This is a genomic window from Actinomyces sp. B33 (assembly GCF_028437565.1).
Taxonomy (GTDB): domain Bacteria; phylum Actinomycetota; class Actinomycetes; order Actinomycetales; family Actinomycetaceae; genus Pauljensenia.
The window spans coordinates 461374-576716 of sequence record NZ_JAMRYR010000001.1 but is presented as its reverse complement, the minus strand read 5'-3'; the positions used below and the strand labels follow the sequence as shown (position 1 = coordinate 576716).

100 protein-coding genes, 2 tRNA genes and 2 pseudogenes (1 of these 104 running past the window's edge) are annotated in these 115343 nt (G+C 66.4%); 64 read left to right on the top strand and 40 right to left on the bottom strand.

Annotated features, from left to right (window positions below):
* Positions 1 to 147: 147 nt before the first annotated feature.
* Positions 148 to 378, top strand: a complete 231-nt coding sequence (locus tag M3T53_RS02460; protein ID WP_272432851.1) for a hypothetical protein — start codon at positions 148 to 150, stop codon at positions 376 to 378.
* Between the two features lie 153 nt (positions 379 to 531).
* Entirely contained in the window at positions 532 to 1494 is a 963-nt protein-coding gene (rarD, locus tag M3T53_RS02455) for an EamA family transporter RarD (RefSeq protein WP_272432850.1), read from the top strand.
* 425 nt (positions 1495 to 1919) lie between these two features.
* Here rarD and M3T53_RS02450 read toward each other — a convergent pair whose 3' ends face one another.
* The 3 genes from M3T53_RS02450 to dnaB all read right to left on the bottom strand — a co-directional run bounded on the left by M3T53_RS02450 (position 1920) and on the right by dnaB (position 3976).
* The gene (locus M3T53_RS02450; RefSeq protein ID WP_272432849.1) at positions 1920 to 2243 is read right to left on the bottom strand and encodes a HigA family addiction module antitoxin; all 324 of its coding nucleotides are present in this window, start codon (positions 2241 to 2243) and stop codon (positions 1920 to 1922) included.
* On the bottom strand, positions 2218 to 2499 hold the full coding sequence (locus M3T53_RS02445; RefSeq protein ID WP_272432848.1) for a type II toxin-antitoxin system RelE/ParE family toxin: 282 nt from the start codon (positions 2497 to 2499) through the stop codon (positions 2218 to 2220). Before M3T53_RS02445 ends, M3T53_RS02450 begins: the two co-directional genes overlap by 26 nt.
* Positions 2500 to 2623: 124 nt before the next feature.
* A complete protein-coding gene (gene dnaB / locus M3T53_RS02440) occupies positions 2624 to 3976 on the bottom strand; it encodes a replicative DNA helicase (RefSeq protein ID WP_272432847.1) in 1353 nt (450 codons plus the stop codon).
* A 338-nt stretch (positions 3977 to 4314) separates the two neighbouring features.
* On the opposite strand from dnaB, the gene M3T53_RS02435 reads away from it, so the two are divergent.
* The 5 genes from M3T53_RS02435 (at position 4315) to rplI (ending at position 7644) form a co-directional block, all read left to right on the top strand.
* Positions 4315 to 5745, top strand: a complete 1431-nt coding sequence (locus tag M3T53_RS02435) for an MATE family efflux transporter (RefSeq protein WP_272432846.1) — start codon at positions 4315 to 4317, stop codon at positions 5743 to 5745.
* A 204-nt stretch (positions 5746 to 5949) separates the two neighbouring features.
* Positions 5950 to 6240, top strand: a complete 291-nt coding sequence (rpsF, locus tag M3T53_RS02430) for a 30S ribosomal protein S6 (protein WP_272432845.1) — start codon at positions 5950 to 5952, stop codon at positions 6238 to 6240.
* 43 nt (positions 6241 to 6283) lie between these two features.
* Positions 6284 to 6847 (top strand): single-stranded DNA-binding protein, encoded by a 564-nt coding sequence (locus tag M3T53_RS02425; protein WP_272432844.1) that lies wholly within the window; start codon positions 6284 to 6286, stop codon positions 6845 to 6847.
* Between the two features lie 73 nt (positions 6848 to 6920).
* On the top strand, positions 6921 to 7163 hold the full coding sequence (gene rpsR / locus M3T53_RS02420; protein ID WP_272432843.1) for a 30S ribosomal protein S18: 243 nt from the start codon (positions 6921 to 6923) through the stop codon (positions 7161 to 7163).
* Between the two features lie 19 nt (positions 7164 to 7182).
* Positions 7183 to 7644 carry a 50S ribosomal protein L9 gene (gene rplI / locus M3T53_RS02415; RefSeq protein ID WP_272432842.1) on the top strand — a complete coding sequence of 154 codons (462 nt, stop codon included), beginning with the start codon at positions 7183 to 7185 and terminating at the stop codon, positions 7642 to 7644.
* A gap of 202 nt (positions 7645 to 7846) precedes the next feature.
* Here the strand turns inward: rplI and M3T53_RS02410 are convergent, their stop codons facing one another.
* From M3T53_RS02410 to M3T53_RS02400, 3 genes are all read right to left on the bottom strand, one after another.
* On the bottom strand, positions 7847 to 10207 hold the full coding sequence (locus M3T53_RS02410; protein ID WP_272432841.1) for a transglycosylase domain-containing protein: 2361 nt from the start codon (positions 10205 to 10207) through the stop codon (positions 7847 to 7849).
* 103 nt (positions 10208 to 10310) lie between these two features.
* Entirely contained in the window at positions 10311 to 11780 is a 1470-nt protein-coding gene (gene gndA, locus M3T53_RS02405) for an NADP-dependent phosphogluconate dehydrogenase (RefSeq protein ID WP_272432840.1), read from the bottom strand.
* Between the two features lie 83 nt (positions 11781 to 11863).
* A complete protein-coding gene (locus M3T53_RS02400; RefSeq protein WP_442866915.1) occupies positions 11864 to 13396 on the bottom strand; it encodes a CCA tRNA nucleotidyltransferase in 1533 nt (510 codons plus the stop codon).
* 117 nt (positions 13397 to 13513) lie between these two features.
* Here M3T53_RS02400 and M3T53_RS02395 point away from each other — a divergent pair, with 117 nt between their 5' ends.
* From M3T53_RS02395 to M3T53_RS02370, 6 genes are all read left to right on the top strand, one after another.
* Positions 13514 to 14050, top strand: coding sequence for an NUDIX hydrolase (locus M3T53_RS02395; RefSeq protein WP_272432838.1), 537 nt, complete (start codon positions 13514 to 13516; stop codon positions 14048 to 14050).
* The gene (locus M3T53_RS02390; protein WP_272432837.1) at positions 14050 to 16269 is read left to right on the top strand and encodes a DUF6049 family protein; all 2220 of its coding nucleotides are present in this window, start codon (positions 14050 to 14052) and stop codon (positions 16267 to 16269) included. The genes M3T53_RS02395 and M3T53_RS02390 overlap by 1 nt, the downstream gene beginning before the upstream one ends.
* Positions 16262 to 19147 (top strand): murein biosynthesis integral membrane protein MurJ, encoded by a 2886-nt coding sequence (murJ, locus tag M3T53_RS02385; RefSeq protein ID WP_442866914.1) that lies wholly within the window; start codon positions 16262 to 16264, stop codon positions 19145 to 19147. Before M3T53_RS02390 ends, murJ begins: the two co-directional genes overlap by 8 nt.
* A 70-nt stretch (positions 19148 to 19217) precedes the next feature.
* On the top strand, positions 19218 to 20267 hold the full coding sequence (gene trxB / locus M3T53_RS02380) for a thioredoxin-disulfide reductase (RefSeq protein ID WP_272432836.1): 1050 nt from the start codon (positions 19218 to 19220) through the stop codon (positions 20265 to 20267).
* A 386-nt stretch (positions 20268 to 20653) separates the two neighbouring features.
* Positions 20654 to 21742: a YeiH family protein gene (locus tag M3T53_RS02375; protein ID WP_272432834.1), complete on the top strand. Its 1089-nt coding sequence runs from the start codon at positions 20654 to 20656 to the stop codon at positions 21740 to 21742.
* Positions 21743 to 21861: 119 nt separating this feature from the next.
* The gene (locus M3T53_RS02370) at positions 21862 to 22719 is read left to right on the top strand and encodes a phosphatase PAP2 family protein (protein WP_272432833.1); all 858 of its coding nucleotides are present in this window, start codon (positions 21862 to 21864) and stop codon (positions 22717 to 22719) included.
* A 381-nt stretch (positions 22720 to 23100) separates the two neighbouring features.
* Here the strand turns inward: M3T53_RS02370 and M3T53_RS02365 are convergent, their stop codons facing one another.
* From M3T53_RS02365 to M3T53_RS02350, 4 genes are all read right to left on the bottom strand, one after another.
* Entirely contained in the window at positions 23101 to 23358 is a 258-nt protein-coding gene (locus tag M3T53_RS02365; protein WP_272432832.1) for a GlsB/YeaQ/YmgE family stress response membrane protein, read from the bottom strand.
* Between the two features lie 65 nt (positions 23359 to 23423).
* On the bottom strand, positions 23424 to 23672 hold the full coding sequence (locus M3T53_RS02360; RefSeq protein ID WP_272432831.1) for a helix-turn-helix domain-containing protein: 249 nt from the start codon (positions 23670 to 23672) through the stop codon (positions 23424 to 23426).
* On the bottom strand, positions 23672 to 24172 hold the full coding sequence (locus M3T53_RS02355) for a DUF2975 domain-containing protein (RefSeq protein WP_272432830.1): 501 nt from the start codon (positions 24170 to 24172) through the stop codon (positions 23672 to 23674). Before M3T53_RS02355 ends, M3T53_RS02360 begins: the two co-directional genes overlap by 1 nt.
* Before the next feature lie 128 nt (positions 24173 to 24300).
* Positions 24301 to 25164 carry an SDR family oxidoreductase gene (locus M3T53_RS02350; protein WP_272432829.1) on the bottom strand — a complete coding sequence of 288 codons (864 nt, stop codon included), beginning with the start codon at positions 25162 to 25164 and terminating at the stop codon, positions 24301 to 24303.
* 125 nt (positions 25165 to 25289) lie between these two features.
* On the opposite strand from M3T53_RS02350, the gene M3T53_RS02345 reads away from it, so the two are divergent.
* The 3 genes and pseudogenes from M3T53_RS02345 to M3T53_RS02335 form a co-directional block, all read left to right on the top strand.
* Complete coding sequence (locus tag M3T53_RS02345) at positions 25290 to 25523, top strand: hypothetical protein (RefSeq protein WP_272432828.1); 234 nt, start codon at positions 25290 to 25292, stop codon at positions 25521 to 25523.
* Positions 25524 to 25529: 6 nt separating this feature from the next.
* Positions 25530 to 25802: a hypothetical protein gene (locus M3T53_RS02340; protein ID WP_272432827.1), complete on the top strand. Its 273-nt coding sequence runs from the start codon at positions 25530 to 25532 to the stop codon at positions 25800 to 25802.
* 51 nt (positions 25803 to 25853) lie between these two features.
* A pseudogene (locus M3T53_RS02335) lies at positions 25854 to 25996 on the top strand (IS5/IS1182 family transposase); the annotation flags it as partial.
* Positions 25997 to 26011: 15 nt separating this feature from the next.
* Here the strand turns inward: M3T53_RS02335 and M3T53_RS02330 are convergent.
* The 4 genes from M3T53_RS02330 to M3T53_RS02315 form a co-directional block, all read right to left on the bottom strand.
* The gene (locus M3T53_RS02330) at positions 26012 to 26869 is read right to left on the bottom strand and encodes an inositol monophosphatase family protein (RefSeq protein ID WP_272432826.1); all 858 of its coding nucleotides are present in this window, start codon (positions 26867 to 26869) and stop codon (positions 26012 to 26014) included.
* Complete coding sequence (locus M3T53_RS02325; RefSeq protein WP_272432825.1) at positions 26859 to 27956, bottom strand: ABC transporter ATP-binding protein; 1098 nt, start codon at positions 27954 to 27956, stop codon at positions 26859 to 26861. Before M3T53_RS02325 ends, M3T53_RS02330 begins: the two co-directional genes overlap by 11 nt.
* A 4-nt stretch (positions 27957 to 27960) precedes the next feature.
* Positions 27961 to 29586: an ABC transporter permease gene (locus tag M3T53_RS02320; RefSeq protein WP_272432824.1), complete on the bottom strand. Its 1626-nt coding sequence runs from the start codon at positions 29584 to 29586 to the stop codon at positions 27961 to 27963.
* Between the two features lie 95 nt (positions 29587 to 29681).
* Complete coding sequence (locus tag M3T53_RS02315) at positions 29682 to 30758, bottom strand: ABC transporter substrate-binding protein (RefSeq protein WP_272432823.1); 1077 nt, start codon at positions 30756 to 30758, stop codon at positions 29682 to 29684.
* Positions 30759 to 30952: 194 nt separating this feature from the next.
* On the opposite strand from M3T53_RS02315, the gene M3T53_RS02310 reads away from it, so the two are divergent.
* Positions 30953 to 31726, top strand: coding sequence for a GntR family transcriptional regulator (locus M3T53_RS02310; RefSeq protein ID WP_272432822.1), 774 nt, complete (start codon positions 30953 to 30955; stop codon positions 31724 to 31726).
* Positions 31727 to 32155: 429 nt separating this feature from the next.
* Here M3T53_RS02310 and M3T53_RS02305 read toward each other — a convergent pair.
* The 10 genes from M3T53_RS02305 to dnaA form a co-directional block, all read right to left on the bottom strand.
* A tRNA-Ala gene (locus M3T53_RS02305) sits at positions 32156 to 32231 on the bottom strand.
* A 9-nt stretch (positions 32232 to 32240) separates the two neighbouring features.
* Positions 32241 to 32375, bottom strand: coding sequence for a DLW-39 family protein (locus tag M3T53_RS02300; RefSeq protein ID WP_272432821.1), 135 nt, complete (start codon positions 32373 to 32375; stop codon positions 32241 to 32243).
* A gap of 32 nt (positions 32376 to 32407) precedes the next feature.
* A tRNA-Ile gene (locus M3T53_RS02295) sits at positions 32408 to 32484 on the bottom strand.
* Positions 32485 to 32573: 89 nt separating this feature from the next.
* On the bottom strand, positions 32574 to 32969 hold the full coding sequence (locus M3T53_RS02290) for a DUF3566 domain-containing protein (RefSeq protein WP_272432820.1): 396 nt from the start codon (positions 32967 to 32969) through the stop codon (positions 32574 to 32576).
* Complete coding sequence (gyrA, locus tag M3T53_RS02285) at positions 32966 to 35602, bottom strand: DNA gyrase subunit A (protein WP_272432819.1); 2637 nt, start codon at positions 35600 to 35602, stop codon at positions 32966 to 32968. Before gyrA ends, M3T53_RS02290 begins: the two co-directional genes overlap by 4 nt.
* A gap of 60 nt (positions 35603 to 35662) precedes the next feature.
* Positions 35663 to 37690, bottom strand: coding sequence for a DNA topoisomerase (ATP-hydrolyzing) subunit B (gyrB, locus tag M3T53_RS02280; RefSeq protein WP_272432818.1), 2028 nt, complete (start codon positions 37688 to 37690; stop codon positions 35663 to 35665).
* A gap of 192 nt (positions 37691 to 37882) precedes the next feature.
* Entirely contained in the window at positions 37883 to 38659 is a 777-nt protein-coding gene (locus M3T53_RS02275) for a DUF721 domain-containing protein (protein ID WP_272432817.1), read from the bottom strand.
* Positions 38652 to 39842, bottom strand: a complete 1191-nt coding sequence (recF, locus tag M3T53_RS02270) for a DNA replication/repair protein RecF (protein ID WP_272432816.1) — start codon at positions 39840 to 39842, stop codon at positions 38652 to 38654. Before recF ends, M3T53_RS02275 begins: the two co-directional genes overlap by 8 nt.
* A 3-nt stretch (positions 39843 to 39845) precedes the next feature.
* The gene (dnaN, locus tag M3T53_RS02265; protein WP_272432815.1) at positions 39846 to 40982 is read right to left on the bottom strand and encodes a DNA polymerase III subunit beta; all 1137 of its coding nucleotides are present in this window, start codon (positions 40980 to 40982) and stop codon (positions 39846 to 39848) included.
* Between the two features lie 563 nt (positions 40983 to 41545).
* Positions 41546 to 42973, bottom strand: coding sequence for a chromosomal replication initiator protein DnaA (gene dnaA / locus M3T53_RS02260; protein ID WP_272432877.1), 1428 nt, complete (start codon positions 42971 to 42973; stop codon positions 41546 to 41548).
* 455 nt (positions 42974 to 43428) lie between these two features.
* On the opposite strand from dnaA, the gene rpmH reads away from it, so the two are divergent.
* The 7 genes from rpmH (at position 43429) to M3T53_RS02225 (ending at position 48306) form a co-directional block, all read left to right on the top strand.
* Positions 43429 to 43569: a 50S ribosomal protein L34 gene (rpmH, locus tag M3T53_RS02255; protein WP_101628105.1), complete on the top strand. Its 141-nt coding sequence runs from the start codon at positions 43429 to 43431 to the stop codon at positions 43567 to 43569.
* A gap of 10 nt (positions 43570 to 43579) precedes the next feature.
* Positions 43580 to 43933 (top strand): ribonuclease P protein component, encoded by a 354-nt coding sequence (gene rnpA / locus M3T53_RS02250; protein ID WP_272432813.1) that lies wholly within the window; start codon positions 43580 to 43582, stop codon positions 43931 to 43933.
* On the top strand, positions 43930 to 44358 hold the full coding sequence (gene yidD, locus M3T53_RS02245) for a membrane protein insertion efficiency factor YidD (protein ID WP_272432812.1): 429 nt from the start codon (positions 43930 to 43932) through the stop codon (positions 44356 to 44358). The genes rnpA and yidD overlap by 4 nt, the downstream gene beginning before the upstream one ends.
* A 10-nt stretch (positions 44359 to 44368) precedes the next feature.
* A complete protein-coding gene (gene yidC / locus M3T53_RS02240) occupies positions 44369 to 45721 on the top strand; it encodes a membrane protein insertase YidC (protein ID WP_272432811.1) in 1353 nt (450 codons plus the stop codon).
* Between the two features lie 82 nt (positions 45722 to 45803).
* A complete protein-coding gene (locus tag M3T53_RS02235; RefSeq protein WP_272432810.1) occupies positions 45804 to 46364 on the top strand; it encodes a Jag family protein in 561 nt (186 codons plus the stop codon).
* A 132-nt stretch (positions 46365 to 46496) separates the two neighbouring features.
* On the top strand, positions 46497 to 47273 hold the full coding sequence (gene rsmG, locus M3T53_RS02230; protein ID WP_272432809.1) for a 16S rRNA (guanine(527)-N(7))-methyltransferase RsmG: 777 nt from the start codon (positions 46497 to 46499) through the stop codon (positions 47271 to 47273).
* Between the two features lie 154 nt (positions 47274 to 47427).
* Positions 47428 to 48306, top strand: coding sequence for a ParA family protein (locus M3T53_RS02225; protein WP_272432876.1), 879 nt, complete (start codon positions 47428 to 47430; stop codon positions 48304 to 48306).
* A 288-nt stretch (positions 48307 to 48594) separates the two neighbouring features.
* On the opposite strand, the gene M3T53_RS09815 is transcribed toward M3T53_RS02225, so the two are convergent.
* Entirely contained in the window at positions 48595 to 48735 is a 141-nt protein-coding gene (locus M3T53_RS09815; protein WP_334540155.1) for a ParA family protein, read from the bottom strand.
* Positions 48736 to 49861: 1126 nt separating this feature from the next.
* Between M3T53_RS09815 and M3T53_RS02215 the strand changes: the two genes are divergently transcribed.
* On the top strand, positions 49862 to 51220 hold the full coding sequence (locus tag M3T53_RS02215; RefSeq protein WP_272432808.1) for a ParB/RepB/Spo0J family partition protein: 1359 nt from the start codon (positions 49862 to 49864) through the stop codon (positions 51218 to 51220).
* Positions 51221 to 51857: 637 nt separating this feature from the next.
* Positions 51858 to 52490: an HAD-IA family hydrolase gene (locus tag M3T53_RS02210; protein ID WP_272432807.1), complete on the top strand. Its 633-nt coding sequence runs from the start codon at positions 51858 to 51860 to the stop codon at positions 52488 to 52490.
* A 117-nt stretch (positions 52491 to 52607) separates the two neighbouring features.
* Here the strand turns inward: M3T53_RS02210 and M3T53_RS02205 are convergent, their stop codons facing one another.
* The 4 genes and pseudogenes from M3T53_RS02205 to M3T53_RS09855 all read right to left on the bottom strand — a co-directional run.
* Positions 52608 to 53597, bottom strand: coding sequence for a D-alanine--D-alanine ligase family protein (locus tag M3T53_RS02205; RefSeq protein ID WP_272432806.1), 990 nt, complete (start codon positions 53595 to 53597; stop codon positions 52608 to 52610).
* Between the two features lie 22 nt (positions 53598 to 53619).
* Complete coding sequence (locus tag M3T53_RS02200; protein WP_272432805.1) at positions 53620 to 54972, bottom strand: aminotransferase-like domain-containing protein; 1353 nt, start codon at positions 54970 to 54972, stop codon at positions 53620 to 53622.
* A 419-nt stretch (positions 54973 to 55391) separates the two neighbouring features.
* Positions 55392 to 56528 (bottom strand): ATP-binding protein, encoded by a 1137-nt coding sequence (locus M3T53_RS02195; RefSeq protein WP_272432804.1) that lies wholly within the window; start codon positions 56526 to 56528, stop codon positions 55392 to 55394.
* A 54-nt stretch (positions 56529 to 56582) separates the two neighbouring features.
* Positions 56583 to 56951: pseudogene (locus M3T53_RS09855) on the bottom strand (AlbA family DNA-binding domain-containing protein); the annotation flags it as partial.
* A gap of 51 nt (positions 56952 to 57002) precedes the next feature.
* Here M3T53_RS09855 and M3T53_RS09850 point away from each other — a divergent pair.
* The 7 genes from M3T53_RS09850 (at position 57003) to M3T53_RS02160 (ending at position 67829) form a co-directional block, all read left to right on the top strand.
* Complete coding sequence (locus M3T53_RS09850) at positions 57003 to 57323, top strand: hypothetical protein (protein ID WP_442866913.1); 321 nt, start codon at positions 57003 to 57005, stop codon at positions 57321 to 57323.
* A gap of 332 nt (positions 57324 to 57655) precedes the next feature.
* Positions 57656 to 58354: an MgtC/SapB family protein gene (locus M3T53_RS02185; protein WP_272432802.1), complete on the top strand. Its 699-nt coding sequence runs from the start codon at positions 57656 to 57658 to the stop codon at positions 58352 to 58354.
* Positions 58355 to 58700: 346 nt separating this feature from the next.
* Positions 58701 to 63440 carry a TIGR03773 family transporter-associated surface protein gene (locus M3T53_RS02180; protein ID WP_272432801.1) on the top strand — a complete coding sequence of 1580 codons (4740 nt, stop codon included), beginning with the start codon at positions 58701 to 58703 and terminating at the stop codon, positions 63438 to 63440.
* A gap of 7 nt (positions 63441 to 63447) precedes the next feature.
* Complete coding sequence (locus M3T53_RS02175; RefSeq protein WP_272432799.1) at positions 63448 to 65118, top strand: anchored repeat ABC transporter, substrate-binding protein; 1671 nt, start codon at positions 63448 to 63450, stop codon at positions 65116 to 65118.
* Between the two features lie 4 nt (positions 65119 to 65122).
* Positions 65123 to 66190, top strand: coding sequence for a choice-of-anchor M domain-containing protein (locus tag M3T53_RS02170; RefSeq protein ID WP_272432798.1), 1068 nt, complete (start codon positions 65123 to 65125; stop codon positions 66188 to 66190).
* Positions 66187 to 66972, top strand: coding sequence for an anchored repeat-type ABC transporter ATP-binding subunit (locus M3T53_RS02165; protein WP_272432797.1), 786 nt, complete (start codon positions 66187 to 66189; stop codon positions 66970 to 66972). The genes M3T53_RS02170 and M3T53_RS02165 overlap by 4 nt, the downstream gene beginning before the upstream one ends.
* Positions 66972 to 67829 (top strand): anchored repeat-type ABC transporter permease subunit, encoded by an 858-nt coding sequence (locus M3T53_RS02160; RefSeq protein WP_272432796.1) that lies wholly within the window; start codon positions 66972 to 66974, stop codon positions 67827 to 67829. Before M3T53_RS02165 ends, M3T53_RS02160 begins: the two co-directional genes overlap by 1 nt.
* 257 nt (positions 67830 to 68086) lie before the next feature.
* Here M3T53_RS02160 and hxlB read toward each other — a convergent pair whose 3' ends face one another.
* The 5 genes from hxlB to M3T53_RS02135 all read right to left on the bottom strand — a co-directional run bounded on the left by hxlB (position 68087) and on the right by M3T53_RS02135 (position 73335).
* Positions 68087 to 68644 (bottom strand): 6-phospho-3-hexuloisomerase, encoded by a 558-nt coding sequence (hxlB, locus tag M3T53_RS02155; RefSeq protein ID WP_272432795.1) that lies wholly within the window; start codon positions 68642 to 68644, stop codon positions 68087 to 68089.
* A gap of 24 nt (positions 68645 to 68668) precedes the next feature.
* Complete coding sequence (locus tag M3T53_RS02150; RefSeq protein ID WP_272432794.1) at positions 68669 to 69694, bottom strand: ABC transporter permease; 1026 nt, start codon at positions 69692 to 69694, stop codon at positions 68669 to 68671.
* A 4-nt stretch (positions 69695 to 69698) separates the two neighbouring features.
* Positions 69699 to 70682, bottom strand: a complete 984-nt coding sequence (locus M3T53_RS02145; protein WP_272432793.1) for an ABC transporter permease — start codon at positions 70680 to 70682, stop codon at positions 69699 to 69701.
* A gap of 44 nt (positions 70683 to 70726) precedes the next feature.
* Positions 70727 to 72283 carry a sugar ABC transporter ATP-binding protein gene (locus tag M3T53_RS02140; protein ID WP_272432792.1) on the bottom strand — a complete coding sequence of 519 codons (1557 nt, stop codon included), beginning with the start codon at positions 72281 to 72283 and terminating at the stop codon, positions 70727 to 70729.
* A 62-nt stretch (positions 72284 to 72345) separates the two neighbouring features.
* Positions 72346 to 73335: a substrate-binding domain-containing protein gene (locus M3T53_RS02135; protein ID WP_272432791.1), complete on the bottom strand. Its 990-nt coding sequence runs from the start codon at positions 73333 to 73335 to the stop codon at positions 72346 to 72348.
* Between the two features lie 274 nt (positions 73336 to 73609).
* Between M3T53_RS02135 and M3T53_RS02130 the strand changes: the two genes are divergently transcribed.
* The 7 genes from M3T53_RS02130 to M3T53_RS02100 all read left to right on the top strand — a co-directional run bounded on the left by M3T53_RS02130 (position 73610) and on the right by M3T53_RS02100 (position 81938).
* Positions 73610 to 74830: an ROK family transcriptional regulator gene (locus tag M3T53_RS02130; RefSeq protein ID WP_272432790.1), complete on the top strand. Its 1221-nt coding sequence runs from the start codon at positions 73610 to 73612 to the stop codon at positions 74828 to 74830.
* A gap of 524 nt (positions 74831 to 75354) precedes the next feature.
* Complete coding sequence (locus tag M3T53_RS02125) at positions 75355 to 76149, top strand: MerR family transcriptional regulator (protein WP_272432789.1); 795 nt, start codon at positions 75355 to 75357, stop codon at positions 76147 to 76149.
* A gap of 479 nt (positions 76150 to 76628) precedes the next feature.
* On the top strand, positions 76629 to 77672 hold the full coding sequence (locus M3T53_RS02120; RefSeq protein WP_272432788.1) for an autoinducer 2 ABC transporter substrate-binding protein: 1044 nt from the start codon (positions 76629 to 76631) through the stop codon (positions 77670 to 77672).
* Positions 77673 to 77778: 106 nt separating this feature from the next.
* Positions 77779 to 79290, top strand: coding sequence for a sugar ABC transporter ATP-binding protein (locus tag M3T53_RS02115; RefSeq protein WP_272432787.1), 1512 nt, complete (start codon positions 77779 to 77781; stop codon positions 79288 to 79290).
* A 1-nt stretch (position 79291) separates the two neighbouring features.
* Complete coding sequence (locus M3T53_RS02110) at positions 79292 to 80302, top strand: ABC transporter permease (protein WP_272432786.1); 1011 nt, start codon at positions 79292 to 79294, stop codon at positions 80300 to 80302.
* Positions 80303 to 80325: 23 nt separating this feature from the next.
* Positions 80326 to 81375, top strand: coding sequence for an ABC transporter permease (locus M3T53_RS02105; RefSeq protein WP_272432785.1), 1050 nt, complete (start codon positions 80326 to 80328; stop codon positions 81373 to 81375).
* Entirely contained in the window at positions 81375 to 81938 is a 564-nt protein-coding gene (locus M3T53_RS02100; protein WP_272432784.1) for an RpiB/LacA/LacB family sugar-phosphate isomerase, read from the top strand. The genes M3T53_RS02105 and M3T53_RS02100 overlap by 1 nt, the downstream gene beginning before the upstream one ends.
* Positions 81939 to 82046: 108 nt before the next feature.
* On the opposite strand, the gene M3T53_RS02095 is transcribed toward M3T53_RS02100, so the two are convergent.
* Both M3T53_RS02095 and M3T53_RS02090 read right to left on the bottom strand, forming a co-directional pair.
* Entirely contained in the window at positions 82047 to 83099 is a 1053-nt protein-coding gene (locus tag M3T53_RS02095; RefSeq protein ID WP_272432783.1) for a LacI family DNA-binding transcriptional regulator, read from the bottom strand.
* 83 nt (positions 83100 to 83182) lie between these two features.
* Entirely contained in the window at positions 83183 to 84436 is a 1254-nt protein-coding gene (locus M3T53_RS02090) for an ROK family transcriptional regulator (RefSeq protein ID WP_272432782.1), read from the bottom strand.
* A 79-nt stretch (positions 84437 to 84515) separates the two neighbouring features.
* Here M3T53_RS02090 and xylA point away from each other — a divergent pair, with 79 nt between their 5' ends.
* From xylA to M3T53_RS02055, 7 genes are all read left to right on the top strand, one after another.
* On the top strand, positions 84516 to 85865 hold the full coding sequence (gene xylA, locus M3T53_RS02085; RefSeq protein ID WP_272432781.1) for a xylose isomerase: 1350 nt from the start codon (positions 84516 to 84518) through the stop codon (positions 85863 to 85865).
* A gap of 78 nt (positions 85866 to 85943) precedes the next feature.
* The gene (xylB, locus tag M3T53_RS02080) at positions 85944 to 87326 is read left to right on the top strand and encodes a xylulokinase (protein ID WP_272432779.1); all 1383 of its coding nucleotides are present in this window, start codon (positions 85944 to 85946) and stop codon (positions 87324 to 87326) included.
* A 53-nt stretch (positions 87327 to 87379) separates the two neighbouring features.
* Positions 87380 to 88366, top strand: coding sequence for a sugar ABC transporter substrate-binding protein (locus M3T53_RS02075; RefSeq protein ID WP_272432778.1), 987 nt, complete (start codon positions 87380 to 87382; stop codon positions 88364 to 88366).
* A gap of 81 nt (positions 88367 to 88447) precedes the next feature.
* Positions 88448 to 89932, top strand: a complete 1485-nt coding sequence (locus tag M3T53_RS02070; RefSeq protein ID WP_272432777.1) for a sugar ABC transporter ATP-binding protein — start codon at positions 88448 to 88450, stop codon at positions 89930 to 89932.
* Complete coding sequence (locus M3T53_RS02065; protein WP_272432776.1) at positions 89932 to 90930, top strand: ABC transporter permease; 999 nt, start codon at positions 89932 to 89934, stop codon at positions 90928 to 90930. The genes M3T53_RS02070 and M3T53_RS02065 overlap by 1 nt, the downstream gene beginning before the upstream one ends.
* A 19-nt stretch (positions 90931 to 90949) precedes the next feature.
* Complete coding sequence (locus tag M3T53_RS02060; protein ID WP_272432775.1) at positions 90950 to 91789, top strand: transketolase; 840 nt, start codon at positions 90950 to 90952, stop codon at positions 91787 to 91789.
* On the top strand, positions 91786 to 92730 hold the full coding sequence (locus M3T53_RS02055; protein ID WP_272432774.1) for a transketolase family protein: 945 nt from the start codon (positions 91786 to 91788) through the stop codon (positions 92728 to 92730). Before M3T53_RS02060 ends, M3T53_RS02055 begins: the two co-directional genes overlap by 4 nt.
* Positions 92731 to 92866: 136 nt before the next feature.
* Here M3T53_RS02055 and M3T53_RS02050 read toward each other — a convergent pair whose 3' ends face one another.
* Positions 92867 to 93622 (bottom strand): DeoR/GlpR family DNA-binding transcription regulator, encoded by a 756-nt coding sequence (locus M3T53_RS02050; RefSeq protein ID WP_272432875.1) that lies wholly within the window; start codon positions 93620 to 93622, stop codon positions 92867 to 92869.
* A 355-nt stretch (positions 93623 to 93977) separates the two neighbouring features.
* Between M3T53_RS02050 and M3T53_RS02045 the strand changes: the two genes are divergently transcribed.
* From M3T53_RS02045 to M3T53_RS02015, 7 genes are read left to right on the top strand one after another with little or no spacing between them, the layout of a single operon-like run.
* Positions 93978 to 94250, top strand: a complete 273-nt coding sequence (locus tag M3T53_RS02045; RefSeq protein WP_272432773.1) for a hypothetical protein — start codon at positions 93978 to 93980, stop codon at positions 94248 to 94250.
* Positions 94251 to 95018 (top strand): substrate-binding domain-containing protein, encoded by a 768-nt coding sequence (locus tag M3T53_RS02040; RefSeq protein ID WP_334540172.1) that lies wholly within the window; start codon positions 94251 to 94253, stop codon positions 95016 to 95018.
* Between the two features lie 60 nt (positions 95019 to 95078).
* Positions 95079 to 96605, top strand: a complete 1527-nt coding sequence (locus M3T53_RS02035) for a sugar ABC transporter ATP-binding protein (protein WP_272432772.1) — start codon at positions 95079 to 95081, stop codon at positions 96603 to 96605.
* Positions 96602 to 97645, top strand: a complete 1044-nt coding sequence (locus tag M3T53_RS02030; RefSeq protein ID WP_272432771.1) for an ABC transporter permease — start codon at positions 96602 to 96604, stop codon at positions 97643 to 97645. The genes M3T53_RS02035 and M3T53_RS02030 overlap by 4 nt, the downstream gene beginning before the upstream one ends.
* A complete protein-coding gene (locus tag M3T53_RS02025) occupies positions 97642 to 98703 on the top strand; it encodes an ABC transporter permease (RefSeq protein ID WP_272432770.1) in 1062 nt (353 codons plus the stop codon). The genes M3T53_RS02030 and M3T53_RS02025 overlap by 4 nt, the downstream gene beginning before the upstream one ends.
* Before the next feature lie 28 nt (positions 98704 to 98731).
* The gene (locus M3T53_RS02020) at positions 98732 to 99739 is read left to right on the top strand and encodes a dihydroxyacetone kinase subunit DhaK (RefSeq protein ID WP_272432769.1); all 1008 of its coding nucleotides are present in this window, start codon (positions 98732 to 98734) and stop codon (positions 99737 to 99739) included.
* Positions 99739 to 100380 (top strand): DAK2 domain-containing protein, encoded by a 642-nt coding sequence (locus M3T53_RS02015; protein WP_272432768.1) that lies wholly within the window; start codon positions 99739 to 99741, stop codon positions 100378 to 100380. The genes M3T53_RS02020 and M3T53_RS02015 overlap by 1 nt, the downstream gene beginning before the upstream one ends.
* Positions 100381 to 100448: 68 nt before the next feature.
* On the opposite strand, the gene M3T53_RS02010 is transcribed toward M3T53_RS02015, so the two are convergent.
* Positions 100449 to 101426, bottom strand: coding sequence for a hypothetical protein (locus M3T53_RS02010; RefSeq protein ID WP_272432767.1), 978 nt, complete (start codon positions 101424 to 101426; stop codon positions 100449 to 100451).
* Between the two features lie 280 nt (positions 101427 to 101706).
* Between M3T53_RS02010 and M3T53_RS02005 the strand changes: the two genes are divergently transcribed.
* Genes M3T53_RS02005 through M3T53_RS01990 form a run of 4 tightly spaced genes read left to right on the top strand, consistent with a single transcriptional unit; the run spans position 101707 to position 106124 of the window.
* On the top strand, positions 101707 to 102963 hold the full coding sequence (locus M3T53_RS02005) for an ABC transporter substrate-binding protein (RefSeq protein WP_272432766.1): 1257 nt from the start codon (positions 101707 to 101709) through the stop codon (positions 102961 to 102963).
* Positions 102964 to 102995: 32 nt separating this feature from the next.
* Entirely contained in the window at positions 102996 to 103958 is a 963-nt protein-coding gene (locus M3T53_RS02000) for a carbohydrate ABC transporter permease (protein ID WP_272432765.1), read from the top strand.
* Positions 103951 to 104793: a carbohydrate ABC transporter permease gene (locus tag M3T53_RS01995; protein ID WP_272432764.1), complete on the top strand. Its 843-nt coding sequence runs from the start codon at positions 103951 to 103953 to the stop codon at positions 104791 to 104793. The genes M3T53_RS02000 and M3T53_RS01995 overlap by 8 nt, the downstream gene beginning before the upstream one ends.
* A gap of 2 nt (positions 104794 to 104795) precedes the next feature.
* Positions 104796 to 106124, top strand: a complete 1329-nt coding sequence (locus tag M3T53_RS01990; RefSeq protein WP_272432763.1) for an alpha-L-fucosidase — start codon at positions 104796 to 104798, stop codon at positions 106122 to 106124.
* An 86-nt stretch (positions 106125 to 106210) separates the two neighbouring features.
* On the opposite strand, the gene M3T53_RS01985 is transcribed toward M3T53_RS01990, so the two are convergent.
* A complete protein-coding gene (locus M3T53_RS01985; RefSeq protein WP_272432762.1) occupies positions 106211 to 106981 on the bottom strand; it encodes a GntR family transcriptional regulator in 771 nt (256 codons plus the stop codon).
* A 108-nt stretch (positions 106982 to 107089) separates the two neighbouring features.
* On the opposite strand from M3T53_RS01985, the gene iolC reads away from it, so the two are divergent.
* From iolC to M3T53_RS01960, 5 genes are all read left to right on the top strand, one after another.
* Positions 107090 to 108100 carry a 5-dehydro-2-deoxygluconokinase gene (gene iolC, locus M3T53_RS01980; RefSeq protein WP_272432761.1) on the top strand — a complete coding sequence of 337 codons (1011 nt, stop codon included), beginning with the start codon at positions 107090 to 107092 and terminating at the stop codon, positions 108098 to 108100.
* Complete coding sequence (locus M3T53_RS01975) at positions 108097 to 108960, top strand: Cgl0159 family (beta/alpha)8-fold protein (RefSeq protein ID WP_272432760.1); 864 nt, start codon at positions 108097 to 108099, stop codon at positions 108958 to 108960. Before iolC ends, M3T53_RS01975 begins: the two co-directional genes overlap by 4 nt.
* Positions 108957 to 109832 (top strand): 5-deoxy-glucuronate isomerase, encoded by an 876-nt coding sequence (gene iolB / locus M3T53_RS01970; RefSeq protein ID WP_272432759.1) that lies wholly within the window; start codon positions 108957 to 108959, stop codon positions 109830 to 109832. Before M3T53_RS01975 ends, iolB begins: the two co-directional genes overlap by 4 nt.
* A gap of 24 nt (positions 109833 to 109856) precedes the next feature.
* Positions 109857 to 111749, top strand: a complete 1893-nt coding sequence (gene iolD, locus M3T53_RS01965) for a 3D-(3,5/4)-trihydroxycyclohexane-1,2-dione acylhydrolase (decyclizing) (protein ID WP_272432758.1) — start codon at positions 109857 to 109859, stop codon at positions 111747 to 111749.
* Between the two features lie 67 nt (positions 111750 to 111816).
* Complete coding sequence (locus M3T53_RS01960; RefSeq protein WP_272432757.1) at positions 111817 to 113310, top strand: CoA-acylating methylmalonate-semialdehyde dehydrogenase; 1494 nt, start codon at positions 111817 to 111819, stop codon at positions 113308 to 113310.
* Between the two features lie 77 nt (positions 113311 to 113387).
* On the opposite strand, the gene iolG is transcribed toward M3T53_RS01960, so the two are convergent.
* Complete coding sequence (iolG, locus tag M3T53_RS01955) at positions 113388 to 114374, bottom strand: inositol 2-dehydrogenase (RefSeq protein WP_272432756.1); 987 nt, start codon at positions 114372 to 114374, stop codon at positions 113388 to 113390.
* Between the two features lie 229 nt (positions 114375 to 114603).
* On the opposite strand from iolG, the gene iolE reads away from it, so the two are divergent.
* Positions 114604 to 115343: the 5' portion of a myo-inosose-2 dehydratase gene (gene iolE, locus M3T53_RS01950; protein WP_272432755.1), read on the top strand. 148 nt of this gene lie beyond the right edge of the window; the window shows 740 of its 888 coding nt (coding positions 1–740); it begins with the start codon at positions 114604 to 114606; the stop codon falls past the right edge of the window.

Sequence of the window (115343 nt, the reverse complement as noted above, 5' to 3'; positions counted from 1 at the left end):
GAATGGAAGCCGTCGACGAGGCGGGCTACGATGGCCGTGTCTGACGAGGACGGGCGGACGCCCGGACGAATCAGCGACTGACACGCTGCCGTGCGGGGCGCGTCAGTGCTTCGCACAGCGACACGCACTGACATGAAGGAGCCCATCATGGCACACGCACACATCGTCAAGGCCGATCTGACCCGCGCGACCTGGCAGTCGACCGTCGACGCCGCCGCCGTCATCTCGGTCATCGTCATCCTCTCGATCCTCGGGATCTTCGCCGCCGTCCACGTCGGCTCGACCGCCTCGGTCGTCGTCGCCGCCCTGGTCGGCCTCTCCGCGCTCCTCTTCGTCCCCGCCGTCTACGCCATGACGACCAGGGTCGACCAGGACTGAGGAAATCCCGGGGCGCGCAAGGAGGCGCACCCCCCGCTGAACCCGGGCGTGACGCACAGGCGTCACGCTCTTCTCGTATCCTCATCACATCCCGGCGCGACGACCCCGCCGATCGCCTCGACCCCACCGACCCCGCAACCCCTGGGACCCCGATTGAGCACCCACACCCCGGCACGGCCGGCCTCCCCCGCAGCCTCCCTCGCCCTCGGCATCGGCGCCTACCTGATCTGGGGGTTCTTCCCCCTCTACTTCCACCGCCTGTCGCCGGCCGGGCCCCTCGAAGCGATCTCCCACCGCGCGATCTGGGGCCTCGTCTTCTGCCTCATCGGCCTGGCGGTCACCGGCCGCCTCCCCCTCCTGCGCGCGGCCCTCGCCGACCGGCCCGCCCTCGCGCGCCTGTCGGTCGCCGGAATCCTCATCATCGTCAACTGGACGACCTACGTCCTCGCGATCCAGACGGGCCGCACCGTCGACGCCGCCATCGGCTACTTCATCAACCCCCTGATCACCATCGCCCTGAGCCTCATCGTCCTGCGCGAGACGATCTCTCGCCTCCAGGGCATCGCCCTGGGACTGGGGGCCCTGGCCGTCGTCATCCTCGTCATCGGACAGCGCTCCCTGCCGTGGGTGTCCCTCACCCTCGCGCTGTCCTTCGGCCTCTACTCCCTCGTCAAGAAGGACCTCGCCGGGCGCGTCGACCCGCTCGTCGGCATGACCATCGAGACGGCCGCCGTCTCCCCGCTGCTCCTCGCCCACATCGGCTTCCTCGTCGCCACCGGCTCGACCTCGCTCCACGTCCTCGTCCGGTCGCGGACCGCGGGCGAGGCCGTCATCCACCCGGCCGCGCACCTGGCGCTCCTCGTCGGCGCCGGGCTCTTGACGATCATCCCGCTCATCATGTTCGCGTCGTCGGCGCGCGGCCTGCCCCTGGTGACCCTCGGATTCATCCAGTACCTCGCGCCGGTCCTCCAGCTGACCATCGGCGTCGCCGTCTTCCACGAGCCCGTCGAGCCGGCCCGCTGGGCGGCGTTCGGCGTCGTGTGGTGCGCCCTGGCGCTGCTCATGGTCGACGGGGCCGTCACCGCCCGCCGCCAGCGCAGGATCCTGCGCGGATGAGACGAGGGAGCCGGTAGGCGCCCCTCGCCGCGCCTACTCGCCGCCGTCGGGGTCGGGCCGACCGGGACGCGGTCCCCTCGTCCGGACCGCGCGGCGGCGGACCGATCGCCCTCCTAGACGAACACCTCCGATGATCTGATCCCAGGCCTGGTGAGGCGCGTCGATGCCGACAACGGGCCGATCAGATGGGGAAGGCGTGCCGTATGCGCCAGACGGCGACCCGATGAAGGCGACATGGAAGAGAGAACGAATCACGAGAGCGCTCCCCGACGCCATGAGCCGAGAACGTCGTTTGCGCACCGGATCGGAACTCGATCGCGGTCAAGGTTTTTCGGATCGGGGCGGTTCTCCTCCTAATACAGAAGGCCCGAACCGTCGGCTCCGCCAGCGACCGCGCCGTCCTCATCGGCAGTGCTCAGACCCGCTCATGATGCGACCCGCAGCGGCTCGATCGTGTCGATCTGGTGACGAAGGGCCCGCCGCTCACGACGCAATTCGTAGTTGGATTGCAGATTCATCCACAATTCCGCAGAAGTCCCGAAATACTTGGCCAAGCGGATGGCCGTATCGGCGGTGATTCCGCGCTTGCCGTGAACGATCTCGTTGATCCGGCGCGGCGGCACGCCGATCGAGACGGCGAGCTTGTTCTGCGTGATCCCGAAGCCCTCGATGAAGTCCTCCATGAGGATCTCCCCGGGATGGATCGGCTCGATCATGTCACCGTCAGTGATAGTCGACGAGTTCGACATCCTCAGCCCCTCCTTCTGTCCAGATGAAGCAGATACGCCATCGGTCATTGACGCGGATGCTGTACTGCCCGCGCCTGTCCCCGCGCAGGCGCTCCAACCGATTGCCCGGCGGGATCCGCAGGTCCTCGACATCGTGGGCGGCGTGGATCACCTCGAGCTTGCGAAGCGCCGCCCGTTGAACCTTCCTGTCGACGCCCGGGACGTAGTGCCCGCACCAGATGCGCTCGGTGTCCTTCGAGCCGAACGATCTGATCACCCGCCCATCATATAACGGGTCCCGTTAATAACGGGAGAGGGAAAATACAGGCTCTTCCGCTCACCGCCAGCGCAGGATCCTGCGCGGCTGAGACGAGGGAGCCGGTAGGCGCCCCTCGCCGCGCCTACTCGCCGCCGTCGGGGTCGGGCCGACCGGTGAAGTTGACGAAGCGGGCCATGTCGCCCTGGAAGAGGGCGGTGACGGTGGCGGTCGCCCCGTTGCGGTGCTTGGCGACGATGATGTCGGCCTCGCCGGGGCGGTCCTCCTTGTTGTAGTAGTCCGGCCGGTGCAGGAGCATGATGATGTCGGCGTCCTGCTCGAGGGACCCCGATTCGCGCAGGTCGGACATCATCGGCTTGCGGTCGTTGCGCGACTCCGAGTTCCTGTTGAGCTGGGCGACGGCGATGACGGGGACATCGATGTCCTTGGCGAGGAGCTTGAGGTTCCTCGACATCGCGGAGACCTCCTGCTGGCGGGACTCGGCCTGCTGACCGGTCGTCATCAGCTGGAGGTAGTCGATGACGATGAGGCCGAGGTTCTCCTGCTGCTTGAGTCGCCGGCACTTCGAACGGATCTCGGAGATCGTGATATTCGCCGAGTCGTCGACATACAGGGGAGCGGCGGAGATCCTCGCGGTCGTCGACGCGACGCGCTGCCAGTCGTCGGCTGTCAGCTTGCCGGCCTGCATCTTCGACAGGCGCACCCCGGACTCGGCCGACAGCATGCGCATGGCGATCTCCTGATGGCTCATCTCCAGGGAGAAGATCAGGGAGGTCACCTGGTGCTTGATCGACGCGGAGCGGCAGATGTCGAGGGCGAGCGTCGACTTTCCCATGGCGGGGCGGGCCGCGACGATGATCATCTGCCCGCCGTGCAGGCCCTGGGTGAGGGCGTCGAGGTCGGTGAAACCGGTGGGCACGCCCTGGAGCTTGCCCTGGTTGGCCTCGATGTCCTCCAGGGCCCGCAGCAGGCTCTCGGACATCTCGCTCATCGGGATGTAGTCGCTGGTCGAGCGCCCGTCCGCGACGGCGTACAGCTCGGCCTGCGCCTGGTCGACGATCTCGTCGACGTCGCCGCCGGCATCGGCGTACCCCAGTTGGACGACGCGGGTCCCCGCGGTGACGAGGCGGCGCATGATCCCGCGTTCGCGGACGATCCTCGCGTAGTAGGCGGCGTTGGCGGCGGTCGGCACCGATGAGATCAGGGTGTGGAGGTAGGCGGCGCCCCCGACCTTCGTCAGGGCGCCGCGACGCTTGAGCTCCCCGGCGACGGTGATCGCGTCGGCGGGGTGCCCGCCGCCGTGGATGTCGCAGATGACGTCGAAGATCGTCTCGTGGTTGGGCAGGTAGAAGTCCTGGCCGCGCAGGATCTCGGCGACGGAGTCGATCGCGTCCTTCGTCAGCATCATCGACCCGAGGACGGACATCTCGGCGTCGAGGTCCTGCGGGGGCGTCCGATCGAAGTCCTCAGCCGCCATGTCGCGCCCCTCTCGTCGTGCCGTGCCGCGCCGTCGGTCGTCGCCGCCCCGGGGCGGCCCCTCGCGAGGCCCCGCTCGGGCGGCGGGGCGGACGGGCGCGCGCCCGTGCGAGCGTACCGCGACCCGCCCCCGCTTTCGATCCCTCACTGTGAACTCGAATGGGGATAACCAGCACCCGCATGTGGAGGGCGCGGCGCGTCGTCCACATCTCCTGTGGATGGATCCGGGGACAGTCGGGAGGGGGCAGACTTCCGTCCCATTCGACGAAGGGCCAGATTCCGCCGACACTGGGCCCCCATCTGTCCACAGACATGTGCACAGATTGTGGAAAGATGTCGATGATGAATCCCGTGGACGACGACTCGACCCCCGGCCCCGACCCTCAACCTGACGTCGAAGGCCGGTCCCCGTCCGTCCCCGCCGGCGCCGACCTGCGCCGGGCGATCCTCGATCTGGCCGTCCCCGCCCTCGGCTCCCTCATCGCCGAGCCCCTCTTCACCCTCATCGACTCGGCGATGGTCGGCCGCCTGGGCACCGAGCAGCTCGCCGGCCTGGGACTGGCCTCCGCCGCCCTCAACACCGTCGTCGGCGTCTTCATCTTCCTCGCCTACTCGACGACCTCCCTGGCGGGCCGGGCCCTGGGCGCGGGCCGCCCGGAGCGGGCCCTGCGCACCGGAGTCGAGGCCATGTGGCTCGCCGCCGGGCTCGGGGCCCTCGCCGCCGCCGCACTGGCCCTGTGGGCCGAGCCCCTCCTCTCCCTCCTCGGGGCCGACTCCTCGACCCTGCCCCACGCGGCCTCCTACCTGCGCTGGTCCGCCCCCGGCCTCGTCGGCATGTTCGTCGTCCTGGCCGCCACCGGGACGCTGCGCGGCCTCCAGGACACGCGCACCCCCCTCGTCGTCGCCGCGGTGGGGGCGGGTGTCAACGTCGTCGCCAACGCCGTCCTCATCTACCCGGTCGGCCTGGGGGTCGGCGGATCCGGGGCCGGCACGGCCCTGACCCAGACCCTCATGGCCCTCGTCCTCGGCGGGCTCATCGCCCGACGGGCCCGCGAGCACTCGGTCCCCCTGACCCCGTCCGCCGGGGGGATCGGACGCGCCGCGATCGAGGGCGCCCCGCTCCTCGTACGGACCCTGGCGCTGCGCGCCGGCCTCCTGGCCACCCTGTGGACGGCGGCGGCGGTGTCGGTGACGGCGCTGGCCTCCCATCAGGTCGTCTGGACGATCTGGACGTTCGCCGCCTACGTCCTCGACGCCCTGGCCATCGCCGCGCAGGCCCTCGTCGGCTACGCGACGGGCGCCGGCGGGCGCGACCGGCTGTCCGGCCTCCTGCGCGCCCTGACGAGGTGGGGGGCGCTCGGCGGGGCCGGCGTCGGGCTCGTTCTCCTCGTCCTCTCCCCCTGGCTGCCCGGCCTGTTCGGCGCCGACCCCCGGATGCAGGACCTCGCGACCCTCCTGTTGATGGAGGCCGCCGTGTTCATGCCGGTGGCCGGCGTCGTCTACCTCCTCGACGGGGTCCTCATCGGCGCGGGACGCGGCCCCTACCTGGCCGGCGCGGGCCTGGCCGCCCTCGCCGCCTACCTGCCGGCCCTCCTCCTCGTGCGCTCGCGCGCCGTCGCCCTCGACGGCGACGGGCAGACCGGGTCGATGGCGCTCCTGTGGCTGTCCTTCGCGGGCCTGTACATGGGCCTGCGGGCGGCGACCAACTGGTGGGCGACGTGGCGGGGCCGCTCGCCCCTGATCCCCCGCGACGCGCGACCGCCCCGGTGAGCCGACGGGCGGGCCCGGACGCAGTGGTCCTCCCCTCCTCCCGGCAGGTGGCGCCCGCGTCCCCCGGTGACTAAAATGGGATGTTGGATTGTCGTCGGCCCCATGCCGGCGCCGCTCCGCACGATCGCCCCGGCGATCGGCACGCATGACCCTCCTGTCACGGACCGTCCGTGACCGCGAAGACCATAGGAGGTGGGAACAACCGTGCGTCAGTACGAACTGATGGTGATCCTCGATCCTTCGATCGATGAGCGCACCGTCGCCCCCATGATGGAGAAGTACCTGCAGCCCGTGGCCGCCAACGGCGGCTCGGTCGACAAGGTCGACGTGTGGGGCAAGCGCCGTCTTGCCTACGAGATCCTCAAGAACGCCGAGGGCATCTACGTCGTCATCAACATGACGACCACGCCCGACGTCGCCCTGGAGATCAACCGCCGCATGGGCCTCGACGAGGCCATCCTGCGCACCAAGCTCCTGCGCCCCGACGCCCACTGAGGCGCCCGAACCCCCGTCCGTTTCCCACCACCGAGGAGCCGACATGGCCGGAGAAACCGTCATCACGATCATCGGCAACCTGACCGCCGACCCCGAGTTGCGCTGGACGCAGTCCGGGGCCGCCGTCGCCGACTTCACGGTGGCCTCGACCCCCCGCACCTTCGACCGCGCCAGCGGCGAATGGCGCGACGGCGAGACCCTGTTCATGCGCTGCTCGATCTGGCGCGAGGCGGCCGAGAACGTCGCCGAGTCGCTGCGCAAGGGCATGCGCGTCATCGTCCAGGGCCGCCTCACCCAGCGTTCCTACGACACCCAGCAGGGCGACCGCCGCACCGTCGTCGAGATGCAGGTCGACGAGGTCGGCCCGTCCCTTCGCCGCGCGCGCGCCCAGGTGACCAGGATCCAGGGCCAGGGGGGACAGGGCGGCTACCAGGGCCAGGGAGGCGGCCGCGGGGCCGCGCCCCAGGGCGGGTACCAGGGCCAGCCCGGCGGCTACGGCGCGGGCCAGACCACCTACGGAGCACCGGCCGGCGGGTCCGCCGAGGACCCGTGGCGCACACCCGACCAGGGCGGCGCCACCTCGTTCAACGACGAGCCGCCGTTCTGATCGACGCGTCCTCGGACGCCACACCACTTCATCTTTGGGGCGGACGACCCGCCCGGATCATTAGGAGACCATCATGGCGAAGCCCCAACTTCGCAACAAGCCCATCAAGAAGAAGGCCAACCCGCTCAAGTCGGCCAAGATCGACTCGATCGACTACAAGGACACCGCCCTGCTGCGCAAGTTCATCTCGGACCGCGGCAAGATCCGCGCCCGCCGCGTCACCGGCGTGTCCACCCAGGAGCAGCGCCGCATCGCCCGCGCCGTCAAGAACGCCCGCGAGATGGCCCTGCTGCCCTACTCGTCGACCGGCCGCTGATCGGGAAGGAAGAGACACCATGGCTACCACCAAGCTCATCCTCACCCAGGACGTCGCCAACCTCGGCAACGCCGGTGAGGTCGTCGAGGTCAAGGCCGGCTACGGCCGCAACTACCTCGTTCCCCGCGGTTTCGCCACCAAGTGGACCAAGGGCGCCCAGAAGCAGATCGATCAGATGGCCGCGGCCCGCCGCCGCCACGAGATCGCCTCGGTGGACGACGCCCGCGCGGTGCGCGACACGCTCCAGGCCGCCGATTTCGTCACCGTCACCGGGAAGGTCGGCCAGAGCGGCCGCCTCTTCGGCGCCGTCTCGCCCGCCCAGATCGCCGAGGCGGTCAAGGACGAGCTCGGCCAGACGATCGACCGCCGCCGTGTCCTCATCGCCCAGCCGATCAAGGCAGTCGGCGACTACACGGTGACCGTCAACCTCCACCCGGAGGTGTCGGCGAACCTCAAGGTCCGCGTCGCCGCCGCCAAGTGAGTCGAGCGCTCGGGCGCTGACGGGTCTTCCCGGGGCGCCGAGTACCGCCGAGGGGCCCGATCCATTCGGATCGGGCCCCTCGTCTCGTCCGCCCCCGGGCTCTCATCAGCCACGTCCGAGGCGCCGCGCACGCCGTTCAGGAACAAGCCGCAGTTCCGCCCCGGGATACCGGCGACGCCCCGGGCCGGGCCTCCCCGGCGCGCTACTGCCGGGACGGATCCCCCGAGCCGTCGGCGCCCCCGGGTCTGGCGCCCCCCGGTCTCGTCCCGTTCTCGATTCCCGACCCGCCGGGGTTCTCCGGCTCGTTCTGCCCCGGGTCCGCAGGGTCGTCCGAGGCGGCGTCGCCCCCCGGCTGGGAGCCGTTGCCCGGTGCAACGGGCTGGGCCGGATCGGTCGGATCGACCTGCCCGTCGGCGCCGGGAGCCTCGTCCCCCTGGGCGTCGGACCCGCCGGACTGGGGCTCCGGCTCGGGGGTCCGGGGCTGCTCGACGGGCGCCTGGTTGCGCGCCGTCCGGGACGACTTGACGATCCAGTCGAAGGTCTTCTGGGTCATCCCCTCGCTGGCCGACGCCATGTACCGGTTCCACACGTCGACCGGCCAGTCGCCGCCGTGGAACTGGGACAGCCCCCCGATGTTCGTCAGCCCCACCGAGTTCCCCTCGTCATCGGACTGGTACATCGACACCGTCGTCACCAGCCCCGGGATGAACCCGACGAACTGGGCGGACTTCTGCTCCTGGGAGGTGCCGGTCTTGCCGGCGGTCGCGAACCCGGGCAGGGTCCTGGCGACGGTCTCCGCCGTGCCGCCCGACGTCGTCACCGCTTCGAGCGCCGGCATGATCGAGGAGACCTCCTCGGCGTCGAAGACGCGCTCGCGCTCAAGGGGCGTCTCGTAGAGCTTGTTGCCCGCCGAGTCGGAGACCGTCCGGACGATGTGGGCGCTCACCCGCTCGCCGCCGCCGGCGATCGTCGCATACGCGGTCGTCAGGTCGATGTTGCGGGGCGCGGCGAATCCCAGGACGTTGAGGAGCGTCCCGTCCAGGCCGATCGTGTCCTCGGGGATGCCGGCGTCGACCGCGGCGCGCAGCGTGGCGGCCGGCCCCACCTCCTCGTTGAGGGCGACGAACGCCGTGTTGACGGAGTTCTGCGTCGCCCGGGTCAGGGACACCCGGCCCCACGAGTACCCGGAGTCGTTCTCGACGGGCTCGGCCAGGCCGTCGAAGACCCGAGGCGAGGAGCCGTCGTAGACGTCGTTGACGGAGCCGCCGTCGCGGGCGTTGGCCAGGAGCGCGAAGGCCTTGAAGCTCGACCCGGCCATCGCGATGTCCTGGGTGACGGCGTTCTGCTGGCGCTCGGTGTAATCCGGCCCCCCGTACTCGGCGACGATCTCGCCGGTCGCCGGGTCCATCGACGACAGGGCGACGTGCTGGTGGGCGGGGTCCCACCCGGGGACCTCGGTCATCGACTCGGCGGCGGCCACCGCCGCGTCCTGCTTGGCCTTGTCGATCGTCGAGACGATCCGCAGGCCCCCGGTGCGGATCTCCTCGTCGGTGAAGGCGCCGGAGTCGATGAGCTCGGTGCGCACGTGCTCGATGAGGTAGCCGGTGGGGCCGCTCATCGACGGGGCATCCTGGTCGCTCGGGTCGACGGTGGCGGGGAATTCGGCGGCGTCGGCCTCTTCTTGGCCGATCCACCCGTCCTCGACCATGAGGGCGAGGACCCGCTGCCACCGGTCGGCGGCCATGTCGGGGTCGACGGCGGGGTCCCAAGCGGAGGGCGCGGGGATGATGCCGGCGAGCATGGCGGCCTCGGAGAGGGTGAGGTCCGTGGCCGGGTGCGCGAAGTACGCCTGCGACGCGGCCTCGATCCCGTAGGCGCCGCGGCCGAAGTAGATCGTGTTGAGGTAGTTGCCGAGGATCTCGTCCTTGGACTGCTCGCGGTTGATCTTGACGGCGAGGACGGCCTCCTTGGCCTTGCCGATGTAGCTCGTCGTCTCGCCGACGTAGTAGCGCTCGACGTACTGCTGGGTCAGGGTGGACCCGCCCTGGCGCGTCCCCTGGGTGATGTTGGCGATGAGGGCGCGGGCGATGCCTTTGAGGTCGATCCCGGAGTTCGTGTAGAAGGTGCGGTCCTCGCTGGCGACGACGGCGTGAGCGACGTAGTCGGGCAGGGTCGAGGCGTCGATGATCTGCCGGTCGAGGTCGCCGAACTCGCCGAGCTCGGTGGTGCCGTCGGAGTAGTAGATGCTCGTCGTCTCGGCGAGGGCGAGGTCGTCGGCGGCGGGGATCGCGAGCGTCGCGTAGAGGTAGAGGAAGGCGCCCAGGCCGGTGACGAGGCCCGCGAGGAGGGTGAAGACGATGCCCAGGCCGATGGTCCGCCCGACGCTCCTCGTGCGCCGCCTGCCCCGCGGGGACGGGGCGGCCCTCCTGGTCGCAGGCCCGGTGCGTGTCGTCGTCCCGGTCGCTCGGCGGGACGACGAGGGGGTTCGCCGGGTCGATCGCGATCGCGGGGCGGGCGCGCCGATGATCTCGTTCCAATCCCTCGTTCCGTCGTTCTTCGTCACCGTGGGGGCCTTTCAGCAGACGTTGATCCGACCAGGGTACGCAGCGAACCTGTGAAACCCCCTCCCGAGTGATGCGTTCGACTCGACGCGGGATCGCCCCGCCTCAGTCCCACTGCTCCTCGGGGCGCCCGTCGGCTGCCCACAGGGTGTGGAAGACGCCGGGCAGGTCGACGCGCGCGTAGGTGTGGGAGCCGAAGAAGTCGCGCTGGCCCTGGATGAGGGCGGCCGGCAGCCGGTCGGCTCGGATCTGGTCGAAGTACGACAGGCAGGAGGCGAAGACGGGGATCGGCACGCCCGCCCCGGCGGCGAGGGAGACGATGCGGCGCAGGGAGGGAACGCACTCCTGGAAGCGGGCGGCGAAGGGGTCGGCGGCCAGGAGGAGGGGCAGGTCGGGGTCTGCGGCGTAGGCGGAGGAGATGTCGTCGAGGAAGCCGGCGCGGATGATGCACCCGGCGCGCCAGATGCGCGCGAGCGCGCCCTTGTCGATGTCCCACCCGTGCCGTTCGGCGCCGGCGGTGATCTCGTCGAACCCCTGGGAGTAGGCGACGATCTTCGAGGCGAAGAGGGCTCGGCGCACGTCCTCGATGAAGGCGTCGCGGTCGGCGGGGTCGATGTCGAGGGGGGCGGCGGATCCGTCGAGGCTGCGGGCGGCCTCGCGCTGGGCGGTCGCCGAGGAGGCGCCGCGCGCGAACGTGGCCTCGGCGATCGCGGTGACGGGCACCTCCAGGTCGAGGGCCGTTTGGACGGTCCATGTGCCGGTCCCCTTCTGGGAGGCGCGGTCGACGATGAGGTCGACGAGGGGGGCGCCTGTCGCGGCGTCGACTTGGCGCAGGACGTCGGCGGTGATCTCGATGAGGTAGGAGTTGAGCTCTCCGGCGTTCCAGTCGGCGAAGACGTCGGCGATGGCGGCGGGGTCCAGTCCCAGTCCGCGCCGTAGGAGGTCGTAGGCCTCGGCGATGACCTGCATATCGGCGTACTCGATGCCGTTGTGGACCATCTTGACGAAGTGCCCGGCGCCGTCGGGGCCGATGTGGGCGCAGCAGGGCTCGCCCCGGTAGCGGGCGGCGATCGTCTCGAACATCGGGCCGAGCCGGTCGTAGGACTCGGGGGTGCCGCCGGGCATGATCGACGGCCCCCACAGGGCCCCTTCCTCGCCCCCGGAGACGCCGGCCCCGACGAAGTGGAGGCCGCGCTCGCGCGCCCACGCCTCGCGCCGGATCGTGTCGGTGAACAGGGAGTTGCCGCAGTCGACGATGATGTCGCCGGCGTCCATGCGCTCGGCGAGGGACTCCATGACGGCGTCCGTGTCGGGGCCGGCCTTGACCATGATGATGGCGACGCGCGGGGTCGTCAGGGAGGCGACGAAGTCGTCGAGGGTCCCGGCGGGGACGAACAGGCCCTCGGAGCCGTCGCCGTGGTCGGCGATGAGCCGCTCGGTGCGTGCGGGGGTGCGGTTGAAGACGGCGGTGGCGAACCCGTTGCGGGCGAGGTTGCGCGCGAGGTTGGCGCCCATGACGCCGAGCCCGTAGACGCCGATGTCCGCGCTGGAGGGCCGGGAGGGGAAGGTGGTCATGGGTGCTCCTCGTGTCGGTCGGCGCGGGGCCGGGCGGGTCCTGGCTCCTCCCAGCCTACGGGCAGGCCGGGCGGGGCGCGGTCTCAGCCGCGCGACTGCGAGGCGCCCTCGGCCGAGTCGGCCCGCTTCCTCCTCCGCTTGGCAGCGGCCGCCTCCTCCCACCGGGCCTGCTCGGCCTGGTACCGGGCGGCGGTCTCGCGGACCTCGTCGGAGGCCCACCAGGCGAGGAGGGCCTCGCGGGCGGCGTCCTCGCCCATCGGCCCGTGCTCCATGCGCAGGTCGAGCAGGTGGTCGCGGGCCATCTTCACGGCCTTGGAGGGACGCAGGCCGAGGATCTCCATGATCTGGTCGCCGTCGAGGTCGGGGCGGATCGCGTCGAGCTCCTCCTGGGCGCGCAGGGCGGCGATCCTGTCCTCGAGGTCGTCGTAGGCGGCGGACAGGAACTGGGCCTTGCGGCGGTTGCGGGTCGTGCAGTCGGCGCGGGTCAGGCGGTGGAGGCGCTCGAGGAGGTCGCCGGCGTCGGCGACGTAGCGGCGCACCGCCGAGTCGGTCCACGTGGCCTCCCCATAGCCGTGGAATCGCAGGTGGAGGGCGACGAGGCCGGACACGGCCTCGGTCGTCGCCTTGTCGAACTTCAGGGCCCGCATCCGCTTGCGCGTCATCTTGGCGCCGACGATCTCGTGGTGGTGGAAGGAGACGACGCCGCGCCCCTCGAAGCGGCGGGTCGCGGGCTTGCCGACGTCGTGCATGAGGGCGGCGAAGCGCAGGACGAAGTCCGGTCCGGGGACGGGCCCGTCGGGCCCGGTCTCCAGGTCGATGGCCTGGTCGAGGACGGTGAGGGTGTGCTCGTACACGTCCTTGTGGCGCTTGTGCTCGTCGACGGTGGAGACGAGCTCGGCCACCTCGGGCAGGACGATGTCGGCGACGCCGGTGTGGACCATGAGCTCGATGCCGCGGCGCGGGCGGGGGGAGACGATCAGCCGTTCGAGTTCGGCGCGGATCCGCTCGGCCGAGACGATCCGGAGCCGGTGGGCCATGGACTCCATCGCGTTCATGACGTCGGGGTCGACGTCGAGGCCGAGCTGGGCGGTGAAGCGCGCGGCCCGCATGATCCGCAGGGGGTCGTCGTCGAAGGACTGCTCGGCGGTCACGGGGGTGCGCAGTCGCCCCTGGGCGAGGTCGTCGAGGCCGTGGTGGGGGTCGACGAGGACCATGTCGGGCAGGCGCATCGCCATGGCGTTGACGGTGAAGTCCCGGCGGGTCAGGTCGCCGTCGAGGCTGTCGCCGAAGGCCACCTCCGGCTTGCGCGAGTCGGACTCGTAGGAGTCGGCGCGGTAGGTCGTCACCTCGACGGCGAGGTCGCCTCGGCGCCCGCCGATGGTCCCGAACTCCTTGCCGACGTCCCACACGGACGAGCCCCACTGGGCGAGGAGCTCCTCGGTGCGCTCGGGGCGGGCCGAGGTCGTCAGGTCGAAGTCGTGGGGTGCGGCCCCCAGGAAGGCGTCGCGCACGGGGCCGCCGACGAGGGCGATCTCCTCCCCCGCCCGGTCGAAGACGCGCCCGAGGTCGAGGATCGCCTCGGGGAGGGCGTCGAAGGCCCGGCGGGCGTTGGCCATGAGGACGGCGAGGTCGTGGGAGTCGGTCGCGCTGGTCTGAGTGCTCATCCCTCCAAGCGTGCCACGTCCGGGCCCGCCCGGACCACTCCCGTCCCCGGGGCAACTAGAGTGGGAGTCATGTCTGCGCGTGAGAGGGAACAGCGGTCCGGGGTGCCCCGGCCCCCGCGCCGCCACGCCTCGTCGCGCGCCGCCCATTCGCAGTTCACCCGTCTGCCGATCTCGTCGGAGACGTCGGCGGGCGGCATCGTCGTCGACGTCCAGGGCGGGATCCCGTACGCGGCGATCATCGCCCGGCGCAATCGCGCGGGCCGCGTCGAGTGGTGCCTGCCGAAGGGCCACCTGGAGGGCGATGAGACCGCCGAGCAGGCGGCGCTGCGCGAGGTCGCCGAGGAGACGGGGATCCACGGGCGGATCATCCGTCACCTGTCGTCCATCGACTACTGGTTCTCCGGGGCCGATCATCGGATCCACAAGGTCGTCCACCACTTCCTCATGGGCTACGTCTCCGGGCGGATCACGGTCGAGCACGATCCGGATCACGAGGCGGAGGCGGCCGCGTGGATGCCCCTCGAGCAGATGACCCGCCAGCTCGCCTACCCGAATGAGCGGCGGATCGTCGCCCTCGCCCTCGACCTGCTGTACCGGGACGCGTGATGTCGTCGACTCCGATCCCGATGCGCCGCCGCGCGGTCGCCCGCGCCCTGGCGCCCGCCCTGCTGGCGGCCGGCGCCGTCCTCGTCCCGGCCCTCCCCTCGACCGCCGCGCCCGATACCCGCCCGGCCGTCCTCGGAGCCGGGGGGTCGGGCGGGCCCATCGACGTGACCATCGACGACCTGGCGCCCCGGATCCTGTCGGACGAGGAGGAGCTGGTCGTCAGCGGCGCCCTGGTCAACACGAGCGACGAATTCCTCGAGAACCCGGTCCTGACGGTGTCGGTGTCGACGCGCACCCCGGTCTCCGTCGCCGCCCTCGAGGCCGCGATGTCCGACGACGCGCCCCGGTCGATGCCCGTGTCGATCGCGAACCTCGGCGAGGACGTGGCCGCCGGGGGCTCCTCGCGTTTCGAGGTCCGCATCCCCCGGGAGGACCTCCCCCTCGACGACGACTGGGAGTGGGGTCCGCGCGTCGTCACCGTCCGCGCCTCATCGGGGGGGCTGACCGGCCAGGACCGGTCGATCCTCGTCTGGGACTCGGGGATGGGGGCCTCTCCCACCCGGGTGTCCGCCGTCGTCGGGTGGACGGCGGACACCGCCGACCCCGACGGGGCCGATCGCGCCGAGCTCCTGGAGGCCGCCCGCATCCCCGGCACGGCGCTGGCCGTCGACGGGTCGATGATCCCCCGGGGGCCCGGATCGGCCAAGGACCGCCCCTCCCCGTCCGGCCAGTCGGGCGCGTCCGGCGCTGGTCAGGCCCAGTCCGGGGAGCCTCCCCAGTCGGGCCGCGCCGGCCAGCAGGCGGAGGAGACGCCTGCCGGCGACGACGAGGACGACGAGCCGAAAACCCCCCGGGAGATCGCCCGGGCCTCGGCGGATCGCAGGTTCGTCGCCGACCTGTGGGAGGGCGCCGACGAGATCCTCGCCCTGCCCGAGGGCGACGCGGACCTCGCCGCCGCCTCCCTGGCCGGCCAGTCCCACCTCGTCGACCGGGCCCTCGCCTCCCTCGACCGCTTCCCGACGACCCCCGAGGACGCCGGGTGGGCCCCGTCGGAGGACGCCGTCTCCCGGGCGACCGTGATCCGCGACGTCCTGTGGGCGCCGGACTCCTCGTTCGGGCTCGGTGCCCTCGCGGCCTTCCCCGACCGGGCGCTCATCGCCCCGCCCGGCCGGGTCCTGCCCGCCGACGACATCGGCTTCACCTCCCTGGCGCGCGTCGAGGTCGATCCGGCGACCGGTCGGATCTCGACCTCCGGCGAGGGATCGTCCTCCGGCCCGCCGACGACGACCGTTCTCGCCCAGCAGTCCGATCTCGCCGACCTCCTCGGGTGGCGCCCCTCCTCGCCGGCCGACGAGCTCGACGCCGAGCAGGCGCTGCGGGCCGTGACCGCGATCATCACCCGCGAGCGCCCGGCGTCCTCGCGCACCGTCCTGGCGGTCGCCCCCCGGGGGACCCCGGTCGACGAGGGGCTCGTCGACCGCGTCGAGACGCTGATGAGCGCCCCGTGGGTGGAGCCGACGTCCTTCTCGGACCTCGCCTCCTCCGAGGTCACCGACGTCGAACGGGCCCCCGTCGAGGAGGCGTCGCTGGCCGACGACACCGCGACCGCCATCGGCACGCTCAGCGGCGCCCTCGACGCCGCCGTCCCCCTGGCCGAGGCCACGGACGATCCCGACGCCGTCCTCGACGAGATCGAGGAGGGGATCCTCCCGGCGATCTCCGCCGGCGTCGCCCCGGACATGCAGGTGACCCGGGCCTCCCAGTTCTCCGCGCGCGTGTCCGACCTGCGCACGCGGGTCGCCGTCGAGCCCGCCGACTCCGTCAACGTCATCAACAAGGCGGTCGCCTTCCCCGTGCGGATCCGCAATTCCCTCGACTGGGACGTCGCGGTGTCCGTCACCCTCAGGCCCTCGGATCCGCGCCTGCGCGCCGAGACGGTCCGCGGCCAGACGATCCCGGCCCGCTCGGTGGCGACCGTCGACGTGCCGGTGACGGCGATCGGGTCGGGGGACATCGAAGTGACCTACGAGGTGTCGACCCCCGATGGGACGGTCCTCGACGATTCGCGCTCCGTCCTCGTCCGCATGCGCGCGGGCTGGGAGGACGCTCTGACGATCACGATGACCGTCGGCGTGGGGCTCCTGTTCATCTGGGGCCTCGTGCGGACGGTCCGCAAGCGATCCCGGGCCAGGGCCCGGGCCGAGGAGACCGATGAGTAAACGCCCCGCAGACGGGACCGCCCCCCGGGCGACCCCCTCCCCCGCCTCCCCGGGCCGCCCGCGCGCCTCGCTCCTGCGGGCCTCGGCGCTCATGGCGTCGGGGACGATGGTCTCCCGGCTCCTGGGCTTCATCCGCTCGGCGATGCTCCTGGCCGCCCTGGGCGCCGCCGGCGGCGGGGTCTCGGCAGCGTTCCAGACGGCGAACACGCTGCCCAACACGGTGTTCAACCTGCTCGCGTCGGGGGTCTTCGACGCGGTCCTCGTCCCCCAGATCGTCAGCGCCCTCAAGCGCCGGCACGACGGGGACGCGTACGTCAACAAGCTCTTGACGCTGGCCGGGACGATCCTCTTCGCCGTCACCGTCGTCGCGACCGTCGCCGCCCCCCTCCTCGTCATCATCACGGCCGCCGGCTACGACGCGCAGATCCGGTCCCTGGCGATCGCCTTCGCGTTCCTGTGCCTGCCGCAGATCTTCTTCTACGGCCTGTACAACCTCCTCGGCGAGCTCCTCAACGCCCGGGGCGTGTTCGGCCCGTACATGTGGGCCCCGGTCGTCAACAACATCGTCGGCATCGCCGGGCTGGCGGTCTTCATCGGCGTGTGGGGCTCGCAGGACGTGCGCATCGACGTCACCGATCTGTCGGGCCCCCAGTTCTGGGTCCTCGCCGGGTCGGCGACCCTGGGTGTCGTCTGCCAGGCCCTGTTCCTCCTGATCCCCATGCGCCACTCGGGCGTGTCCTTCCGCCCGGACTTCCGATTCCGGGGGACGTCGTTCGGGTCGGTGTCGACGGTCGCCGGGTGGACGTTCGCCACGCTGGGGGTCAGTCAGATCGGCGTTCTGTCGACGAACAACATCGCGGCCCTGGCCGACGCCTACGCGAAGGCCCACGACCCGCTGATCGCCGGCGTCAACGCCTACGCGACGGCCTTCATGATCTTCATGGTCCCCCAGTCGGTCATCACCGTGTCGTTGACGACCGCGATCTTCACGCGCATGGCGGCGGCGGTCGCCGACGACGACGACCGGGGGGTGGCGTCCTCCTACCACCTGGGCGTGCGGACGATCACGTCGCTGACGCTCCTGGCCGCGGCGATCCTCATGGCCGGCGCGATGCCGATGATGCAGATGGTCCTGTTCTCCCAGTCCGACCAGGGGATCGTCGCCGCCTACGCGTGGGTCCTGGCGGCGCTCATGCCGGGCGTGGCGTCGACGGGCATGGTCCTCATGAGCCAGCGGGTCTTCTTCGCCTACGAGGACGTGCGCCCGGTGTTCCTCATGGGGATCGGGCCGACCCTCCTCCAGGTCGTCGTCGGCTGGTCGATGTACGCGCTGACGGGCGCCCAGTGGTGGGTCATCGGGGCGGCCCTGGGGGAGACGGCCTGCCGGCTCGTCCAGGGGGTCGTCGCCGTCGTCTGGGTCGCGAGGCGCAACCGCTTCGTCGACCGCGAGGCGGTTCTGCGCTCGTACTCGGCGTACCTGGTGTGCGCGGCGATCGCCGGCGTCGTCGCCCTGGGGGCCCTGTGGGTCGTCGGCATCGAGACGGGGATCGAGTCGAATCTCGCGAGGTTCGCGGCGGCGACGGGCAAGATGGTGCTCGTCGGCGTCGTCGCGTCGGTCGTCTACATGGCGGCGATGCGGGTCGTGTCCCCCGTCGAGTCGGCGCGCACGATCCGCCCGCTGCTCGTGCGCCTGCGCCTTCCCGGGCCGCTGGTGGGGCTCCTCGCCGAGCCGGCTGCGCCGATTCGGGACCAGGACCGGGATAATGGCCGGGGATCGTCCACGGAGAGGAGTCGCATGGATCGCGATGATGAGCTGGGCGTCGACGACTCGGCGGCGCCAGACAAGGATTCCCACGACTCCGAGCGGGTCCCGGGCTTCGATGAGATCTTCGACGACGGGGCGGCCCCCGCGCAGGACGGGGCCGGCGCGCCGGCGCCCCTGAGCGGGCGGGCCTCGGCGTGGGTCGGCGGCGCGGGAGCGGTCCTGTCCGCTTGGGCGGCCCGCCTGGGCCGGGGGGCCTCCGGCGGCGGGGGGGCCGATGCTCTGACGATGCCGCCCCCACCGCCCGACGACCTCGACGACAGCCGGGCGGATCGGCCGGTCGCCGGGGGAGCGCGGGCCATCGGGGCGGATACGGCCCCCACCGTCGCGATCCCCCGCGTCATCCGCCCGGGCGCCAATGCCCCGGCCGCCGATGCCCCGGCCGCCGACGGGGACGCGGAGGCTCCGCGCGACTCCCAGGGGCGCCGCCTCATCGACCCGACGACGCCGACCCTCGTGTTCGCCGCCGGCCTCGTCGTCGTCGCCGGAGTCTGGGCCACAGCGACGGCGCTGTCGCCGGTCACCGACATCGACCTGGCCCAGTCGATCGCCGCCGCGCAGTCGGCCGCCGCCCAGTCGGGCTCTCAGTCGGACGCGGTCGTCGAGGAGCAGCCCGCTTATGCGGCGCCGGTGATCTCCTCGGTGTCGGTCCTGTCGTGGAACGACGACGGCGGGGATCACGAGGACCTGGCCGTCAACATGATCGACGCGAATCCTCAGACGTCGTGGCGGTCGCGCTGGTACGACCTCAACCAGTTCCGCGATGAGACGAGCGTGACGATCCTCGTCAAGCTCCAGGAGACCGCGACCGTCTCGTCGGTGTCCCTCCAGATGGATCCGACGACCCAGGGCGGCGAGATCGTCGTCAAAGCGGTGTCGGACACGTCGAACCCGCGAGGTGGAACAGAACTGACGACGTCGGCGTTGAGCGAGTCGACGCAGATCGCCCTGCCCGAGCCCGTGACGGCGGATGCCATCGCCCTGTCCTTCAGGTCGCTGCCGGTGTCCGTCGACGGGAACGCGTGGGCGTGGATCTACGAGCTGACCGTTCAATAACCGCCGCACCCCGCGCGGCCGTCCTGCTGCGACGGCCGGAGCCGCGGGGCCGACCCCAGATTGGATCGCCATGACCATTCCCGTGCTCAACTCCCTCCTGTCCGTCCCCGGCCCCTCCGATCAGGCGGCGCCCGCCGAGGCGGCGGCCGCGGCGACCGTCGCCCGTCCGAGCGCCCAGCCTCCCGAGGGGGCGACGATCCACGAGGTCGTCGTCGTCGGCTCGGGACCGGCGGGCTACACCGCGGCGATCTACACGGCGCGCGCGGGCCTGGCGCCCGTGGTCCTCGCGGGCGCGGTGAGCGCCGGCGGCGCCCTGATGAACACGACGGAGGTCGAGAACTTCCCGGGGTTCCCCGAGGGCGTCCAGGGGCCCGACCTCATGGAGCGGATGCGCGCCCAGGCCGAGCGGTTCGGGGCGGACATCCGTTTCGAGGACGTGACGGCCGTCAACCTGGACGGCCCCGTCAAGGCGGTGGCCGTCGACGACGAGGTGCTCTACGCCCGCGCGGTGATCCTGGCGACCGGCTCGGAGTACCGGCACATGGGCGTGCCCGGCGAGGAGGAGCTGTCGGGCCGCGGGGTCTCCTACTGCGCGACCTGCGACGGGTTCTTCTTCCGCGATAAGCGCCTGGCGGTCGTCGGCGGCGGGGACTCGGCGATGGAGGAGGCGACGTTCCTGACGAATTTCGCGTCCCGGGTGACGGTGGTCCACCGCCGCGACGAGCTGCGCGCCTCGAAGGTCATGGCGGATCGGGCCCTGAACAACCCGAAGATCGATTTCGCGTGGAATTCGACGGTCGCCGAGGTCCAGGGCGACGAGTCGGTGTCGGGGCTGCTGTTGACGAGCACGGTCGACGGCTCGCAGTCGGTCCTCGACGTCGACGGCGTGTTCGTCGCCATCGGGCACCTGCCGCGCACCGGTTTCCTGCGCGACCAGGTGGATCTCGACGACGCCGGGTACATCAGGGTGGAGGAGCCGTCGACGCGCACGAGCGCCCCGGGGGTGTTCGCCTGCGGCGACGCCGTCGACCACACGTACCGCCAGGCGATCACGGCGGCCGGCTCGGGCTGCCGCGCGGCTCTGGACGCCGAGCGCTACCTGGCAGCCCTCGACGACTGACGGACGACCGCCGCGGGGCCCGCATGGGGACTGTTCTCGTCCCAGCGCGGCGGGCCCCGCGGCGGCGGTTCCGGCGCCGGCCCGGCGGGCGTCCCGCCGCTTCCGCGTCCCCACCCTTCACCGGGCGCCTCATCCGCTGGTCGCAGGCGGGCGCCGTGCGGATCCGCTCCGCCGCCCACGACGAGCGGCCGATTCCCCCGGGCACGGCGGCACGGGCATCGGTGCGCGCCTCGGCGAGGGCCGGGCGCGTCCCCGCATGGCATGAAGCACTCGACCCGGTAGCCGTGGCCCGATGACCTCCGCGGCCCCTCCCCGCATGAGCGCGACCTCGGGCCCTCGGGGCGATGGTCCCACGCCGCAGAGCCGTCCGGGCATACGGTGACCCCATGCCCGACGCCCCCGCCTCCCCCGCCTCCCGACCGGCCCTGACACCGGAACCCACCTCCGCTCCCACCCCGACCCCGGCCCCGTCCGCATCCCGGCTCCTGCCGGGCCTGGCGGTGTGCGCCGCGGCCGTCGCCGCCTCCCTGACGGTCAACGCCCTCGCGCCGACCGTCTCCGCGCTCCTCGTGGCGATCGTCCTCGGCGTCGTCGCGCGCAACGCGCTGCGCCTGCCGACGCGCCTCGACCCGGGCCTGGCGTTCGCCTCGAAGCGGCTCCTGCGCGCCGGAGTGGTCCTCCTCGGGCTCCAACTGGTCGTCGCCGACATCGTCGCCCTGGGCGCGGGGATGGTCCTCGTCGTCGTCGCCGTCGTCCTCGTCGGGTTCTGCGCGGCCCTGCTCATCGGCCGGTGGTTGCGCATGTCCCTCACCCAGTCGCTGCTCATCGCCGGGGGCTTCTCGATCTGCGGGGCGGCCGCGGTCGCCGCCGTCGACGGGGTCATCGAGACGGAGGACCGGGAGGAGGTCGTCACCGCGGTCGCCCTCGTCGTGATCTTCGGGACGCTGATGATCCCGGTCGTGCCCGCCGTCGGGGCCCTCGCGGGCCTCGACCCGATGATGACGGGGCTGTGGGCCGGGTCCTCCGTCCACGAGGTCGCGCAGGTCGTCGCCATCGGCGGATCGATCTCGCAGGAGGCGCTGTCGGGCGCGGTCGTCGTCAAGCTCGCCCGGGTCCTCATGCTCGCCCCGGTCATGGCGGCCATCGGCCTGTGGCGCCGGTCGGCGGTGTCCCGCGGGCGCGCGGTCGACGGCATGGGGACCGAGGGCGGCAGGCTCCCGCCGATCATGCCGCTGTTCGTCCTCGGGTTCATCGCGATGGTCGCCCTGCGGTGGACGGGGCTGGTGCCCGTCGGCGTCCTGGGGGCGCTCAAGCCGATCCAGACGGGCCTGCTCGCGGCGGCGATGTTCGCCCTGGGGACGGGGGTGAGGATCCGGGACTTCGTCGCCGTGGGACCCCGGCCCTTCGTCGTCGCGGGGGCGACGACCCTCGTCGTGGCCGTCACCGGATACGCCGGGGTGCTCCTCACCCGGTGAGGGGTGAGGATGATCGGCGGCGTAGAAGCGGCGGCGGCCCGGAGTGGGGCTGGTCTCCTGCGGCGGGACGCAGCCGGGTCGGATACGGTGGTCGCACGACACGCGACCCGAGGAGCCCGATGAGTTCTGTCCACGATCCGCGGCGCGCCCCGCGCGCCGATGAGGGCACCCGGGCCGGTGCGGGGCTGGAGCTCGTCGACTCCGGGCCCCGCCAGGGGCCGTGCCTGAGCGGGGCGGGCGCCGGGACTGGGGCCGAGGCCGGGCGGGAGGTGCGTGGCCGGAGCGCCGGCGGTCCGGAGTCGAGTCCGGGAGCCCTCCTGGGGGTGGCCGGGTCGTTGGGCGCGCGCAGGATCGGGGTCGGCGCCGGTCTGCTCGTCCTCGTGCTCGTGCTGAGCCCGGTGACGCTCGCGGATGCGGTGGTCGCCTGGGATCTGCGGGTCTTCCGCGCTTTCCTGTCGGTGCGGTCCGAGGCGCTGACGGTCCTCATGCGGACGGTGACGGCAGTGTTCGCCCCGAGTGTGTGCGTCGTGTGGGCGCTGGCGGTGGGGGCGCTGGTCTCACGGGGGACCGGGTCGCGCCGTCAGGGCGTGCTGATCCCGGCGTCGATGGCCCTGTCGGCCGTGGTGACGGCGGTCATCAAGCTCGGCGTCGAGCGGCTGCGGCCTCCCGAGGTCGATCGTCTCGTCGTCGAGCATTCGCATTCGTTCCCGTCGGGGCACACGACGGCGGCGGCGACGCTGGCGGTGTGCCTGGTCATCCTGGCGCGCATGCGGTCGGCGCGTCGCCTCGGGGGGCCTCGGCGCCTCGTGGGGGCGGCGTGGGCGGTGGGCGTGGGTTTGACGGCGCTGATCGCGGTGTCGCGCATGTACGTGGGGGCCCATTGGTTCTCCGATGTGGTCGCCGGGGCGATGATCGGGACGGGGACGACGCTGCTCGTGGCGGGAGTGGTCTTCGCCGACGAGGCCAGGGCCGATTGATCGGCCCGGGTCCGGCGTCCGTCGGGCGGTGAGAGCCCCTCAGCGCGACCAGAGTCCGTGGTCGTCGGTCGGCGGTTCCGCGATGGCATCGGGAGGCCGGTGGGGCGCGTGCCGGGCGTTCGTGGGCGGTCAGCGGGATGAGGTGGTGCTCGACGGACGGCCCCGGGGTGGGGTGGGGTGGCGGTGATGGTCCGCGGCATCAGCGAGGGGCGAGCGCCTACCGCATCACCGCACCCGTCTGGCGGCGTGCGAGCGGCCCGTGCGCGAGGGGCCAGAACCCGGGAACGACGAGCCCCCGTCGCCGATGGGATCGGGACGGGGGCGCCGTAAGCGAGTCGTTCAGGGCTCCCGCACCGGGGTGCGGTGCGGGAGCCGGCCGGATCACTTCCTCTTGGTGACGAATCCGTAGATCAGGAGGACGATAAGCGAGCCGATGATGGCGACGACCCAGGTCTGGATGGACCAGAAGTTCTCCAGGCCGACGTTGAAGATCATGTTGCCGAGCCAGCCGCCGAGGATGGCGCCGACGACGCCGAGGATCATCGTGACGAACCAGCCGCCGCCCTGCTCGCCGGGCATGATGAGCTTGGCGATGGCACCGGCGATGAGGCCGAGGATGAGGTATGCAAGGATTCCCATGATGTGCTCCTGACTAGTGGGATCAACGATTCCAGTGTTCCACACTCTTCATCCTTGTGCAGGAGTTATTCATCATTTGTCCACATCGGCTCTGTTCGACTCCCGTCCCGATCCTCCTCGTAGCGGATGAGATCCCCGGGCTGGCATTCGAGGACCCGGCACATGGCGTCGAGGGTGGAGAACCTGACGGCCTTCGCGCGCCCGTTCTTGAGGACCGCGACATTGGCGGGGGTGATGCCGACCCTCTGGGCGAACTCGCCGACGCCCATGCCCCTCTCGACGAGGAGGCGATCGAGGGTGATCCGAATGCCCATCAGATCACCTCGTCCAATTTGTCGCGCATGAGGATCGATCGGCGCAGCAGCGATCGGAGGACCCCGGTCAGGCAGGCGAGGGCGATCATCACGACGAAGGCGGCGGCCTCGGCGAGGAGGAGGAAGGGGCTGCCGGCCTGACCGCGGTCGATGACGGCGCCGGAGGCGACGACGATCGCGGCGCCGCCGAGGAACGATGCGATCATCGCGTCGACCCATGTCAGGGATGATCTGACGAGAATGGCCCCCCGGTGGATCCTCTGGACGAGCAGGCCGATGACGGCGAGGACGACGAGGGCCAGGACGATCGCGCCGATCGCCAGGGCCAGGAGGGGTGCGCGCAGGTCGGCGTACTCGGGCAGAGCGATGGCCATGTGGGCGGAGACCGTGGGCAGGAGGGCGATCGCCGCGAGGCCGAGGACCGCCAGGGCGCCGAGGCAGAGGTGGGTCGCCGCCGTCAGGGGCAGCGGGGGACGGGGCTCATACTCACACGAACGCATATATCGATGATCGATCGATACCTATCGAAAGTCAATAGTTTTAATGAGTCGATCATCCCCGCCCGATGCAGAAACATCTCAGGAGCGGCTTCTCACCGCCGTGCCCGGCCACAGCCGCCCCTATCCGATCATTGTTCGCGCAGGCGCAGAACATCCTCGAACGACAGGGGAGACCTGCCGAGTACCTCCTCCACGTCGCCCGTCACGACATCGAGTTCACCGGAACGGATCGCCGTGTAGGTCGATACCCAAGCGTCGTACTGCCACTGAGGGGCGGACCACGCCCGTCGAGACTCGTACGCCTCATCGACCGTCTCGTCATGGAAGGAGCACGGACGACCGGTGACCCGGTGGATCGTCTCGGCGACCTCGTCCATCGTCAGGGCCTGAGGCCCCGTCAACGTCAGCGTTCGACGCTCCCACGCCCACGGCTCCATCATCACTCGTGCCGCCACGGCCGCCGCATCCGAACGAGCCACGGCGGCGCACCTGCCCCGACCCGCAGGACCCCGAATCACCCCATCCTCGCCCGGAAGATCGGCGAAGAAATCAAGGTAGAAGCTGTCGCGCAAGAACGTCCACGTCATACCCGACGCTCTGATCGCCTCCTCTGTCGCCCAGTGGTCGCGGGCCAGGGTGAAAGTCGAGTCTTCATCGGCCCCCAGGAAGGAGAGGTAGACGACATGGCGAACGCCGCTCGCCCGCGCGGCCGAGATGAAACCGAGATGTTCGTCGCGCCGCCGCTCCGACTCGCCGGCGGAGACCATGAAGAGGACATCGACGTCGTCCAGGGCCTGTCGTGCGGGCGCCGAGTCCTCGTAGACGCAGCCGATAACGCGCGCGCCGGGCAGTTCCGGGGCGCGCTGCGGGGAGCGGGCCAAGAGCCGTTGCGGCACTCCCCTTTCCGCGAGCGCACGGGCGACGAGGCCGCCGACGCGCCCGGTGACGCCGGTGACGGCGATGGAGGGGAGATCGTCTGCGATCGTGCTCATGGGAGCGATTCTCACACGCGTAGTCCACGGCCGCTCGCGAGCTGGTTCAGAGTTCACCGGGGCATGGTGTGGGGGAAGACGCGCTGATGCTTGGCAAGCCCCCTTGTGACAAGTAAACTTGTGGAATGGAGCCCGAACCGATCATCCTCGGCAGCGCCTCTCGGCACGGTGTCCCGAATTCGGCGGTGCTCCATGCGCTGCGCTTTCCTGTCCGCCATTTCGTGCGAGACGATTCGATGACCATGTTCATCGGCCCCGATGAAATCGGCACCCTCGTGGAAGTCGGCGTGATCGAGTGGCACGGTGTCATCGCCATCGCTCACGCCATGCGCCCAGCCCGAACCAAGTATCTGAGGTGAACCATCATGACTCGACGCTCCATTGAAGACATCAAGGCCCGGGCAGACGAGTTCGCCGATGCCTTCGAGAACTACGATCCGAAGCCCGGGGATCAGGACGCGCCCCTGTCGCCGACGATGGCGGTCAAGCTCGCCGCCTGGCGACGCGACACGGCCGAGAAAGAGCTTGCCGAAGCTGTGCGCGCCGCGCGCGAACAAGGCCTGTCGTGGCGCAAGGTGGGCGAGGCGATCGGCACCAGCGGCGAAGCCGCCCGCCAACGCTACAGCGCCTCCGCATGACCGGCGGTTCGACCATGCGACGCACCAACGGTGGAAGGTTCGGACGGTAGAGCCTCGACCACGATGCGCACACGCCGCGACGAGTGGATCAAGGCGGGCTCTTTCGATCGCCTGGAGCAGGCCGCCCTGGATGCCTATGACAAAGCTGTCGGCCTGGACCTGCTCATGCGTGCGTGGACGGCTGCATCGCTAAGGAAGGAATTCACCTACTACTGTTTTGCAACCAATACTCTGTGAGGAGTCGTCCACTCGATATTCTCGATCTCTAGGCCCGGAGCCGTCACAAGTAGAATTCTAATTCTTTCAGGATTCGCGGCAGGATTAGAGACACGTGAGCATTTTTCGTCCCAGGATTGAATACAGCAGCCAGAGGCTTCCGCCAGCTGTAGTCCCGCAGCAATATCCCACGGATGAAAATCATACTCGTAACAAGCAGCCGCTAAACCTGCAGCCACATAAGCAACATGGAGCGTGCAGGCTCCCAATCTGCGCACTGCTCGGAAAGATCCAAGTATCCTCCGATAGTCTTCCACCATACCGTCAGGAAGTCCGTATCTTTCGTACGGCGCATTAGTCAGCAACTCCACATCTTTGGCTGATCGGTGTTTAGGATCCCAGTGAAACGGCGCATCGTTAACGAACAACTCACCATTTCTCTTGTGAAAAACTGTTTTAATCACCGGCTGATACACCGCCGCTGCAACCGGACGACTACCGTTGATAGCCGCTACTGAGGTTGCAAAAATTGGTAGGCCTGAGGCATAGTTCGAGGTGCCATCGATAGGATCGACCATCCAGGTGATCGCTCCAGAACCTCGCCATCCCCCTTCTTCTCCTAAGATTCGTGAATCTGAAACGTTCGCGAAGAGATGCTGCGTTACAGCTTCCTCAACCATCGGATCAGCAGCGGTCACAATATCAAAGTGTCCATCCTTCATATGGATATCATCAGCGAGATCTTTACGATTTGCGAACATATCTAGGGAAATCCGACCACCGATAATAGCAGCCTCATAGGCTACCCTTTGAAGAGTCAGGTCGATGGATTCATCAGCTTCAAAAGGCATTGACCTTGTCCTTTGCTTCCGGAAGGATCCACAAAGGAGTCCGTTCCAGCTCGATATCGATCCGATCCCCAGCGCTCAATGCTCCATTTTTCAGGTAATCATGATCGACAATGGCAAAGCGCTCACCCCCTATAGTCATCCGATATTCCACATACAGCCCTTGGAACACCGCTTGCTCAATAACATACTTTCCTTCAGGGGACGCATTGAATGCAACATTCTCAGGCCTCACGACGCACTTAACAGGCATACCCATCCTTGACTCATCGATCGGCTGGAAGATTTTGCCCACCATTCCATCGATCAGCACTTCTCCACCATTCGAATATTGTCCTATGAGTTTGCCAGAGAGAATACTTGCTTTCCCCAGGAATTGAGCAACAAATTCACTGTCGGGATACTGATAAATATATTCAGCGCTTCCCCTTTGTTGAATGATCCCATCCCTAAGAAGGATAACTTCGTCAGATATTGCCAACGCTTCGCTTTGATCATGCGTGACATAAAGACTAGTGATTCCCAGCCTTTGCTGAATTCTCCGAAGCTCATCTCGCATCTGCTCACGAAGTTGAGCATCAAGATTAGAAAGAGGCTCATCAAGCAGAAGGACACTAGGTTCAGTGACGACAGCCCGCGCTAGAGCGACACGCTGTTGTTGACCGCCAGACAGTTGATTCGGCGCACGATCGGCAAACTGTGAAATAGCCATGAGATCCATGACATCTGAGACCCGTTTTTCTATTTCTTTCTTAGACAGTTTCTCAATCATTAAACCGTATGCAACATTGTCATATACGGACATGTGAGGAAACAAGGCATACGATTGGAAAACCATACCTATTCCTCTTGTATTCACGGGTTTAGAAGTAATATCAACTCCATCCAGAAATATTTTCCCATCGGTAACAGGTTCAAAACCAGCAAGCATTCTCAGAATGGTCGTCTTCCCGCATCCGGAAGGACCGAGCAAAGTCAGCAGTTCTCCTTCTTCGACAATCAAATTCAGATCGCGAACTGCCATGACACCCTCCCCTTTTTTAGAGGAGGGAAAGACCTTTGAAACATTCTCAAATACAACCGTCGCCATGTTCTCAATCCTTTCTTCGGACTATGAGATTAAGAGAGGCCTGCATCGCAGTCATTACTCCGAGAACGATAAATATGAGAATCACACAGTATGCAGCTGCTACTGAAAGACGCGATGATTCAACCTGTCCGAGAATCGTTACCGTCACCAAATTCCAACTGGCAGAGATCAGGAAGATGACAGCGCTTAGCGTCGTAAGAGAACGTGTGAATGCGTATGCCAATGCAGTGAAGATCGCTGGCCTGAGGAGTGGCAACACGATTTTCAAAAAAGTCCTGGTGTTCGATGCACCCATAATGGTTGAAGCTTCTTCGATAGCAGGATCGATCTGTTTGAGTTGGTTATTTCCTCCTTCGATCGCAACCTGGAGATTTTTTACGACCATCGCCGCTACGATGATCACCGCGGTTCCGGTCAGCATTAGAGGCCAAGAATTGAAAGTTTGAATGTAACCTATACCTATAATTGTTCCGGGCGCCGCAAACGAAAGGAGAGTGCTGAATCGAAGAATATTCGATCCCGGAAATCTTCGCCTTGCGAGAAGGAATGAGATGAGAAGACCCATGATTGCAACAATAGGGGTTGCAATTCCCGCAAGAATTAAAGAATTTCCCAGAGTTTTAAAACCTCGCTCGATTATATACTGATAATGTTCAAGAGTGAATGAAGAATCAATTCCCACCTGCTTCATGAAAGAAACAGATATCACAGTCCCATAGAATAAGATTATTCCACCAGATATCAGTACACATACGATAGTAAGCGGTATCGTCAATTTTCGAGAATCAAAGAGATTCCCATCCCTCACTGGCTTACCTGTAACTGTCACATATGATCGCCGTCCAATCCAATATCGTTGGAGAATGAAAGCAAGAAGAGAGGGAGTGAGCAGGAGAACTGCAAGGATCGCCCCTGCTTGCATGTCATAAACAGCGGTGATCTGTGTATACGCCTCGACTGCGAGTGTGGAGTAATCCCCTCCAATCAGCATCGGATTTCCAAAATCCTCCAACGATTTTACGAAGACTAGCAAAAATGACGAAAGAAGTGACGGAGTAACCAAGGGCAATAGGATCCTTTTGAAGGTCACCCAATGGCTCGCTCCCATTGAAGCGGATGCGTTCTCCAGAGACGAGTCCATCGATTGGAGCATTCCCCGGATATTAAGGTAAGCAAGAGGACTAAATGCCATCGTCTGTATGACTATCAGTGATGGAAGTCCGTAGACATTCGAGTTTCGAATTCCTAGGAGATCTGAAGAGATCACCCCATGTCGTCCGAACAGCAAGATGATCGCAAGTGAAAGAACAAATGGAGGAGAGATGATCGGCAGAAGTGAAACCATGTGGAAGAACTTCTTGAACCGCACAGCTGTCTTAGTGACAGCAAAGGCCATGACGAATCCGACAACCGTTGCTAGTGAAGCCGACGCCAGGGCCAAGATGAGCGAGTGACGAAAGGCCTTCCATACGTGGGAAGCACTAATGCTCGACCATACGCGCGCGAGATCGAATCCTTCTTTGCCGATAACTGCTGACTTCAGCACCGAGGCGATCGGAAGGACAATGAAGATAACGGCGATGGCGGTCAGCAGAATAAAGATTGCCCAAAGCCAGGGATCTGCCCTCACTGAGTGCCATCGACTATGCTGATCCTCACGTCGCGCGCGATCACCGAGTGCAGTGGGATGGGTTACTCTACCCATGAGAGGTGACGCGCTCATTTTTATTGAGCATCCGAGCCGTGGCGAATCCGGTCTTCGAACAGTTCGATGAGGCGTGTCCTGTTTTCGCCAGCCCAAAAGGTGTTGTAATCGATGAGCTTGATGCCAGAGGTATCAACCCGCGAAGTTGAGTTCATGATGCCAGGGACTATGGGACGCCAGAACGTTTTCATCATTGATTTCTGACCATTCTCGGTCAGAACCCAGTCAAGAAATGCTCTTGCACCCGCCGCTTCATTCTCCCGCCCACCCTTGATGAGCGCGGCGGCATTGATGCCGAACCCCGTTCCCTCTTGGGGGAACGACGGGGTGATGTCGAATCCCTCAGCCATCCCGAGCTCGACATCCATGACGTAGCTTGCGGAGACAGCGGCCTCGCCAAGCCCGACCATACGGGTCGGGGCACCGCCGGATCTGGTGTATTGAGCAACATTGGCATCGATTCTCTTCATCACATCGAATCCCTTCTCCTCGCCGTACAGCTGAACCAGAGTGGACATGACGGCTGCGCCGGTCCCAGATGATGCGGGATGAGCGAGAACCACCGAGTTCGCGAGCTTCGGGTCTGCCAAATCCTCCCAGCTGTCCGGTGGATCGATTCCCAATTCCTCAATAAGGGCAGTATTGGAGGCGAATGCCACCGGCGCGCTGGATGTTGGTATCCAGAAATTATCCGGATCACGGTAGATTTCATCAATCTTATCTAGACCGTTCGGCTCATAAGGCTCGAGCAAGTTATTCACCGCAGCCTCGACATAGGTCTCAGCGGACCCTCCGATCCACAGCGACGCCTGCGGATTATCCGCCTCCGCTTGAATCCGAGCATAGTTTTCGCCCACGGACATGCGGACGTAATCGACTGTGATACCCGTGTCGGTGGTGAAATCTTCGACGATCTGCTGGCAGTCCACCTCAGACATCGAGCAGTACGCGGTAACTTTGCCGCCAGGAGCAGGCGATTCACCGGAATTCGGGAACGATTCCGCACTGTTCCCGACACTGCCAGACTGACCGCATCCTGCGGCTAATAGCGCAACCGCAACGAATCCAACAGTTGCAAAAATGGCTTTTGAACGCATTTCCAGTCCTCCTCGACAAGATCAAGCGCGCAGCGGCACGGATGACATCCGCACCTAACATGATATGACAAGTTTGAGTTCAACAAGATACTTTCATGCAAACTTATTATAACAATTTGATCTCATTTTGATATCTTTCCCTGTGTAAGTTGATACAGTGGTCATGCCTTCAGGGCACGTCAAAAGGATCATCGATGACCAACTCACGTCGAGCCACGAAAGAATGGGTCGCCTCAGGCAAAGAGTTTTCTTTGCATGACGTGCCCGGAGACACCAAGCACGAGCAATTGCGCAACAGCCTGATCAAGGAGATCGGCAGACTGTGCCTGACACCGGGCGATGCTCTGCCAAGCGAAAGCGGGCTTTGCTCGATGTACGATGTTTCCCGGGCAGTTGTTCGACAGGCTCTCGAAGAGCTCGAGAGTATGGGGATCATCTATAGGGTCCACGGAAAAGGCTCGTTCGTCGCTGAAAGGGAGTCGGCCGAAAAGAGTCCGTACACTCTGCGTGGGCTTTATGCAGATGCTACCGGTTCTGAAGCGGTGATCACTTCCGATGTCCTCTCACAAAAGTATGTCAAAGCTGATTCCAATGTTGCTTTCCAATTGAATTGTGCACCGGGCGACATCGTTTTCTATCTCGAACGCGTCCGCCGAGTAGACGGAGAGCCGTGGTCTTGGATTCACTCGTATCTTCCGAAGGAGTTCGGGGAGTATTTCGCCGGCCGCGACATGCGAACGGAATCGATGCACAAGGTCCTGAATGAGAACGGCGTAATGGTCCTAGGCGCCCGTCGATCGATAGAGGTAGCACCCGCTACAGAGGAGCAACAACGATTACTGGAACTGGGAGGTTTTCCCGTGGTGATGGTTCTGATGTCGGTTAACTTCGATCCAGCCGGAAATCCGATCGAGTATTTCACTGCGTATCACCGCGGCAACAGAAGCCGCTTCGAGTTCACCCTCTGAGAGAATCGGAAACGCCTCTTCGAGCCTCGGGTGATCAATCCGCTCACGGATCATCGTTTTCTGTTCGGACACAGGTGACGGATACTCGATCCCATACGACAAAGCCGGTTCAAGAATCCTCGTTCACAACACCGTCAGGACGAGCAGATCGTCCTCGCTCACCAAGAATCGCGGAAAACGATGCACCCATAGACCGCCCGCTCTAACGCACCCCGAGGAACAAACATCTGAACCTCTGCTCGTTGATGCCAGCCTCGGCAGTATGTGGCGTTACGAAAACATGCTGCACGTCGGCGATGCGCGATACCTCGAACTCGCCAACACCGCCATGTCAAAAGCAGGGGGAGGATGCACCACCCTTGTCACGAAACACCAAGCTCCGCATTAAACAAAATGCTCGACGACAGCAAAACTACGGGCCAGTACTGGTGGTGGAGCCAACGGGACTCGAACCCGTAACCCCCTGCTTGCAAAGCAGGTGCGCTACCAATTGCGCCATGGCCCCCAGGGGTTTTCAGACCTCGACGGAGTCCGTCACCGACGTCCACAACTCGGCGTTGTCGGACAGGTCCTCGACGATCTGACGGACGATCAGGCCGATCCCGATGGCGGATCCAACGGCCACGACGGCGGCGATCCACTTCTTCATGGTCTGTCCCTCCGCTCTCCGGCTGATACGGATGGTGGGCCTAGGTGGGCTCGAACCACCGACCTCAGTCTTATCAGGACTGCGCTCTAACCTACTGAGCTATAGGCCCAACTGCTCCCCGAGGGGCACCGGATGATTGTATACGCGCGACCCCGGACGGGGCAAAACAGCCCCCGGTGACGCCCGACACGACGCCGGCTACTCGTCCATCAAGGAGATCTTCACCCCGCCGACCAGCGAGGTGATGACGTTGTACAACAGCGACCCCAGCGTCAGCATCGCCGTCATGAGGACGACGTTGGCGACCGCCGCGATCGTCGCGTACGACAGGACCTTCGGCAGGCGCGCGTAATCGAGGAAGGACGCGTACCTCTCCGCGCCGATCTGGACGAGGAAGTCCTCGATCGTCGAGAAGACGTGCATCCCGTCGACCATGAACCACAGGATCGCCGTCCCGATGACCATCGCGACCCCCAGGGCCACCGACAGCAGGAAGCTGACCTTCATCACGCTCCACGCGTCGAGTCGGGCGACCGCCAGGTCGACCCGGCGCGGGGCGTCGTCGTAGTGGGGATCGCCCATCGGAGAGCTCATTGATCGTCACCGTCCTCGGACTCGATTGCTGTAGACGCTACCGCCTCATCGGGCGCCCCGTCACCCTCCCCGCCGACGGCGTCCGATCCTTCGGACGCGACGGCGGACTCGCCCGCGTCCCCCGCGTCCCCGGCGTCCTCGTCGTCGTCGCGCTCGGGGTTGCGGGTGATCGCGATGATCCGGTCGTCCTCGTCGGGCCGGGCGAAGATCACGCCCATCGTGTTGCGCGAGGTCGGGCGCACGTCCGAGGCGTTGACCCGGACGAGCTTGCCGGACTGGGTGAGGACCATGACGTCCTCGTCGGGCGCGACGACGAGGGCGCCGACCAGCCCCCCGCGCTCGTCGACGAGCTTGCCGACGCGCACGCCCATCGTGCCGCGCGACTTCGTCGGGTACTCGTCGACCGGCGTGCGCTTGGCGTACCCGGACTCGGTGACGATCAGCAGGTCGGCGCCCTCGTGCGGCACCTCCATGCTCAGCAGCTCGTCGTCGCCGCGGAACTTCATGCCGCGCACGCCCGCCGTCGACCGGCCCATCGGGCGCAGCTGCTCGTCGGTGGCGGTGAAGCGCACGGCCTGGCCGTCGCGGGACACGAGGATCAGGTCGTCGTCGGAGTCGATGACCTGGGCGGACACGAGCTCGTCGGGGCGCCCCGCCTCGTCCTCGCGCAGGTTGATCGCGATGATGCCGCCGGTGCGCGTCGAGTTGTACAGGCTCAGCGGGCTCTTCTTGACCAGGCCCGACTTCGTGGCGAGCACGAGGTGCTCGGCGTCGTCGTAGGTGCGGATCGCCAGGACCTGGGCGATGCGCTCGTCGGGCTGGAACGCCAGGAGGTTGGCGACGTGCTGGCCCTTGGCGTCGCGCCCGCCCTCGGGGATCTCGTAGGCCTTGGCCCGGTAGACGCGCCCGAGGTTGGTGAAGAACAGCAGCCAGTGGTGGGTGGTCGTGACGAAGAAGTGGTCGACGACGTCCCCGCCGCGCAACTGGGTGCCGCGCACGCCCTTGCCGCCGCGTTTTTGCGACCGGTAGTTGTCGGTGCGGGTCCGCTTGGCGAAGCCGTCGCGCGTGATCGTCACGACGACGTCCTCCTCGGGGATGAGGTCCTCCATGCTCATCTCCCCGTCGAAGGGGACGATCGTCGTGCGCCGCTCGTCGCCGTACTTGTCGACGATCTCGCCGAGCTCGGCGGAGACGATCTCGCGCTGGCGCCGGGGCTGGTCGAGGACGTCGCGCAGGTCGGTGACGCGGGCGAGCAGCTCGGCGTGCTCGTCGAGGATCTTCTGGCGTTCGAGGGCGGCCAGGCGCCGCAGCTGGAGGGCGAGGATCGCGTCGGCCTGGACCTCGTCGACTCCCAGGAGCTCGATGAGCCCGCGGCGGGCCTCGTCGACGGTGGGCGAGCGGCGGATCAGGGCGATGACCTCGTCGAGCATGTCGAGGGCCTTGAGGTAGCCCTCGAGGATGTGGAGGCGCTCCTGGGCCTTGCGCAGGCGGAAGCGGGTGCGCCGGACGATGACCTCGATCTGGTGGTTGACCCAGTGGCGGATGAATCCGTCGATCGACAGGGTCCGGGGCACGCCGTCGACGAGGGCGAGCATGTTCGCCGAGAAGTTCTCCTGGAGGCTGGTCCTCTTGTACAGGTTGTTGAGGACGACCTTGGCGGTGGCGTCGCGCTTGAGGACGATGACGAGGCGCTGGCCGGTGCGCCCGGAGGTCTCGTCGCGGATGTCGGCGATCCCCTGGATCTGTCCGTCGCGCACGAGCTGGGCGATCTTGTCGGCGAGGTTGTCGGGGTTGACCTGGTAGGGCAGTTCGGTGACGACGAGGCACTGGCGCCCCTGGATCTCCTCGACGGAGACGACGGCGCGCTGGGTGATCGACCCGCGCCCGGTCCGGTAGGCGTCCTCGATGCCCTTGCGCCCGAGGATCGTCGCGCCCGTGGGGAAGTCGGGGCCGGGGATCAGGGCGAGCAGCGCGTCGAGGAGCTCCTCGCGGGTGGCGTCGGGGTGGTCGAGGTACCACCGGGCGCCGCGGGCGACCTCGCGCAGGTTGTGCGGGGGGATGCGGGTGGCCATGCCGACGGCGATGCCCTCGGACCCGTTGACGAGAAGGTTGGGGAAGCGGGCGGGCAGGATCGTCGGCTCCTGGTTGCGCCCGTCGTAGTTGTCCTGGAAGTCGACGGACTCCTCGTCGATGTCGCGGACCATCTCCATGGCCAGGGGCGCCATCTTGCACTCGGTGTACCGGGGGGCGGCGGGCCCGAGGTTGCCGGGGGTGCCGAAGTTGCCCTGCCCGGCCACCAGCGGGTAGCGCAGGGACCACCATTGGACGAGGCGGGCGAGGGCGTCGTAGATCGCGGCGTCGCCGTGGGGGTGGTAGTTGCCCATGACCTCGCCGACGACGCGCGACGACTTGGAGAAGGACGAGGTCGGCCGGTAGCCGCCGTCGTACATGGCGTACAGGACGCGCCGGTGGACGGGCTTGAGGCCGTCGCGCACGTCGGGCAGGGCGCGCCCGACGATGACGCTCATCGCGTAGTCGAGGTAGGAGCGCTGCATCTCCTTCTGGAGGTCGACCTGTCGGATGCGGTCGTAGTCGACCGCCTCGTCGGTGCCGGTGTTCAGCTCGTCGCTCACGTGTGTCCTTCGGGTCGTTTCGGGTGGCGGGGCTAGCGCCGGGCGCCGCCCCCGCCGATGTCAGATGTCGAGGAAGCGCACGTCGGCGGCGTTGCGCTGAATGAAGGTGCGGCGCCTCTCGACGTCGTCGCCCATGAGGATCGTGAAGGTCTCGTCGGCGTCGGCGGCCTCGTCGAGGGTGACCTGCTTGAGGATGCGCCGGCTCGGGTCCATCGTCGTCTCCCACAGCTCGTGGTCGTTCATCTCGCCCAGGCCCTTGTAGCGCTGGATGCCGCCCTCCTTGGGCAGGCGGTGGTTCGCGGCGGCGCCGGCGGCGAGCAGGTCGTCGCGCTCCTTGTCGGAGTAGGCGAACTGGTGGTCGGCGTTCGTCCACTTGATCCGGTACAGCGGCGGCATGGCGATGTAGGTGTGACCGTGCTCGATGAGGGGGCGCATGTAGCGGAAGAGGAGGGTCAGGAGCAGGGTGGCGATGTGCTGGCCGTCGACGTCGGCGTCGGCCATGATGACGATCTTGCCGTAGCGCAGCTTGGCGAGGTCGAAGTCCTCGCCGATGCCGGTGCCGAAGGCGGTGATGAGGGAGCGGATCGTGTCCGACGACAGGGCCCGGTCGAGGCGGGCCTTCTCGACGTTGAGGATCTTGCCGCGGATCGGCATGATCGCCTGGTGCTCGGGGTCGCGCCCGCCGACGGCGCTGCCGCCGGCGGAGTCGCCCTCGACGATGAAGATCTCGCATTCGGAGGCGGTGCGGCTCGAGCAGTCGCGCAGCTTGCCGGGCATGGACGCGGATTCGAGGACCCCCTTGCGGCGGGTGGCCTCGCGGGCCTTGCGGGCGGCGACGCGGGCCATCTGGGCCTGCTGGCCCTTCGCGATGATCGCCTTGGCGTCGGCCGGATGCGCGTCGAACCAGTCGGTCAGGCGCGAGTACACCTGCTGGGCGACGAAGGTCCGCGCCTCGGTGTTGCCGAGCTTGGTCTTCGTCTGCCCCTCGAACTGGGGCTCGGTCAGCTTGATGGAGATGACGGCGGTCAGGCCCTCGCGCACGTCGTCGCCGGTGAGGTTGTCGTCCTTGTCCTTGATGATCCCCTTGTCGCGCCCGTAGCGGTTGACGATCGAGGTCAGGGCCGTGCGGAAGCCCTCCTCGTGCATGCCGCCCTCGGTGGTGTTGATCGTGTTGGCGAAGGTGTGGACGGACGCGGAGTAGGCGCTCGTCCACTGCATGGCGATCTCCACGCTCATCGTGCCCTCGTCGTTCTCGGACTCGAAGGAGATGATCTCGTCGTTGATCGTCTCGATCTTCTTGGCCGAGTCGAGGTACTCGACGTAGTCCCTGAGACCATTGGCGTACAAGTACGAGACGGTGCGGAACCCGGGGACCGGGTCGTCGGCGGTGCCCATCTCGTCGCCGGTGATCTCGTCGCCGTCGTCGATGGCGGTGGGGCGCTCGTCGGTCAGGGTGATCCGCAGGCCCTTGTTGAGGAAGGCCATCTGCTGGAAGCGGGTCCGCAGGGTCTCGAAGTCGAAGTCGACGGTGTCGAAGATCGCCGGATCGGGGTAGAAGGTCTGGGTCGTGCCGGTCTCCTCGGTCTCCTCCCCGCGCACGAGGGCGGTGACCGGGGTGCCGCCGTTGGCGAAGGACATCCGCCACGCGTGGCCCTGGCGGCGCACGACGGTGTCGACGCGGGTCGACAGGGCGTTGACGACGGAGATGCCGACGCCGTGCAGGCCGCCGGACACGGCGTAGCCGCCGCCGCCGAACTTGCCGCCTGCGTGGAGGATCGTCATGACGACCTCGACGGTGGGCTTGTGCTCGGTGGGGTGCTCGTCGACGGGGATGCCGCGGCCGTTGTCGACGACCCTCAGACCGCCGTCGGCGAGGATCGTCACCTCGATGTGGTCGGCGTAGCCGGCGAGGGCCTCGTCGACGGAGTTGTCGACGACCTCGTAGACCAGGTGGTGCAGACCGCGCTCGCCCGTCGACCCGATGTACATGCCCGGCCGCTTGCGCACGGCCTCGAGCCCCTCGAGGACGGTGATGTCGGACGCGCCGTATCCCTGCGCGCCGTCGGCGGTTGTCTCGTTGTCAGCCACGTGGCTCCCCTCGCATCAGTCGGGAGGTGAAAACCCGACAATTGACCTCGGATATTCTACCAAAAACGGCCCCCTCACCCGAGGCTCCCGATATCGCCGCGGATCACCCATACGCTGCGCGACCTGCGTCGACGACGATGTGACGAGTCGCACCCCCGCCTTTCGGCCGGCACCCCGTCCGACCCCGCAATCTCACCCGTAGGTGTCGCGCGGACCCCTGCCGCGCACCGACAGCGGCCCCTTCTTCCACGACGGGGCGATCGGGCCGAGGATCACCACCTGCTCGACGACGCCGGTCCCGACCTCCTCGGCGATCCTCCGCTCGATCATCGGCAGGAGGAGGCGCAGCTGGTTGGCCCACGCCGTCGACGAGCAGCGCACGATCAGCCGATGCTCCTCGAAGGTCTCGACCGCCGCGTGCTCGGCGACCGTCTCGCCGACGATCACCGGCCACTTCGCCATGATCGACCCCATGCGGGTCGCCGTCCCCCACTGGTTGACGCGGATGATCCGGTCGATCGACGACCCGAGGGGGCGCATCGACCGGTACTGGCGGCGCATCGGGGCCATCCCCGGGATCCTCGACCACCGGGCTCCCGGCACCGCCAGGAGGGCGCGAAGGGCCGTCAGATCCCCCTCGGGATCGACGTCGTCGTCCCCCCCGGGACGATCCGACGCCCCCGGGGCCGCGGACGGCGCGGAGGCCCGATCCTCCCCCGCCCCGGGACCCTCCTCCCCGGAGCCCGCGTCGTCGAGGGAGTCGGCCGACGTCGCGTCGATCGGCGACGACTCGCTCGACCCGTCCGCCCCCCGGGGCCTCCTCGGCTCGTCCCCCAGGCCCCACGCCGGCAGGCTCGTGCGCATGAACCCCTGCGCCCGGGCCACCGCCTGGGCGCGTTCGAGGGCGCGCGCCAGGTACTCCTCGGCGACCCTCTCCTCCGGCGGGACGCCCATCGCCCCGCTAGTCATCGCCGGCCACCGTCCCGCGATCGCGATCCCATCGGATGGGGACGACGTGGGCCGACAGGGACTCGGGGACGTCCTCGGCGACCGCGGCGGTGACGATCACCTGGTCGGCGGCCGACGCCAGCTCGGCCAGGCCCCGGCGCCGACGCGAGTCGAGCTCGGCGAACACGTCGTCGAGGATGAGGATCGGCGTCTCCTCGTCCCGGGTGAGGATGTCGAAAGCGCCGAGCCTGAGGGCCAGCGCCACCGACCACGACTCCCCGTGACTCGCGTACCCCTTGACGGGCATGCGCCCCAGGCGCAGGTCGAGGTCGTCGCGGTGGGCGCCGACGAGATTGACCCCCCGCTCGACCTCCCGGTCGCGCACGAGGGCGAGGGCCGCGAGCATCCGCTGCGCCTGGGCGCCCGCGTCCTCCAGGTCGGCGGTGCCCGGCAGGTCGGGGTCGACGCCGATGACCCGATCGACGCCGGCCTCGAAGGACATCTCCAGGCCCCGCTCCGTCTGGGCGACGCGATCGTGCGCCAGGGCCGCGGGCTCGGACAGGAGGCGGACCGCCTCGGCCCGGGCGGCCGTCACCCGCGCCGACAGGTCGGCGAAGCGCTCGTCCCACACGTCGAGGGTCGACAGCTCCGGCTCGAGGCCGCGGCGCACCCGCGCCTGCGCCTGCTTCATCAGGGCGGCCCGCTGACGGGCGACCCTCTCGAAGTCGGCGCGCACGGCGGCCGACAGGGGGTGGAGCTGGACGGCCAGGTCGTCGAGGAACGAGCGGCGGGCCCCCGGCTCGCCGCGGATGAGGTGGAGGTCCTCGGGCGCGAAGACGACGGTGCGCACGAGGCCGAGGATGTCGCGGGGCCTGACCTGCGTGCGGTTGATGCGCGCTCGATTCGCCTTGCCGCGGACGATCTCCAATTCGAGGACCTGCTCGCGCCCGGAGTGCGAGACCAGGCGGACGCGGACGACGGCGCCGCCGGGCGGCTCCTCCTCCTCGTCGACGGGGATTCGCACGAGGGCGCCCTCGGCGAAGACCCGATGGCTGGAGAAGGTCGACAGGTAGGCGATGGCCTCGACGAGGTTCGTCTTGCCCTGCCCGTTGGGGCCCAGGAGAACCGTCGGCCCGGGGGGCAGTTCGACGACTCCGCGCCGCCAGGAGCGGAAGTCGTCGAGCGCGACGTGCGAGACTCGCACGACTCAGACGCCGAAGCGGATCGGCATCAGGAGGTAGCGGAACTCGGTGACCTCGCCCTCGTCGGCCTTCGTCTGGCCGGTCATGACGGCGGGCTTCGTCGGATGGGTGAAGCCGAAGCGGACGAAATCCGTGTCCATGACCTGCAGGCCCTCGAGGAGGAACTGGGGGTTGAAGGCGGTGGCGATGTCCTCGCCGATGAGTGTCGCCTCCAGGGCCTCGGAGGCCTGGGCGTTGTCGCCCTGCCCGGCCTCGAGGATCAGCTGGCCCTCGGTGAACGCCAGGCGCACGGAGGTCTTGCGCTCGGCGACGAGGGAGACGCGCTTGACGGCCTCGAGGAGCGCCTGCCGGTCGCAGATCGCGTGGATCGGCGTGGACTCGGGGAAGAGCCGGCGCACCGCCGGGTAGTCGCCGTTCATCAGGGTGGAGGTGGTCCGCCTGCCCTGGGAGGCGAATCCGATGAGCGAGGAGGCGCTGGGCTGGGTCTCGTCGGACATGCCGAGGTCGACCTTGGCGCCCGAGGTCATCGACTTGGCGACCTCCTGGAGGATCCGCGCCTTGACGAGGGCGACCTGGGAGAAGGAGGTGTCGACGGGCTGCCAGTCGAGTTCGCGCATGGCCAGGCGGTAGCGGTCGGTGGCCAGCAGCGTCATGTGCTCGCCCTCGATCTCGATGCGCACGCCGGTCAGCAGCGGCAGGGTGTCGTCGCGCGAGGCTGCGATGGAGACCTGGGCGATCGCCTGGGAGAGGGTCTGGGAGTCGACGGCGCCGGCGGCCTCGGGCTGGGCGGGCAGCAGCGGGTATTCGTCGAGGGGCATGACGGGCAGGGCGAAGCGCGAGGATCCGCAGACGATGGAGACCTTCTGCCCGTCGAGCTCGACGGACACGGGCTTGTTCGGCAGGGACTTGGAGATGTCGGCGAGGAGGCGGCCGGAGACGAGGACATCGCCGGCCTCGACGACCTCGGCGGGGATGCGGGAGTTGGCGGAGACCTCGTAGTCGAAGGACGACAGGGTGAGTTCCTCGTCGGCCGCGTGGATGCGCACGCCGCCGAGGATGGGGCTGGCGGGTCGGGGCGGCAGGGCCCTGGCGGTCCAGGACACGGCCTCGGCGAGGACGTCGCGGGCGACGGTGAACTTCATGCCAGCCTCCGGTTCATGACAGACGAGTACCGCCCCACTCTACCCACTCCCGGTGACGCGTGGGCACCCCCGGGCAGACGCCGTCGACTCCGCGCCCGCGGGTCGCGTCGGGTCGGCACACGGGTGATGTGCGATCGGGGATCATTCATCCGAATGACAAGAACTCATCATCACCATCAGGGGTGTGGATTCTGTGGAAACCTGTCATTCGCCGCGCCGTCGCGGGCTTCTCGCCGGTGGAGGGGATGGGGACCGATCCGGGGATGGGAGCCTTCCCCTGTGAGGACTTCTGGAGGCGGAGTCCGGCCCGTTCACAGATCGGATCGCGGCGTGCACAGATCCGGGGCGGTTATGCCGAGGGGATCCACAGGGGGTGTGGACACTCGTCGAGGACGCCGTAGCGAACAGGCCCGACCGGCTCCGCGGACCCGGTGGGCGGTCGGGGCCACGCGCCCGTTCGCTACGGGGTCGGGGCCGTGTGGCTTGGGAGGGCGAGCGGCCCGAGCGGCGGCGTGCGGTGATCCGGGCCGGGGTAGCGGATCGGGCGCCCGGCGCGGTTCGACTCAGGACTCGCGGGCCTTCTGCTTGATCCGGTTCGTCAGCTCCGTCACCTGGTTGAAGGTCTCGCGCTTCTCCTTCATCAGCGAGACGATCTTCTTGTTGGCGTACATGACGGTCGTGTGGTCGCGGTCGAACGCCGACCCGATCTTCGGCAGCGACAAGTCGGTGAGCTCGCGGCACAGGTACATCGCGACCTGTCGGGCCTCGACGACGTCGTGGGAGCGGTCGGTCGAGCACAGCTGGTCGATGGTCACTCCGAAGTAGTGCGCGCACTGGCCCATGATGAGCGGGACGGTGATCTCGTTATCGCTGGGATCGGAGACGAAGTCTTTGAGCATCATCTCGGCCAGCGGCAGGTCGATCCGCTCCTTCGACAGGTTGGCGAAGGCGATGACCCGCAAGAGGGCGCCCTCGAGCTCGCGGATGTTCGAGGAGATCCGCGAGGCGATGTATTCGAGGACGTCGGGGCCGATCTCCAGGGAGTCCCCGGCGGCCTTCTTCTGGAGGATCGCGATGCGGGTCTCCAGGTCCGGGGGCTGGACGTCGACGAGGAGTCCGGAGGCGAATCGCGAGCGCATCCGATCCTCGAACCCGCTGAGCTTGTTGGGGGCGACGTCGGAGGTGAGGACGATCTGCTTGTCGGCCTCGTAGAGGGCGTTGAAGGTGTGGAAGAAGCCCTCGACGGTCTGCTCCTTGTCGCCGATGAACTGGATGTCGTCGATGAGCAGGACGTCGAGTTCGCGGTAGCGCCGGTGGAAGGCCTCGACCTGGGAGTTGTCGGTCTTGTTCAGGCGGATCGCGTTGATGAACTCGTTGGTGAACTCCTCCGACGAGACGTAGCGGACTTTCAGGTGCGGGTACAGGGACAGGGCGTAGTGGCCGATCGCGTGGAGGAGGTGGGTCTTGCCCAGTCCGGAGTCCCCGTAGATGAACAGCGGGTTGAAGGCGGTTCCGGGGGTCTCGGAGACGGCGAAGGCGGCGGCGTGGGCGAAGCGGTTCGACGGGCCGATGACGAAGGTGTCGAAGGTGTACTTCGCGTTGAGATGGGTCGGGGGGGTCCCGGTCGACGAGGCCGGGGCGGGGGGCGTCGGCGCGGGGGCCTCGGGGGACGGTGCCGGGGCCTGCGGCTCCTGCTCGCCTTCGCTGGTCGGCTCGTCGTCCGACGCGGGGGCGAGGGCCGGGTCGACGGTGATGGCGATGCGGATCGTCCGGCCCATGGTCAGGCTGAGCGAGGTCGTGATCTGGTCGGCGGCGTGCGATTCGATCCACGACTTGGTGAAGGCGTCGGGGACGGCCAGCAGGATCGTCCCCTCGATGTCGCCCAGGGGGCGGGCGACGCGCAGGTAGTTCGTCGTGGCGGGGCCGAGCTTCTCGGTGTCGAGGGAGTCGAGGGCGCGCGTCCAGGCGCGTTCGAGGGAGTCGTTCTCCACCGGGGCCTCCAGGATGTCAATGGGATTCGTGACGTCGATCACCGGATCGTGTCGTCGGTGCGTCTTCTCGTGCGTCAGGAGTCTACTCATACACAAGCTCATTCACAGGTTGGGGATGGAGTTGTGGACAACCTGCGAGGAATGACACTGATGTAGTTACAAACGCGGGTCCCGAGGACTCCGCGGAAAGCGCATCAGGCGCACGCCTGTGGACAAATGTGCGCATTCGACGAATGTGGATGAGTCGGTCCACAGGCTCATCCACAGTTGTGGATTGAGGATCCTCGCCACATCGTGTCCGCAGACGTTGACTGGCCCGCGGAGGTCTCCTAATCTGGTTCTTCGTCTGTGCCCACTGGTGTGGGCGCTCCGGGCCCTGCGCGGATCTCCTGCGGTGGGCCTCATCGAACCGATCACGAGCGGGGACCCTCCCCGTTCCCGCCGAGGAGACTGCAGTGACCACCAAGCGGACCTTCCAGCCCAACAACCGTCGTCGCGCCAAGACGCACGGCTTCCGCCTGCGCATGAGCACGCGCGCCGGTCGCGCCATCCTGGCGAGCCGCCGTCGCAAGGGCCGCGCCAAGCTCTCCGCCTGAGACCGGCGAGGTGCTGGCCCGCGAGCACCGCATGGTCGACCCGGCCGACTTCCGACGGGCGATCCGCGAGGGATCGCGCGCCGGGGACCCGATGGTCGTCGTGCACTGTCGAACCGACGAGGAACGCGACACGCGCCTCGTCGGTTTCGTCGTCCCCAAGCGCGAGATCAAACGGGCCGTCGGGCGCAACCGGGTCAAGAGGCAATTCCGCCACCTCATGCGCCAGCGCATCGACACGATCCCCGAGGGCGGGCGCGTCGTCATCCGCGTCGGCGCACGGGCCCTGGGAGCGAGCTCGGAGGAGCTCGCCGCCCACCTCGATCGGACGATGAGGCGCGCGTGGAAGAAATGGGAGGCCCGATGAGCCCCCTATCGGCCCTCATCCGGGGTCTCGCCGTCGCTCCGATCCGCCTCTACCAGAAGCTCATCTCCCCGATGATCGGCCCCCGCTGCCGCTACGCCCCGACCTGCTCGACCTACGCGATCGAGGCCATCGGCGCGCACGGCGTCGTCAAGGGGATGCTCCTGGCCTCATGGAGGCTCCTGCGGTGCAACCCCTGGAGCCTGGGAGGGGTCGACCGCGTCCCCGAGCGCGGGCGCTGGACCCCCGATCCGTGGATCCCGCCCGACGACTGGGCCGGCAACGCCACCGACATCGTCCGTCCCGTCCCCATGGGACTGGCCTCCGTCCTCCCCGCCACCGACGAGGGCGGCCCCGCCCTCGTCCCCCCGAATGAGCCGGCCTCGGCCGCAACCCCCGCGGGCGCACCCGGCGCCCGCCATCGCTGAAGGAGCGCGCATGTTCGACAAGATCCTTCACCCCTTCGCCGTCGCCGTCGCGTGGGTATGGGTGAAGATCCACGACCTCCTCGTCGCCATCGGATTCGGCTCCGGGTCGGGCGTCGCCTGGATCCTCTCGATCATCCTGCTGACGATCATCGTCCGCATCCTCATCCTCCCGCTCTTCCTGCGCCAGATTAAGTCGAGCCGCTCGATGCAGGCCGTCCAACCCGAGATCCAGCGGATCCGGGAGAAGTACAAGGGCAAGAAGGACCCCGTGTCCCAGCGCAAGATGGGCGAGGAGACCCAGGCCCTGTACAAGAAGTACAAGGTCTCGCCCTTCGCCTCCTGCCTGCCGGTCCTCGTCCAGATGCCCGTGCTCTTCGCGATGTACCGCGCGATCTACGCGGTCAAGGACCTCGCCGCCGGCACCTACCACTACGCCGACGTCGAGGCCGACCGCCTCGGCCCGATCACCCAGTCCGTGGCGGCCGAGATCGACGGGTCCACCGTCCTGGGGATCCCCCTGTCCCACACGATCACCTCCGGGGACGGCCCCTTCGGGATCGCGGTCTTCGTCATCCTCATCATCGTCATGGTCGTCCTCCAGTTCATCTCCATGCGCATGTCGATGACCCGGAACATGCCGCCCAGCTCCGACCCGAACAACCCGCTCGTCCAGTCGCAGAAGTCGATGCTCTACGTCATGCCGTTGATGTACGTCTTCTCGGGCTCGTTCTTCCAGATGGGCGTCCTCGTCTACATGGCGACCGCGTCCGTGTGGGCCCTCGCCCAGTCGTACTGGACGATCAAGGTCATGCCGACGCCCGGCTCGCCCGCCTACCTCGAGCTCGTCGAGCGCCGCCAGTCCAAGTACCAGGACTGGGCCAAGGACTATTTCGCCCGCTACGACGCCGAGCGCGCCGGCCTGCCCTCGGCCGCCGACGACCAGTCCGTCATCGCCCTCAACGAGCGCACTCTCGCCGAGGTCCAGGCCAAGGCCAAGGCCCAGCGCATCGCCTCCGACTTCCCCGAGACGATGACCGCCGGCGAGAAGGTCACCGTCTACCGCAATCTCGCCAACCAGGAGTGGACCTCCCTGCCCGACGAGATGTGGATGCACGGCGTGCGCGAGGCGGTCTCGAAGAACGCGGAGCGGCGCGCCGCGACCGCTCAGCGCGAGCGCACGAAGAAGATGCCGCGCGAGCAGCGCCTGCGAGAGGCCCAGAGGCAGCGCGAGGAGGAGGAGCGCCGGCAGGCCCGCCGTTCGTCCGCGCAGGGCGCGGGCGACGTCAGCGCCGAGGAGATCGAGCGCCGTCGCCAGGAGCGTCGCAAGGCCCGCCGCGAGCAGTCGAAGAAGAAGCACCGCTGATCCGCGCGGGCTCGCGGCTCCAGCGCCGACGCCCCGACGGTCGCAGACACCAGACCCAGCACCCCCGTGGGAGGATTCCACCATGAGTGAAGACACGAAGGCCAAGCTCACGCGCCTCGAGGAGGAGGGCGAGTTCGCCGCCGACTACCTCGAGGAGCTCCTCGACATCGCCGACCTCGGCGGCGACATCGAGATCGACGTCGAGAACGGGCGCGCGAGCGTCGAGATCGTCTCCGAGGACGAGGGCGGCCTCGACCGCCTCGTCGGGGACGACGGCGAGGTCCTCGACGCCCTCCAGGAGCTCACGCGACTGGCCGTTCAGACCGAGACCGGCGAGCGCTCGCGCTTGATGCTCGACATCGCGGGCTTCCGCGCCGAGCGCAAGGAGGAGCTCCAGGAGCTCACTCTCGAGGCGATCGCGCGGCTGCGGGCGACCGGCGAGGAGCAGAAGCTCGAGCCGATGAACCCCTTCGAGCGCAAGGTGTGCCATGACGTCGTGGCCGCCGAGGGCCTGTTCTCCGAGTCCAAGGGGGCCGAGCCCCATCGTCGGGTCGTCATCCTCGTCAGCGAGGGGTCCGGTGAGGCCGTGGCCGACGCCGCCGCCGAGGCCGCGGAGGCTTCCGAGGACGGGGTCGAGGACTGACCGATCACGGGGAATCGCAGCCGATCGCCTTCGGGCTCGGCTGCGATTCGTCGTCGAGGGCGAGGACGACGCGCGCTGTCGGGACGGCGACGATCGATGACGAGTCGAGACGATGAGTCGAGTGGAGCAGGGATGAACGAGATCTGGGACGAGGCCCCGACGGGGGGCGGCGCTCATAAGCGCGAGGCGGGGACGGGCCTTGGGACCGGCGAGGGGATCGTGGCCGCGGATCCTCAGGACGGCGGCGGGCAGAAGCGGGATGGGGGCCGGCGGGTCGGCGACCCCTTCGTCCCCGAGCAGCCGACCGAGCGGGTCCGGCGCTTCTTCGGTCCGGCTTTCGCCGATATCCGGGAGTTCACCCGGATGCTCGAGGAGGAGGGGGAGCTACGGGGCCTCGTCGGGCCGCGCGAGATGGAGCGCCTGTGGTCGCGGCACATCGTCAACTCCGCGGCCGTCCTCGAGTTCCTCCCGCGTCATGGGCAGGTGCTCGACATCGGATCCGGGTCGGGCCTTCCCGGCATTATCATTGCGATTTGTCGACCGGATCTTGATGTTCATTTGGCAGAACCAATGCTCAGGCGCTGCGAGTGGTTGAGCGACGTCATCGACGCGCTCGGCCTCGACAACGTCACCCTCCACCAGGCGCGCGCCGAGGAGCTGCGCGGCAAGGGGAAGGCGGATGTCGTCACCGCCCGGGCCGTGGCGAACATGTCGAAGCTCGTGCGCATGACCTCCAAACTCATCGCCCCGGGAGGGGCTCTCGTCGCCCTCAAGGGGCGCCGGGCGGCCATCGAGGTCGAGGACGCGGCCCCGGAGCTCAAGAGGCATCACCTCACCGCGCGCATCCACGAGGTGGCGTCGGTCATGGATGAGGAATCGACGTACGTCGTCGTCTGCACGAGGATCTGAACGGCGTACGGCGGGCGCCGATCGATGGCCGCGCGGGCGGGTGCGCCTCGGCTCCGGCGGGGCCCGATCGTAGACTGGAGGCCCTGAGGAAGGTGATGACGTGAGCGGACAGAAGACCAGCGCCACTCCCCTGTCGATGCAGATCGCGCAGAATATGCGGGATCGTCGAATGCTGGACGACGCACGATTCGGCCGCCCCGCGCGCCCCCAGGTCATCGCCGTGGCGAACCAGAAGGGCGGCGTCGGCAAGACGACGTCCTGCGTCAATATCGCGGCCGGCCTGGCGATGGGCGGATTGAACGTCGTCGTCATCGACTCGGATGCCCAGGGGAACGCCTCCAGCGCTCTGGGGATCGAGCATTCGGCGGGCACGCCCTCGACGTACGACGTCATCATCGGCGGGATGCCGCTGGCCCGGGCCCTTCAACCGTGCCCGGATATCGATGGGGTTCGCGTCTGCCCGGCGACGATCGACCTGTCCGGCGCCGAGATCGAACTGGTCGACCTGCCTAAGCGCGAGCATCTTCTGGCGGATGCCGTACGGGAGTTCCTCTCCCTCCATCGCGAGGTCGACGTGGTCCTCATCGACTGCCCGCCCTCGTTGGGGCTGGTGACGCTCAATGTCATGGTGGCCGCCGACCAGGTGCTCATCCCGATCCAGACGGAGTACTACGCCCTTGAGGGATTGAGCCAGCTGTGGTCGACGATCGAGAGGATCCGCCGAGACCTCAATCCTCGTCTTCACATCTCGACGATGCTCCTGACGATGGCCGATCGTCGGACGCGCCTGAGCGAGGAGGTCGAGGAGGAGGTCCGCCGTCATTTCCCCGGGCTCGCCCTGGAGACGGTGATCCCCCGGTCGGTACGGGTATCGGAGGCGCCGTCCTACGGGCAGACCGTGGTCACCTACGATCCCCGATCGACCGGTGCCCTGGCCTATCGCAAGGCCGCTTTGGAATTGTCCTTGCGCTTGGAGGCTCCTCTGGAGGCTCCTCCGGAGGGATCCGGGGTTCGGATCCGGGACGACGACTGAACGGACGGATCATGCCGGCGCGATGTTCCACGTGAAACATTCGGGGCGGAACGACATAGTCAGTGCCGACGACGCTCTAGGTTCGATAAGGGATCTGTTTGATTCCCCGCCATTCACTCGATGAGCGCTGGAGCGTCGAGGGACATCAGTGCAGAGAGCCTTTCATGGTGGGAGCACGTCACTCGTCGGTTCCTCCTGGAGGTGCGCTCCACGAGTCCTTACAGTGGGTGTTTCACGTGAAACACGCATGGGTGAATGGACTCCATACGGTTGATGGTGAGTGAGTGCTCAATGAGATTGTCGCCTATACACGAACGTGTGAGAGGGGTGGGAGACGCAGAACATCGTCTTGTCGACGCCGCCCTTCTGGTTCGCCACGGCGATGACCTGGGGGCGCGCGGGACGGCCGAATCGTGCGTCGTCCAGCATCCGACGATCGCGCATATTCTGTGCGACCTGCATCGACAGGGCAATGGCGAGAAACCGCTCATGAGGTACGGAGTGTGTCGCTCGTTGAGCCGCGCTGATGAACCATCCCCGATCACGTGAATGTTCCACGTGAAACATGAACGGGGAAGGATGAAGTCAGGCGATGCCGATCCCCATAATGGTGCGCTCGTCGATGGTCGATCATTACAGGGCTCGATGTGCACGAGCGGGATACGCGCGGATCACTGCGATCATGGGGAAAGCCTTGCCAGTCCCTCCTCTGATATGGGACCCGTGGTCTTCTTTCAGTCTCGTTCGCGGTGTTCGAGGTGCCTCATGTCAAGGTGCCCGCGATTAGTTCATTGGTGCCTCAACTAGGAGTGCCCGTCACTGGCCGCCTACACGCGCTGGAGGACGTTCAAGGCGTCGTAGGAATACTTGCGCCTTGGCCCGCGGCTCGGGCTTGTCCGCACCGCCAAAACACGTGGTCACCGCCCTCAGGTGTCGCCTAGCGCCCTCCTGACGCCCCTGCCGGTGACCGCGCGCACCGCATCCATCCCTCTTGTCCTTCTTCGACGCCTTGGCATAGGCCTCTGCCTACTTCCTAGTGATCTCAGCCCTGGGCCGCATCGATAACCCGCTTCCCATGCCCATCACGATCCGCGACTCTCGCTGGGAAGTTCCAGATGAGGCACCAAGACCCCTTTCGCGGGCATACACGATGAATCTCGTCGTGTTCACGTGAAATCTGACGAGGATGATGAAGATCGGGTGATCTGTTAGCGATGCTCATGGCTAGCGATTTCTAGGACAGATATGAATGGCGCAGAACAGGAGATTCCCGATCGTGGGGAGAGTACTTCTCTCTGACCGCGTACTAGAAACCCGGTCCGCTCTCATGCGGGCGCACATTGTTAACCCAGCACTATGCCCGGTGATGTTTCACGTGAAACATCACCGGGCAGTCATGATGGTCGAAAGGGTCGATGGTCCGTTGTTCTCGCAGGTTGCGGACTGGTGCTGTATCCAATCGAAGCTGCTTCGAGCAGATCATCCTCAGCTTTTCATCGGAGTGGAGATCGGGATGTTTCACGTGAAACAATGAGAGCAGGAGAAGGAGCGCGACATGACTGCTGAGAAATCGAAAGCGACAGCCGGACGCAAGGCTGGGCGGCACGCCGGACTCGGACGCGGATTGGGCGCTCTCATTCCCGCCCAGAGCGACGCCGTCGCCTCGGATGAAGGGCGTTCCGCTGTTGATCCCCTGGATGTCTTCTTCCCGGATCGTTCTGGCACAGCGGGCCGTCGGACGAGGGGCGGCTCGGCGAAAGAACTGTTGATCCCCCACAAGCGCGACACCTCCTCGGCCGGGGAACCCGAGGAGAAGACCTCCACGCGCGCCCGAAAGTCTTCCCCCTCGTCCAGCGCGGCCCGCACTCGGGCGAGCCGACGCGGCACGAAGGCGGAGGGGTCGACGACGAAGAGAACCTCGCGTTCCTCGTCGAGAGAATTCGACTCCACCGGGACGGACGCTCCGAAGACGACAGCGGTGCGCGACACTGATCCGACGCGTGTCGTCAGCGAGAGTGAAGCAGATGTTTCACGTGAAACATCCACACTCGTTTCCGTCCCGGGCGCCGTGTTCGCCGTCATCGACATCGACTCGATCATTCCGAATACGCGTCAGCCCCGAGAGATCTTCGACGAGGACGATCTCGCCGAACTGGCGGCCTCGATCCGCGAGGTCGGCGTCCTCCAGCCGATCGTCGTCCGAGAGATCCCCTCGTCGATCGAACCCGGTTCCGCCCTCGAAGAGGCGCTGAAGAACAACCCGGAGGCGACATACGAACTGATCATGGGGGAGAGGCGCACACGGGCGAGCGAACTCGCCGGAGAGACGACTATTCCCGCGATCATCCGGGATACGGAGGATGAGGACCTCCTCCGGGATGCCCTGCTGGAGAACCTTCATCGCGCCCAACTCAACCCCCTTGAGGAAGCGTCCGCGTACCAGCAGCTCATGGCCGATTTCGGAGCAACGCAAGAGGAGCTCTCCCAGAGGATCGCCCGTTCGCGACCGCAGATCGCCAATACTCTTCGCCTCCTCAAACTTCCCCCCGCGGTCCAGAAGAAAGTCGCCGCCCAGGTGATCTCGGCCGGGCACGCCCGCGCCCTTCTCTCCCTGAGCTCCGCCGAGGACATGGAGCGACTCGCGGAGAGGATCATCGCCGAGGGACTGTCGGTCCGAACAACCGAGGAACTCGTTCGACTCGGCCGGGTTAAAGCCCCGACCAGCGCACGAACACGCAGGTCACCGATTATTTCAGCACTCGGAGAAAGCGTGGTTGACGCGTTCCAGGACGCCTTCGACACCCGAGTGACCATCACCGAGGGCCGCCGCAAGGGGCGCATCGTCATCGAGTACGCCGGAGCGGAGGACCTCCAGCGCATCGCCGACGTCCTCACCGCAAGAGGTGAACGGTGAAACCCCAGGCCCCATGATGATCGAGGTCTCGAACATTCGTGGTGCTTGCGCCCGCAGGAAAGCGGGAGCAAGCACCACGAGCGCATAGGATCATCAACGCGCCTCGTCCCTTCTTCGGCCTTTGGGCGCCATCGACGATAGTGAATCGAGGGATCAGGGACGACTCGACCCCTCCCGATCAGGCGAGCCCACCGTCCGGCTCGGCCTCGTGGTCGACTCGACAATCGGATGATCCCGTCGTGACCGGCTGAACCCGGCCCGACTCCTTCGTCTCATTCCCTCACCCGCGGCCCGTGAGGCCGACGCGACCATCCGATCCCCAGAGCGAGCCGTTTCCTGCGGATACCCGACCGGCGACCCGGTCCGGGTAGCGTCCAAGGCCCATCCGCGCCTTCGGACCCCGGGAGAGCGCGATCGGGACGCCGAGGATGACCGCCGCCATCCTCCGCCCCATCCCTGCGCGGCGACCGATAGCCAGCGATGACGAACCGTCGTTGTCACGCCGCCGATATCCCCGCCGTATCGGATGCCCGACGCGGGCCCGGTCGAGTCCGTGCGACTCATCACTAAAGTGGTTGCGCCGCCCCTCGGGGCGGACAATATGGAGACGAGTTCCCGTCACCGAAGGAGCCTAGGTATGGCCGATCAAGACGATATCCATGCCGTGCTTTTCGACGTCGGTGGCGTCTTCATCAGCTCCCACCCCGACCCCCGATTCGTCGCGAATGTCATCGGCGACGGCGACGACGCCCTCGTCAAACTCGTCGACCAGGCGATGTGGACCCACCGCGACTCCTACGACGCCGGATGCAGCGACCGCGAATTCTGGGACCGAGTGGCCGGCGACTGCGGCAAGCCCGAACTCTCCGACGCCGACATCGACCGCCTCGTGGCCCACGACGCCCAGCGGATGACCGATGCCGACCCCGACGCCCTCGCCCTCGTCGACGACCTGCGGACCGCCGGCCTGCGCCTCGGCATCCTGTCGAACGCCCCCCGCGCCGTCGCCGACGCGATCCGCGCCGCCCAATGGTCCGACCGCTTCGACTTCTTCGTCTTCTCCTGCGACACCGGCTCGTGCAAACCCTCTCGGGGGATCTACCGGGAAGCCGTCGCCCGCAGCGACGAGAACGTCGCGAACCTCCTGTTCGTCGACGACCGCAAGCCGAACGTCCGCGCCGGCGAGCTCATGGGACTCGCGTCGCTCCAATGGGAGAACCCCGTCCAGGCCCGCCGGGCCATGACCGACATGGGGCTGCTGGACCGCTGACTCCCGCCTGGCCGGCATCCTGCGCGCCCACAAGCGGACTCCGCGCTCGACGCGCGACGCCGAGCGCCTGACGACGATGCGACCGACCGCTCCGCCCCATCACCGCTACCGCGGAACCTACTCCCCCGATTCGTCGGCCCCGGCCCCGTCCCTCACCGGACGGCCCGCCGCCACGAACTCGACGATCCTCGAGCACAACGCGGCGAAGGACCCGTCGGCGTCCGCGGCCTGCGGCAGCAGCGACGTATCCGTCATGCCCGGGACGACATTCGCGTCGATGAACCAGCACGCCCCCGCCTCGTCGATGACGAAATCGATCCGCGACACGTCCCGCAGACCCAGGACCGTATGCGCCTCGACCGCGGCCGCCCGCAGATCCTCCAGCGCCTCCTCGCCCAGGCGCGCCGGGACGAAGTACTCCGTCGAATCCGTCGTGTACCGGGCCTCGTAGTCGTAGCGGCCCCCATCCGTCGAGATCTCCACGGGCGGCAGCGCCACCGGCCCGTCCTCCAGATCGACGACCGACACGGCGACATCGCGCCCGCCGATGAGCTGCTCGACCATGACCCGCTCCCCGTAGGCGAAGGCGTCGACCATCGCCGCGCGCAACTGCGCCCCGTCCGACGCCGTCGAGATCCCCAACGCCGATCCGCCGTCCGTCGGCTTGATGACGACGGGGAACTCGATCCCCGTCTCGACGGCGTCGAGCACCCGACCGGCCCCCAACTGGCGGAAGAGCGCCTGCGGCAGCGTCACCCACCCGGGCGTCGCCATCCCCGCCGCGGCCAGCAAGGACTTCGCCGTCGGCTTGTTCGACGCGAGCATCGACTGGACCGCCGCCGACCCGACGAAGGGGACCCCCACCTGCTCGAGGACCGCCTGCAAGGACCCGTCCTCGCCGATCGATCCGTGTACCAGCGGCCAGATGACGTCGGGAGCGGACTCGTCGATCGTCGACAGAAGGCGCTCATCGGCATCGCACACCCGCACCTCGTACCCCGCCTGCGCCAAGACATTGGCCACCCGCCGCCCCGAACGCAACGACACATCGCGCTCATGAGTCAACCCGCCCGCAACAATCAGCACCTTAAGAGTCGTGTGGGTCATATGAATACTCCTCCTGACCAGCTCACAGGGTATCGGGGGCCGGGGCCCCCGCGGGGCCGATCGGCCGCCGCGGGCCGACGCCCGGACCGTCGTCGGCGGACCGCCCGCTCGTGCCGAACATGTCGACGAGCTCCTTCTCGGCGTTGACCACCGTCGACAGGCGCCGCACGCCTTCGCGGATGTCCTCGGGCGTCGGGTAGCAGAACGACAGGCGCAGGTGATCGGCGCCCTGACCGTCGTAGTAGAACGCGGTGCCCGACACGTAGGCGACCCGCGCCTTGACGGCGCGCGGCAGCATCGACTTGGCGTCGAGCCCCTCGGGCAGGGTCACCCACGTGTAGAAGCCGCCCTCGGGGACCGTCCACCGGCAGTCCGGCATGAACTCGCCGAGGGCCGTGAGCATCGCGTGGGCGCGCTCGGCGTACATCGAGCGGAACGCCTTGACCTGCCCGTACCAGTCGTAGTCCGAGAGGTAGTCGGCGATGGCCATCTGCCCGACCATCGAGGGGGACAGGATCGCCGACTCGGAGGCGAGGACGAGCTTGTCGCGGATCGCGTGGGGGGCGTAGGCCCAGCCGATGCGGAAACCCGGGGCGAACATCTTCGAGAAGGACCCGAGGTAGACGACGCCCTCGGGGGAGAAGGACTTGAGCGCCGGCAGCGGGTCGTTGTGGAATCCGAGGAGCCCGTAGGGGTTGTCCTCCATGATGAGGACGTGCTCGCGCATGCAGATCTCGGCGATGATCGGGCGCCGTTCGAGGGAGAGGGTGACGCCGGCGGGGTTGTGGTAGTTCGGGATGATGTAGATCAGCTTGATGGTCCGTCCCGAGGCGCGCACGTCGTGGATCGTCTGCTCGAGGGCCTCGGGGATGATGCCGTCGGCGTCCATCGGGACGTGGACGACGTCGGCCTGGCGCGCGCGGAAGACGCCGAGGGCGCCGACGTAGGAGGGGGCTTCGGCGAGGATCACGTCGCCCGGGTCGACGAAGATCTCCGTCATGAGGTCGAGGGCCTGCTGGGAGCCGGTGGTGACGACGACGTCGTCGGGGTCCGCGCCGATGATGCCGTCGTAGCTCATGACCTCGGTGATGCGGTCGCGCAGGACTTCCCAGCCCTGGCCGGATCCGTATTGCATGGCTTGGGCGCCGTGGGCGGTGATGAGGCGCTTGGCGGATTCGGCGAGTCTGTCGAGGGGCAGGTCCTTGAGGTTGGGCATGCCGCCGGCCAGGGAGACGACCTCGGGCCGGGAGACGACGGAGAAGAGGGCGCGGATCTCGGAGGCCCGCAGGTTGTGAGCTCGCTCGGCGTAGGCGTCGAACCAGGGGTCGAGTCGGTTGCCCTGCTGAATGCCGTCCGGATGCGCTGAAGTGCTCACTGGACCTTCCTCTACGTGTGTCGGGTGTGCGGGTCCGCGGGCGCGGCCCCGAGGGTCGCCGTGCCCGCGGGTGTGCCGTGGGCTACAGGTGGGTCCAGTCTGCCACTTCGGGGCGGCATGGGACGAGGCGCCGGCCGGGGCTCGGTCGATCCGGCGACGCTCCCGCGGGGTGGGGCTCCGTCCTCGCGAATCGGGAGGGCCGTGCCCGCGTCGGCCGGGAGCCGCGCGGTGCGCCCGGTGAGACGGGCGGCACTGAGGAGGACGTGTGCCGCTTCACGGGCCCGGAGGCGGTATCGGGTTCGGCGAGAGGGAGGGAGGGGTCGGGTGGGTGGGGCGACCACTCTCAGAGTTTGAGTCTCATGTGAAGAGTTGGACTTAGAATTGAAGTCTGACTGACAATGAAACCCTCATGCCGAGTGTCATTGAGACTCAGATTCTGACAGAGCGTCTGCGCAGATCCGTCGATAGGTCGTGCCCCTATCCCCCTGAGTCCCCAGCATCTCGACATTTCCTGTGGCGATCAGGCGATTGAGGGCCCAGCGAGTCGCGTTCGAGCTGAGGCCGCTTCGAACGACGAGTGAAGAGAAACTCTGCGGCTCGCTCAGCGCGGCCCACACGCGAGGTGCGTTCTTGGAAACGTCGACGATATCGATGGGAACGGACGAATCCTTGGACCTTGTCGGAGCCGGGATTCGTCGAGGCGATGGGGCGGGCTGTTCAAGGAGGATGTCGGGAGAGATGCGCCAATAGAGGATCGCGACGAATGAGACGCCGTAGTCGCGGAAGATCGGTTCCGGTAGTCCATACTCCTCCGCGGCAGCGCGAACTTCTTGGATGCCTCCGCCTTCGCCCTCGATGAGGCGCACCCCATCGGCGCCGCGGATATCTTTGCAGATCTCATAGAGAGCGGGGTTGACGGCGTTCTTGCCATTGGGCTTGCCGAGCTGTTCGAGGGAGAGGCCGCGGAGCCCTCCCGGACTGGAGATGATGAGCTTGTCATCCTTGATTCGAATCTCGATCCGCTTGTTGTCGGTGATGGCATCGAGATTGCGGTGAACGAGTGCGTTGGCGACGAGTTCTCGCACGGCGCGCATCGGCAGTGCACTGAAGTCTCGCCCGCGACCTCGCTCGTCGTAACCCATGTCGGAGGGGGTATTCCTGGCGATCCATAGCATGGCCTCGTCGAGAAGGTCGGGCATGGGGCCATTGAAATGAGCGAGGTCCCTGTTTCTGGTCGGGGATCCCGTCGGCATCTGCACGGCGGCTGTGACTCCCAATGCGGGTCGTTGTCCTTGCGGATGCGCGCCGAGTGCGTAGAGTCCAGCGAGCGTCGCCTCGCCGGTGACGCTGAGGACGCCGGTGGCTTTCAGCAGATCGTCCTCAGGGAGTGCGACGAGGCGACGAGAGCGCTTGCGGACGTTCTCGACGTATGTCTCGACGAGGTCGCTCGCGAGTGAGGAGTACGACGTTCCACGGACAGGTTCGAGGTCGGGTCGCGTCGGTCGTGTCTGCTGCGTCTTGAGGAGGTTGATCTGAGCGATTTCAAGATCGCTCATCGGATAGTCGCCATCACTCTGTCGTAGATACGCGCGACTCTGGTAGAAGACTGGTCGATGGGAGAGTGGGACTCCTTCGACACCGACGATGAGAATCTCGTGACCTTCGAACTTGACTGTGCTGAAAGAGCATGTGACTGGAGGTTCCACGGCGTCGCGCGCCTGCCCGGCCACCCCCTGTTCGAGTACTGCGATATCGGTGAGTTCAACCGGTTTGAATCCGCGATGCTCATCGAGGCCGAGGATGATCGTTCCCCCGCCGGGCATATTGCCGAATGCGCTGAGCGTGGGGCCAAGCTTCGGGCATCCGTCCTGTGCGGACTTGACTTCGATCGTGGTCGAGTCGCCTCCGCGCCTGCGAAGCGCCTGAACGATGCGAGGAAGCGTTTCCTCCGTCAGAATCAAACTATCATTGATAGTCACATTGTAAGACTAGCAGTAGGTGGTGATTCGGGGGAGGATCCGATCCTTCACGTGCCGCCCTCGGCCGAAGAACTGCCCGGAAGGATGGAGGCTCTCTGCGCGTTCGCGAACGCGACCGGCGCGGATGCGGACGGCCCCTACGTCCCTCCGCTGGTCCGGCAGATCGCGTTTCTTGAGGCATTCGCCAGGGATCCGGGGGCCACGACGACCGTGCAGGAGCATCGGCGCACCCATGGAGTCTCCCTTCAGACCGCGCGCAACGACCTCAAGGATCTTGAGGGGCGCGGCTTCATCGACTTCGTGAAGAGGGGCAAGACCTTCGTGTGGTTCCCCGACGACGACCTCGCCGAGAGGATCGAGGCGGGGGAGTAGGGCTTCGCTCCGAGGTTCGCGACCGAGACTGGGACGGGGCGCGGAGACAGCTTCCCACGGGGCATCCCACTGAACTCGCCAATGCGGGAAGCTGGTGTGATGTTGATGGGATCTTCGACGTCGCGAAGATGGTCCGATCGGATCCTCGACGAGGTCGTCGCAGCCCTCGTCAGACTCAATCCGCCGATAACCCGGGAGTCGGCCAAACGGCGTACTGGCATGATGAACGAAGCTTTTCCGGAAGCTCAGCTCCTCGACTGGCCTGTCCACCCGGGCCACGGCCGCGGAGACCTCGGGGAGGCTCCGGGCAGGATCGAGAGACAGGAGAACGCATGTACCCCTTCACCGTCGCCCACTTCCTCCCGGGCCTGGCGGCCCTGGGGATGACGCTCGCCCTGTGCTTCCCCCTCGGCCTGGAGCGCCACTACCACCTGAAGGATGCGGGGGTGAAGACGCACGTCCTCGTCGGCATGGGGTCGTGCTTGTTCACCCTCGTGTCGATGCACGGGTTCGCCGATGCCGGGGGAGGCGCCGTGCCGGACCCGTCGCGCCTGGCCGCCCAGATCGTCTCGGGCATCGGATTCCTGGGCGCGGGCGTCATCTTCGTCAACAACGACACGGTCAAGGGGTTGACGACGGCGGCGACCGTGTGGGTGTCGGCGGCGATCGGGGTGGCGTGCGGCGCCGGCCTGGCGCTCTTGGCGGCGGCCGCGCTCGTCCTGCACTTCCTCCTCGTCTTCCTCATCGGCCCGCTCGTCGCCAAGCTGCCGTCGAGCCACCGCGACGACCGGGTCGTCGTCGAGTACGAGGCCGGGCGCGGGGTGATGCGGTCGATCCTCCTGACGGCCACGCACCACGGGTACACGGCGACGGTGAACTCGACGGAGTCGATCCGCACCGAGGACGGCGAGGGGATGCGGGTCGTCATGAGATTCGAGGGGCCCCATCCGCAGGATGCGCTCGTCCGGGCCCTCGCGGATCTCGAGGGCGTCAATGCGGTCGACCGTGTGGAGCGGGCGGTTCTGGACTGACGGTGGACCGTTCGGTGCCGATGGGCCGGGAGGCGAGGGCGCTCTCCGGTCGTCCCGTGCGCCTCGGCGGCGCGCCTGCGCGCGGATCGGCGCGGCTAAGAGCTGGTCGCCGGGCTGTCGGTTGACCGCATCGGGCGTGTTCTGGGCCATGTTCATCGTCGGTGGCGGGGGGAGTCGTGCCAGAGGCGGCAGTGAGGGAGGCCCGGTGCTGATCGGCGGTGGTAGGGGCTCGCGCTCGCGCGCCGATGGATCCGCCGGTGGTCCCCGTCCGAGGGCCTGATCCGGAGCGCAGCGATCTCATGTGTAGAATGAGAATGATTCCCAATTGATAGCTAGAAGGGTCATCATGTCCTCCCGTCTCCACACGTCGCACCGGGTGTCGGCAGGGGCACGACTCGTCGCCGTACTGAGCGTCATCGCGCTCGCGGTGCTCGGCGTCATCGTTCCCTCCGCAGGCTCGCCCGCTCACGCGGCGGACACCGCTCAGCCCATCACCTCCGGAGACGTCACCCTGTGGCGTTTGACCGCCCCCAACGACCTCGGCGGCCTCGCACTCGACGCCCGCAGCGGCGACGCCCCCATCGACACGGCGAAGACCGCCATCGGCGTGCGGGACTCCGCCCTCGTCGCGAAGCTCGACCCGGCCCTGGGCGGGGGCTCCGGCTATGTCGTCGGACCGACCGCCTCGTCCCCCTCGGGCCTGGGCCTGTGGTGGGACACGACGGCCCTGAGCGCCGCCGGCTACACCAAGATGACCTACCGCTTCAACTACACGGGCCCGGAGGGGGGCAAGATCCTCGTCCACTCGACGACGTCCTCCTCCCCCGTCGCGATCCTCGACAGCGGCAGGTTCGACATGGAACGAGGCTCCGCGGAGGGGGACTCCGGGGCCAAGAACAACGACAAGATCGTCGTCACCGAGACCGCCAGGGGATCGGCGACCTGGATCTTCACCAAGCCCGGCACCTACACCCTGACGGCCACGGCGAACGCCTCCGGCGCGGGGTCGATGTACTCCCAGCGCACGGAGCCGCTGAGCATCACCTTCAAGGTCGGCGACGCCGCCATCGCCGGCCAGGCGGACGATCCGTCCGAATCGCCCGAGGCTCCCGGCCCGAGCGGGCCCGTCGCCCCCGGATCCGATGACGCGATCCCCGACGGCGCCGACGACCCGGCCTCGAACGGCGACTCTGCTTCAGACGGCGCGCCCTCCGTCGACATCCCCTCATCCCTTAAGCCCGGCGAGAGCCTCGACCCCTGGGCCTCCGGATTCTCCGAAGGCGCCCAGGTCGAGTTCCTCATCGACGGCACGAATATCGGCTCGGCGACCGTCACGGACGAGGACGCCGTCCTCGAATACGCGATCCCCGAGGACATGACCCCCGGCCGTCACACGCTCATCGCCCGCTCCGGCACGCGCAGCGTCTCCGTCTCCTTCACCGTGCTCAACCCGGACGGCTCCCAGCCCGCGCCGACGCCCCAGCCCGCGCCGGCGGAGGACCCCGACGCGGGCGACCCGGCTGAGAACCCGGCCGCGCCCTCCGCGACCCCCGGCGTCGCCTCGGCGTGCCTGGCCGACAAGCCCGCCGGCGGCAACCAGAAGGACCCGAAGACCGGTCGCGACATGCTCTACCGCAAGCACGTCGACGCCGCCCACATCTCCTGGAACGACGAGCTCGGCAACTTCACCGTCGATGTCGTCGACGGTCCGGCCGAGAACGTGCGCCCCGCCTCCGAGGTCGCGATGCGACTGGGCCCCGACGCCGATGCCTCGGGCCGCGAGGTCTCCCGCATCAAGCTGCCGGCCGACAACTCCCTGTCCTTCCTCGGCAAGCCCGGCGACATCCTGTGGAACGGACCCGGCCAGTACTACGACGGCCACCGGCCGATCTGGGCCGGCTACGGCGCCGGACAGGTCCCCTCGACGATCGACCCCGACACCGTCAAGCTCGAACTGGTCTCCGTCACGGGCCCCGGCGTCATGTCCGTGTGGCGCTCGGGCGCCGACTTCGTCCAGGAGGACTTCAACTCCGCGAATCCCGATAAGCGGGTCTCGCGGATCGTCCCGGGCGGCCACGGGCACCTCAACTGGTCCTTCACCGAGCCCGGTCGATACACCGTGACCTGGCGCGCGACCGCCAAGAGCAAGTCCGGCGAGACGATCACCTCGAAGGACTACGACACCCTGTGGCTCGTCGGCGAGGACAAGGACGTCGACCTGCCCGACTGCACGACCGCCGGGGCGAAGATCACGACGCCCGCCGAGGCGTTCGCCGGCGGAACCCCCGCGGGCCCGACGACCCCGGGGGCGCCGTCCGAGGAAGACGCCGACATCGACACCGTCGCCCTGCCCGCCAAGGGCACCTACGAGTGCCTGGCCCCCGGGCACCACGACCTGTCGGTCGTCACCGACGACAAGGGCCAGATGACCTCGTTCCTCAAGGACGACACCGTCTCCCCGGCGAAGAAGCGCGAATCCCACACGGTCGTCGTGCCGGTGCCGGATTCGGCCTCGTCCGTGCTCGCCCCGATCGGCCCCAAGGCCGCCCTCAGCGTCCTCGGGAGCGCCGGGGCGACGATCTGGACCCTGCCCGAGGTCCAGAAGGAGGGCCTCGTCTGGCTCGGGTTCAACACCGAGGGCATCGACTACTCGAAGGTCACCGCCGACGGCGTCGGCTTCTACACCGAGGAGTACGAGGGCCCCGGCACGATGGTCCTGTGGGACTACGACCCGATGCTCGGGGCCAATGCGCGGATGACGCTGCGCCCCGGCACGGGCTCGGCCGCGGGCCTCGGATCGCGACTCAACGAGTCGGAGAAGATCATCTTCAGGGAGGCCTCCCACCGTCACCTGGCGACCTCGGTCAACAAGCCCGGCATCTACCGGATGAGCAACCTGTGGAAGGCCGAGTACGCCAAGGACTCCGGATGGCCCGAGCGCATGTACGCGTTCTTCGACGTGTACTACGCCGTCGGCGACGAGGCCGTGGCCGCGGCATGCGGTTCCGCCCCCTCCCCGGATCCCGCGCCGGACGAGTCGCCGAAGCCCCAACCCGACGCGAAGCCGGAGCCGGACGCCACGCACCAGCCCGATACCAAGCCGGAGCCGGACGCCACGCCCGACGCGAAGCCGCAGCCCCGGCCCGCCCCGACAGGGGAGTTCACCACCTGCGAGGCGATGGCGTCGCTGCCCAAGGGGGCCGATATCGCGCTCGATCACGGCCACGCCGACATCTTCGATCTCGCGTCCGACGAGGCCGGCGCGCTGACCCTCAAGATCAAGGAGGACGTCACGGCCCTGGGGACGATGCGCGAGCCGGAGAAGGTCCTCCTCAAGGTCAAGCAGTCGACGCGGCAGGACATCCCCGAGACGATCCGCGCGAGCATCGAGACCCTCCCGGCATCCGGGTACGTCCTCGATCAGAGCGGCAACGACCAGGCGACCGTCCTGTGGCCCGGATGGGACACGCTCGCGATCCGCGCCGGCGGATACGAGAGCGCCGCCTTCGACGTCTCCTACGTCGGCCCCTACGGGGGATCGATCCACGCGTTCACCGTCGACCCGTTCCGCGGAGCGGAGTCGGTCCTCAAGGACGGCGGCTTCGAGCTCGCGCCCGAGGGGGCGACGATCACCCAGGACTACCCGGCCCACAAGCACGTCAACTGGGTGTTCTCCACGGCCGGCCGCTACGTGCTGACGGTCAAGGCCAGCGCCGCCAAGGCCGACGGGACCGTCGCCCAGGCCCCGGCCCGCACGTACACGATCGACGTGGGCGATCAGAGCGCATGCGCCAACGCCCCGACGATCGCCGTCGACCGGACCGAGGTGGCCCAGGGCGGGACGATCGTCTTCACCGCCACCGGCGTGGAGCCCGATTCCCCGGTCGTCTTCGAGGTCCACTCCCAGACCGTTGAGCTCCCCGCCGTCACGTCGGACGCCGCGGGAACGGCTCGCGCCACGTGGACCGTTCCCGCCGACTTCGAGCCCGGCACGCACGAGGTGACGATCCGGGGCCGCGACGGCCTTTCCGCCGCGTTCGCCGTCACCGCAGCAACCGCCGTCCCGGACGCCAGCGGCAACGGCCCCCAGCCCACAGACCCCCGGTCCGACGGGGGCAGTGGAACAGGCGGAGCCGACGGCGCCGGCGGATCGACGGGGACGACCGGCGGGTCGAACGCGCGCGCGGGCATCGCCAAGGAGCAGTGCCTCCCGACGACCATCACTCGCGAGGCCACCGAGGACGAGGCGAAGAACCTGTCCTTGGGCTCCGCGGCGGGCGAGGCCAACACCGCCACTGCGACCCTGAACTTCTCGGTCGGAGGCGCGGGCAACGTCACCGAGGGCCACTTCGACCTCGGACCCGCCATCGAGGACGGGACGGTCGTCGCCCGCATCAAGGACGATCGCAGCCAGCCGGCCTCGTGGGTCGACCCCGGGTCGCTGACCTTCGCCCTGGGCGATGCGGCCAAGATGAAGGCCCCCGCCGACGTCTCTTTCGTCGCCTCCCCCGGATCGGACATCTGGATGATCCCGTCGACGCAGATCGCCGGCGTCCCCTGGCTGGGGATGAACTCCCAGCGCGAGGAGATCGTCAACCAGACCTCCGGCGAGGTCGTATTCACCCTCGTCGACGTCCAGGGCCCCGGCAAGGTCGCGGTCTTCAACGCCGGCAGCCTCGGCTCAGGAGTGGGATCCCACATCTTCGACGGCGCGGGGTCGTCCTACACCCTCCCGGCGAATACCCACGCCCACCAGAACTGGTTGTTCACCGAGCCCGGCGACTACCGCCTGACGATCTCCATGAAGGTCACGCCCAAGTCCGGCTCCCTCAAAGGGTCGGTCGCGGGCACCGGGGCCGCGGGGAAGCTGACGCCCACCGGCGAGAAGGGCCCCAACGGCCTGCCCATCGTCAAGGAGGTCGTCGGGCGCACCCCCAGCGGCCAGCCCTGCGAGCTCACCGCGGCCGACCTGGCCCGCACCGGCTCCGACGCCTCCTCGGTGCTCGTCCTATCCGGCCTCGTCGCCCTCGGCGGCCTCGCGGTCCTCGCGGCGTCGCGCCGGCGCCCGTCGGCGATGCGGTGGTGATGCCGGGGTGACCTCCAACCCCCATCGGATCGCCCGGGCGGCGGTCGGCGCAGTTCTCGCGCTGACCGCCGTCCTGGCCGCGTCCTCCTGCTCCGCCCCCGCCCTGTCCTCCGACCCGGCCGACGACGGCGAGCTGCGCGTCGCGACGACGACGGGCATCCTCGCCGACCTCGTGCGCAACGTCGCCGGAGACCGGGCGACCGTCACCCAGATGGTTCCCGACGGCGCCGACCCCCACTCGTGGGAGCCGAGCCTGCGGACCATCCGCGACGTCGCCTACGCCGACGTCGCCTTCTCGAACTACCTCCTCCTCGAGGAGCACGCCATCATCCGGGCCCTCGACGCCAACCTGCCCCCCACCGCGACCTCCGTCTCGGTCGCCGAGGAGGCCGCCAAGGAGGGGGCGACGATCCTCCCCCTCATCGAGGACCGCTCCCTCGACACCGTGTGGCTCGGCATGAGGGTCCTGGGCACCGGCTCCCAGTACGGGGCCGACCGGGCCTCGACCATCGACCTCATCGCCACCGGCGTCGACGGGCCCGGCGACGCCGCCTCCTACCTGACGACCTCCTTCGGGGCCCCCGACATCGGCTTCGCCTCCTCCGACGGATTCGATCCCGCCTCCGGGTACGCGGACGACACCTCCGTCCTGCCGGCCGACGCCCACCAGCACATGAGCTGGGCCTTCACCGCCCCCGGCGTCTACCGGATCCCCTTCGAGGCGCGGCTGCGCGCCCGCGAGGGCGATCGGCCCGTCGTCCTCGACGGCGCCACCGCGGTCTTCGCCGTCGGCGTCGCCCCCGACGAGGTGGCCGCCGCCGAGGGGCGCAGGATCCTGTCGGCGGGCCACGCGGATATCACCGTCGACCTCGAGCGCGGGGGCGTCGCCCTCGCCGTGGACGAGGGCGCCCTCGCACCGGCGCCGGGAGGCGGCCCGGACGACGAGGAGCGCTCGTCGAAGCGGGACGCGCCCCTCGCTCCCGGCATGGAGGTCGTCGACCTCGACGACGTCGTCATCGACGTGCCGACCCGCACCCTCACGCAGATCCCCGGGGCCCCCGGATTCCGCTTCCTCGGAGCGCCCGGATCCGACGCCTACGTCCTGCCCCAGGCCGTCCTCGGCAAGCACGTCCACGGAGAGATCGACCCCCACCTGTGGCACGACGCCCACAACGCGGCCGCCTACGTGCGCGTCATCCGCGACGCCCTCATCGCCGCCGACCCCGACGGGGCCGACGACTACCGGCGCAACGCCGCCGCCTACGCCGCGCTCCTCGACGAGGTCGACGCCGAGGTCGCCGCGACGATCGCGACGATCCCCCCCGAGCGGCGCCGCCTCGTGACGACCAACGACGCCTACGGGTACCTCGCCAACGCCTACGGCCTCGACGTCGCCGGCTTTGTCGCCCCCAACCCCGGCGTCGAGCCGAGCGTCGCCGACCGGATCCGCCTGGCCGCCACCCTCGACGACCTCGACATCCCCGCGGTGTTCCTCGAACCGAACCTCGCCCGGACCCGCTCGACCCTGCGCACGACGGCCCAGGAGGCCGGCGTCCGGGTGTGCCCCCTGTACGGGGATACGCTCGACGCCACCGCCCCCACCTACGTCGACATGATGCGATTCAACGCCCAGTCCCTCGCCCGCTGCCTCGGCGGGCACGACCCCGAAGAGGAATGACCCTGTGAGAACCCACCGATTTCGCGCCCTCGCCCTCGGCGCCGCCCTCGCGTGCGCCGCGCTCCTGGGAGGACCGGGCGTCCACGCGGCCCCCGGCGACGGCGCGGACGACCCCGCCCTCGATCAGAGCGTCGGAGCCGACGAGGCCTCCGGCGAGGGGCCGGTGTCGATCGTCCGCGGGCACGTCGACCTCGGCCCGCGCCTCGTCGACGGGCAGTGGACCGTCGCCATGCGCGACGACTCCGGGACCGAGCCGGTGTGGCGCGACCCCGACCAGACCGTCCTCGTCGTCTCCGACGCCGGCCTCCTCGACGCCCCCACCGGGCCCGAGTACTCGTTCATGGGCGCCACCGCCGGCGAGCAGTGGTACGTCATCCCCCAGACCCAGCTCGCCGATGTCGTCTGGCTCGGGTGGAGCACCCAGGACCCCGGCGTCGTCGGCCTCGTCGACCGGGGCGCGACGATGAGCATCGGCCCCGTCCGCGGCCCGGGGCGGTCGTGGATGTTCCTGCAGAACGGGACCTTCGGAGAGCCCCTTCTCCTCGTCGACGGGCAGAAGGACGAGGCGCAGGACGTGTGGGTCGACGTCAACACGCACGTCCACGCGAACTGGGTGTTCACCGAGCCGGGCGTCTACACCGCGGCCCTGACCTTCTCCGCCGACGCCCTCGACGGGTCGAAGGTCTCGGCGTCGACCGTCCTGCGCTTCGCCGTCGGCTCGCAGACCTCCGTCGACGAGGCGCTCGCGGCCGCGGCCCCCGAGCCGGGCGACGCGGCGTCCGCCCAGTCGGCCGGGACGGACGACGAGCCCCGGGCTCAGGGCTCCGACGCCCGGGACGGCGCCGACGAGCGCGAGGACGAGGCGCAGCCCGTCGACGCCGGGCGGGAGCCGGCCTCGTCGCGGGCGACGATATGGATCGCCGGGGCCGTCGTCGTCGCCGGGATCGTCGGGGGGCTCCTCGTGTGGGTCCGCCGCCGGGCCAGCGTCCGCGATCGCGCCGCCGCGATCGCCGAGGCCCGCGCCGCCGGATCCGCCGATCCGGGCGCGGAAGCGGCGGGGGACGGCGAGTGAGGGCGCTGAGCGTCCGCGGACTCGGCGTCGACCTGGGGGGTCGGGCCGTCCTGCGCGACGTCGACCTGGAGATCGACGCCGGGGAGCTCGTCGGGCTCATCGGCCCCAACGGGGCGGGCAAGACCACCCTCCTGCGGGCCGTCCTCGGCCTGATCCCCGCCGTCGCGGGCGCCGTCGAGCACGCCGGGGCCCCGGACTCCCCCGATGCGGGCGGTCCGCGCGCCCGGCGCCCCGGTCGGGCGGGCGTCGGCACGTCCATCGGGTACGTCCCCCAGCGCCACGAGTTCGCCTGGGACTTCCCCATGAGCGTGCGCGACGCCGTCCTCGGGGCGATCACCGTGCGCCTCGGGCTGCTCGCCCGACCCCGGATCGCGCACCACCGCGCCGTCGAACGGGCCCTGGCGCGCACCGGCATGTCGGACCTGGGCGACCGGCCCGTCGGCGAGCTGTCGGGCGGCCAGCGCCAACGGGTCCTCGTCGCCCGGGCCCTCGCCCTCGAGCCGTCGGTGCTCCTCCTCGACGAGCCCTTCACCGGCCTCGACATGCCGACCCAGGAGCTCCTCATGGACCTGTTCCGCGACCTGGCGGGGGAGGGGTGCGCGGTCCTCATGACGACCCACGACCTCATCGGCGCGCGCGCCCAGTGCGACCGCCTCTACCTCGTCAACCGGACGGTCGTCGCCTCGGGGACGCCCGCCGAGCTGTCCGACGCCGACACGTGGATCCGCACTTTCGCGGTCCGTCCCGACAACCCGCTGCTCGCGGCGCTTGGAGTCTCGTGATGCTCACGCCGATCGATTTCATCAACGACCTGTTCAACCCGGTCCTCGCCTTCCTACCGCGGGCCCTGCTCATGGCGGTCCTGTGCGCCGTCGTCTGCGGCGTCGTCGGCGTCCACGTCGTCCTGCGGGGAATGGCGTTCATCGGGGACGCGGTCGCCCACTCGGTGTTCCCCGGCCTGGCGGTCGCCTTCCTCGTCTCGGGATCGCTGGTCCTGGGCGGCGCCGTCGCGGGCGTCGCGACGGCCGTCCTCGTCGCCCTGCTGTCGCAGAACCGCAGGCTCAAGGAGGATTCGGTGATCGGCGTCCTCTTCGTCGGGGCGTTCGCCCTCGGCGTCGTCGTCATCGCGAGGACTCCCGGGTACGCGGGGAGCCTCCAGGACTTCCTCTTCGGGTCGATCACGGGGGTGCCGGCCTCGGACGTGCCGGTGGCGCTCGCGGGAGGGGCCCTCGTCGTCGGGCTCCTCGCGGTCTTCCACAGGCCGATCGTCGCCGTGTCCCTCGATCGCGAGACGGCCCGGGCCGCGGGCCTGAACGTCCTGGCCCTCGACGTGCTCCTGTACGTGGCGGTGTCCCTGGCGGTCGTCATCTCGGTGCAGACGATCGGCAACATCCTCGTCCTCGCGCTCCTCGTGACGCCGGCGGCGACGGCGCGCCTGCTGACGGATCGCCTGGGGACGATGATGTGGCTGGCGCCGACGCTGGGAGCGTTGGCGGGGGTCCTCGGGCTCTACCTGTCGTGGTCGGTGGACGTGCCGACGGGGGCGACGATCGTCCTCGTGCTGACGGTCGGGTTCGCGTTGGCGTGGGCCTTCGCCCCCCGGCACGGGGCGCTCGCGCGCAGGCTCGGCCGGGCCTGAGGGCGCCGACCTCCGCCCGGTCAAGCGTGGGTGGGTGGAGGGGCCGCCGGTTCTCAGTGCTCCTTCCTGGGGCTCGGTCTCGCGGTGGGATCGGGATGCCCATGGGAGCGTGCGGTGCGCCAGTCGTGTCCCACGCGAGGGGGATCCTCGTCGAGAACCGCGAGGCTCAGGCTGGGACCGGGACCGCGGCGCTGGGCGAGCATGCCTGCCTGCCTCGCGTCATTGGAGGGCGGATGCCCCTGCCTCGCGGATCGAGGTCATTCGAGATTCCTATGCCTGCCGACGAGATCCTCGTGATCGAGATCTTTCCGCTGTTCGAGGTCCAGGATCAGGCAGTCGAAGGCGATCCATACCGACTGCTCGAATAGCGATCCCATGGGTTGGATGCTCTCGACCATGTCCCCGGTGCTGAGGAACGCCGCGGCAGGAATAGTCAGCACATGGGTCGCCCGTTTGGCCGACCGGCCCTCGGGATTCGAGGTCACCACGGCGATGCTCGCGCCGATCTCCTGGGCCCGTGCGATCACGTAGTCGATATGGCCGATCTCACCGGAGCCCGAGACGGCGATGAGCAGGTCGTCCGCACCCAGCGCGGGAGTCGTGTCGTCCCAGATCCAATGGGAGTCGAGGCCTATGTGGGCCAATCGCATGGTGAGTCCTCGAGCGGCGAGGCCCTCGCGACCGACTCCGATGACGACAATCCGGCGAGCCGAGCAGATCGCGTTTGCCAGATCGACGATCTCACGCGAGGAGACCCGGGACATGACGGCGGCCAGTTCAGTGAGAACGGATCGTGAGTATTCGGGGAATAGCATGGGAGAAGACCTCCTGTATCGAAATTATCCGAAGGTTGCCGAGCGGCGGTGTGAACGACGTCGAAGATAGAAATTGAGCACCATGACCCCTAGGAGGAGCACTCCCCAAACGAAGGTTTTCGCGAACGGGGAGTATCCGAGAATGGAGAACGCGCTCTGCAAGGACTGCAAGACGATGACGGCGAGCAGGACGTTCGGGACGCGCCCTCGACCGCCGTCGGGGTCGAATCCGGCGAGGACCGCCACCAGGATCGCTTGAAGCTGGTACGACTCGCCGAACCCCTCACGCGCCGAGTTCTGAGACGCGAGCATCAGCACTGCGGCGATCCCGGAGAGGAATCCTGAGATCGTGTAGACCCGGAACTTGATCGAGTCCGTGCGGATCCCGGAGAAGCGCGCGGCGGTGATCGATTCCCCGATGAGGTAGATCCTCCTGCCCACGCGCCGGCGTGACAACAGGTACCACATCGCCCCGAAGGCCAGCACGATCACGAGGAAGCTGATCGGGATCGCGGCGATCGTCAGCGTCGAGACAGAGGAGAGCGACGATGTGGCGACGCCGATGCTGTTCCCGTTGGTGGCGGCGAGGGCGATCCCGCTGAAGAAGATCATTGTTCCGAGGGTCGCGAGGATCGGCGGGACCGAGAAGCGCGAGATGAGAAGGCCGTTCGTCGCCCCGCACAGGGTCGCGACGATGAGGATCGTCACGATCCCGGCCAATGTCAGTGGAAGATCGTTGGAGGCGGTGATCGAGACGAGGTCGCCGGACATCACGTAGGCTCCCGCGATCGAGGAGACGGCCGCGATCGACACGATCGAGAGGTCGATCCCACCGGAGAGCATTGCCAGAGACATGGCCAGTGAGAGCAGTCCAAGACTCGACATCTGAATCGCCATCGACTGGAAGTTCGCGATCGAGTAGAAGCGCGCCCCAAGGAGGGCACCGAGCCCGAAATACAGGATGAGTCCGGTCGTGACGAGCATCGCGGTATCGCGGTCGCCGCGAAGCAGTTTCTCGGTGGCCTTTTTCGCGTTGAATCCGAATCGCATCGCGTCAGCCCTCCCGGAAAACCAGTTCGCGTCGGTTCGACTTGCGCTTCTGCGCGTACATCGTGGCCAGGGTGATGAGCAGCACGATGCCGAAGAAGAAGTTGTTGAAGCTCGACGACAGGCCGAGGAACACGAGCGTGTTCTGGAACAATTGGACGACGGCGATCCCCAGGACCGTGCCCAGGATCGTGCCCTCGCCCCCGGTGAGCGTCGCTCCTCCGATGATTACCGCCGCAAGGACGAAGAGTTCTGAGCCGACGATGCTCGTGGGGTTGACGAAGCGAAGATTCGCGAAGTAGATGACCCCCGTGATGCCGGCGAGGATCCCGGAGTACGCGTAGACGAAGCCCCTGACGAAGGCCACATTGACGCCGATACGACTCGCTGCGTCGGCGTCGCTCCCGATGGCGAAGACCTCTCTTCCCAGACGGGTCCTGTACAGGAGGAACCACGTGAGGGTGCCGATGAGGACCGCTATCGGGAAGAAGACCGTCAAGCCGTAGGTCGATCCCGATCCGCTCCCGACATCCCAGATGCTCGCGGCCCCGAATTGCGCGATGGAATCGGGCATCTGGCTCGAGGAGAACGATTTCGTCCCCAGGGTGAGGGCCATTCCGCCGTAGAAGACGGATTGGGTTCCGAGTGTGACGATCAACGGGTGAAGGCCGAACGCATGGATGAGGAGCGCGTTGACGATCCCCATCGCGAGGCCCGCCGCGGCTGAGACGAGCACGGCGAGGAGGAGGCTGTCGATTCCCGCGACGAGGAGGACTCGTACCGCGAGGTATCCGCTCGCGGCTGCGATCGCCGTGAAGGACACGTCCAGTCCTCCTGAGACGAGGACGACGAGGAGCCCGAAGCCGAACAGCAGCATCGTTGAGCCGGACCGGATGGTGTCGAAGAGGGTTTCGAGGCTCAGGAACAGGGGATTCTTGATGCCCACGACTGCGATGTATGCGAGGACCACGACGAATAGGTATTTCTCCATCGAAGTGGCTTTTCGTTTGAAGATCGTCCGAAACATCCTCTCCCCTATCTGTCCTGCTGTTCAGGGTCTTCGGTACTCTTGGCTTCCCTGCTCGGAGGATTCGCGACGACCCGAATGAGGCGGTCTGTGAAAGTGGCTGCACTCATGTCGTCCTCGTTGAATGTCTCGACGACCGATCCCTCATGCATGACGAGCACTTTGTTGCACACCGTGGAGATCTCTTCAGCCTCATCGGAGATGACGAGCACCCCCATGCCGTCGTTGGCGAGAGACTTGATGGATTCGTAGATCTCTTCCTTCGCCCCGATGTCGATGCCCACGGTCGGGCTGTCGAGTATCAGGACCTTGGGTCGCGAGGCCATCCACTTCCCGATGACGACCTTCTGCTGGTTTCCTCCCGATAGGGCACCGACTGGAGTCTCAACGTCGCGGTTATTGACGTTGACCGCGTTGACGAGGGACTCCGACAAGGAGCGCTCGAGGTAGTGGGAGATGTTCCGGCAGCGTGTGAGAACTGAATCGAGGGCGGAGGACGTGAGATTCGTTTCGATGGATTTCCTTAGAAAAAGGCCTTCGCTCTTCCTGTCTTCGGGGAGCAGGGCGATTCCGAGCTCAAGGGCGGTCCAAGGATTCTTGATGTCCACGGGACGCCCATCAATGAGGATCGTGCCGGAACTGGGTGGATTCAGCCCGAAGAGGGACAGCGCGAGTTCGGTTCTTCCCGACCCGAGCAGCCCTGTGACTCCCAGGATGTCGCCGGGCTGAATCTCGATGTTGATATCGGCGTAGTGCCCGTTCCGCGTGAGGCGCTCGGTTTTCAGGAGGGGGGATGCGTCGGGGAGGCTGCGTGTGTAGCATCCGTGGGCGACGTGCCGTCCCGTCATGTGATGGACAAGGGTATCGGCGTCGAGCTGCTCGGCCGGGAAATCGCCGATTTTGACGCCGTCGCGCAGAATGGTGATGGTGTCGGCGATCTTGAAGACCTCGTCGAGTTTATGACTGATGAAGACGATCGAGAGCCCTTCGCGTTTGAGGTCGAGGACGATCGACAGGAGCCGATCGACTTCAGTCGATGTGAGCGCGGCGGTGGGCTCGTCCATGAAGAGCACTTTTGCGTCCATGCTGAGAGCCCTGCAAATGGCGACGACCTGCTTGTTCGCAACCGAGAGGGACGAGACTCTGGCCGTCGGATCGAGGACCACGCCGATGCGGTCGAGTTGCTCCTGAGCGATCTCGCGGATTTCGTGACGACGGATCAATCGGCTTTTCGATGAGAGGATTCTGCTGAATGCGATGTTCTCCTCCACCGACAGGTGATCGAAGAGCGCAAGGTCCTGGAAAATGACGTGAATACCCGCGTCGATGGCGCAGATGGGACGACCATGTGGGAGGGGAGTTCCCGCTATGGAGATCCTCCCCTCATCGGGAGAGTGGACTCCGCTGATTACTTTGACGAGGGTTGACTTGCCACAGCCATTCTCCCCGGCGAGGCAGACGATTCTTCCGGCTTCGATCTCGAAGTCGACGTTCTTCAGGGCCTTCGTGGTGGAGAAGAGCTTGGTGATCCCCTCGGCTCGAAGCAGGGGTGGGGTGTTTTCCATGTCGTGCTCGATTCAATATGGTGCGGGTCGGCAGTGGGGGGTGCCGACCCGCACCCTCGGACTCAGTACGGGTATTTCCCGGAAGAATTCGAATCCGCGCTGAAGGTCACGATCCCGCTTCCGGTGACGAGCTTGTCGCTGACGGTCGAGTCAGCGAACCCGTCGGCACCGAGATCGATTCCGCTTTCGATCTTCTCGCCCTGAAGGACCTTGAGGGCGAGGGAGTTCGCGGCATAGCCGGCGGCCATCGGGTCCCAGCCCTGGGCGTTGTCCATCCATCCGTCCGCGAGGTAGGAGTCCGAGATGGAGGGGACGGACAGCGTCGAGACGGTGATGCTCGTGAGATTCTTGTCCTTGATCGCGGCGGCGAAGTTCGACCCCGCCGAAACGGACATGCCGGCGAAGCCGCCAAGGTCTGGATAGGCCTTGATGATTTCCAGGGCCTTGGATTGGGCAGTGGCATCGTCGTTGTTGTCCTCGTACGGGGAGTCGGTGACGGCGAGCATCTGCGGATAGTTCTCCTGGAGGTACTTCGTGCCGGCTTCGTACCACGCCATGTGGGTCTCGTTCGTCAGCGAGGCGACCATCGTCGCGTACGTGCCCTTGCCGCCCATGGACTTCGCGAGGGCTTCATACATTTGCTCGCCGAACTCGGTATTGTCGAATGCTTCGAGGTCGTAGTCGACGCTGTCGGTTCCGGCGAGGGTCGGGGCCTCGTGGGTGATGACCACGATTCCCTTATCGCGCGCCTGCTTGAGGATAGGGGCGATGCTCTGGGGGTCGTTGGGGACGACGACTAGGGCATCGATGTCTTGCGCGATAAGGTCTTGGACGATCTGGATCTGCTGCGCCGAGTCCCCGGTTGACGGGCCGGTCTGTCGCGCTTCTGCCGATCCGTTGTCGTCGTCGAACTGCTCGACTCCTTCATTCATCCGTTCGAACCACGGAATGCCCTCGACCTTCGAGACGGTGACGATCGTGTAGCCGCCATCGGCAGTGGACTCCGACGAGGACATCGGCGTGGTGGTGGAGCCGCATGCGGTGAGGAGCATCGCCGATATTGCTGCGGTCGCTCCAATGTAAGACGTGACGCGCGAAGATCTCATGTCGTTCTCCTTTGAAAGACTGATGAATCGCATTTTGTTGCGACCAACACAAATATGTGACATTGGGGGAGATTCGTCAAGAGAGGGGCGTATCGTCGCCATGTTGCGGTTGTGTTTCGACCGAGCTGATCGGATCAGCGGGGTGAAGGAGGATCCGGATCGACGGAGAAAGAGCTGAGATGAGCGGATCCAGACGGGGATCTGGTAGACAAGGGTTGTGATGGACCATGTCAATGGGCTCCAGACGCCGGCGCCGAGCGGGATGAGCTTCGAGGCTGTTCGTCGGAACAACCTTTCAGCCGTGCTGCGCCATGTCCACTACGCGGGGTCGATATCCCGTGCGGCGCTGTCTCCTCTGACTGGCTTGAACCGATCCACGATCAGCGCGCTGGTGAGCGAGCTTGTTAACCGCGACCTCATCGTCAGTTCGATCCCTGAGAAAACCGCCAGGAGGGGCCGAGGGCGTCCGGGCGCGGTCCTTCAGCCGAATTCCGCGGTGGCGGTCGGCGTCGTCAGCGTGGATGTCCGATCTATCGTCTTCGCCATAGTCGGGCTCGGTGGGAGAGTGCTGCGAGAGAGAAAGGTCATCCTCAAGGCTCCCCCGACGATTCAGCAGGTCAAGTCCTATGTCCTCTCGAGTGTTTCGGTCTTCTCTCTCGATCGCGAGGATGTCCGGATTGTCGAGTACGTCCTCTGTCTGGATGGCTTGATCTCCACGGACGATCAATCGATCCGATACGCGGCGAAACTCGGGTGGGAGGACGTGGATGTCCGCGAAGAGCTGTCGGAGTGCTTCGGGAGGCGTCCCCATGTCGTCAATCGCGCAGGGGCCGCGGCGCTCGCCGAGAGCCGGTTCGGCATCGCCAGGGGCAGGCGGAGCGTGGTCTACATCGAGGGCGTGGACGATGGGATCGTGTCCGCGATTCTTCAGGACGGGCAGCCGATTCGAGGCGCTCGAGGATACGCTTCTCAAATCGGCGACTCCGTCATCGGCCCGCCCCACGGCGTCCGTGGTCGGATCACTGCGCGGACGGTCAATGATGAGGTCAATCGCCGCAGTCTCCTCAAAGCGATGGGGGTCCCCTCGGCAACGGATGACGCGATCCGTATGTCGATCTACGAGGGGCCGACCCCGGAGATCAGGGATGTCGCCGAACGGCAGGCGGAGGTGCTGAGCATGGTCATCGCGAACACGATCAGCATGCTCAATCCCGAGGTGATGGTGCTCAACGGATTCGTCGCTTCGGTGTATGAGGCCGATCCTGGCCATATGCAGACCCTCGTCCGGCGTCAGTGCTCGTTCCCCCTCCTTGAAGGGTTCACGATTGTCTCTTCGGCGCTGGGCGAGCATGCCTGCCTCATCGGCGCTGCGGAGGAGGGGCTCGCTTCTCTTCTGGCCGGAGAGGTTGACATGATGGGGTCCGGGCGTTCGTCCGACTGATGATCGCATCCGGGGACGAGATCAACGGCCTCGTATCGAGAATCCCAGAGGGGCGATGGTTCTTCGCGCAGGGTCATGCGGAAGACGAGCGGGACGCGTCATTCTCGATGCTCCCGACCGGAGAATGTCGACCTGCCGTCTTCTTGTCGCGGCTGATGGGACCGCGTCGACCGCTGCGTCACCCCGTTCCAGTCTCGGCGAGGCGCCGCGATGCGCGCCGACACCGCCTCCCGCGCCTATCGGACCACGATCAGCCCCCGCCCTCGCTAATCATGACTGCAATCACCCCACCCAACGCATCCTGATGGCGGAGCGGTCCTTGCCTGTCAGGGCCCATGAGTTCTCCTCGTGGCGACGAGTGATAAGGGGCGGTCGTCTATCAGCTCGTGGGAGATATCGGAATCGGGTGAAACCGCCGGAGAAAAGGGCCCTGCCCTGTGCCGATTCCGGCGCGGCCCGGGCCGGTGCGGGGCTTGAGGGGCTTGCTTGACTCTGACGTAACGTCAGGCGGAACGATGGAATCCATGAATACGGAAGAAACCCTCTACACGGTTGGGGAGGTGGCGGAGACCTTGAATGTCACGGTGCGCGCCTTGCATCACTGGGAGAGTCAGGGCCTCGTGACCCCCACCGATCGGAGCTGGTCGAACTACCGGCTCTATACGCCAGAAGACGTCGAGAGGATCCAGCAAATACTGATTTACCGTGCCACTGGAATGAGGTTGGCGGAAATCAAACAGCTGCTCGCCGATGGCTCGTCAAGTATTGACCATCTGCGTCGGCAACGCGAGATCCTCATCGACCAACAGTCCCATATTTCTGAGATGGTGCGGGCCATTGACACGTTATTGGAGAAAGAAATGAGTGACGAGAAACTCGACCTCGACCAGATCGGCGAGATCATCGGTGATGCCATGTTCGCCGAGCATCGGGCAGAAGCCGAAGGCCTTTACGGCGATACGGACGATTGGGAGATCAGCCGACGACGCACATCGAGTTGGGAATCGCATGACTGGGCGGCCAGCAAGCGGCGGTTCGAAGCAATAGACGAGCGCCTGGTCGAGGCCCTGCGCAACGGTGTGCAAATCGAAAGCGAAGAGGCTGCTGCACTCGTACATGCGCATCGCGAAGCGCTCAGTCAGTTCTTCCCGGTTACCCATGCGAAGCACTACTTGATTTCACGCTGCTACATCGGCGACGAGCGGTTCAAGAGCTACTACGACAACCAGCAAGAAGGCCTGGCCCAATGGTTGGCCGATGCGATTGCGCATGTCGCCGAAGCGAACGGCGTCGACCTGGAGAATCCGGACTGGGCATGAACGCGGAATAGTCCTGCGCTCACCCGAAAGGCGGAGATGCGACCCAAAACGGGGAAGAAAAACTAGCGGTAGTGGCCGGGCAGGCCGGTTGAGGGGCCGCGATCCGGATGCGGGGGGCTCTCAAGGGGCCGTGTTGGGTAAGGGGGACGTGCGCAGCGTCCCTTGGGGCAGGGGGAGGGAGGGGCGATGCTCGTGGTGTGCCGGGCACGGACCCGATGAGCGCAGTCATCGTCGAAGAGCGCGCGAAGCCTGGAATCACCAGAGTGATAACGATTGCACAACGATCTTTGGGAGATCGCAGTGGGTTGACGTTCACCCCTCGTACAGTGTCCATGTTCGTCCGCTCGCACCGGCGTCGCTCAGCCGGGGTTCTGCGCGCCCCGGCTGCGGTTCCGGGACGGGAGCGCTGACGAACGGCTCTCGACGACCGAGGGCGATCGATCCCCATCAGAGCCGATGGAATCAGACAAGGAGACACCATGAAGTCACGCAGTGCAATCACTAGTGCAATCGTTCTCACGTCGGCCTTCGCACTCGCCGCATGCTCCGGCGGCACCGGTGCCGGCACCGCCGACCCCGCCTCCGGCACGAGCACCGACTCCGACTACACCATCGCCGTTGTCCCCAAGGACGCCACCAACCCCTGGTTCGTCCGCATGGAGACCGGCGTCAAGAAGTACGCCGAGGAGACCGGGCTCAACGTCTTCCAGAAGGGCCCGGCCGAAACCGACGCGACGATGCAGGCCCAGGTCATCCAAGACCTCATCGCCCAGAACGTCGACGCCATCTGCGTCGTCCCCGTCGACCCGGGCGCCATCGAGCCCGTCCTCAAGGAGGCCATGGACGCCGGCATCGTCGTCGTCACCCACGAGGGCGCCTCGCAGGAGAACACGATGTACGACATCGAGGCGTTCAACAACGCCGCCTACGGCGCCTTCATCATGGACAACCTCGCCACCGCCATGGGCGAGGAAGGCGTCTACACGACCATGGTCGGCCACGTCACCAACGCCTCCCACAACGAATGGGCCGACGGCGCCGTCGCCCGCCAGAAGGAGAAGTACCCGAACATGACGCTGCTCGAGGCCGAGCCGCGCGTCGAATCCCAGGACAACGGCGAGACCTCCTACCAGGTCGCCAAGGAGGTCCTCAAGAAATACCCGGAGATCAAGGGCATCCTCGGCACCTCCTCCTTCGACGCCCCCGGCGTCGCCCGCGCCATCGACGAACTCGGCCTCAAAGGCAAGGTCTTCACCGCCGGCACCGGCATGCCCGAGGCGAACAAGGAGATCCTCGAAAAAGACCTCGTCGCCGCGCTGACCCTGTGGGACCCCGCCGACGCCGGATACGCCATGGCCTCCCTGGCCACGAAGATCCTCAACGGCGAGAAGATCGCCGACGGCGTCAACCTGGGCGTCGCCGGATACGAGGACATGCACTTCTCCGAAGGATCGGACAAGGTCCTCGAGGGCAACGGCTGGATCCAGATCACCAAGGACAACGTCGCCGACTTCGGCTTCTAATCCTCGGCGGCGGGAGGTCATCGGCCCTCCCGCCGCCGCCCCCTCGCCCTGCCCCCTCACCTGCGCGTCGCCCGTCGGCGCCCCGTCGGCCCGAAAGGAACCTCCGATGGAAACCCCCTTGATCTCCGTCAAACAGATCAGCAAATCCTTCGAGGGCGTCCACGCCCTGACCAACATCAGCCTCGACATCGCCCCGGGCGAGATCCACTGCCTCGCGGGCGAGAACGGATGCGGCAAATCCACCCTCATCAAGGTGATCTCCGGCGTCCACGCCCCCGACAGCGGGACGATCACCATCGGCGAGCGCACCTGGGAGCGCATGACCCCCCTCGAGGCGATCGACGCCGGGATCCAGGTGATCTACCAGGACTTCTCCGTCTTCCCCAACCTCTCCGTCGCCGAGAACCTGGCACTGACCAGCGAAGTCGCCGCCGGCCGCCGCCTCGTCAACCGCAAGCGCCTCCGGGCCATCGCCGCCGAGGCCGTCGCCAAGATCGGATTCGACGTCGACCTCGACGCCAAAGTCGCCGACCTGTCCGTCGCCGACAAGCAGCTCGTCGCCATCAGCCGGGCCCTGATGTCCGACGCCAAGCTCATCATCATGGACGAGCCGACCACCGCCCTGACCAAGCGGGAGGTCAACGCCCTCTTCACGATCATCCTCGACCTCAAGGCCCGCGGGATCTCCATCCTCTTCGTCTCCCACAAGCTCGAAGAGGTCTTCGAGATCTGCGAGCGCTTCACCATCCTGCGCTCGGGCGAGCACATCATCACCTGCGACCGCGACGACCTCGACCGACGCAGCTTCGCCGCCTACATGACCGGCAAGGAGATCGACGAGACCCGCTTCGAACCCGGCGACCTCACCGACGAGCCCGTCCTCGACGTCGAGGGACTGACCATGGACGGGGCCTTCGAGGACGTCGGATTCTCCCTGCGCGGCGGCGAGATCCTCGGGATCACCGGGCTCCTCGGGTCCGGGCGCACCGAACTCGCCCTCGCCCTCTTCGGCGCCATGAGGACCGACTCCGGCACCATCCGCGTCAAGGGGCGCGACGTCAGACTCGACTCGATCCGCAGCGCCATCGACGCCGGCATCGCCTACGTCCCCGAGGACCGGCTCACCGAGGGACTCTTCCTCTCGCGCTCCATCGGCGAGAACATCGTCATCGCCGAGATGGCCGACTTCGCCCGGGCCTGCGGGGTCCTCGACAAGACCGCCATCGCCGCCGAGGAGAAGCGCTGGGTCGAGGACCTGCACGTCGCCACCCCCGACCCCGACAACGCCGTGTCCACCCTGTCGGGCGGCAACCAGCAGAAGGTCGTCCTCGCCAAATGGCTCGCCACCGAGCCCGACGTCCTCATCCTCAACGGGCCCACCGTCGGCGTCGACATCGGCTCGAAGAGCACGATCCACCAGATCCTGCGGTCGCTGGCGGCCCGCGGCATGGGGATCGTCATCATCTCCGACGACATCGCCGAGGTCCTGACGAACTGCTCGTCCGTCCTCATCATGCGCGGCGGCCGCCTGCGCGAATCGATCGACCCCGCCACCACGTCCGAGGCCGAACTGGCCGCCCTCGTCGCCAAGGACGCCGTCACGGAAGGAGCCGCCTGACATGGAGGCGATCAAGCAGAGGCTGCTCAAGGCCAACGAGTTCTGGGTGTTTCTCGTCATCCTCGCACTGGCCCTCATCATCCAGGCCCGATCCGGCCAGTTCTTCACCGCCAACAACCTCGTCGACCTCGCCAACGCCATGGTCGTCCCCGGGCTGTTCGCCGTCGCCGCCCACCTCGTCCTCGTCTCCGGAGGCATCGACGTGTCCTTCCCGGCACTGGCCTCCCTCGCCGTCTACGCGACCACCCGGATGCTCGTCGACGCCGGATGGGAGGGCACGGTCCTCATCCCCTTCGCCATCGCCATGGGGATCGGCGCGCTCCTCGGCGCGTTCAACGGGATGTTCACCTGCTGGGTCACCGTGCCCACGCTCATCATCACCCTCGGCACCGCCAACGTGTTCAGCGGCGTCATGCAGGGGGCCCTCAAATCCGTGCAGATCACCGACCTGCCCGACTCCATGTCCGCCTTCGGCTCGTCGAGCCTCTTCGTCGTCACCAACCCCGCGTCGGGGCTCCAGTCGATGATGCCCGTGTCCTTCCTCCTGCTCGTCGCCGTCGTCGCCGTCGTCTACCTCGTCGAGCAGCGCACGATGTTCGGGCGCGGCGTCTTCGCCCTGGGCGGGGACGAGGCCGCCGCCTCGCGCGCCGGCTTCAAGGTCCGCCAGACGAAGTTCTGGCTCTACGTCGTCGTCGGCGTCATCGCCGCCATGGCCGGCATGGTCCGCACCTGCTCGATGGGGCAGATGCACCCGACGAACCTGCTCGGCATGGAGATGATGGTCATCGCCGCGGTCGTCCTCGGCGGCACCGCGATCACCGGGGGAACCGGGTCCCTCACCGGCGTCATGCTCGGGACCCTCCTGATCGTCATCGTCCAGAACTCGATGATCCTCACCGGCATCCCCACCTTCTGGCAGGGGTTCGCCCTCGGCCTGCTGATCATCGTCGGCACCGGAGTCTCAGCCGTCCAGGTCGCGCGCTCGCGAGGGCGCCGGGCGACGGCGGCATGAGCGGCATGAGAGGAGAACCCACCATGACCACAGCACCCGCCCCCCGACGCAGGATCGGCCTGACGAGCATCGGCGCCAAGGACCCCTACCTCACGCGCCTCGTCGTCATGCTCGTCCTCCTGCTCGTCTTCTTCGCCATCGTCCGGACCGGCCCGTTCTTCTCCCTGAGGACCTGGCAGTCGATGGCCGTCCAGTTCCCCGAATTCGGCCTGATGTCCCTGGGCGTCATGTTCACGATGTTCGCCGCCGGCATCGACCTGTCGGTCGTCGCCATCGCCAACGTGTCGTCGATCTGCACGGCCCTGGCCCTGCGCGCCCTCCTGACCGGCGAGACCACGGCCGGCTCAATGCTGACCGCCGCCGGACTGGCCCTGGCCATCGCGCTCGCGGTCGGCGCCGTGTGCGGTGCCGTCAACGGGTTCCTCATCGCCAAGCTGAGGATCCCCCCGATCCTGGCGACCCTGGGCACCCTCGAGCTCTTCGGCGGCGTCGCCATCGTCCTGACGGGCGGAAAGCCCGTGTCCGGCGTCCCCGACGCCTACGGGGCCGTCTTCGCCGCCAAGATCGGCGGCCTCGTCCCGATGCCGCTCCTCGTCTTCGCCGTGTGCGCCCTCGTCGCCGGGCTGATCCTCTCGGTGACCGGGTTCGGCACGAAGATCCTCATGCTCGGGACGAACGAGACCGCAGCCCGCTTCTCCGGTATGGGCATCACCAGCCTCCTCATGCGCACCTACATGCTCTCGGGCGTCATGGCCGCCATCGCCGGCCTCGTCATGCTCGCGAACTACAACTCGGCGAAGGCCGACTACGGGGCGAGCTACACGCTGCTGACCGTCCTCATCGTCGTCCTCGGCGGCGTCAACCCCAACGGCGGACGGGGGCGCCTGTCCGGCGTGATCCTGGCGATCCTCATGCTCCAGGTCCTGTCCTCCGGGCTCAACATGTTCCCCGACATCTCCAACTTCTACCGGCCGCTGATCTGGGGAGCGGTGCTCCTGACCGTGATCTGCGCCAACGAACTCAAGGGCAAGAACCCCTTCGCGGGGCTTCGCGCCGGAAGGAAGGACAACTGATGAAGACCGTTCGATCCAAGCACGTCGTCGTCGGCGCCGACTTCGCCGGGTTCCCGCTCAAGGAGGCCGTCAAGGCCCACCTGGAGGAGCGCGGGTGGACCGTTCACGACCTGACGCCCGACATCGACGAGTGCCCGATGTACCACCGGGTGGGCTTCGCCCTGGGCGCGAGGATCGCCGAGGGGGAGTTCGAACGGGCCCTGGCATTCTGCGGCACGGGCATGGGGATCCACATCGCGGCGTCGAAGGTGCCCCACGTCCACGCGGCCGTCTGCGAGACCGTCGCGTCGGCGCGGCGCGCATCCGCCGCCAATAACGCGAATCTCCTGGCGATGGGGGCCTTCTACGTGGCCCCCCGGACGGCGATGGCGATGGCCGACGCCTTCCTCGAATCGGAGCTGGGCTCGGGCTACGAGGACTGGGACGGCTTCTACGCCTACCACCGCATCGGCTACGACGAGTGCGAGGCCTTCGATTACGCGGCCTACAGGGCCAACGGGTTCGAGGTCGTCGACCCCCAGTTCGCGGTGCTCGCCGAGCAGCCGAAGGGGCTGGCGTACTGAGGCCCGACCTCGCCCCGAGGGCCTCCCGGGCCGAGGGGCCGGCCGCCGCGGTCGATCGGGGTCCCGTCCGGTCAATCGCGGCGGCTCTGCTCGGGCGGCCGCGCGGCCTCAGGGGCCGGTCGATTCGCGGACGACGAGCTCGCCGGGGACGACGATCCTCGTCCCTTGGCCCTCGACAGCGGGGCCCGGTCGGTGGGAGCGCCCGGCCGGGTCCTGGGCGGCCAGGAGGAGGTCGACGCCGCGCCGGGCGATCCGGGCGACCGGTTGGCGCAGCGTCGTGATCGACGGGCGCATGAGCTGGGCGAACTGGATGTCGTCGAAGCCGGTGACCATGACGTCCTCGGGGATGCGCAGTCCGCGGCTGCGCAGCTCCGTGATCGCGCCGATGGCGATGAGGTCGTTGAGGCAGACGACGGCGTCCCAGTGATCCCCGCGCGACATCAGGGAGGCGATCGCCGACCTCGCCGAGTCCACCGAGAAGCTGCACTCGATGACGTCCGCGTCGTCCAGCCGCATCCCGAAGTCGGCGGCCGCGGTCCTCGCCTCCTCGACGCGCGTCACCGAGGACACGTCCGACCCGGTGTTCGACAGCATTGCGAGGCGCCGGGCGCCGCGTGCGCGCAGGTGGTCGAGGACGAGGCGGATCCCGTGCCGGTCGTCGACGCCGACCATCGGCAGTCCCGGCAGGCGGGCGGCGCGGTCGAGCTGGACGGTGGGGACGAGGCCGCTGGTGCGCTCGACGGCGGGCGTCGAATAGATCTCGTGGCAGGGGACGATGATGAGGCCGTCGACGGCCCCGGATTCGAATCCGCGCAGGACGTAGTCCTCGTTCGACACGGACATGCGGGAGTCGCACAGGAGCAGGGACATGCCGCGCTCGGCCAGCGCGTGCTCGACCTGGACGACGAGCTCCATGAAGAACGGGTTGGAGATCGAGGGGACGACCATGCCGATCTGGCCGGTCTGAGCCAGGCGGAGGGAACGGGCGACGGGGTTGACGCGGTAGCCGAGGCGGCGGGCGACCTCGCGGACGTGGTCGCGGGTGTCGACGCGGATCAGGTCGGAGCCGCGCCCCAGGGCGCGTGAGGCGGTGGAGACGGACACGCCGGCCTCGCGGGCGACGTCGACCAGTCGCGGCCGGGTCCTCTCGTCGCTGCTCATGGCCGGATTCTATCGAGAATCGCCCGTCCGGGCCCTGAGTCCCGGGCACTGGCCGGCGGTGTCATCGCGGTGTCTTCGGGGTGTTAGCGGTGCTGCCCGGTCCATGCGGCGGGGTCGTCGACGAGGCGCTGGAGGATGCGGTGGGCGGCGCCGCGGGCGGTGAGATTGCGCGAGTCTGGGAGGAACTCGATGCGGGGGCTCGACCAGGCGGACTGGAGGACGCGCTGGGAGATCTCCTCGCGGGCCGGTTCGATGAGCCATTCGCCGAGTTCGCCGACGATCCCGCCGAGGAGGACGAGGGGGATGTCGACGGAGTTGATGACGGCGGCCAGCGCCCTGCCCAGGGCGGCCCCGCCCTCGGTGAGCGCGGCGAGGACCGGCTCGTCCCCGCGTTCGGCGGCCGCGCGGATGTCGTCGAGGGAGGCGGCCCGGTCGAGTCCGGATCTGCGCGCGAGGGCGCGCAGGCCGAGGTAGGCCTCGAGGCAGCCGGTGGCGCCGCATGAGCAGACGGGGCCGGCGGGGTCGGCGCAGATGTGCCCGATCTCGCCGGACCATCCGCGCGCTCCGCTCAGGGGGCGGTGGTCGACCATGATGCCGGCGCCGATGCCGACCTCGCCGGAGACGTAGATGAAGGAGGCGGGGCCCGAGGGGACGCCCGGCAGGGGATTGGCGACGGCGAAGGCGGCGAAGTCGGCTTCGTTGGCGACGATCGCGGGGGAGAGCTCGGCGAGGGGAGCGAGGAGGGAGTCGAAGGGGATGTCGCGCCAGCCGAGGTTGGGGGCGAGGGTCAGGGCGTTGGGCGCGACGAGGCCGGGCAGGGCGAGGGCGGAGCCGAGGAAGAGGGCTCCGGGGGGCAGTGCGTCGGCGACGAGGTCGTGGGCGAGGGCTGCTAGCCGGGTGACGACCTCGTCGGGGGCGGAGCCGGCGAAGTCGTCGTCGATGCGGGCCGAGGCGATCTCGGCGCCGGTGAGGTCGACGAGGAGGGCGCTGATCTGGGAGATGTTGATTTCGAGTCCGAGGGCGACGGCGCTGCCGGGGGCGGGGACGAGGCGGTTGGCGGGGCGCCCTCGCGCGCCGGCGGGCGGGTCGGTTTCGATGACGAGGTCGGCGCCGATGAGTTCGTCGACGAGGCGCGAGACGGTGGCGCGGGTGATGCCGGTGGCCTGGGAGATCCCGGACCTGGAGATCTCGCCGGGGTGGGCGAGGATGTGGCGCAGGGCGAGGGAGAGGTTCATTGCGCGCAGGCTCTGCGCCTTGACGCCGGCGAGCGTGCGCTCGGCGGGTCGGATCGGGGAGCGCTGGGAGACGGAGTCGTGTCGGCGAACTAGTGCACGCATGCCCTTGACTGTAGTGCACTTCTTATACTATGTTTTGTTTCGAAACAAGAGATTAATGTTGATCTTTCGAGAGGTACCCATGGCTGAGAATCTCTGGAACATCGAGAAGATCCCCTACGTCGGAACAGAGTCGCTCCGACAGGGACTCGGATTCCGCTACTACGACGCCGACCGGGTCGTCGCCGGCAAGACGATGAGGGAGTGGCTGCGCTTCGGCGTCGCCTACTGGCACACCTTCGAGCAGCGCCTCGTCGACCCCTTCGGCGAGGGGACGGCCTCGCGCCCCTTCGACTCCTACTCCGATCCGATGGACCGCGCCCTGGCGAAGATCGACTACTCCTTCGACTTCTACACCACGCTCGGCGTCGACTACTTCTGCTTCCACGACCGCGACATCGCCCCGGAGGGCGACACCCTGCGCGAGACCAACGCGATGCTCGACAAGGTCGTCGACCGGATCGAGGAGGCGCAGAAGGCCACCGGCGTCAAGCTCCTGTGGAACACGTCGAGCCTGTTCACCAACCGCCGCTTCGTCTCCGGAGCGGCGACCTCTCCCTTCGCCGAGATCTACTCCTACGCAGCCGGGCAGGTCAAGCACTCCCTCGAGATCGCCAAGAGGCTCGGCGCCGAGAACTACGTGTTCTGGGGAGGCCGCGAGGGGTACGAGAACTTGTGGAACACGGATCTCAAGCGCGAGCAGGACCACATCGCCCGCTTCTTCCACATGTGCGTCGACTACGCCCAGGAGATCGGGCTGGACGCTCAGTTCATGCTCGAGCCCAAGCCCAAGGAGCCGACGAGCCACCAGTACGACTACGACGCGGCGACCTCGATCGCGTTCCTCCAGTCCTACGACCTGGCGGACAAGTTCAAGCTCAATCTCGAGGGCAACCACGCGAACCTCGCCGGTCACACCTACCAGCACGAGATCCGCGTCGCCCGCGCGGCCGGCATGCTCGGCTCGCTCGATGCCAACCAGGGCGACAAGCTCCTGGGGTGGGACCTCGACGAGTTCCCCTCGGACCTGTACGAGACGACCGCGGTCATGTGGGAGGTCCTCGCGGAGGGCTCGATCGGCCCGCACGGCGGCCTGAACTTCGACGCCAAGCCCCGACGCACCTCTTTCACCGCCGAGGACTTGTTCCGCGCCCACATCGTCGGCATGGACTCCTACGCGGCGGGCCTGCTCGTCGCGGCCCGGATGCACGAGGACGGCTACATCGAGGACCTCCTGGCCGACCGCTACTCGTCCTTCGGCTCCGGGATCGGCGCGTCGATCGAGGACGGCACCGCGACCCTGGCCTCGTTGGAGGAGCACTCGCTCGACATCCCGCAGGCGGACCTCGTCGCGGCGACGACGTCCGATCACCTCGAGTGCGTCAAGGCGACGATCAACAACTACATCGTCGACACCCTCGGCCGCGCCTGACTGACGGGTCGTCGTGGAGGCCAGTGCAGATTCCACGACGACCCCACTCGGTAACCGAACGAAGAAGTTTGGATCCCCATGAACACACGTCCCTACGTCGCCGGCGTCGACACCTCCACCCAGTCCTGCAAGGTCGTCATCTACGACCCCGCGACCGGGACCGTCGTCCGCCAGGGCAAGGCCCCCCATCCCGACGGCACCGAAGTCGACCCTCAGGCCTGGTGGGGCGCCTTCGAGCAGGCCCTCGACCAGGCCGGCGGCCTCGATGACGTCGCCGCCCTGTCGGTCGGCGGCCAGCAGCACGGCATGGTCCTCCTCGACGAGGAGGGGCGAGTCATCCGCCCCGCCCTCCTGTGGAACGACACCCGCTCGGCCAGCGCCGCGCGCGACCTCATCGCAGAACGAGGGGCGGACGGGCTCGACACCGCGGGCTCCGAAGGGGCCGCCTGGTGGGCCGAGGCCACCGGGTCCGTGCCCGTCGCCTCCCTCACCGTCACCAAGCTGCGCTGGGTCGCCGACAACGAGCCCGACAACGCCGCCCGCATCGCCGCCATCTGCCTGCCCCACGACTACCTGACGTGGCGGATCATGGGCGCCCCCGGCCTCGAGGCGCTGGCCACCGACCGCTCCGACGCCTCCGGCACCGGCTACATGGCGCGCGACACCCCCTCCTACCGTCGCGACATCCTCGCCGCCGCCCTGCGCATCGACGAGGCCGACGCCGACAGGATCGTCCTGCCGCGCATCGCCGGCCCCTGGGAGACCGTCGGCCGCGGCGACCCCGCCCGCGGGTGGGGCGACATCCTCATCGGCCCCGGCGCCGGGGACAACGCGGCCGCCGCCCTCGGCGTCGGCCTCGAACCCGGATCCGCTCTGCTCTCCCTGGGAACTTCCGGCGTCGTCGCAGCCGTCTCCTCCGCACCGGTCGCCGACCCCACCGGCCTCGTCACCGGGTTCGCCGACGCCACCGGGAACTGGCTGCCGCTGGCCTGCACGCTCAACGCCTCGCGGATCATCGACGCGATGATGCGGGTCACCGGCTTGGACTACCGGCAGTTCGACGAGCACGCCCTGTCCGTCGACGACGCCGGCGGCCTGACCCTCGTCCCCTACTTCGAGGGCGAGCGCACACCCAACCTGCCCGGCGCCACCGCCGAACTGCGCGGAATGACCCTGGCCAACTCCGACCGCGCCCACGTCGCCCGCGCCACCGTCGAGGGTCTCCTCGACCTCATGCGCTACGCCCTCGACGCGATGCGCGCCCTCGGAGTCCCCCTCGACAGGGTCCTCCTCGTCGGGGGAGGAGCGAAATCCGCCGCCGTCCAGGCCCTCGCGGCTCAGCGCCTCGACGCCGCCGTCGAACTGCCCGAGGCCGGAGAGTACGTGGCCCTCGGCGCGGCCAAGCAGGCCGCACGGGTACTAATTCTTGACAACCCAGAAAACAAAAACTCTGAGAAATAACTCAGGCAGACTAGACGGACACGTTGTGCGTCTACGATGGCAAAGGAGCCGAAATGCGATCGATCGCAACTAAACTGGCGGCAATTGTTGCCGTTGGAATGATATCCATGAGTGGCCTCGTCGGCTGCTCGTCAGGTCCGAGCGATACCGCCTCCTCAGGAGAAACAACGACATCTGCTGGAAACTCAGATTCGGCCATCAAGATTGGTTATGTTCCGACCACCATGAACAATCCATTCTGGCAAGCAATTCTTGATGGAGTCAATGAGGAGATCGGCGACGCGGCAAGTATCCAAACTGTCGATCCGCAGGCGGATCAGTCAAAGATGAACGATATGGTGGGAGATCTTATCTCAGCCGGTGTTGATGTCATCATTTTGGCGCCATATGACACGACTGGAGTCAAGCCTGCTCTTGAGGCGGCGAAAACTGCAGGAATCCCCGTTGTTAATATTGATACGCCAGTCGTTGATCAAGATTTGGTTAATACGATTGTCGCCTCTGACAATGTCAAAGCGGGACGACTTGTTGGCGAAGATATGAAGGATCGCTTGCCGCAAGGGTCAAAAGTCGCTGTACTACATTGTCCCGCAGGTCAAGCATGTATCGATCGTCTTGAGGGATTCAAAGCAGCAGTCGGAGACTACTTTGATATTGTTCAGGAGCTTGATGGTAAGGGCGAAGTTGCAACGGCTCTAACCCTCACAGAAGACATTTTGCAGTCTGACCCCGACGTCAAGGCATTCTTTGGTGTCAATGACCCGATGGGACTCGGCGCGATCCAGGGTCTTGCAGCGCATCCTGAACTTGAAGGGATTCTTGTTTATGGTGTTGACGGAAGTCCCGATGGTAAGTCAGCGATTAAGTCCGGTAAGATGACTGGGACTGGAGCTCAATCCCCGGCCACGATTGGCAAAGAAGCTGCGAAGGCTGCTCTTCAGTTAGTGAAGGGCGAGTCTCCTGAAAAGAATATCGTGGTCGACACGATGCTTATCACAGGCGACAACGTCAATCAGTACGGAACTGACGGCTGGCAGTGATCTGTTGGGGCCCGGCGGTACGTGCAGTAAAGCGAACCGCCGGGCATCACATTATCAGCAAAACGGAAAGGAGATTTCCGCATGGCCGGCTATCTCGTCGAGATGGTGGGGGTAACGAAGAGTTTTCCCGGTGTTCGGGCGCTTGATGGCGTGGATCTGTTTGTTAGTCCTGGTGAGATTGTTGGACTACTCGGTGAAAACGGAGCGGGAAAATCGACTTTGATGAACGTCTTGGGAGGTATTATTTCCCCAGATGAAGGAGTTATCAAAATCGATGATCAGGAAGTAACTATTCAGAGTGTTACGGATGCGACAGAGCTGGGAATCGCTTTCGTTCATCAGGAACTCGCCCTTGAGCCATATCTGACCGTTGGAGAAAACATATTCTTGGGTCGGCAGCTTCGAAATAGTTTTGGGCTCATAAGTCAAAGTAGAATGAATGAAGAGGCAAGAGATTATCTGGATCGCGTTGGAATAGATGTTGATCCGGAGAGGCTCCTATCGACTTTGTCCAACGGGCAGCAGCAGATGATTGAGATTACGAAGTCCCTCTCGTTGAATGCAAAAGTATTTGTATTCGATGAGCCGACTTCCTCTCTTTCTGAATCTGAAGTCAAGAAACTTTTCAAAGTCATAAATGACTTGAAAGCCCGAGGCATGGGAATTGTATATATCTCGCATAAAATGGACGAGATATTTTCTCTTACAGATCGCGTAGTTGTCATGCGTGATGGAAAGACAGTTGGGACTGTTCCCTCAGCGGAAACGACCGAAGCTGAGCTTGTTCGACTGATGGTTGGGAGAGAAGTAGAAAACTATTACACTCACTCTCTTCGAACCCCTGGGCCTGTGAAGCTTAAGATTAAAGACTATATCCGAAGCCCTGAGACTCCATCCGTTAGTTTCGATGTCCATGCCGGAGAAATACTTGGGTTCTACGGACTCATTGGTGCCGGTCGTTCAGAACTTTTCCAGTCGATTCTTGGACTCACTCCCGGTATCAGTGGAATCGTTACAGTCGACAAGACGGTGATTTCGCATCCTTCCCTCACCAATATGCAGAAACAGAATGTTGCGTACGTTCCTGAGAATAGAAAGACTGAGGGTCTTTTTCTTTCGAATGATGTTAGATTCAATGCGACTCTTCCTTTGGTGAATACATTTCTAAAATACTTCAAGTATGACAGAGATGCTGAAGAAAGAATCGCTCAAGAGTGTGTTGATCAACTTTCGGTTAAAACGGCAAATTTGGATGTCATCATCAGCACGCTTTCAGGAGGGAACCAGCAGAAGGTTCTCCTTGGCCGATGGCTTGCAACATCTCCAGAGATATTGATTCTTGATGAACCCACGCGTGGAATCGACGTTGGTGCGAAGTCTGAGATCTACAGCGCTATCGATAGGCTTGCTTCAGAAGGGCTTGCAATCATTTTGATCTCTTCGGAGTTGAATGAAGTTATGGGAATGTCTGATCGGCTAATCGTTATGCGCGATGGCGGAATTACGAAGATGTTTGAGGAATCCGAATTTGATTCGGATGAGATTCTTAAGGCGGCGATTGGTTGATGGCGATCTCGGAAAATAAAAGAGACTTTTCTCCTCTGTTGATAGGTGGAGCAAAGAGATTCTTTAAAGAAAATACTGGTCTCTTGATTGGTTTTTCAGTACTGTTTTTGACTCTTTCGCTCGTTGCCGATAATTTTCTTACGGTCACGAACGGATTGAATCTTCTGCGAGCCGTATCCACAAATGGAATTCTGGCAATCGGCGTCATGCTTTCGATTATGCTGGCAGGCATTGATCTAACCTGTGGAGCCCTCGTTGCAGTTTCAGGTGTCGTCACAGTTCTCGCAATGGCGAATTACAACATGCCGATAGCTATTGCCGTGGCAATAGGCACAATTATCGGTATTGTCGTTGGGGTGTTGAATGGTTTAATTGTTGCAGGAACTGGAATCCATCCGTTTGTGGTCACTCTCGCAATGCAGTCGATCTGCCGTGGTTCTGCTTATCTTCTAGCTGATGGAAAACCGGTAACAGTCTCTAATGACTCCTTCTCCATGATTGGCAACGGAATGCTGGGTCCGATCCCACTACCAGCGATTTACATGATCATTCTCTTCCTCCTGCTGTACCTACTCCTTAAGCGAACGCAGCTGGGGCGAGATATCTACGCGATCGGAGGAAATCCGCTAGCGGCGCGTTTCTGTGGAATCAATATCAATCGGGTGAAAGTTTTTGTCTGGGGAGTATCAGGAACTCTTGCCGCTTTTGCTGGTGTTGTCCTTGCTGCACGTATGTCATCTGGACAGCCGACTGCTGGAATTGGATATGAAACTGACGCAATTGCAGCTGCTGTTATCGGGGGGACCTCGATGTACGGTGGCGTTGGAAGGCCTGGCGGAGTCTTCATTGGCGTTTTGATTATCGGAATGATTTCTAATGGGCTTAATTTGATGCATGTTAATTCATTCTGGCAATACGTCATTAAAGGTATCATCATTATTGCTGCAGTATATTTTGACATGCGAAAAAACGGTGGAGCGGTTCGCTCGGGATTCTGATCTGAAGGGAATAGTTTTCGTGGAGAGTATTGAATTGAAGCTATGGGCTGAGCGCCTTCGATTGGCTTTGGTTGAACTCGTTGATTCGGCTAAATCAGGCCATCTCGGTGGCTCATTATCCATCTCTGACGTGCTCGCGGTTCTTTATGCTGAAACAATGCGTGTTAGAGTAGATGAACCGCAGTGGGAAAAAAGAGATCGTCTAGTTCTTTCGAAAGGACACTGTACTCCAGCCCTTTACTCTGCTCTTGCAATTAAGGGTTTTCTTAACGCTGATGACTTGGCGGGATATCGTAAGGCAGAGGGGCACCTGTCTGGTCATGCAGAAATGAGAGAAGTCGCTGGTGTTGACATGTCTACTGGCTCACTGGGCCAGGGCCTGTCTGCCGCAGTGGGTATGGCGATCGCTGGTCGTTTGAAGGATGATGATTTTCACACGTTCTGCATCTTGGGTGATGGTGAGCTCGGCGAGGGGCAGATTTGGGAAGCAGCAAGGACTGCCGCCCACTTCGGCTTAGATAGTCTTATCGCGATAGTCGATTTCAATCATCTTCAGATCGATGGAACAGTCGAAGAAGTTTCGGGAATTGGCGAAATAGATTCAAAATTCCGTTCCTTTGGATGGAATGTCATTAATATCGATGGGCATGATATTCCTTCCATAAGGAAGGCTTTTGTCGACGCATTCAGCTATCGCTCTGCTCCAACTTGCATTATTGCAAATACTGTCAAGGGCAAAGGTGTTTCATTTATGGAGAATGATGTCAAATGGCATGGTTCCACTCCTTCGGATGAACAGTTTATGAGAGCAAAGACTGAGATCAGCAATCGCATCGAAGAGATGGAGAAAATGCAATGAGCGAAGTTATCGCAACGCGTGTTGCCTACGGTCGCGAGCTTGAAGCGCTCGGTGCGGAAAATCCCTTGATCACTGTGCTCGATGCGGATCTCTCAATCTGCACGATGACGATGTATTTTGCAGAAAAATTCCCAGAGCGATTTTTTAACGTTGGAATCGCTGAAGCGAATATGGTTGGTATCGGTGCGGGAATGGCAGCCTGTGGACTTATCCCTTTTGTGAATTCATTTGCGATGTTTTCTGCTGGTCGCGCTTATGAGCAGATTCGAAATTCTGTAGCATACCCTAGGCTCAATGTCAAAGTAGTTGGCACTCATGCAGGTCTATCGGTCGGCGAAGATGGTGCTACGCATCAATGCATTGAGGATATTTCTCTCATGAGGACTATTCCGGGAATGACTGTAGTTGTTCCCTGTGATGCGACGGAAACGCGACTTGCGACCAGGGCGCTCGCAGAATTGGAGGGCCCGGCCTATCTCCGGCTTGGACGCTCTGCTGTTGCTCCAGCAGTTGACGACGTGGCGGATTATCGATTTGAGCTCGGTAAAGCTAGTCTCCTGCGTGAGGGCTGTGATGCAACAATTATTGCTTGTGGCCTCATGGTTCAGCCTTCACTAGCTGCAGCTAATCATCTTGCTGGAAGTGGGATCAGTGTTCGAGTTCTCGATATGCATACGATTAAACCGATTGATCGAGAATCGATCCTGATGGCGGCTCGTGAGACTGGAGTAATTCTTACTGCAGAAGAGCACAATATTATTGGCGGACTCGGCGGGGCTGTTGCAGAAGTTCTTGCGGAATCAGATATCGCCTGCAGGTTTAGGCGAGTGGGTGTCAACGACCAGTTTGGTCATTCTGGTAGCGCTGATGATCTCTTGGAGATGTATGGATTGACAGATGCTCGTTTGATTGACGAGCTGAAGGGTCTCCTTTCTCTGTAATGCTAGCTGGAGCATCGGTCGATTTGTGCTAGCAAAAATCAAGAGAGAATGTATTACCCATGCAAGAGGAGGGGCGGATGTTGGATTTTGCTGATGATCTCCAACATCCGCCTTCTCCGATGGGCTCAAATTCTTTTTAACGATCATGCTGCATAACTTCAGCCCGGATCAGGGGGATGGGGTAGGAGGCGGCGGTGATCGGGCTCAGGAGGGAATCCGTGATCCCGGCCGTGAAGTCCTCGATGCCGAGGATCTTGTACATCGCCTCGCGTCCGAATTTTGTTGAGTCGGCGACGAAGAAGGCATTCGTCGCGATCGAGCGGACTTTTCGCTGAAGCTCCAGGGAGTACCCGCTGTTCCCGTAGATCCCGTCGGCCATGACGGATGAGGTTCCGAAGATCGCGACATTGACGCGGATCTGGTTGAGCTGATCGATGGCAGTGGGGCCCCAGACGTGAGTCCTGTTGGGCAGGAGCTCCCCGCCGATCATGATGAGGTTGAGCGAGGGCTTCTTGATGATCTCTGCGGCGACCACCAGGTCGTGAGTGACGACGGTGACCCTGCGCTGGGTGAGGCTCCTGGCGACTTCGACGCATGTCGTTCCCGAATCCAGGAACACCGTCTGCTCTTCGAGGATCCGTTCGGCCATGGCCGGCCCGATGGCCTGCTTCTCTCGTAGATGCGCGATATCGGCTAATCGGGGAGCCTGGGGCTCTGGCGGGATCGCACCACCATGCGTTCGTCGGAGCAGTCCGTGATCGGCGAGTCGTCCGAGATCTCGACGGATCGTCGAAACATTGACATCGAGTTTCTTGGCCAGCGAGGCGACGGTTTCAAACCCCGACTCGTGCACCATTGCGACGATCTCGTCACGGCGTTTCAAAGACGGCACTCCGATCTTGCATGTGGGCGGCAGGGCGACCCCCTGCGCTTTCAGTGTGCCCGTCACCTATCATCGCTGGGGCTCAGTGGCGGGTCAGTGTTTTCACGTAGATGCCCGATCTTGGGCATCCCCGTCGCCAGATATGTTCCTGCGGCACTGTTTTGCTTGTTTGAGAGCGTATCAACTTGGAAATAAGCCTTAAACATGCAAATTGCGCGATATCGCGCAAAATACCCGCGCAAAAACAAGCGCTGTCGGGCTACTCTTTCTGAGCACGACGTGGATTGGCGCATGTTGCACGGCTCACCGCAGGAGGTGGTCGGATCAATGCACGTCCTGTCCTGATTCACGAAGGAGTGACGGAATGAAGATCACGAAGACCGCGGTCGCGGCCCTGGCGGCCTCGTCGATGCTCGCGATGACGGCATGCAGCTCAGTCGGCGGGACGACGACCTCGCAATCCTCTACCAGCACCGGCGGCCAGATCGAGGACAAGACGATGGTGACCGTCGTCAAGGTCAAGGGGATCGCCTGGTTCGACCGCATGGACGTCGGCGTCGTCGAATGGGGCCGGGACAACGGCTTCGACACCCGAACCGAGGGCGGCGACGACGTTAGCCCCGAGAAGCAGATCTAGATCATCCAGGATCTCATCGCGCAAAAGCCCGCTGCGATCACCGTCGTCCCAAACTCGCCAGAGGCCCTGTCAGCGGTTCTCGAGCAGGCCAGGGCCCAAGGGATCAAGGTCGTCTCCCATGAGGCCACGGGCATCCAGAACGTCGACGTCGACATCGAGGCCTTCGATAACGCCTCCTACGGCGAGGACATCATGAAGAACATCGGCGAATGCACCGGTGGTGAGGGCAAGTACGTCCAGTTCGTCGGGGGACTGACCGCCAAGACACACATGGAGTGGGTCGAGGCCGCCTATGACTACCAGCAGAAGAACTTCCCGAACATGGAACGGGTCGAGACCCCCATCGAGTCGACCGACAACGAGACGGCCGCTTACGAAAAGGCGAAGGAAGTCCTCGGGAAGTACCCCGATATCAAAGCGTTCCAGGGCTCCGCTGGCAATGATGTCCCGGGAATCGCCCGCGCCATCGAAGAGGCTGGGCTGGAGAACGACGTGTGCGTTATGGGGACCTCCATCCCATCTGCTTCTGCGAAGTACCTCGCGACCGGCTCCATCGACAAGATCTTCTTCTGGGACCCGGCGCTGGCGGGCAAGGCGCAGCTCCAGATCGCCAAGATCCTCTCCGAGGGCGGCGAGATCACCGACGGCACCGATCTTGGTATTGAGGGGTACACCTCGCTCACGAAGCTCGACGGCTACGACAACGTCTGGGTCGGCGATGCCGCCATCGCCGCTGACGCCGAGCAGGCCAAGAAGTACGACTTCTGACAACGGCGTTTGGGGCGGTCGCGGGCGTGAGCCTGCGATCGCCCCGAACGGAGGAAACCCATGAGCTACGAGGAACCAACACTCGACGTGCCAGAATCTACGACCCCATTCCTTGAGGTTGACGGAATCGTCAAGACCTTCGGAGGAGTCAAGGCCCTGGGCGGCGTCTCCCTTTCCGTGTTCCCCGGTGAGGTTTTGTGCCTGGCCGGAGAGAACGGGTGCGGCAAATCCACTTTGATCAAAGTGATCTCAGGAGTGCACAAACCCGACGCGGGGACCATCACTATCAGGGGAGAGGTCCACGACGGACTCTCCCCCCTGGCGGCGATGAAGGCCGGGATTCAAGTCATCTACCAAGACTTCTCCCTCTTTCCTAATCTTTCCGTCGCCGAGAACATCACGATGACTAGTGCGGTATCCCAGCGCCACCGCTCCTATTCGCCCAAAGACAGCGTTGATCGTGCTCAAGCCGTCATCGACAGACTCGGCATCGCCCTCCCGTTGACCAGCGATGTCGAGAAGCTGTCTGTCGCCGATAAACAACTCACGGCGATCTGCCGTGCATTGGCCAACGATGTTCGGCTTCTCGTGATGGACGAGCCGACAACGGCCCTCACCCAGCATGAAGTTGAACGTCTCTTTACCGTCGTCGAGAAACTTCGCGTCGAAGGCGTCGCCCTCGTTTTCGTCTCCCACAAGCTTGACGAGGTTATGCGCATCTCCCAGCGGGTAACGATCATGCGCTCGGGGCTCAACGTCATCGACAGTCCTGTCGCCCAGCTTGATCGCGAGCAGATCACCCAGTACATGACGGGGCGCTCTCTCGATCAAACCCGGCGCGTCAGCGATGTGGCGCCCGACGCCCCCGTCGCCCTGGAGGTTTCGCACCTCACTTCCATCGGGATGCTCGACGACGTCTCCTTCCAGATCCGCAGTGGAGAGATCGTCGGGCTCACGGGCCTGCTCGGCTCCGGGCGGTCCGAAATCGCCGAAGCACTCTTCGGACTCGTCCCGATTGACAGTGGGACGATCTCGGTCGACGGAAAACCCGTCCCCATCCGATCCATCGACGACGCCATCACCGCAGGCATCGGATACGTCCCCGAAGATCGGCTGACGGAAGGACTCTTCCTCGACAAATCGATCGCCGACAACGTCATCGCGGCCTCACTGGACCATCACACCTCTCGCATGCACACCCTGACCGCTGCGAAGATCCGGGAGACTATCAGCCACTACTTCCATTCCTTGCGGATCAAGGCCCCCGATGTCGATGAGCCTGTCCGCTCTCTGTCGGGCGGGAATGCCCAACGGGTCGTCCTGGCCAAATGGCTTGCTCGTCGACCAAAAGTCCTGATCCTCAACGGTCCCACGGTCGGAGTCGATGTCGGATCGAAGGCTGAAATCCTCGACATCCTGCGCGAGCAGGCCGATCAAGGAATGGCCGTTCTCGTCATTTCCGACGACGCTCCTGAGCTTGTCTCCTGCTGCCACCGTGTGCTCGTTACCCAATCCGGGCGCATTGCAGCGGAATTAACAGGGGATGAGGTCGAGGTCGACGCGATTCGAAAGCTGGTTGTCGCATGAGCACGAAAACCCACAACATGGGCGTCTCGCGCGTTCTGCGCACGGTCAAGGGGCCTAATAACGAGGGCGTGATCCTCCTGGTCCTCCTCGTCCTCGTCGCCGTCATGTCGGCCGTGAGCCCGTCATTCTTCACGCTCGCCACGATGTTCGCGCTCCTGCGCTCCTCCATCGTTCCGTTGATCTATGCGCTCGGAGTCCTCTTGGTCATCATTTCGGGCGGAATCGACGTATCGTTCGCAGCTATCGCTGCCTTTGCCTCGTATTCGACGATCGTCTTCCAGCTGACCATGGGGTTCGACCTCGGACTCATCGGCTCTTTCGCGATGGCCCTCGCCATCGGCGCGCTTCTGGGGCTCATCAACGGATTCGTCATCTCGAAATTTAAGCTCCCCACCCTGATCGTCACCCTCGGTACGCAGGGGATCTTCCAAGGATTCCTCTTGGCTTACGTCGGCTCGAAATACATCGCCCAATTACCCGACGGCATGGCCTCGATCTCGACGACCAACGTGATGTCGGTCAAGACCGATACGGGTATGGCGATGCTTCACGTCCTCATTGTTCCGGCCCTGATCCTCGCGCTAGTCGTTGCCTGGATGCTCGCCCGAACGATGTTCGGCCGCTCGATCTACGCCATCGGAGGCGACATCGAGTCAGCCAGCCGAGCCGGCATCCGTGTCAAGCGGACCCAGATTTGGGTCTACGTCATCGTCGGCGTCATGGCCGCCACCGCCGGGATGATCTACATGATCATGGGGCGTTCGGCGAATCCGCAGGAACTCGTCGGCAATGAGCTCGACATCATCGCCGCCGTCGTCCTGGGCGGAGCATCGGTTTTCGGGGGCCGTGGAACTGTACGCGGCACCGTCCTGGGCGTCCTCCTCGTCCAACTGATTAATAACAGCTTGATCCTCGTCGGCGTTCCGAGTGCCTGGCAGCGTACCGCTGTTGGCTTCCTTCTCATCGTCGGCGTTGGAATTCAGGCGCTGTCCGCGCGCCGACAGGGGCGCCGGGCTGAGGGTGAAGGAGCGGTGTCATGAGCGCTGAAATCACTGAGCAGATGCGTCGAGCCAATGGGCGGGTCGATGGCTTCACCGAGCGGATGCTCGCCAGGCTCCGCCGTGCAAATGGTGTGACGCGGATGGCGATCATCGTCCTCATCGCTTTCGGGTTCTTCACGATCATGTCGCCCAGGGTCTTTCTCACCGGTCTCAATCTCCAGAACATGCTCCTGGCGGTCCCGGAGATCGGGATCCTGGCCATCGCGATGATGATCGCGATGCTCACCGGTGGCATCGACCTGTCGCTCGTGTCCATCGCCAATCTGTGCGCGATCACGATCTCGACGACCTACAGCGCGATCGCCCTGACAGACCCCGGCAGGGCCGAGGCGATGGCGCCGTTGATCATCGTCCTGGGCGTCCTCGTCGGTACCGCGGCGGGCGCGTTCAACGGCGTCCTCATCGCGTACGTGGGAGTCACACCCATCCTCGCAACGCTCGGAACGATGCAGATCTTCAACGGCCTGGCGGTTGTGTGGACCGGTGGCAAGACGCTCTACGGGTCGCCCGAATCCCTCACCGCTTTCGGCAAGACGGCGATCGCCGGAATCCCGGTGCTCTTCCTCGTCTTCCTGGCGGTCGCCCTCGTGGTCGGGTTCCTCATCAACAAGACGCCTCTCGGCCTGGGTCTGAGCCTCCAGGGCTCGAATCCCGTCGCCGCCCGATTCTCGGGCATCAAATCGACGCGCCTGCTCATGCGCTCCTATGTGTTGACGGGCATGCTCGGCGCGATCACGGGAGTCATGTTCATCTCGCGCAACCCGACGGCTTCAGCGGACTATGGGGCCTCCTACGTGCTCCTCGTCATCGTCATCGCGGTCCTCGGCGGGACTAATCCGAATGGAGGGTTCGCCACCGTCACGGGAGTCTTCCTCGCTGCGATGACTTTGCAGATCGTCCAGTCGGGTTTCACCGCATTGCGGTTGTCCACGTTCCAGTACTCCATCGCCCAAGGTGTCATCCTCATCGCGGTCCTCGTCATCGATCGGATCGATTGGGCCTCTCTCATCCCACGACTCAGCTCTCGCACGAGCTGACGACCACTCAGTTTCGGAAGGACTGAACATGAAGAAGATCATCAACACTCCCGATCGCTTCGTCGATGAAATGATCGAGGGAATCCTCCTGGCCCATCCCGATGAGGTCATGACCCCGGGCGATGATCCGCGCGTCCTCGTGCGCGCCGACGCCCCAGTCGAGGGCAAGGTCGGCATCGTCACCGGGGGCGGATCCGGGCATCTGCCGCTCTTCAAGGGCTACGTCGGCCGCGGACTGTGCTCGGGGGTGGCTATCGGCAATGTCTTCAGCTCACCCTCCGTTCAGCAGATTTCCGAGGCGGCCAAAGCAGTCGATGGCGGCCGCGGAGTCCTCTTCCTCTACGGCAACTATGGCGGCGACGTCTTCAACTTCGATCTCGCCTGCGACATGCTCGAACTGGAGGACATCGAGACTCGAACCGTTCTGGGGCGTGATGATGTCGCTTCGCAGCCCAAGGAGCGGGCGCTCGACCGACGCGGTGTCGCGGGGATTTTCTTCGCCTACAAGGCCGCCGGGGCTGCGGCCGAGCGCGGAGACGGCCTCGACGAGGTCGCCGCTGTCGCCGAGAAGGTCGTCGACCGGACGGCGACGATGGGAGTGGGGCTGTCCCCGACGATCCTGCCGACGACGGGCGCGGCGAGCTTCGACCTTCCCGATGGCGAGATGGAGATCGGCATCGGCATCCATGGGGAGCCGGGGATTCATCGCGGCAAGCTGAGGACCGCTGATGAGATCGCCGATACGATCCTCGATGCGATCATCGCCGATCTCGACCTCGACGAGGGCGATCGGGTCGCGGTCCTCGTCAACGGCCTCGGCGCTACTCCGCTGGAGGAGCTGTACGTGCTGTACCGGCGTGTTCACCAGCGCCTGAGCGGATCCGGGATCCGTATCGAAAGGAAATATGTCGGCGAGTACGCCACGAGCCTGGAGATGGCGGGGGCGTCGATCTCCCTGCTCAAGCTCGACGACGAGCTCGTCGAGCTCCTGGACGCGCCGGCGCGCTCTCCGTTCTTCGAGGAGGTCGGCCGCTGATGCGCTCTGCGGAACTCATCGAACAGATCACTCAGACGATGCGCCTGCTGACCGAATCGGCCGATGAGCTGCGCGATCTCGATCAGGTCCTGGGGGATGGCGACCTGGGGATCACCATTTCCGCCGGTGCGAATGCCGTCGCGGCAGCGATGGGCGACGTGAGCCCTGCTTCGTCCCCCAGTGACATCACGAAAGCGTGCGCCAGGGCGTTCGCCAATGCGAATCCGTCGACGATGGCCGCGCTCGTCGCCGGGGGCCTGCTTGCCGGGACGAAGGTGTGGGCGGGCAAGGACGAGGTGGACCTCGCCGATGCCGTCGAGTTCATTCGCGCCGCAGCCGCGTCGATCTCGTACCGGGGCAAGAGCCAGGTGGGGGACAAGACGATCCTGGACGCGATGGTCCCGGCCGTCGACGCCCTGGAGGCTCATGGCGATGATCCGGATCCGTTGGGTCACGCGATCGCCGCGTCGGCGCGGGCCGTCGTCGAGACGCGCACCCTGCAATCGCGCAAGGGACGGGCCTCGTGGTTGCAGGATCGCAGTATCGGCTTGCAGGACCCCGGGGCAACGGCATTCCTCCGCGCTCTCGAGGCATGGAGAGATGCGGCTTCGGGAGAACGAGGACCTCAAGGAGCGCTCTGAACGATCGAGGCGCGGCGCGGATCGGGTTCGTCCCATCCGCGCCGCGCCCTCGTTGCGGCCCGACGCGGTCAGCGCAGCGACCGGCCGGTGATCCGGTGGCGGATCTCATAGCGTTCGCCGGCGCGCAGGTCGACCGTGGTCCGCACACCCGCGGCGGCCAGGGGGTTGTCGGCCGCGGACACGCCCTCGCCGAAGTCGAAGGCCGAGGTGATCGGCTCGACCCCCAGGCACACGTTGCGCCCCGCCCACGGCTCCCCTTGGCGCCCGCGGTTCGAGATCCACAGGAGCGCGCTCGACAGGTGCTCCGGGTCCCATTCGACTCCGACCCGGTAGCCCTCCTCCTCGTTGACGAGGCCGATGGTCGGCTCGTCCGGATCGGCGACGAGGAGGATCTCGTCGACCCTCTCCGTCAGCGGCAGGCGCGTCAGGTCGATGGTCCCCCCATCGGCGCGCGGGGCCTGGGTCGGGTCGGGGAAGGGGGCGGAGTTGTCGAGGACGGACGTGCCCGAGTCCGAGGGCAGCGGCCAGACCTCTCGGCATCCGGGTAGCTCCAGGCGCGCCGCTCCCGGGGAGTCGGGCAGTCGGAGGATCGGGTGGAGGCCGAGGGGCAGGCGGGCGTCGGCGCGCATGACGATGGCGTCGACGAACTCGACGGCGCCCTCGGCGCACGAGACCGTCCGCTCGACGCGGGCGACGGGCGAGTCGTCGTCGTAGTCGAGTCGGAGGACCGCTCGGTCCCCGTCGTGGGCGACGACCTCCCACGGGGCGTTCGACGACAGCCCGTGCACCCATCGTCCCGGGCCCGCGTATCCGGTCCGCCACGGCTCGGGCAGGGCCTCGGCGGTGTCGGGGGCCGCGCCGAAGGGGACGCACAGGAAGTCGCCGCGCAGCCTGTCGAGCAGGGGGACCTGGGGGAATCCGGACCAGCCGGCCGTGTACAGCGGGGAGAACTCGCGTGCCGTCCCCGCCTCGAAGACGGCCGTCGTCATCGCGCCGAGCAGTTGAATGGTCGCTCGGGTGCTCGTGGTTCCGATGGTGAGTTCCATCAGGGCCTCCTCGTCGTCGTCGGGTTCTCGTGAAGTTTCACGGGCGTCCGCCATACTAGGTGGGCGGCGTCATGGGCGAGGCGGTTGCGCAGCATCACGATCTGGAATCGAAGCAGAAGGATCATTGTCCTTATCAATAAGGACTGCTAACGTTGGGTATGTCATATTCAAAGATGAACCATGACCTTAAATGTCAGGTGTTTCAGAATCGTCCGACGGTGGGAGGATTCGCCGCCAGGTGCGAGTCCCCACTCGTTCCCTCAAGGAAGAAGAGGCTGACATGAACAATCAACATATGGCGCGCCGGGGAACTCTCGTTGCCCTCCTCGCCGTCCCGGCCCTGGTCCTGAGCGCATGTGGCGGATCGGCGGGGCAATCCGGCGCCGCGGGCTCCTCCGACCGGGCGACGCAGATGTACGCCTGGGTCTCCCATGAATCCGACCGCGAGCAATGGCAGGCCTTTGTCGACGCGGCGACGAAAGCCAACCCGGACTTCCGCCTGACTTTCGACGGGCCCTCTTTCAACGACTATTTCACCAAGGTCAAGACCCGGATGCTGGGGGATGACGCCCCCTGCATCCTCACCACCCAGGCCGCCCGAGCCCAGGAGCTCGACGGCATCCTCTCCCCCTTGGACGACCTGATGAAGGCGGAGGGCGTCGACGCCTCGATGTACAACGCGGCGATGATGGAGGGGATGACGGTCAACGGATCCGTCGTCGCCCTGCCCTACGACGCCGAACCGGACGTCCTCTACTACAACCGCGCCCTCTTCGCCGAGGCCGGCTTGGCCGAGCCCGGACTCGATTACACGACCGAGCAGTTCCTCTCCGACGCCAAGGCCCTGACCGGGGATGGACGATGGGGGCTGGCCGTTAAGCCCGCGATGATGGACAACGCCCCCGGCGCCCTCGCCCACGCCTTCGGCGGCGCCGTCAGCGACGGCGGCGCCGTCACCCTCGCCGAGCCCGACTACGTCGACGGCGTCCAATTCGCCTTCGACCTCGTCGCCGTCGAGGGCGTCGCCCAGGCCCCCAACGCCGCCGACGGCGACGGGCCCTCGCAGGGGGCCTTCACCTCCGGCACCGCCGCCATGCTCTTCGACGGCCCGTGGATGTACGGGACCTTCGAGGCCCAGCTCGGAGACGACCTCGGGGTCGCCGTCGTCCCCAGCCCCACCGGCACCCCCCTCGGCGTCGTCCAGGGCTCCGGATTCGGCATCGCCAAGAACTGCCCCGACAAGGAGGCGGCGTTCAAGGTCCTCAAGCAGCTCGTCGCCCCCGAGGTCATCGGCGCCGTCGCCTCCGTCCGGGGCACCGTCCCATCGGTCGCCTCCCAGATGGACCAGTGGGCCGAAGGCAAGCCGGAGGACTCCGTCGCCGCCATCGAGGCCCTCCTGGACAACGGCACCCCCCTGGTGACCACCCCCGCGTGGAACCAGATGACGACGTCCTTCATCCAGTACAGCCCCGAGGGGTTCCGCGGCACGAGGACGGCGCAGGACATCCTCACGTCGATCTCCCAGGCCGCCGGGTGACCCGCGGGCGCCGACAGGGAGCAGGTGGTTGAGTGAGTACCACAAACATCGTCGCGCTCCCGGCCCCATCCGATGCGGGTCGCGGGACCGGCTCCCACGCCGGGCCCGCGACCCGCCGGGGGCTGGGCGACGGACTGCGGGCGGCGATCTACCTCGCGCCGGGGATGCTCGGATTCCTCAGCTTCATCATCGTCCCCCTCATCGCCTCGCTCATCGTCAGCCTCTTCGACTGGTCGCTGTTCGGCGGCGCCGAGTTCGTCGGGCTGGGCAACTACCGCAGGATGCTGTCCGGCGCGGACCCCGCGTTCTGGACCGTCATGCGCAACACGGCGGTCTTCGCCCTCCTCTACACGCTCCTCAACCTCGTGATCTCGCTCGGCCTGTCGTACTGGCTCCAGCACATCCCCGAGTTCTGGTCGCGGGTCCTGAGCGTCGTCTTCTTCATCCCCGTCGTCACCCCCATGGCCGGCAACGCCTTGATCTGGCGCCTGCTCCTGTCCGATCAGGGAGTCGTCAACGCCTGGCTGTCCGCGCTCGGCATCGGCCCGGTCTCCTGGCTCAACGAACCGTCGCTGGCGATGGCGTCCCTGCTGATGATGTCCCTGTGGCAGGGCCTGGGGTACAACATCGTCGTCCTGACCGCGGGTCTCAACGGCCTCAACACATCGGTCCTCGAAGCCGCGCAGATCGACGGCGTCAACGGGTGGCAGAGGTTCTTCTCCGTCGTCTTCCCGATGATCTCCCCGACCGTCTTCTTCTGCACGATCATGACCGTCATCGGGGCGTTCAAGGTCTTCGCCCAGCCGTACTTCCTGACGATGGGCGGCCCCGGCGAGTCGACGAACACGATGGTCCTGCACTTGTACCGCAACGGCTTCGCATTCGACCGGCTCGGCTACGCCTCGGCCCTGGCCTGGGTGCTCTTCGTCGTCGTCATGGTCCTGACCGCCCTCCAGTTCAGCCAGCAGAAGAAGTGGGTGACCTACGATGCGTAACTCCTCGTCGGCCTCGCGCACGGTCTTCGCCGCGGTATCGGCCATCGGCCTGACACTCATCGCGGCCTTCTTCCTCTTCCCCTTCGTCTGGATGCTCGCCACCTCCCTCAAGCCCACGGCCGAGGTGTTCTCCTCGGGCGCCTCGCTGACGGCCTCGCGCATCGAATGGTCGAACTATCCGTCCGCCCTGACGTCGATCCCCTTCGCGCGGGTGATCCTCAACTCGATCCTCGTGTCCGTCCTCGGCTCCCTGCTGGCGATGCTCGTCTCGGTGCTGTCGGCCTACGCGTTCGCCCGACTGCGCTTCAGGTTCCGCCGCCACCTCTTCGCCCTATTCGTCGCCACCCTCGTCCTGCCCCAGGAGGTCCTCGTCATCCCCCTGTTCATCGGGATGCAGCGCCTGGGGCTGGTGAACTCCTACTTCGCGCTCATCGTCCCCTTCGCCTTCGGGGCGTTCGGGGCGTTCCTCATCCGCCAGTTCCTCATGCAGCTCCCCCTCGAATTCGAGGAGGCCGCGAGGATCGACGGGTGCAACGACCTGACGATGATGACGAGGATCCTCCTGCCCCTCCTCAAGGCCCCGATCCTCGTCGTCGGCGTCTTCGCTTTCATCGACTACTGGTCGACGTTCCTGTGGCCCCTGATCGTCGTCAACGATCAGACCATGGCGACGATCCCGCTGGGCCTCCAGATGTTCTCCGGTGAGCGGGGGACCGACTGGGGGCCGATGATGGCCGCCGTGACCATGACGACCATCCCCTCGTTCCTCATCGTCGTCTTTCTTCAAAGGCAACTGGAGAAAGGCGTCGCTCTCGGCGCATTCGGAGGCCGCTGATCATGAGATTCCCGTCCGTTCCCGTTACCTACACCGCGACCTCGTGGGAGGATCTCGCGCGCCCGACCCCGCAGTGGTACGCGGACACCCCCCTCGGGTTCTTCGTCCACTGGGGCGCCTACTCGGTGCCCGCATGGGCTGAGGACCACGGCGAACTCGGCACCGAATCGGACTGGGCCGCCTGGTTCACCCACAACTCCTACGCCGAGTGGTACTACAACACGATCCGCATCGACGGCTCGCCCGCCCAGGTCCGCCACCGCGACCTGTACGGCTCCCTCGACTACGACTCGTTCCTCGACATGTGGGATGCCTCGGCCTGGGACCCCGACGATTGGACGAGACTCTTCGTCCGAGCCGGCGCCGACTACGCGGTCCTGACGACCAAGCACCACGACGGCATCACCCTGTGGGACGCCCCCGAGACCGGCAGTCGCAACACCGTGCGCCGCGGACCCCGGCGGAACATCGTCGAGGAGTTCTGCGACTCGACGCGCGCCGCCGGGATGCGCGTCGGCCTGTACTACTCCGGGGGCCTCGACTGGCACTACCGGCCGTTCCCCCCGATCATGGCCGACGAGGAGTGCAACGACCTGTTCCGCCCCAAGGACGCCGAGTACGCGCGCTACGCCTTCGTCCACTCGAAGGACCTCATCGACCGCTACCGCCCGGACGTGTACTGGAACGACATCAACTGGCCCGACGCGGGCAAGAACTTCTCCGAGCACGGCCTGGGGCGCCTGATGGAGCACTTCTACGCGGTGTGCCCCGAGGGGGTGACGAACGACCGGTACGGGGGAGTGCACTCGGATTTCCTGACGTCGGAGTATCAGCACTTCGGAGCGTCGGAGGAGGCGGCCGTGTGGGAGAACTGCCGGGGGGTCGGCCTGTCCTTCGGGTACAACCGCAACGAGGGGCCCGAGCAGTACCTCGACGGGCCGGGCGCCGTGCGCCACCTGATCGACGTCGTCGCCAAGGGAGGCAGACTGCTCCTCGACGTGGGGCCGCGCGCCGACGGGTCGTTGCCCGACGAGCAGGTCGCCGCGCTCGAGGGGCTCGCGGAGTTCATGGGCCCGCACAAGGTGGAGCTCGTCGGCGGGTCGGTCGTCCCCGGGGGAGTGGAGTGCGACGGGTGGGCGCGGGCGCTGGCCCACGAGGATCATGCGGCGGTCTTCGTCGACGCGTCGGCGTCGCGGGTCGGAGCCCTGCCCGCCGGGTTCGACTGGTCGCGCGCGGTGGCGTCGCGCGGTCGCGCCTCCTACGTGGACGGGGCGCTCGCGGTCGAGGTCGGCGAGGGGGTTCCGGCCGTCGTCACGGCCCCGATGGGGTGATCCGGACTGCGGACGGCGGGGCGTGGACGGTAGGGGAGCCTCGGGTTCGGACCGCCGGGCGGCGCCGCTGGTCGCCCGTGGAGTGCTCAGGCGGTGCCGGAGTCGTTGAGGGTGAATCGGAACGAGTACAGGTCGGCGTTGTAGACGTGGGATCCGTATTCGACGGTCCTGCCGTTGGCGTCGAAGGCGGTGCGCTCCATGGTCAGGGCCGGGTCGCCGGCGCTCATGCCGAGCAGGGGGGCCTCGTCGTCGGCGAGTGCGCGCGCGCCGATGGATTGCTGGGCGGACACGGGTTTGATGCCGAGATCCGCGAGGCAGGAGTACAGGCCCTTCTCGCTGAGCCGGGTGAGCGTGGGGGCGATGTCGGCCCCGAGGATGTTCGTCATGAGGGCGAGTGGCTGGTCGTCGACGAGGCGTCGTCTGACGATCCGGACGATTTCCTGGGATTCGGGGCATCCGAGGCGTTGAGCGTCGGCCGCGTCGGCCAGGCTGATCGAGTAGGAGAGGACTTCGGTGCGCGGGGTGAACCCGGCCTTGACGAGGTCGTCGTTGAGCGAGGTCAGGGATAGCGGGCGTCGGACGTGGGTCGGCGTGACATGAGTGCCGGCTCCGCGCCTGCGGGTTAAGAGGCCCCGGGAGACGAGGTCCTGGAGGGCGCGGCGCGCGGTCGGACGGGATACCGCGAGCCGGTGGGCCATGGAGACCTCGTCCTCGATGAGCTGCCCGGGGGGGAGCTCTCCGGAGGTGATGAGATGCTCGAGGGGGGCAGCGATCTGGCTGTAGAGCGGGATCGCGCTGCTCCGGTCGATCGTCACTTCGGCGATATAGGGGGCGTCGAGACCCCGGGGGCTGCTCACGGCCTTCTCCTTCGGCTCGGGTGGGTGAACCCGGAGGACTAAATGTTCTAACAAATATTGACAGTAGGTGTTCTCAGTGACAATACTACTAATGCCCACACCCCATCAATGACGAGGGAAAGCGGATGGATCATGGGAAAGACCAAGAATCCAGATCTCCTGACGATTGGCAGGAGCGGGGTTGACATATATCCGCTCGATATAGGGGTCGGTCTCGAGGAGGTCACCTCCTTCGGCAAGTTCCTCGGTGGATCGCCCATGAACGTTGCCGTCGCCGCCGCCCGTCTGGGCCACGAGTGCGCGATCCTCACCGGAGTCGGCGACGACCCGTTCGGGCGATACGTCCGCGCGGAGATGCGACGCCTGGGGGTCGACGATCGCCACGTCGTCGTCGACCCCCGGCTCAATACCCCTGTCACTTTCTGCGAGATATTCCCGCCCGACGACTTCCCCCTCTACTTCTACCGGCAGCCCTCGGCCCCCGACTTGCAGATCACCCCTGAGGACGTTCCCGTCGACGCCGTCGCCGGCTGCGCGATCCTCTGGCTGTCCGTCACCGGCTTGTCCGCCGAACCCTCCCGATCCGCTCACCACGCGGCCCTCGACGCCAGAGGGGGCGCCGGCACGACGATCCTCGACCTCGACTACCGACCGATGTTCTGGGCCGACGAGGACGAGGCCCGTACCGAGGTCGCGCGCGTCCTCGGTACGGCGACCATCGCCATCGGGAACGCGGAGGAATGCCGGATCGCCGTCGGCGAGACCGACCCCGACCGGGCCGCCGACGCCCTCCTCGACCGGGGCGTCGAGGTCGCCGTCGTCAAGCAGGGGCCCCTCGGGACCCTCGCCAAGACCCGGGACGAACGGATCGTCGTTCCCGTCACCCCCGTCGATGTGTGCAACGGGCTAGGAGCGGGAGACGCTTTCGGCGGCGCCTTCTGCCACGGACTCCTCGAAGAATGGGATCTCGGTCGGACCCTCCAGTTCGCCTCGACCGCCGGCGCCATCGTCGCCACCCGCCTCGAATGCTCGACCGCCATGCCGACGCAGGACGAGGTCCTCGCTCTCATCACCGCCACCGCCCAGTCCGCACCGGTCATCGAAAGACGCCGACGATGACGCTCATCGAACGGCTGACCGCGATCCGGCGAGATGACCCCGACCTCATCCGCACGGCACTGGCCCAGCGTCGCCGCCCCGCCCCGGCCTGCCCGGCCCGGCACCTGATCATCGCCTGCGATCACCCCGCTCGCGCGGCCCTCGGCGCGGGCGGGAGGCCCATGGCCATGGCCGACCGCGAAGACCTCCTCGCCAGGGCGTCCACGGCTCTCGCCCGCCCCGGGGTCACCGGGTTCCTCGGAACCGCCGACCTCATCGAGGACCTCGCCCTCCTCGGAGCCCTCGACGGGAAGAACGTCTGGGGCTCGATGAACCGCGGGGGCCTCTACGGCTCCTCCTTCGAGATCGACGACCGCTTCACCGCCTACACTCCCGGAGGCATCGAGCGAGCCGGGCTCGACGGCGGGAAGATGCTCCTACGCATCGACTACGCCGACCCGGCGACCCCCCGCCTCCTCGAATCGGCCTCCGCCGCCCTCGACGGTCTCGCCGAGCGCGGCCTGAGCGCGATGATCGAGCCCTTCCTCTCCACCAGGCGAGGGACGACGGTCGTCAACGACCTCGACCCCGATGCCGTCATCACCTCCATCGCCATCGCCCAGGGCCTCGGATCGACGACGGCCCGGACCTGGCTCAAACTCCCCTGCGTCCCCGACATGGAGCGAGTCATGCAAACGACGACCCTGCCCAGCCTGATCCTCGGCGGAGAGGTCCCCGCCGACCCCGACCGAGCCCTGTCCCGATGGGAGTCCGCCCTCGCCCTGCCCAATGTCTGCGGCCTCGTCGTCGGGCGCTCCCTCCTCTACCCCGCCGACGACGACGTCGTCTCGGCCGTCGACCGGGCGGTGGCGCTGCTGTGAACGACGAGAAGCACGCGATCCGATCCGGTGCCGCCGCGCACGGCCCGTACAGAGTCGACCTGGACCCCCGCGGGTGCGGATGGGACTGGGCCTGCCTGCGCGTCGTCCAGCTCGCCCCCGGGCAATCCCTCGCCCTCGACGCCGACGACACTGAATACCTCGTCCTGCCGCTGACCGGCTCCTGCACGGTCCTCGTCAACGGCGCGGACTACTCCCTGGCCGGACGCGAGTCCGTCTTCACGGACATCACCGACTCCCTGTACGTCCCGCGCCGCACCCCCGCCACGCTGCGATCCGACCATGGCGGCAGATTCGCCCTGCCCGGCTCCGTCGCCACGACCGATCTGCCGGTGCGCTACTGCCCCCGCAACGAGGTCGTCACGGGACTGCGCGGATCGGGACCGGCCTCGCGGCAGGTCAACAACTACGCGCTGGGCAACGCCCTGAAGACCTCTCACCTGCTCGCCTGCGAGGTCCTGACCCCCGGCGGCAATTGGTCCTCCTATCCCCCGCACAAGCACGACGAGCACACCGACGACGAGCGGATCCTCGAAGAGATCTACTACTACGAGATCCGCCCCGGCCGCGATTCCCATCCCGGATTCGCGCTTCAGCGGATCTCCCCCTCGCCCGGCCACGACATCGACGTGTGCACCGAGGTCCACGACGGCGACGTCATCGTCATGCCCCACGGGTATCACGGCCCCACTGTCGCCGCTCCCGGTTACGACCTCTACTACCTCAACGTCATGGCCGGACCGGCCGAGGAGGCGATCTGGCTGATGACCGACGATCCGCGCCACGCCTGGGTGCGCTCGACCTGGTCCGACCGGGACATCGACCCGCGCCTGCCCATGACCCCCATGAACTGACCGTTATCGGCCCGAGGAGACGCCATGTCCACCATTCGACTGACCGTCGCCCAGGCGACGATCCGATTCCTCGTCAACCAGTACTCCGAGCTCGACGGAGTCCAGCAGCGCCTCGTCTCAGGGGCCTTCGGCATCTTCGGGCACGGCAATGTCGCCGGGATCGGGCAAGCCCTCCTGCAGAACGAGATCGACCCCGGCCCAGACGGCGGGTCCATGCCCTACATCATGCCGCGCAACGAACAGGGCATGGTCCACGCGGCCGCGGCCTACGCCAAGGCCTCCAACCGTCTTCAAACGAAGATGTGCACCGCGTCGATCGGGCCCGGCTCCCTCAACATGATCGTCGGAGCCGCCCTGGCCACCACCAACCGACTGCCGGTACTGCTCCTCCCCTCCGACCAGTTCGCCACGCGCGCGCCCGACCCCGTCCTCCAGCAGATCGAGAACCCCCAGACCCTAGACTCCACGTGCAACGACGCCTTCCGTCCCGTCAGCGCCTTCTTCGACCGGATCGCCCGTCCCGAGCAGCTCCTGCCCTCCCTCATGCAGGCGATGCGAGTACTCACAGACCCCGCCGAGACCGGCGCCGTCGTCATCGCACTGCCTCAGGACGTCCAGGCCGAGGCCCACGACTTCCCCGAGGAGATGTTCCACCGGCGCGCGTGGCGCGTCAGGCGCCCACCCGCCGACAGGGCCTCGCTCGAACGCGCCGCCGACATGATCCGCCGGGCCCGGCGCCCCCTGCTCATCGCGGGCGGGGGAGTCGTCTACTCCCGGGCCTGCCAGTCCTTGCGGGGCTTCGCCGATCGGACCGGCATCCCCGTCGCCGACACGCAGGCCGGTAAGGGCGCGATCAACTTCGACCACCCCCAGTCGGTCGGCGGAGTGGGCGCGACCGGAGCCGTGGCAGCGAACCGGCTGGCCGCCACCGCCGACCTCATCATCGGCGTGGGCACCAGGTACTCCGACTTCACCACCGCCTCGAAGACTCAGTTCCAGAATCCCGGCGTCCGTTTCTGCAATATCAACGTCAAAGCCTTCGACGCCGCGAAGAACGGCGCCGAAATGATCGTCGCCGATGCGCGCGAGGCCCTCGACGCCCTGAGCGGGGAGCTCGCCGGCCACCGGGTCGATCCGGCCTACGCCGACGAGATCGCCCGGGAAAAGGAGGCGTGGGACCGGGTCGTCGACGAGTGCACCCATCTGGGCCACGGACCTCTGCCGGCCCAGACCGAGGTCTTCGGCGCGCTCAACGAGATGATGGGCGACGACGACGTCATCATCAACGCCGCCGGATCCATGCCCGGGGACCTCCAGGCGCTGTGGCGCGCCCGCACCCCCATCCAATACCACGTCGAGTACGCCTTCTCCTGCATGGGGTACGAGATCCCCGCCGCCATGGGGGTCAAGATGGCCCTGCCCGATTCCCAGGTCGTCTCGATCGTCGGCGACGGCTCCTACCAGATGCTCCCCATGGAGCTGGCGACGGTCGCCCAAGAGGGCATCAAGGTTATCTACGTCCTCCTTCAGAACCACGGATTCGCCTCCATCGGGGCGTTGTCGGAGTCACTCGGATCCCAGCGCTTCGGCACGAGGTACCGGGAGGGCGGGGTGGGGGCCGACCATACGGCCGACGGCCCCGTCCTCGACGTCGACATCGCCGCGAACGCCAGGTCGTGGGGGATCGACGTCATCGACGCGCACTCGATCGACGAGTTCAGGCGGGCCTACGCCCGCGCCTGCGACAGCCCGCGCCCCGTGATGATCCACATCGAGACCGATCTGTACGGCCCGAATCCGCCCTCGTCTTCGTGGTGGGACGTTCCCGTGTCCCAAGTGTCCAGGATCGACTCCACCCGGGCCGCCTACGAGGACTACCGGCGCGAACGCGCGCGCCAGCGCCACTATCTCGGCTGATCTCCCCTGCACTCCCCGTCCGACGCCCGACACGGGCCGATGACCCGATACCCCACCGAGGAGCACCATGAGAACGATCCCCCACTGGATCGACGGAGCGGAATACATCGGCGACCCCTCCGGCGAGTCCCCCGTCGTCGACCCGGGAACCGGACGGGAGGTCGCGAACCTCCTCCTGGCGTCCCCCGCCGACCTCGACCGCGCTGTCGCCGCCGCGCGCCGCGCTCAGGGTGCGTGGGCGAGAACCCCACTGTCCGTACGAACCTCGATCATGTTCACGATGCGCGAGCTCGTCCTCGCCCACCAGGACGAGATGGCGCGAATGATCGTTCAGGAGCACGGGAAGAACTACTCCGACGCGATCGGCGAGATCCAGCGCGGCCGCGAGACCCTCGACTTCGCCACCGCGATTAACGTCGCCCTCAAGGGCGAGCACTCGGTCGACATCTCGACCGGCGTCGACATCTTCTCTCTGCGTCAGCCGGTGGGCGTCGTCGCCGGGATCTGCCCGTTCAACTTCCCGGCGATGGTCCCCATGTGGATGCACCCCCTGGCGATCGCCACCGGCAACGCGGTCATCGTCAAGCCCGCCTCCGCGACCCCTTCGGCCGCCCTGCTGACCGCTCGCCTCTACAAGGAGGCCGGTCTGCCCGACGGCGTGTTCAATGTCGTCTCGGGTGACCGGGAACTCGTCGGTGGGATCCTCGAGCACCCGGGCATCGACGCGATCTCATTCGTCGGGTCGACGCCGGTCGCGCGGATCGTCCAGGAGGTGGGGACCTCTCACGGCAAGCGCGTTCAGGCGCTCGGAGGGGCGAACAACCACGCGATCGTCATGCCCGACGCCGATCTGGGCTTCGCGGCTCAACATATCTCGGCCGCCGCATTCGGCGCTGCCGGGGAGCGGTGCATGGCGCTGCCCGTCGTCGTCGCGGTCGGCGGCATCGGCCCTGATCTGGCACGCCGGATCAGGGCCCATGCGCAGACGATCCGGGTCGGTTACGGCATGGACGAGGGGGTCGACATGGGGCCCGTCATCGACGCGGCGTCGAAGAAGCGCATCATCGGACTGATCGACGACGCCGAGGCGCGTGGCGCCGATATCGTGCTCGACGGGAGAGGCCTGGTCGTCGAGGGGCACGAGGAGGGGTTCTTCCTCGGCCCGACGATCGTCGACGGTGTGGCGCTGGATGCGCCGATCTATTCGGAGGAAGTGTTTGGCCCGGTCCTGGCGATCGTCCACGCCGACACCTACGACGAGGCGATCGGGATCGTCAATTCTTCCCCGTTCGGTAACGGGGCGGCGATCTTCACCAACGATGGAGGCACGGGCCGGCGTTTCGCATTGGACGTGGAGGCGGGGATGGTCGGGGTCAACGTCCCGATCCCGACGCCGGTCGCCTATTACTCCTTCGGCGGATGGAAGGACTCCCTCCTGGGGGACACGCATATCCACGGTCCCGAGGGGGTGCGTTTCTACACGCGGGCCAAGGCGGTGACGACGAGGTGGCCGTCGGAGCGAACGTACGCGGCGACGATGTCCTTCCAACGCGAGGAGTGAAGCGTCTGAGGACCGTCAGCGCCGTTCGACTGCGGTGATGCGGACGCGCGGTTCGCAGGAGCGGCCGCGACTCGGCGTCACGGGACGACGGCCCGCCCGGTGCGAGCGGACTCATCCGCCGCCTCGGCCAAGCGCAGGGCCGCGATCCCGTCCTCGATACCCGGCGCCGGGCGGCGTCCCGTGGAGACGGCCGTGAGGAACGCATCGAGTTCGCGCGCGTAGGCGGCGTGGTAGCGATCGAGGAAGAAATCGAGGTAGCGCCCTTGGGCATCGGTCATCTCGGATCCGCAGTAGCGCACGGTGGTGGCCCGGATGTTGTCCGCCGTCAGGGAGCCCCGCTGTCCGAAGGCTTCGATCCGCTGGTCGTAGCCCGATGCGCAGTGGCGGGAGTTGATGATCGTCGCCGTGGCGCCTCGGTCGTTCGCCAGGGTGATGACGGCCCCGTCGAAATCCCCGGTGTCGGCGAGGTCCGGATCGAGGTGCTGCCCGAGGGCGTAGACGGAGACGATGTCGCCGAGGAAGAAACGGGCGAGATCGAAATCGTGGATCGTCATATCGGCGAAGATTCCGCCGGAGTTGGCGATGTAGTCCTTCGAGGGGGCGGTGGGATCGCGGGAGACGATCGTCAACTGTTCGAGGTCGCCGATGCGCCCGTCGGTCACGGCGTCGTGGATGGCGGCGAAGGAGGGGTCGAATCTGCGGTTGAACCCGAGCATGACGAGCGGGTCGAGGCCGTCTAGGCGCGCGACGAGGTCGGCTGCGGCCGTGGCGTCGGGGGCGAGGGGCTTCTCGCACAAGACGGGGATGCCGGCGGCGGCAGCGGCGAGGACCTGCGGGGCGTGCAGGGGAGTCGGGGAGCAGATGATGACGGCGTCGACGGCGGTGTCGGCGAAGACCTCGTCAGCGTCCACCGTCCAGCGGGCGCGGCACTGGTGGGCGAGGTCCCGGGCGGCGTTTTCAACGGCGTCCGCGACGATGACGAGTTCCGCGTCCGGATGGGCGCAAACGGAACGGGCATGGACGCGGCCGATGCGCCCGGCCCCGATGAGGCCGATTCGTAGCATGGGGTTCTCCTTGGGTGGAAGGGGGGCGTGGTGTCACCGGTAGTACTGCTGGGTCAGCATCATGTTCGATTTTCCTATTTAATGTCCGAACAAGTAGATGCTAGCTGATATTTCACCTATAGTTAAGGTATTCGAGACGTTTATCCCGGTAGGAAAATGGGTTTCTTCGGCATCTAATCGAATAATTGACAGGACATTTTGGCTTACTGATGTGTCGAGAGGGAGTGCCATGAGTCGGATCAAACTGGGGTGCGCCCCGATCGCCTGGGTCAACGACGATATGCCGGTTCTCGGAGGGGCCACCCCCTACCAGCAGATCCTCAGCGAGATCGCACTGGCCGGATACGAGGGGACCGAGGTCGGCAACAAGTACCCGACGGATGTCGGTGTTCTCACCCGTGAGCTCTCCCTGCGCGGATTGAGGATCGCGGCCGCGTGGCACGGCTGTCTGCTGACAACCGGGAACTACGCCGAGGAGGAGTCCCTGTTCCTCGGATTCGTCGACCGGATGACCGCCCTCGGCGCGGACTGCATCAACATCTGCGAGCAGGGGCGATCGATCCAGGCGATGCGGGATCGATCGGTGTTCGACGACAAGCCGGTGTTCGACGATGAGGAGTGGGACAGACTTGCCGAGGGCCTCAATCGATTCGGCGCTCTCGCCTCGCGACGGGGGATCCGCCTGGTCTACCACCACCACATGGGTACCGGGGTGCAGACCGGTGAGGAGATCGACCGCCTGATGGCGATGACGGATCCGGCATCTCTCGGCCTGCTCGTCGACAACGGCCACCTCCTGTTCGCGGGCGAGTCGGCGCAGGCGGTCGTCGACCGCCACCGCGACCGCATCGGACATGTCCATCTCAAGGACATCCGGCCCGAGGTCGTCGAGCGGGCGCGCGCCGGGGGGATGAGTTTCCTCGACGCGATCCTCGCCGGAGTCTTCACCGTCCCGGGCGACGGGCCGAC

What these genes read in the sequence shown, in the direction of transcription:
- M3T53_RS02140 (WP_272432792.1), bottom strand. Translation starts at nt 72,283, where the DNA reads ATGGAAAACACCCCACCCCTGCTTCGAGCCGAGGGGATCACCAAGCTC.
- M3T53_RS02055 (WP_272432774.1), top strand. Translation starts at nt 91,786, where the DNA reads ATGAGCGAAGTTATCGCAACGCGTGTTGCCTACGGTCGCGAGCTTGAA.
- M3T53_RS02275 (WP_272432817.1), bottom strand. Translation starts at nt 38,659, where the DNA reads ATGACTAGCGGGGCGATGGGCGTCCCGCCGGAGGAGAGGGTCGCCGAG.
- trxB (WP_272432836.1), top strand. Translation starts at nt 19,218, where the DNA reads ATGACCATTCCCGTGCTCAACTCCCTCCTGTCCGTCCCCGGCCCCTCC.
- M3T53_RS02365 (WP_272432832.1), bottom strand. Translation starts at nt 23,358, where the DNA reads ATGGGAATCCTTGCATACCTCATCCTCGGCCTCATCGCCGGTGCCATC.
- M3T53_RS02235 (WP_272432810.1), top strand. Translation starts at nt 45,804, where the DNA reads ATGAGTGAAGACACGAAGGCCAAGCTCACGCGCCTCGAGGAGGAGGGC.
- yidD (WP_272432812.1), top strand. Translation starts at nt 43,930, where the DNA reads ATGAGCCCCCTATCGGCCCTCATCCGGGGTCTCGCCGTCGCTCCGATC.
- M3T53_RS02375 (WP_272432834.1), top strand. Translation starts at nt 20,654, where the DNA reads ATGCCCGACGCCCCCGCCTCCCCCGCCTCCCGACCGGCCCTGACACCG.
- M3T53_RS02325 (WP_272432825.1), bottom strand. Translation starts at nt 27,956, where the DNA reads ATGGCGACGGTTGTATTTGAGAATGTTTCAAAGGTCTTTCCCTCCTCT.
- iolD (WP_272432758.1), top strand. Translation starts at nt 109,857, where the DNA reads ATGTCCACCATTCGACTGACCGTCGCCCAGGCGACGATCCGATTCCTC.
- M3T53_RS02125 (WP_272432789.1), top strand. Translation starts at nt 75,355, where the DNA reads ATGAATACGGAAGAAACCCTCTACACGGTTGGGGAGGTGGCGGAGACC.
- M3T53_RS02345 (WP_272432828.1), top strand. Translation starts at nt 25,290, where the DNA reads ATGGAGCCCGAACCGATCATCCTCGGCAGCGCCTCTCGGCACGGTGTC.
- M3T53_RS02130 (WP_272432790.1), top strand. Translation starts at nt 73,610, where the DNA reads ATGGACCATGTCAATGGGCTCCAGACGCCGGCGCCGAGCGGGATGAGC.
- M3T53_RS02330 (WP_272432826.1), bottom strand. Translation starts at nt 26,869, where the DNA reads ATGCCTTTTGAAGCTGATGAATCCATCGACCTGACTCTTCAAAGGGTA.
- M3T53_RS02185 (WP_272432802.1), top strand. Translation starts at nt 57,656, where the DNA reads ATGTACCCCTTCACCGTCGCCCACTTCCTCCCGGGCCTGGCGGCCCTG.
- M3T53_RS02215 (WP_272432808.1), top strand. Translation starts at nt 49,862, where the DNA reads ATGACTGCTGAGAAATCGAAAGCGACAGCCGGACGCAAGGCTGGGCGG.
- M3T53_RS02360 (WP_272432831.1), bottom strand. Translation starts at nt 23,672, where the DNA reads ATGGGCATTCGGATCACCCTCGATCGCCTCCTCGTCGAGAGGGGCATG.
- M3T53_RS02340 (WP_272432827.1), top strand. Translation starts at nt 25,530, where the DNA reads ATGACTCGACGCTCCATTGAAGACATCAAGGCCCGGGCAGACGAGTTC.
- M3T53_RS02145 (WP_272432793.1), bottom strand. Translation starts at nt 70,682, where the DNA reads ATGGAGAAATACCTATTCGTCGTGGTCCTCGCATACATCGCAGTCGTG.
- M3T53_RS02435 (WP_272432846.1), top strand. Translation starts at nt 4,315, where the DNA reads ATGATGAATCCCGTGGACGACGACTCGACCCCCGGCCCCGACCCTCAA.
- M3T53_RS02020 (WP_272432769.1), top strand. Translation starts at nt 98,732, where the DNA reads ATGAAGAAGATCATCAACACTCCCGATCGCTTCGTCGATGAAATGATC.
- M3T53_RS02150 (WP_272432794.1), bottom strand. Translation starts at nt 69,694, where the DNA reads ATGCGATTCGGATTCAACGCGAAAAAGGCCACCGAGAAACTGCTTCGC.
- murJ (WP_442866914.1), top strand. Translation starts at nt 16,262, where the DNA reads ATGAGTAAACGCCCCGCAGACGGGACCGCCCCCCGGGCGACCCCCTCC.
- M3T53_RS02090 (WP_272432782.1), bottom strand. Translation starts at nt 84,436, where the DNA reads ATGCGTGCACTAGTTCGCCGACACGACTCCGTCTCCCAGCGCTCCCCG.
- M3T53_RS02070 (WP_272432777.1), top strand. Translation starts at nt 88,448, where the DNA reads ATGGCCGGCTATCTCGTCGAGATGGTGGGGGTAACGAAGAGTTTTCCC.
- M3T53_RS02290 (WP_272432820.1), bottom strand. Translation starts at nt 32,969, where the DNA reads ATGAGCTCTCCGATGGGCGATCCCCACTACGACGACGCCCCGCGCCGG.
- yidC (WP_272432811.1), top strand. Translation starts at nt 44,369, where the DNA reads ATGTTCGACAAGATCCTTCACCCCTTCGCCGTCGCCGTCGCGTGGGTA.
- M3T53_RS02030 (WP_272432771.1), top strand. Translation starts at nt 96,602, where the DNA reads ATGAGCACGAAAACCCACAACATGGGCGTCTCGCGCGTTCTGCGCACG.
- M3T53_RS02110 (WP_272432786.1), top strand. Translation starts at nt 79,292, where the DNA reads ATGGAGGCGATCAAGCAGAGGCTGCTCAAGGCCAACGAGTTCTGGGTG.
- iolG (WP_272432756.1), bottom strand. Translation starts at nt 114,374, where the DNA reads ATGCTACGAATCGGCCTCATCGGGGCCGGGCGCATCGGCCGCGTCCAT.
- rplI (WP_272432842.1), top strand. Translation starts at nt 7,183, where the DNA reads ATGGCTACCACCAAGCTCATCCTCACCCAGGACGTCGCCAACCTCGGC.
- M3T53_RS02310 (WP_272432822.1), top strand. Translation starts at nt 30,953, where the DNA reads ATGACCAACTCACGTCGAGCCACGAAAGAATGGGTCGCCTCAGGCAAA.
- M3T53_RS02160 (WP_272432796.1), top strand. Translation starts at nt 66,972, where the DNA reads ATGCTCACGCCGATCGATTTCATCAACGACCTGTTCAACCCGGTCCTC.
- M3T53_RS02395 (WP_272432838.1), top strand. Translation starts at nt 13,514, where the DNA reads ATGTCTGCGCGTGAGAGGGAACAGCGGTCCGGGGTGCCCCGGCCCCCG.
- M3T53_RS02205 (WP_272432806.1), bottom strand. Translation starts at nt 53,597, where the DNA reads ATGACCCACACGACTCTTAAGGTGCTGATTGTTGCGGGCGGGTTGACT.
- M3T53_RS02115 (WP_272432787.1), top strand. Translation starts at nt 77,779, where the DNA reads ATGGAAACCCCCTTGATCTCCGTCAAACAGATCAGCAAATCCTTCGAG.
- M3T53_RS02065 (WP_272432776.1), top strand. Translation starts at nt 89,932, where the DNA reads ATGGCGATCTCGGAAAATAAAAGAGACTTTTCTCCTCTGTTGATAGGT.
- M3T53_RS02355 (WP_272432830.1), bottom strand. Translation starts at nt 24,172, where the DNA reads ATGCGTTCGTGTGAGTATGAGCCCCGTCCCCCGCTGCCCCTGACGGCG.
- M3T53_RS02425 (WP_272432844.1), top strand. Translation starts at nt 6,284, where the DNA reads ATGGCCGGAGAAACCGTCATCACGATCATCGGCAACCTGACCGCCGAC.
- M3T53_RS02095 (WP_272432783.1), bottom strand. Translation starts at nt 83,099, where the DNA reads ATGAGCAGCGACGAGAGGACCCGGCCGCGACTGGTCGACGTCGCCCGC.
- xylB (WP_272432779.1), top strand. Translation starts at nt 85,944, where the DNA reads ATGAACACACGTCCCTACGTCGCCGGCGTCGACACCTCCACCCAGTCC.
- M3T53_RS02390 (WP_272432837.1), top strand. Translation starts at nt 14,050, where the DNA reads ATGTCGTCGACTCCGATCCCGATGCGCCGCCGCGCGGTCGCCCGCGCC.
- M3T53_RS02135 (WP_272432791.1), bottom strand. Translation starts at nt 73,335, where the DNA reads ATGCTCCTCACCGCATGCGGCTCCACCACCACGCCGATGTCCTCGTCG.
- M3T53_RS02315 (WP_272432823.1), bottom strand. Translation starts at nt 30,758, where the DNA reads ATGCGTTCAAAAGCCATTTTTGCAACTGTTGGATTCGTTGCGGTTGCG.
- M3T53_RS02195 (WP_272432804.1), bottom strand. Translation starts at nt 56,528, where the DNA reads ATGAGCGATCTTGAAATCGCTCAGATCAACCTCCTCAAGACGCAGCAG.
- M3T53_RS02100 (WP_272432784.1), top strand. Translation starts at nt 81,375, where the DNA reads ATGAAGACCGTTCGATCCAAGCACGTCGTCGTCGGCGCCGACTTCGCC.
- M3T53_RS02180 (WP_272432801.1), top strand. Translation starts at nt 58,701, where the DNA reads ATGTCCTCCCGTCTCCACACGTCGCACCGGGTGTCGGCAGGGGCACGA.
- iolC (WP_272432761.1), top strand. Translation starts at nt 107,090, where the DNA reads ATGACGAGGGAAAGCGGATGGATCATGGGAAAGACCAAGAATCCAGAT.
- M3T53_RS02370 (WP_272432833.1), top strand. Translation starts at nt 21,862, where the DNA reads ATGAGTTCTGTCCACGATCCGCGGCGCGCCCCGCGCGCCGATGAGGGC.
- dnaN (WP_272432815.1), bottom strand. Translation starts at nt 40,982, where the DNA reads ATGAAGTTCACCGTCGCCCGCGACGTCCTCGCCGAGGCCGTGTCCTGG.
- gndA (WP_272432840.1), bottom strand. Translation starts at nt 11,780, where the DNA reads ATGACCACCTTCCCCTCCCGGCCCTCCAGCGCGGACATCGGCGTCTAC.
- hxlB (WP_272432795.1), bottom strand. Translation starts at nt 68,644, where the DNA reads ATGCTATTCCCCGAATACTCACGATCCGTTCTCACTGAACTGGCCGCC.
- M3T53_RS02300 (WP_272432821.1), bottom strand. Translation starts at nt 32,375, where the DNA reads ATGAAGAAGTGGATCGCCGCCGTCGTGGCCGTTGGATCCGCCATCGGG.
- M3T53_RS02350 (WP_272432829.1), bottom strand. Translation starts at nt 25,164, where the DNA reads ATGAGCACGATCGCAGACGATCTCCCCTCCATCGCCGTCACCGGCGTC.
- M3T53_RS09815 (WP_334540155.1), bottom strand. Translation starts at nt 48,735, where the DNA reads ATGCTGGACGACGCACGATTCGGCCGTCCCGCGCGCCCCCAGGTCATC.
- M3T53_RS01975 (WP_272432760.1), top strand. Translation starts at nt 108,097, where the DNA reads ATGACGCTCATCGAACGGCTGACCGCGATCCGGCGAGATGACCCCGAC.
- M3T53_RS01960 (WP_272432757.1), top strand. Translation starts at nt 111,817, where the DNA reads ATGAGAACGATCCCCCACTGGATCGACGGAGCGGAATACATCGGCGAC.
- M3T53_RS02035 (WP_272432772.1), top strand. Translation starts at nt 95,079, where the DNA reads ATGAGCTACGAGGAACCAACACTCGACGTGCCAGAATCTACGACCCCA.
- rpsR (WP_272432843.1), top strand. Translation starts at nt 6,921, where the DNA reads ATGGCGAAGCCCCAACTTCGCAACAAGCCCATCAAGAAGAAGGCCAAC.
- M3T53_RS02045 (WP_272432773.1), top strand. Translation starts at nt 93,978, where the DNA reads ATGAAGATCACGAAGACCGCGGTCGCGGCCCTGGCGGCCTCGTCGATG.
- M3T53_RS02005 (WP_272432766.1), top strand. Translation starts at nt 101,707, where the DNA reads ATGAACAATCAACATATGGCGCGCCGGGGAACTCTCGTTGCCCTCCTC.
- xylA (WP_272432781.1), top strand. Translation starts at nt 84,516, where the DNA reads ATGGCTGAGAATCTCTGGAACATCGAGAAGATCCCCTACGTCGGAACA.
- M3T53_RS01995 (WP_272432764.1), top strand. Translation starts at nt 103,951, where the DNA reads ATGCGTAACTCCTCGTCGGCCTCGCGCACGGTCTTCGCCGCGGTATCG.
- M3T53_RS02120 (WP_272432788.1), top strand. Translation starts at nt 76,629, where the DNA reads ATGAAGTCACGCAGTGCAATCACTAGTGCAATCGTTCTCACGTCGGCC.
- M3T53_RS02105 (WP_272432785.1), top strand. Translation starts at nt 80,326, where the DNA reads ATGACCACAGCACCCGCCCCCCGACGCAGGATCGGCCTGACGAGCATC.
- M3T53_RS02210 (WP_272432807.1), top strand. Translation starts at nt 51,858, where the DNA reads ATGGCCGATCAAGACGATATCCATGCCGTGCTTTTCGACGTCGGTGGC.
- M3T53_RS02025 (WP_272432770.1), top strand. Translation starts at nt 97,642, where the DNA reads ATGAGCGCTGAAATCACTGAGCAGATGCGTCGAGCCAATGGGCGGGTC.
- M3T53_RS02225 (WP_272432876.1), top strand. Translation starts at nt 47,428, where the DNA reads ATGCGGGATCGTCGAATGCTGGACGACGCACGATTCGGCCGCCCCGCG.
- M3T53_RS01990 (WP_272432763.1), top strand. Translation starts at nt 104,796, where the DNA reads ATGAGATTCCCGTCCGTTCCCGTTACCTACACCGCGACCTCGTGGGAG.
- M3T53_RS02010 (WP_272432767.1), bottom strand. Translation starts at nt 101,426, where the DNA reads ATGGAACTCACCATCGGAACCACGAGCACCCGAGCGACCATTCAACTG.
- M3T53_RS02460 (WP_272432851.1), top strand. Translation starts at nt 148, where the DNA reads ATGGCACACGCACACATCGTCAAGGCCGATCTGACCCGCGCGACCTGG.
- M3T53_RS02015 (WP_272432768.1), top strand. Translation starts at nt 99,739, where the DNA reads ATGCGCTCTGCGGAACTCATCGAACAGATCACTCAGACGATGCGCCTG.
- M3T53_RS02400 (WP_442866915.1), bottom strand. Translation starts at nt 13,396, where the DNA reads ATGGCCAACGCCCGCCGGGCCTTCGACGCCCTCCCCGAGGCGATCCTC.
- dnaB (WP_272432847.1), bottom strand. Translation starts at nt 3,976, where the DNA reads ATGGCGGCTGAGGACTTCGATCGGACGCCCCCGCAGGACCTCGACGCC.
- rsmG (WP_272432809.1), top strand. Translation starts at nt 46,497, where the DNA reads ATGAACGAGATCTGGGACGAGGCCCCGACGGGGGGCGGCGCTCATAAG.
- M3T53_RS02075 (WP_272432778.1), top strand. Translation starts at nt 87,380, where the DNA reads ATGCGATCGATCGCAACTAAACTGGCGGCAATTGTTGCCGTTGGAATG.
- M3T53_RS02450 (WP_272432849.1), bottom strand. Translation starts at nt 2,243, where the DNA reads ATGTCGAACTCGTCGACTATCACTGACGGTGACATGATCGAGCCGATC.